83 protein-coding genes and 9 pseudogenes (1 of these 92 running past the window's edge) are annotated in these 115343 nt (G+C 70.5%); 45 read left to right on the top strand and 47 right to left on the bottom strand.

What is annotated here, in order from left to right:
- Positions 1–1943, bottom strand: partial view of a class III lanthionine synthetase LanKC gene (gene lanKC / locus ACFYZE_RS07200; protein ID WP_388989744.1) — the 5' portion only. The gene continues 631 nt to the left of window position 1, outside the view; the window shows 1943 of its 2574 coding nt (coding positions 1–1943); it begins with the start codon at positions 1941–1943; its stop codon lies off the left edge, out of view.
- A gap of 407 nt (positions 1944–2350) precedes the next feature.
- Between lanKC and ACFYZE_RS07195 the strand changes: the two genes are divergently transcribed.
- The 4 genes from ACFYZE_RS07195 to ACFYZE_RS07180 all read left to right on the top strand — a co-directional run bounded on the left by ACFYZE_RS07195 (position 2351) and on the right by ACFYZE_RS07180 (position 7178).
- A complete protein-coding gene (locus ACFYZE_RS07195) occupies positions 2351–2575 on the top strand; it encodes a hypothetical protein (RefSeq protein WP_388989742.1) in 225 nt (74 codons plus the stop codon).
- 48 nt (positions 2576–2623) lie between these two features.
- Positions 2624–4135, top strand: a complete 1512-nt coding sequence (locus ACFYZE_RS07190) for a glycoside hydrolase family 43 protein (protein WP_388989740.1) — start codon at positions 2624–2626, stop codon at positions 4133–4135.
- 140 nt (positions 4136–4275) lie between these two features.
- Positions 4276–6030 carry a cellulase family glycosylhydrolase gene (locus tag ACFYZE_RS07185; protein ID WP_388989739.1) on the top strand — a complete coding sequence of 585 codons (1755 nt, stop codon included), beginning with the start codon at positions 4276–4278 and terminating at the stop codon, positions 6028–6030.
- Between the two features lie 194 nt (positions 6031–6224).
- Positions 6225–7178, top strand: a complete 954-nt coding sequence (locus ACFYZE_RS07180) for an expansin EXLX1 family cellulose-binding protein (protein ID WP_388989737.1) — start codon at positions 6225–6227, stop codon at positions 7176–7178.
- Between the two features lie 82 nt (positions 7179–7260).
- On the opposite strand, the gene ACFYZE_RS07175 is transcribed toward ACFYZE_RS07180, so the two are convergent.
- The gene (locus ACFYZE_RS07175) at positions 7261–9492 is read right to left on the bottom strand and encodes an alpha-L-fucosidase (RefSeq protein WP_388989735.1); all 2232 of its coding nucleotides are present in this window, start codon (positions 9490–9492) and stop codon (positions 7261–7263) included.
- Positions 9493–9977: 485 nt separating this feature from the next.
- Between ACFYZE_RS07175 and ACFYZE_RS07170 the strand changes: the two genes are divergently transcribed.
- The 11 genes from ACFYZE_RS07170 (at position 9978) to ACFYZE_RS07120 (ending at position 20133) form a co-directional block, all read left to right on the top strand.
- Positions 9978–11042 (top strand): sugar ABC transporter substrate-binding protein, encoded by a 1065-nt coding sequence (locus tag ACFYZE_RS07170; RefSeq protein ID WP_388989733.1) that lies wholly within the window; start codon positions 9978–9980, stop codon positions 11040–11042.
- Between the two features lie 60 nt (positions 11043–11102).
- Positions 11103–12665 carry a sugar ABC transporter ATP-binding protein gene (locus tag ACFYZE_RS07165; protein ID WP_388989731.1) on the top strand — a complete coding sequence of 521 codons (1563 nt, stop codon included), beginning with the start codon at positions 11103–11105 and terminating at the stop codon, positions 12663–12665.
- On the top strand, positions 12658–13701 hold the full coding sequence (locus ACFYZE_RS07160; protein ID WP_388989729.1) for an ABC transporter permease: 1044 nt from the start codon (positions 12658–12660) through the stop codon (positions 13699–13701). Before ACFYZE_RS07165 ends, ACFYZE_RS07160 begins: the two co-directional genes overlap by 8 nt.
- A gap of 92 nt (positions 13702–13793) precedes the next feature.
- Positions 13794–15119 carry an L-fuconate dehydratase gene (locus ACFYZE_RS07155; RefSeq protein WP_388989727.1) on the top strand — a complete coding sequence of 442 codons (1326 nt, stop codon included), beginning with the start codon at positions 13794–13796 and terminating at the stop codon, positions 15117–15119.
- Positions 15112–16014 (top strand): amidohydrolase family protein, encoded by a 903-nt coding sequence (locus ACFYZE_RS07150; protein ID WP_388989726.1) that lies wholly within the window; start codon positions 15112–15114, stop codon positions 16012–16014. The genes ACFYZE_RS07155 and ACFYZE_RS07150 overlap by 8 nt, the downstream gene beginning before the upstream one ends.
- The gene (locus tag ACFYZE_RS07145) at positions 16005–16442 is read left to right on the top strand and encodes an RbsD/FucU domain-containing protein (RefSeq protein ID WP_388989724.1); all 438 of its coding nucleotides are present in this window, start codon (positions 16005–16007) and stop codon (positions 16440–16442) included. Before ACFYZE_RS07150 ends, ACFYZE_RS07145 begins: the two co-directional genes overlap by 10 nt.
- A complete protein-coding gene (locus tag ACFYZE_RS07140) occupies positions 16439–17476 on the top strand; it encodes a zinc-binding dehydrogenase (RefSeq protein WP_388989722.1) in 1038 nt (345 codons plus the stop codon). The genes ACFYZE_RS07145 and ACFYZE_RS07140 overlap by 4 nt, the downstream gene beginning before the upstream one ends.
- 1 nt (position 17477) lies before the next feature.
- Positions 17478–18239 carry an SDR family oxidoreductase gene (locus tag ACFYZE_RS07135; protein ID WP_388989720.1) on the top strand — a complete coding sequence of 254 codons (762 nt, stop codon included), beginning with the start codon at positions 17478–17480 and terminating at the stop codon, positions 18237–18239.
- Positions 18236–18367: a hypothetical protein gene (locus ACFYZE_RS07130; RefSeq protein ID WP_388989719.1), complete on the top strand. Its 132-nt coding sequence runs from the start codon at positions 18236–18238 to the stop codon at positions 18365–18367. The genes ACFYZE_RS07135 and ACFYZE_RS07130 overlap by 4 nt, the downstream gene beginning before the upstream one ends.
- Positions 18368–18407: 40 nt before the next feature.
- A complete protein-coding gene (locus ACFYZE_RS07125) occupies positions 18408–19457 on the top strand; it encodes an aldo/keto reductase (protein ID WP_388989717.1) in 1050 nt (349 codons plus the stop codon).
- A complete protein-coding gene (locus tag ACFYZE_RS07120) occupies positions 19432–20133 on the top strand; it encodes a FadR/GntR family transcriptional regulator (RefSeq protein ID WP_388989715.1) in 702 nt (233 codons plus the stop codon). Before ACFYZE_RS07125 ends, ACFYZE_RS07120 begins: the two co-directional genes overlap by 26 nt.
- Before the next feature lie 33 nt (positions 20134–20166).
- On the opposite strand, the gene ACFYZE_RS07115 is transcribed toward ACFYZE_RS07120, so the two are convergent.
- Positions 20167–22785, bottom strand: coding sequence for a LamG-like jellyroll fold domain-containing protein (locus tag ACFYZE_RS07115; protein WP_388989713.1), 2619 nt, complete (start codon positions 22783–22785; stop codon positions 20167–20169).
- A gap of 525 nt (positions 22786–23310) precedes the next feature.
- Between ACFYZE_RS07115 and ACFYZE_RS07110 the strand changes: the two genes are divergently transcribed.
- On the top strand, positions 23311–24225 hold the full coding sequence (locus ACFYZE_RS07110; RefSeq protein ID WP_388989711.1) for an RNA repair domain-containing protein: 915 nt from the start codon (positions 23311–23313) through the stop codon (positions 24223–24225).
- 258 nt (positions 24226–24483) lie between these two features.
- Here ACFYZE_RS07110 and ACFYZE_RS07105 read toward each other — a convergent pair whose 3' ends face one another.
- Together ACFYZE_RS07105 and ACFYZE_RS07100 are read right to left on the bottom strand one after the other, a co-directional pair.
- A complete protein-coding gene (locus ACFYZE_RS07105; protein ID WP_388989709.1) occupies positions 24484–26187 on the bottom strand; it encodes an LCP family protein in 1704 nt (567 codons plus the stop codon).
- A 377-nt stretch (positions 26188–26564) separates the two neighbouring features.
- Positions 26565–27947 carry a condensation domain-containing protein gene (locus ACFYZE_RS07100; protein ID WP_388989707.1) on the bottom strand — a complete coding sequence of 461 codons (1383 nt, stop codon included), beginning with the start codon at positions 27945–27947 and terminating at the stop codon, positions 26565–26567.
- 807 nt (positions 27948–28754) lie between these two features.
- On the opposite strand from ACFYZE_RS07100, the gene ACFYZE_RS07095 reads away from it, so the two are divergent.
- Complete coding sequence (locus tag ACFYZE_RS07095; protein ID WP_388989705.1) at positions 28755–31106, top strand: xyloglucanase; 2352 nt, start codon at positions 28755–28757, stop codon at positions 31104–31106.
- 263 nt (positions 31107–31369) lie between these two features.
- Here ACFYZE_RS07095 and ACFYZE_RS07090 read toward each other — a convergent pair whose 3' ends face one another.
- The 5 genes from ACFYZE_RS07090 to ACFYZE_RS07070 all read right to left on the bottom strand — a co-directional run bounded on the left by ACFYZE_RS07090 (position 31370) and on the right by ACFYZE_RS07070 (position 38988).
- Positions 31370–32923 (bottom strand): alpha-L-arabinofuranosidase B, encoded by a 1554-nt coding sequence (locus tag ACFYZE_RS07090; RefSeq protein ID WP_388989703.1) that lies wholly within the window; start codon positions 32921–32923, stop codon positions 31370–31372.
- A gap of 691 nt (positions 32924–33614) precedes the next feature.
- Positions 33615–34559, bottom strand: a complete 945-nt coding sequence (locus ACFYZE_RS07085) for a GNAT family N-acetyltransferase (RefSeq protein ID WP_388989702.1) — start codon at positions 34557–34559, stop codon at positions 33615–33617.
- A 245-nt stretch (positions 34560–34804) separates the two neighbouring features.
- Positions 34805–36430, bottom strand: coding sequence for a multicopper oxidase family protein (locus tag ACFYZE_RS07080; protein WP_388989700.1), 1626 nt, complete (start codon positions 36428–36430; stop codon positions 34805–34807).
- 166 nt (positions 36431–36596) lie between these two features.
- Positions 36597–37901 carry an MFS transporter gene (locus tag ACFYZE_RS07075; protein ID WP_388989698.1) on the bottom strand — a complete coding sequence of 435 codons (1305 nt, stop codon included), beginning with the start codon at positions 37899–37901 and terminating at the stop codon, positions 36597–36599.
- 1 nt (position 37902) lies between these two features.
- Positions 37903–38988, bottom strand: coding sequence for a GNAT family N-acetyltransferase (locus ACFYZE_RS07070; protein WP_388989696.1), 1086 nt, complete (start codon positions 38986–38988; stop codon positions 37903–37905).
- A gap of 301 nt (positions 38989–39289) precedes the next feature.
- Between ACFYZE_RS07070 and ACFYZE_RS07065 the strand changes: the two genes are divergently transcribed.
- From ACFYZE_RS07065 to ACFYZE_RS07030, 8 genes are all read left to right on the top strand, one after another.
- The gene (locus ACFYZE_RS07065) at positions 39290–40645 is read left to right on the top strand and encodes a DegT/DnrJ/EryC1/StrS family aminotransferase (protein WP_388989695.1); all 1356 of its coding nucleotides are present in this window, start codon (positions 39290–39292) and stop codon (positions 40643–40645) included.
- Between the two features lie 71 nt (positions 40646–40716).
- Positions 40717–41499 carry a transketolase gene (locus tag ACFYZE_RS07060; protein WP_388990559.1) on the top strand — a complete coding sequence of 261 codons (783 nt, stop codon included), beginning with the start codon at positions 40717–40719 and terminating at the stop codon, positions 41497–41499.
- Positions 41496–42533, top strand: a complete 1038-nt coding sequence (locus tag ACFYZE_RS07055) for a transketolase family protein (protein ID WP_388989693.1) — start codon at positions 41496–41498, stop codon at positions 42531–42533. The genes ACFYZE_RS07060 and ACFYZE_RS07055 overlap by 4 nt, the downstream gene beginning before the upstream one ends.
- Positions 42530–42709: a lysine biosynthesis protein LysW gene (locus ACFYZE_RS07050; protein WP_388989691.1), complete on the top strand. Its 180-nt coding sequence runs from the start codon at positions 42530–42532 to the stop codon at positions 42707–42709. Before ACFYZE_RS07055 ends, ACFYZE_RS07050 begins: the two co-directional genes overlap by 4 nt.
- A gap of 3 nt (positions 42710–42712) precedes the next feature.
- The gene (lysX, locus tag ACFYZE_RS07045) at positions 42713–43582 is read left to right on the top strand and encodes a lysine biosynthesis protein LysX (protein WP_388989689.1); all 870 of its coding nucleotides are present in this window, start codon (positions 42713–42715) and stop codon (positions 43580–43582) included.
- Positions 43579–44601 (top strand): N-acetyl-gamma-glutamyl-phosphate reductase, encoded by a 1023-nt coding sequence (gene argC, locus ACFYZE_RS07040; protein WP_388989687.1) that lies wholly within the window; start codon positions 43579–43581, stop codon positions 44599–44601. The genes lysX and argC overlap by 4 nt, the downstream gene beginning before the upstream one ends.
- 7 nt (positions 44602–44608) lie before the next feature.
- Entirely contained in the window at positions 44609–45421 is an 813-nt protein-coding gene (locus ACFYZE_RS07035; RefSeq protein ID WP_388989685.1) for a [LysW]-aminoadipate kinase, read from the top strand.
- On the top strand, positions 45418–46488 hold the full coding sequence (locus tag ACFYZE_RS07030; protein WP_388989683.1) for a M20/M25/M40 family metallo-hydrolase: 1071 nt from the start codon (positions 45418–45420) through the stop codon (positions 46486–46488). The genes ACFYZE_RS07035 and ACFYZE_RS07030 overlap by 4 nt, the downstream gene beginning before the upstream one ends.
- 79 nt (positions 46489–46567) lie before the next feature.
- Here ACFYZE_RS07030 and ACFYZE_RS07025 read toward each other — a convergent pair whose 3' ends face one another.
- The 4 genes from ACFYZE_RS07025 to ACFYZE_RS07010 all read right to left on the bottom strand — a co-directional run bounded on the left by ACFYZE_RS07025 (position 46568) and on the right by ACFYZE_RS07010 (position 50018).
- A complete protein-coding gene (locus ACFYZE_RS07025) occupies positions 46568–47413 on the bottom strand; it encodes a BTAD domain-containing putative transcriptional regulator (protein WP_388989681.1) in 846 nt (281 codons plus the stop codon).
- Positions 47414–47513: 100 nt separating this feature from the next.
- The gene (locus ACFYZE_RS07020) at positions 47514–47867 is read right to left on the bottom strand and encodes a cupin domain-containing protein (protein WP_388989680.1); all 354 of its coding nucleotides are present in this window, start codon (positions 47865–47867) and stop codon (positions 47514–47516) included.
- A 220-nt stretch (positions 47868–48087) separates the two neighbouring features.
- Positions 48088–49539, bottom strand: a complete 1452-nt coding sequence (locus tag ACFYZE_RS07015) for an MFS transporter (RefSeq protein WP_388989678.1) — start codon at positions 49537–49539, stop codon at positions 48088–48090.
- A gap of 68 nt (positions 49540–49607) precedes the next feature.
- Complete coding sequence (locus ACFYZE_RS07010) at positions 49608–50018, bottom strand: DUF3291 domain-containing protein (RefSeq protein ID WP_388989676.1); 411 nt, start codon at positions 50016–50018, stop codon at positions 49608–49610.
- 115 nt (positions 50019–50133) lie between these two features.
- Between ACFYZE_RS07010 and ACFYZE_RS07005 the strand changes: the two genes are divergently transcribed.
- On the top strand, positions 50134–50751 hold the full coding sequence (locus ACFYZE_RS07005; RefSeq protein ID WP_388989674.1) for a MerR family transcriptional regulator: 618 nt from the start codon (positions 50134–50136) through the stop codon (positions 50749–50751).
- Between the two features lie 3 nt (positions 50752–50754).
- Here ACFYZE_RS07005 and ACFYZE_RS07000 read toward each other — a convergent pair whose 3' ends face one another.
- The 11 genes from ACFYZE_RS07000 to ACFYZE_RS06950 all read right to left on the bottom strand — a co-directional run bounded on the left by ACFYZE_RS07000 (position 50755) and on the right by ACFYZE_RS06950 (position 75590).
- Positions 50755–52065: an NAD(P)/FAD-dependent oxidoreductase gene (locus ACFYZE_RS07000; protein ID WP_388989673.1), complete on the bottom strand. Its 1311-nt coding sequence runs from the start codon at positions 52063–52065 to the stop codon at positions 50755–50757.
- A gap of 31 nt (positions 52066–52096) precedes the next feature.
- Complete coding sequence (locus ACFYZE_RS06995) at positions 52097–52831, bottom strand: 4'-phosphopantetheinyl transferase family protein (RefSeq protein WP_388989671.1); 735 nt, start codon at positions 52829–52831, stop codon at positions 52097–52099.
- Positions 52832–52953: 122 nt separating this feature from the next.
- On the bottom strand, positions 52954–54750 hold the full coding sequence (locus tag ACFYZE_RS06990; protein WP_388989669.1) for an acyl-CoA dehydrogenase family protein: 1797 nt from the start codon (positions 54748–54750) through the stop codon (positions 52954–52956).
- Positions 54737–54985, bottom strand: coding sequence for a hypothetical protein (locus ACFYZE_RS06985; RefSeq protein WP_388989667.1), 249 nt, complete (start codon positions 54983–54985; stop codon positions 54737–54739). Before ACFYZE_RS06985 ends, ACFYZE_RS06990 begins: the two co-directional genes overlap by 14 nt.
- Positions 54972–56696: an acyl-CoA dehydrogenase family protein gene (locus ACFYZE_RS06980; RefSeq protein WP_388989665.1), complete on the bottom strand. Its 1725-nt coding sequence runs from the start codon at positions 56694–56696 to the stop codon at positions 54972–54974. The genes ACFYZE_RS06985 and ACFYZE_RS06980 overlap by 14 nt, the downstream gene beginning before the upstream one ends.
- A complete protein-coding gene (locus ACFYZE_RS06975; protein ID WP_388989664.1) occupies positions 56693–58327 on the bottom strand; it encodes a PfaD family polyunsaturated fatty acid/polyketide biosynthesis protein in 1635 nt (544 codons plus the stop codon). The genes ACFYZE_RS06980 and ACFYZE_RS06975 overlap by 4 nt, the downstream gene beginning before the upstream one ends.
- Before the next feature lie 24 nt (positions 58328–58351).
- The gene (locus ACFYZE_RS06970; RefSeq protein WP_388989662.1) at positions 58352–65899 is read right to left on the bottom strand and encodes a beta-ketoacyl synthase N-terminal-like domain-containing protein; all 7548 of its coding nucleotides are present in this window, start codon (positions 65897–65899) and stop codon (positions 58352–58354) included.
- Positions 65900–66004: 105 nt separating this feature from the next.
- The gene (locus ACFYZE_RS06965) at positions 66005–72355 is read right to left on the bottom strand and encodes an SDR family NAD(P)-dependent oxidoreductase (RefSeq protein ID WP_388989660.1); all 6351 of its coding nucleotides are present in this window, start codon (positions 72353–72355) and stop codon (positions 66005–66007) included.
- A gap of 125 nt (positions 72356–72480) precedes the next feature.
- Complete coding sequence (locus ACFYZE_RS06960) at positions 72481–73344, bottom strand: thioesterase domain-containing protein (RefSeq protein ID WP_388989658.1); 864 nt, start codon at positions 73342–73344, stop codon at positions 72481–72483.
- On the bottom strand, positions 73328–73594 hold the full coding sequence (locus ACFYZE_RS06955) for an acyl carrier protein (protein WP_388989656.1): 267 nt from the start codon (positions 73592–73594) through the stop codon (positions 73328–73330). Before ACFYZE_RS06955 ends, ACFYZE_RS06960 begins: the two co-directional genes overlap by 17 nt.
- 577 nt (positions 73595–74171) lie before the next feature.
- A complete protein-coding gene (locus tag ACFYZE_RS06950) occupies positions 74172–75590 on the bottom strand; it encodes a carotenoid oxygenase family protein (protein ID WP_388989654.1) in 1419 nt (472 codons plus the stop codon).
- Between the two features lie 141 nt (positions 75591–75731).
- Between ACFYZE_RS06950 and ACFYZE_RS06945 the strand changes: the two genes are divergently transcribed.
- The 3 genes from ACFYZE_RS06945 (at position 75732) to ACFYZE_RS06935 (ending at position 78415) form a co-directional block, all read left to right on the top strand.
- Positions 75732–76250, top strand: coding sequence for a PadR family transcriptional regulator (locus tag ACFYZE_RS06945; protein WP_388989652.1), 519 nt, complete (start codon positions 75732–75734; stop codon positions 76248–76250).
- A 385-nt stretch (positions 76251–76635) separates the two neighbouring features.
- Positions 76636–77220 carry a class I SAM-dependent methyltransferase gene (locus ACFYZE_RS06940; RefSeq protein WP_388989651.1) on the top strand — a complete coding sequence of 195 codons (585 nt, stop codon included), beginning with the start codon at positions 76636–76638 and terminating at the stop codon, positions 77218–77220.
- Between the two features lie 22 nt (positions 77221–77242).
- The gene (locus ACFYZE_RS06935; RefSeq protein WP_388989650.1) at positions 77243–78415 is read left to right on the top strand and encodes an NUDIX domain-containing protein; all 1173 of its coding nucleotides are present in this window, start codon (positions 77243–77245) and stop codon (positions 78413–78415) included.
- 143 nt (positions 78416–78558) lie between these two features.
- On the opposite strand, the gene ACFYZE_RS06930 is transcribed toward ACFYZE_RS06935, so the two are convergent.
- Positions 78559–79005 carry a dihydrofolate reductase family protein gene (locus tag ACFYZE_RS06930; RefSeq protein ID WP_388989649.1) on the bottom strand — a complete coding sequence of 149 codons (447 nt, stop codon included), beginning with the start codon at positions 79003–79005 and terminating at the stop codon, positions 78559–78561.
- 1 nt (position 79006) lies between these two features.
- A pseudogene (locus tag ACFYZE_RS06925) lies at positions 79007–79225 on the bottom strand (aldehyde dehydrogenase family protein); the annotation flags it as partial.
- 174 nt (positions 79226–79399) lie between these two features.
- Between ACFYZE_RS06925 and ACFYZE_RS06920 the strand changes: the two are divergent.
- The gene (locus ACFYZE_RS06920) at positions 79400–80689 is read left to right on the top strand and encodes an alkaline phosphatase family protein (protein WP_388989647.1); all 1290 of its coding nucleotides are present in this window, start codon (positions 79400–79402) and stop codon (positions 80687–80689) included.
- Entirely contained in the window at positions 80686–81804 is a 1119-nt protein-coding gene (locus tag ACFYZE_RS06915) for an alkaline phosphatase family protein (RefSeq protein ID WP_388989645.1), read from the top strand. The genes ACFYZE_RS06920 and ACFYZE_RS06915 overlap by 4 nt, the downstream gene beginning before the upstream one ends.
- Positions 81805–81827: 23 nt before the next feature.
- Here ACFYZE_RS06915 and ACFYZE_RS06910 read toward each other — a convergent pair whose 3' ends face one another.
- From ACFYZE_RS06910 to ACFYZE_RS06900, 3 genes are all read right to left on the bottom strand, one after another.
- Positions 81828–82400, bottom strand: coding sequence for a class I SAM-dependent methyltransferase (locus ACFYZE_RS06910; protein WP_388989643.1), 573 nt, complete (start codon positions 82398–82400; stop codon positions 81828–81830).
- A 428-nt stretch (positions 82401–82828) separates the two neighbouring features.
- Entirely contained in the window at positions 82829–83893 is a 1065-nt protein-coding gene (locus tag ACFYZE_RS06905; protein ID WP_388989641.1) for a B12-binding domain-containing protein, read from the bottom strand.
- The gene (locus ACFYZE_RS06900) at positions 83890–85536 is read right to left on the bottom strand and encodes a SpoIIE family protein phosphatase (protein ID WP_388989639.1); all 1647 of its coding nucleotides are present in this window, start codon (positions 85534–85536) and stop codon (positions 83890–83892) included. Before ACFYZE_RS06900 ends, ACFYZE_RS06905 begins: the two co-directional genes overlap by 4 nt.
- A gap of 441 nt (positions 85537–85977) precedes the next feature.
- Here ACFYZE_RS06900 and ACFYZE_RS06895 point away from each other — a divergent pair, with 441 nt between their 5' ends.
- Positions 85978–87687: an MFS transporter gene (locus ACFYZE_RS06895; protein WP_388989637.1), complete on the top strand. Its 1710-nt coding sequence runs from the start codon at positions 85978–85980 to the stop codon at positions 87685–87687.
- A gap of 185 nt (positions 87688–87872) precedes the next feature.
- Here ACFYZE_RS06895 and ACFYZE_RS06890 read toward each other — a convergent pair whose 3' ends face one another.
- From ACFYZE_RS06890 to ACFYZE_RS06870, 5 genes are read right to left on the bottom strand one after another with little or no spacing between them, the layout of a single operon-like run.
- Positions 87873–88907, bottom strand: coding sequence for an aminotransferase class I/II-fold pyridoxal phosphate-dependent enzyme (locus ACFYZE_RS06890; RefSeq protein WP_388989635.1), 1035 nt, complete (start codon positions 88905–88907; stop codon positions 87873–87875).
- Positions 88901–89917, bottom strand: coding sequence for a 3-oxoacyl-ACP synthase III family protein (locus ACFYZE_RS06885; protein WP_388989633.1), 1017 nt, complete (start codon positions 89915–89917; stop codon positions 88901–88903). Before ACFYZE_RS06885 ends, ACFYZE_RS06890 begins: the two co-directional genes overlap by 7 nt.
- Positions 89914–90564, bottom strand: a complete 651-nt coding sequence (locus ACFYZE_RS06880) for an SRPBCC family protein (protein WP_388989631.1) — start codon at positions 90562–90564, stop codon at positions 89914–89916. The genes ACFYZE_RS06885 and ACFYZE_RS06880 overlap by 4 nt, the downstream gene beginning before the upstream one ends.
- Positions 90539–92416, bottom strand: a complete 1878-nt coding sequence (locus ACFYZE_RS06875; protein ID WP_388989629.1) for a thiamine pyrophosphate-binding protein — start codon at positions 92414–92416, stop codon at positions 90539–90541. Before ACFYZE_RS06875 ends, ACFYZE_RS06880 begins: the two co-directional genes overlap by 26 nt.
- Complete coding sequence (locus ACFYZE_RS06870) at positions 92392–93408, bottom strand: GlxA family transcriptional regulator (RefSeq protein ID WP_388989627.1); 1017 nt, start codon at positions 93406–93408, stop codon at positions 92392–92394. Before ACFYZE_RS06870 ends, ACFYZE_RS06875 begins: the two co-directional genes overlap by 25 nt.
- Positions 93409–93549: 141 nt before the next feature.
- Here ACFYZE_RS06870 and ACFYZE_RS06865 point away from each other — a divergent pair, with 141 nt between their 5' ends.
- On the top strand, positions 93550–93756 hold the full coding sequence (locus tag ACFYZE_RS06865; RefSeq protein WP_388989625.1) for a hypothetical protein: 207 nt from the start codon (positions 93550–93552) through the stop codon (positions 93754–93756).
- 12 nt (positions 93757–93768) lie between these two features.
- Here the strand turns inward: ACFYZE_RS06865 and fumC are convergent, their stop codons facing one another.
- Positions 93769–95250 carry a class II fumarate hydratase gene (gene fumC, locus ACFYZE_RS06860; protein ID WP_388989623.1) on the bottom strand — a complete coding sequence of 494 codons (1482 nt, stop codon included), beginning with the start codon at positions 95248–95250 and terminating at the stop codon, positions 93769–93771.
- The gene (locus ACFYZE_RS06855) at positions 95247–96920 is read right to left on the bottom strand and encodes an NAD-dependent malic enzyme (RefSeq protein ID WP_388989621.1); all 1674 of its coding nucleotides are present in this window, start codon (positions 96918–96920) and stop codon (positions 95247–95249) included. The genes fumC and ACFYZE_RS06855 overlap by 4 nt, the downstream gene beginning before the upstream one ends.
- A gap of 558 nt (positions 96921–97478) precedes the next feature.
- On the opposite strand from ACFYZE_RS06855, the pseudogene ACFYZE_RS06850 reads away from it, so the two are divergent.
- Positions 97479–97586, top strand: a pseudogene (locus ACFYZE_RS06850) (SDR family oxidoreductase); the annotation flags it as partial.
- A 45-nt stretch (positions 97587–97631) separates the two neighbouring features.
- Here ACFYZE_RS06850 and ACFYZE_RS06845 read toward each other — a convergent pair.
- Positions 97632–98216 carry a TetR/AcrR family transcriptional regulator gene (locus tag ACFYZE_RS06845; RefSeq protein WP_388989619.1) on the bottom strand — a complete coding sequence of 195 codons (585 nt, stop codon included), beginning with the start codon at positions 98214–98216 and terminating at the stop codon, positions 97632–97634.
- Positions 98217–98379: 163 nt separating this feature from the next.
- Here ACFYZE_RS06845 and ACFYZE_RS06840 point away from each other — a divergent pair, with 163 nt between their 5' ends.
- Entirely contained in the window at positions 98380–99339 is a 960-nt protein-coding gene (locus ACFYZE_RS06840) for an SDR family NAD(P)-dependent oxidoreductase (RefSeq protein ID WP_388989617.1), read from the top strand.
- Between the two features lie 45 nt (positions 99340–99384).
- Here ACFYZE_RS06840 and ACFYZE_RS06835 read toward each other — a convergent pair whose 3' ends face one another.
- On the bottom strand, positions 99385–100434 hold the full coding sequence (locus ACFYZE_RS06835) for an alpha/beta fold hydrolase (RefSeq protein ID WP_388989615.1): 1050 nt from the start codon (positions 100432–100434) through the stop codon (positions 99385–99387).
- A 239-nt stretch (positions 100435–100673) separates the two neighbouring features.
- Positions 100674–101489, bottom strand: coding sequence for an SDR family NAD(P)-dependent oxidoreductase (locus ACFYZE_RS06830; protein ID WP_388989613.1), 816 nt, complete (start codon positions 101487–101489; stop codon positions 100674–100676).
- A gap of 46 nt (positions 101490–101535) precedes the next feature.
- Between ACFYZE_RS06830 and ACFYZE_RS06825 the strand changes: the two are divergent.
- Positions 101536–102097, top strand: a pseudogene (locus tag ACFYZE_RS06825) (integrase core domain-containing protein); the annotation flags it as partial.
- Positions 102098–102238: 141 nt separating this feature from the next.
- Here the strand turns inward: ACFYZE_RS06825 and ACFYZE_RS06820 are convergent.
- The 5 genes from ACFYZE_RS06820 to ACFYZE_RS06800 all read right to left on the bottom strand — a co-directional run bounded on the left by ACFYZE_RS06820 (position 102239) and on the right by ACFYZE_RS06800 (position 106523).
- Positions 102239–102661, bottom strand: coding sequence for a nuclear transport factor 2 family protein (locus ACFYZE_RS06820; protein WP_388989611.1), 423 nt, complete (start codon positions 102659–102661; stop codon positions 102239–102241).
- A gap of 103 nt (positions 102662–102764) precedes the next feature.
- The gene (locus ACFYZE_RS06815; protein ID WP_388989609.1) at positions 102765–103430 is read right to left on the bottom strand and encodes a response regulator; all 666 of its coding nucleotides are present in this window, start codon (positions 103428–103430) and stop codon (positions 102765–102767) included.
- The gene (locus ACFYZE_RS06810) at positions 103427–104710 is read right to left on the bottom strand and encodes a histidine kinase (protein WP_388989607.1); all 1284 of its coding nucleotides are present in this window, start codon (positions 104708–104710) and stop codon (positions 103427–103429) included. The genes ACFYZE_RS06815 and ACFYZE_RS06810 overlap by 4 nt, the downstream gene beginning before the upstream one ends.
- Before the next feature lie 35 nt (positions 104711–104745).
- A complete protein-coding gene (locus tag ACFYZE_RS06805) occupies positions 104746–105588 on the bottom strand; it encodes an ABC transporter permease (RefSeq protein ID WP_388989605.1) in 843 nt (280 codons plus the stop codon).
- Positions 105585–106523, bottom strand: coding sequence for an ATP-binding cassette domain-containing protein (locus ACFYZE_RS06800; protein WP_388989603.1), 939 nt, complete (start codon positions 106521–106523; stop codon positions 105585–105587). The genes ACFYZE_RS06805 and ACFYZE_RS06800 overlap by 4 nt, the downstream gene beginning before the upstream one ends.
- Before the next feature lie 383 nt (positions 106524–106906).
- Here ACFYZE_RS06800 and ACFYZE_RS06795 point away from each other — a divergent pair, with 383 nt between their 5' ends.
- A complete protein-coding gene (locus ACFYZE_RS06795; protein WP_388989601.1) occupies positions 106907–107740 on the top strand; it encodes a hypothetical protein in 834 nt (277 codons plus the stop codon).
- Positions 107741–107759: 19 nt separating this feature from the next.
- Positions 107760–108056 (top strand): annotated as a pseudogene (locus tag ACFYZE_RS06790) (hypothetical protein); the annotation flags it as partial.
- A 352-nt stretch (positions 108057–108408) separates the two neighbouring features.
- Here the strand turns inward: ACFYZE_RS06790 and ACFYZE_RS06785 are convergent.
- Positions 108409–108597 (bottom strand): annotated as a pseudogene (locus tag ACFYZE_RS06785) (hypothetical protein); the annotation flags it as partial.
- A 578-nt stretch (positions 108598–109175) separates the two neighbouring features.
- Between ACFYZE_RS06785 and ACFYZE_RS06780 the strand changes: the two are divergent.
- From ACFYZE_RS06780 to ACFYZE_RS06755, 6 genes and pseudogenes are all read left to right on the top strand, one after another.
- Positions 109176–109298: pseudogene (locus ACFYZE_RS06780) on the top strand (IS3 family transposase); the annotation flags it as partial.
- A 36-nt stretch (positions 109299–109334) separates the two neighbouring features.
- Positions 109335–110813: a murein biosynthesis integral membrane protein MurJ gene (gene murJ, locus ACFYZE_RS06775; RefSeq protein WP_388989598.1), complete on the top strand. Its 1479-nt coding sequence runs from the start codon at positions 109335–109337 to the stop codon at positions 110811–110813.
- A gap of 37 nt (positions 110814–110850) precedes the next feature.
- Positions 110851–111153: pseudogene (locus tag ACFYZE_RS06770) on the top strand (threonine--tRNA ligase); the annotation flags it as partial.
- Between the two features lie 274 nt (positions 111154–111427).
- Positions 111428–111766, top strand: a complete 339-nt coding sequence (locus ACFYZE_RS06765; RefSeq protein ID WP_388989595.1) for a WXG100 family type VII secretion target — start codon at positions 111428–111430, stop codon at positions 111764–111766.
- Positions 111763–113058, top strand: coding sequence for a WXG100 family type VII secretion target (locus ACFYZE_RS06760; protein ID WP_388989592.1), 1296 nt, complete (start codon positions 111763–111765; stop codon positions 113056–113058). The genes ACFYZE_RS06765 and ACFYZE_RS06760 overlap by 4 nt, the downstream gene beginning before the upstream one ends.
- Before the next feature lie 25 nt (positions 113059–113083).
- A complete protein-coding gene (locus tag ACFYZE_RS06755; RefSeq protein ID WP_388989589.1) occupies positions 113084–114088 on the top strand; it encodes a hypothetical protein in 1005 nt (334 codons plus the stop codon).
- An 80-nt stretch (positions 114089–114168) separates the two neighbouring features.
- On the opposite strand, the pseudogene ACFYZE_RS06750 reads toward ACFYZE_RS06755, so the two are convergent.
- Positions 114169–114354 (bottom strand): annotated as a pseudogene (locus ACFYZE_RS06750) (IS5/IS1182 family transposase); the annotation flags it as partial.
- 123 nt (positions 114355–114477) lie between these two features.
- On the opposite strand from ACFYZE_RS06750, the pseudogene ACFYZE_RS06745 reads away from it, so the two are divergent.
- Positions 114478–115248 (top strand): annotated as a pseudogene (locus tag ACFYZE_RS06745) (IS256 family transposase); the annotation flags it as partial.
- Between the last annotated feature and the right edge of the window lie 95 nt (positions 115249–115343).

Raw genomic sequence — 115343 nt, 5'->3', positions numbered from 1 at the left:
GTCAGCCGGCGGGCGGTCAGCCGCACCACGTCGTCGGCGTGCTCGTGCAGCGCCGCGTCGTGCCGCGCCAGATGGTCCAGGACGAGGCCGGCGCCCGCCAGCCCGCTGTGCAGACCGATGCCGAGGCGGTCCCACTTCTCGCGCAGCACCCGGTCGGTGATCTCCAGCGCGGCGTCGGTGTGACCGAGCCCGTCGAGCACGTACGCGGCGCCGAGCAGCCCGTCGTACAGACCGAGCGGTGTGCCGCGCGGCGGTTCGGCGGCGTGCCGCAGCAGCCACTGCTCGCCTTCCTCGTACCGGTCGGCGCCGGTGACGGCGAGGGCGTACAGGACGCCGGCCGCGCCGTGCGCGATGCCGAGCCCGCCGCCGTCGGCGAACTGGGCGATGTCGCCCGGGAACAGCCGGTCGTCGCGTTCGGGGGTGGCCGAGGCGAGGATGGCGGCGGCCATCGCGTCCCGGCTGCGCGGCCAGTCGGCGACCTGCGGCAGATCCGCGGGCGGTGCCGCGGCGGGCGCACCGTCCTCGATCTCCGCGACGGCCTCGGCGAGCCACTTGCGGGGCACGTCCGGGAAGTGGCCCTGAACCAGTGCGGCGAGGTGGGCGGCCTTGCTGCGGTCGATGGCCAGCAGCGTCGTCAGCGGGAGGAACAGCGCCAGCCGCAGGCATGCCAGGGCGTACCGGTCGATGGCGAAGCCGGTGCGGTCGGGCGGTGCCACGAAACCGGGGTGCGCCACGGTCTGGCGGGCGCCGTCCTCGGCCGGGGCCGCGGCCTCGAAGTCCAGCAGGGCCACCGACTTCTCGTCGGGCGCGACCATGATGTTGAACATGTGCAGATCGCCGATGACCACGCCGCGCGCGTGCACGGCGGCGACGGCCTCCTCGACCGCCCGGTGCAGCCGCAGCGCCCAGCGGGTGTAGTCGGCCACGGCCTCCGGGTCGGGACGCGAGGCGATCAGCGGGTGCCGTTCGGCGAAGAACGCGTTGAGGGTGCGCCCCGGCAGGAAGTCCATCACAAGGAACCGATGGCCGCCGATGTCGAGCCAGTCGCGCACCGCGGGCACGACGTCCAGGCCGGCCAGCCGTTCCAGGGCCGTCTTCTCGCGTTCGAGACGGGTCACCGCGTCGGCGCCGTCCGCCGCGAGTCCGGCGTACGGGCGGGCCTCCTTGAGGACCACCTGGTCGCCGGTGCGGGTGTCGGTGCCGGAGTAGACGCCGCCGCCGTTGGAGAAGTGCAGCGCCCCCTCGATGCGGTAGGGCAGGTCGGCGACGGTCGTGGCGGCGCGCGCGGCGAGCTGGGGTTCCAGGAAGGCCGGCAGCCGCACCCACGACGGCACCTGGAACACCGGGTCGCGGCGATCCGGTATCAGCCGGCCTCGGTCGTCCTCGATGGCCGGCACCAGCGCACCGGTGGCGTCGGCGCAGTAGCGTGGCGCGAAGGCGCCGTAGCGCACGTACAGTGGGCCGTCGTTCCAGCGCAGGTCGGTGAGGATGTACGGGCCGGGCTCGCCCGCCAGCACCTCGTCCAGTTCGCGCAGCACGGTGTGCAGTTGTTCCTCGTCGCCCGGGTAGACGGTGGCGAACTTGCCGCTGCCGCCGCGGTCGGCGTACTTGGAGTTGCGCAGGAACAGTTCGCGGGCGCTGGGCACGAACTTGAACGGGATGCCGCGCGGCACGCAGTAGTCCCACAGCTTGGCGGCGGTCTTGTCGGCGTTGTCGAGACACGCCGAGACGTGGATCTTCCATCCCTGCGCGGGCCCGGGGGCACCGGACGGCCTCAGATGCAGCCAGTCCCCCTTGCGGCTGCGTCGCCAGCCCTCGGGGGCCGGGCGCAGGGCCGGCTCGAACTCCGGCGGCCCGGCTTGCTCGCGGACGGCGGCCAGCCGTTCGGGGGTCTCGTAGAAGTGCCGGTCGGCGAGACAGAACACCTCGTAGCGCTTGTCCATGCCACTCCTTGGTCCGGCGTGTCCGACGGGAGCGAGATTGGCACGCGTGGCAGGAGCCCGACAGTCACCTTTGTCATGAACTGGCAGTGAGAAATGCATGGTTGGCGTCACCGGGGAGGCTTGCTCACGCTGAGCGGGGTGTCCTTTCCACATCCGTGACCGTGTCGACCGGAACTTCGCGGAACGTCGGCCCGAAAGCCGAGTGTCGATGTCGAGTGTCGATGTCGAATGTCGAAGCGCATCGATGCCGACTGCTCCCGCGACCAGTTGTCAATGGACCTGGTGGAGGAAAGTTTTGCTGCTGTCGCAGCTCTTGTTTCGCTTGAAAGTCGTCCACTACCTTCGCCCTTCGGTGAAGCGCTTCGACGCCCTGCGGAGGGAGGGGCCGCCCCGCAATGAGCCATGAGTTGAACCGCAGAAGCTTCGTCAGCGCAGGGGCCTCGGCCTCCTTCTACGCCGACCGTTCCCGCTCTCCGGCCGGCGCCCGCCCGTGGCTGCTGATGGAGCAGGGCACCACGATCAACCACGGCGCCGACGCCGTACCCCTGCCGGGGCCCGCCCACGGCCTGCGGGCCGGTGCCGTCGCGCACGAACTCCCGCACGGCCGCTGCGCGGTGCCGCGCAGGCCGTGACTCCCTGAGCCGCCGCCCGGCGTCTCACTCGACGAAAGGACCGAAGGGGTGCCCCTTCAGCACCGCGCCGCCCGCGCGGCCAATCCCGTGATCCCCGGCTTCCACCCCGACCCCAGCGTCTGCCGCGTGGGCGACGACTACTACCTCGCCTGCTCCAGCTTCGAGTACTTCCCCGGCGTACCCGTCTTCCACAGTCGCGACCTGGTGCACTGGACGCAGATCGGCAACGCCCTGGACCGGCCGGGCCAGCTGCGTCTGCCGGCCTCCATGCCGTCCTCCGGTGGGATCTACGCCCCCACTCTGCGCCACCACGACGGGCGCTTCTGGCTGATCGTCACCAATGTGCGGGAGGGCGGCGGCAACCTGATCGTCACGGCCACCGACCCAGCGGGGCCCTGGTCGGATCCCGTGTGGGCGCCCGGCGTGCCCGGCATCGATCCCGACCTGGCCTGGGACGAGGACGGCACCTGCTGGTGCACGGTCGCCGGGGTCTCGCAGGTCCGTATCGACCCGTCGACCGGGCAGACGTACGGGACACCGCGCAAGCTCTGGTCCGGCGCGCCCGGCGCCAAGGCCCCGGAGGCTCCGCACCTGTACCGGATCGGCGACCACTGGTACCTGCTCATCGCCGAGGGCGGCACCGAGCGCGGCCACGGCGTGTCGATCGCCCGCGGCCGTACCCCGGGCGGCCCGTTCGAGCCGTGCCCGGCCAACCCGATCCTCACCCACCGGAGCACCGACCACCCCGTGCAGAACACCGGACACGCGGACCTGGTCCAGGGCCCCGACGGATCCTGGTGGATGGTGCTGCTCGGCGTGCGGCCGCGCGGTGGCACCCCGGGCTGGCACGTGCTGGGCCGGGAGACCTTCCTGGCGCCCGTGACCTGGGTGGACGGCTGGCCGGTCGTCGGCGAGGTAGCCCTGGACCTCTCGACGCTCCCGTGGCCGCTCTCCCCCGGCCCCGTCGAGGAGCACCGGGACGACTTCGGCCTCAGCGAACTGCGGCCGTACTGGATCTCCCTGCGGGACCGGCCCGCCGAGCACTGCACCACCAAGGAGCGCCCCGGGTGGCTGACGCTGCGCGCGCGGGGCGACTCCCTGGACGAGCCCGACGTGGTGTTCACCGGCCGACGGCAGCAGCACGCGTCGTGCCGGGCACGCACGCTGGTCGATCCCTCGGGGGGACGCGGTGGGCTCGCCGTCCGGCTGGACGAGCGGCACCACTACGCGATCGAGGCGTCCGGCTCGGAGGTGCGGGTGATCGCGCGCGTCGGCTCCCTGCGCACGGTCGTGGCCGCACAGCCCGTGCCCGACGGTCCTGTGGTCCTCGGCGTCACGACGAGCGACCCGCCGCCTCCGCACGGGCCGTGCACCGGGCCCGACGTCGTCTCCCTGGGCGTCGAGCAGCCCGACGGCACGTTCACCGAACTCGCGGCCCTCGACGGCCGCTACCTGTCGACCGAGGTCGCCGGCGGCTTCACCGGCCGGGTCATCGGTATGTACGCCGCGGCAGGCAACGTCCACTTCGACTGGTTCGAGTACGAGCCCGTCAGCCGCTGAGCCTGCCCACTCCCCTGCCGCCCAGGGACGCAACCGCCAGAAGGGCACGACACACCGGCACGCACGACCGAACGGCACCCACGACCGACCGAACGACTCGACGGACCGAAAGGCACGACCGACCGAAAGGGACGACACGCATGAAGGACATACGGCAACCCGCGCACCACCGCAGCCGCGGCCCCGGACGCCTGGCCGCCCTGCTGCTGACGCTGCTGGTCATCCTGGGGCTGTCCGGCGGAACCTCGCTCGCCGCGGCGGACAGCGCGGCACGACCTGCACAGTCCACGGCCAGAGTTCCGGCCCGCGCCAAGGACGCCGTCGCCGCGATGCAGCCCGGCTGGAACCTGGGCAACACCCTGGACGCCATTCCGGACGAGACGTCCTGGGGCAACCCGCCGGTCACCAAGAGTCTGTTCGACACCATCCGCGCGCAGGGCTTCCGCAGCGTCCGCATCCCGGTGACCTGGACCGACCACCAGTCCGCCACCGCGCCCTACACCATCGACGCCGCGTTCATGAGCCGTGTCAAGCAGGTGGTCGACTGGGCGCTCGCCGACGGCCTCTACGTCGTGCTCAACGTCCACCACGACTCGTGGCAGTGGATCGCGAACATGCCCACCGACCACGACAACGTGCTCGCCCGCTTCAAGGCGATCTGGACCCAGGTCTCCGCGACGTTCCGCGACGAGCCGCGCACCCTGCTCTTCGAGAGCGTCAACGAGCCGCAGTTCAACAACGCCACGGACGCCCAGAAGACCCGGCTCCTCAACGAGCTGAACATCTCCTTCCACAGCATCGTCCGCTCCTCGGGCGGTGGCAACGCAAGCCGCCTGCTCGTCCTGCCCACGCAGGGCTGCACGCCCTCGCAGACCCTCATGGACGACCTGTCCGCCACGATCGGCGCGCTGCACGACAGCAATCTGGTCGCCACGGTGCACTACTACAGCTGGTACCCGTTCAGCGTGAACGTCGCGGGTGGCACCCGGTACGACGCCACGGCGCAGAAGGACCTGACCGACGCCTTCGGCCGCATGCACGACACGTTCGTCGCCAAGGGCATCCCCGTCTACCTCGGCGAGTACGGCACGCTGAGCTGGCCGGACTACACGCACCCCGACCCCATCGAACGCGGCGAGGGGCTGAAGTACTTCGAGCAGCTCGGATACCAGGCGCGTGTCTCCGGGGTCACCACAGCCCTGTGGGACCCGTTCTCCTTCCTGAACCGCTCGACCCTGCAATGGCGGGACCCGGCCCTGTTCGCCTGGATCAAGTCGAGCTGGACCACCCGCTCGGGAACGGCTTCCTTCGACAAGGTCTTCGTGCCCAAGTCGGGCCCCGTCACGGCTCAGTCACTCACTCTCAACCCGAACGGCACCACGTTCCAAGGGCTGTGGCAGGGCGGCACCCAGCTCGTCGCGGGACGGGACTACACCGTCTCCGGCAAGCAGCTGACCCTCACGGCCGGTGCGCTGACCCGGCTGACCGGTGATCGCGCCTACGGGGTGAACGCGACGCTCCAGGCGCGGTTCTCCCGCGGGGTGCCCTGGCAGATCGACGTGATCACGTACGACACTCCGGTGCTGTCGAACGCGACAGGTACGACCGGTTCGTTCACCGTTCCCACGCAGTACCGGGGTGACGTGCTGGCGACCATGGAGGCCACGTACGCCGACGGCAGCAACGCCGGCCAGACCAGCTGGACTCCCTACCAGGAGTTCAACCGGGCCTTCTCGCCGGACTACCCGGGCGGCACGATCATCCTGACCTCCGACTTCCTGAACGCGCTCCGCGACGGGGAACCGGTGACGCTGACGTTCCACTTCTGGAGCGGTGCCACCGTGACCTACCACGTCACGAAGTCGGGAAGCTCGGTCACCGGCACGGCGTCCTGACCGACCCACCGCTCGCCCTGGTTGCCACCTCCCCGGCAACCAGGGCACCCGCTTTCCCGCCCGGTCTCACTCCTCCTTCGACGGAGCCGAAACATGTCGATGTGCACAACGGATCACGGAACGTCGGCAACCTTTTCGCTTCCTGCGGCCACCGACTCAGTGCACCATCGGCTCGATCCTTCGAACGGACGGACATGAAGACAGCGAGGCAGGCCGCGCGGCAGCGCAGGCACAGACGCAGGCTCATGCTGGGCACGACCTTGGGGTTGACCGCCGCCGGCGTTCTGGCGACCCTGGTCATGTCGTTGCACCCCGACCACAAGGTCGATGCAGGGTCTGCTGCCGCCACACCCGTCGCCACCACCGGAGCCAGAGCCGCCGGCGCGACCGGGACGGGCACCCGGACCCCGGTGGTCACCCCGACCGCGTCCGCCACCCCGACGCCGACGGCCGCTGCGAGCTCCGCGGCAGCGAAGCCGTCCCCCACCGTCACCCCGAAGCCCCCGCGAACGGACTCCATCACGGAATCACCGGCAGGCCGGATCCGGCCAGGGACCACCTACCGGGGAGTCGCCACCGCCTATGAGGCCGGGGACGGGGACGGCGCCTGCCTGTTCGGCCCGAGTGACGACCTCATGATCGCGGCGATGAACACCACCGACTACGAGACGGCCAGGGCGTGCGGCGCGTACGTGCTCGTCCACGCGGCGAACGGCGCCTCCGTCACCGTGCGGATCACCAACGAATGCCCCCTTCCCTGCGCGCCCGGGCAACTCGACCTCAGCCAACAGGCTTTCGCCGAACTCGCCCCACTCAAGGCCGGCCGCATACCGATCACCTGGAGCCTGCTGAGTCCCAGCACGTCCGACACGATCTCCATCAGGTACAAGACCGGGTCCAGCCCCTACTGGTGTGGCATCCAGGCGATCGGCCACAGGAATCCGGTCGCGCGGCTGGAGGTCCGTGCCGCCGGCGGCTGGCGGCAGTTGCCCCGCACCGACTTCAACTACTTCATCTCCGCCGACGGCAGCGGGTGCGGCAGCATGATCAGGCTTACCGACATCTACGGAGAACGGCTGACCATCAGCGGGATCGCGCTGCGGCCGAACGTCGTGCAACCGACCCGGGTCCAGTTCGCCCGGCACTGATCCCGCCGCGCAGAGAAGGCGGCTGCGCCGGACGCTCCATGGAGGGCGCCCGTCGCAGCCGCTTGTCATGCGGGCGGGAGAGTCAGAGGGCCGTGAAGGTCCACATCAGGTTGGTGCTGCCTCCGTACGCCCACTGCTTGGTGACGGAGCCAGAGGCGACGTTGCCGCCGCCGTCGAGGACCAGGCCTGTGGTGCGGTTGGCGATCGTATGGCGGCCGTCGCCCCGGTGGGTGATCGTCCACTGCTGGTTGGTGCCGCCGTTCCACGGCGCCTGCCTGGCCGCTGAGCCGTTGTCGGTGGCTCCCCAGCCGTCGGCGACCATGCCGTTGGTGCGGTTGACCAGCTTGTAGTAGCCGCCGCCGACCTCGACCGCCTGCCACTGGAGGTTGGAACTGCCGTCCCAGGTCCACTGCTTGAGGTTGGACCCGGAGGCGACGTTGCCGCCGCTGTCCAGGGCCAGGCCGTCGGTGACGTTGGTGATCCGAAGGTACGTCGACGGGTTGAACTGGACCTTCAGCGAGGTGACCTGGTCGTTGTTGCCGGTGACCCGGAGGTCGGGGTTGTCGGCGGTGAAGGTCCACGCGGTGCCGGTGAAGTTGTCTCCCGAGTAGCCGATCGCCTGGAAGCCGGGAGCCAGGCGCAGGGACGAGAGGGTGAGCGGGCCCAGACCGGCGAGCGTCAGCCGGTCCGCGGTGTAGTCGCCGACGGCGAGCACGGCGCTGGTGCCGGAGTAGCCGACGTCCTTGAAGGCCACGGCTCCGGAGAGGGGCCGCAGACTGGGGATCTGACCCGAGAAGGTGAGCTTCAGGACGTACGCGTTGGCGCTGAACGGCGCCGACGACGGCAGGGTCACCTTCAGCCCGGAGGCGTCCTGCGTGGGCGTGGCGAGATTGATGTAGCTGCCGGCCGTCGAGTCGAGCAGCTTGACCGAGGTCAGCGAGGAGAGGTCGATCCGGTCGGAGCTGAGGGTGTTGATCGTCAGTGAACTGCCGGGCCAATCCAGAACGGTGGCGTACAGGACCGTGCCCGCCTTGTTCCGGGTGAAGCGTATGTCCTGCGCGGTGCCGGCCGTCGGGGTGGTGAACGAGCCGCCGCCCATCTTCGTCGGGCCTTCGCCGTACGCCGTCCAGGGCCGGGTCGAGTAGATCGACTCGCCGAAGCGCTTCAGGTAGTCGCCGATGCCGAGCAGGATGTCCTTCTGTCCCTGCGGGATCGTGCCGTCCGCCATCGGCGCGATGTTCAGCAGCATGTTGCCGTTCTTGCTCACGCGGTCGATGAGCGAGTGCAGCATCTGCCGGATGCTGTAATAGCCGATGCCCTGGGTGTAGCACCAGCTCGAGCTGGAGATGCTGTCATCGGTGAGCCAGTACGGCGCGGTCAGGTCGGCCGGGCCGCCGCGCTCGTAGTCGAAGACCTCGCCCTTGCTGTCGAACCCGTCCTTGTAGGTGGCGACGACCTCGCGGCCCCAGGCGTTGGCCTGGTTGTAGTAGTACGACAGGAAGTTCAGGCGCTGTGTCTCGTCGACCCGGCTCAGATCGAAGTCCTGCCAGAGGATGTCGGGTTGGGCGAGTTCGACGACCTCCTTCAGCTTGTCGTACCAGAGCTGGTTCTCCTGCGTCCTGCCCAACTGCCCGTAGAGCTTCTGCAGGCTCGGGTCCGACTGCGCGGGGACGTGGTCGTAGTAGCCGTTGAAGTTGTACGCGTGGTGCATGGCGACCAGCAGCTTGAGCCCCTTGGCCCGGATCGCCGTGGTGAACAGTTGCAGGAGGTTGAGCCTCGGGCCCTTGGCGACCGAGTTCCACTCGTTGACCTGGCTGTTCCACATGGAGAAGCCGTCGTGGTGTTCGGCGACCGGTCCGGCGAACCTCGCACCCGCGTCGACGAACAGCTGCGCCCACGCGTCGGGGTCGAAGTTCCCGCCCGCCGACTTCAGCTTCGGCGCGAACTGCACGAAGTTGCCCGCCAGGTCCTTCGCCCCGTTGATGAAGTTGTGGTACGGCCACACGGACGGGTCTCCGTAGGTCGCGATGTGGTGCTGGTTGGCCGCGCTGCCGGCTATGTACATGTTGCGCGGGTACCACTCGCTGTCGTAGGCGGGAACGCTGAAGACGCCCCAGTGGAAGTAGATGCCGAACTTGGCGTCCTGGAACCACTCGGGGGCGGGCGGATGCTGGTCGACCGAGGTCCACGCCGGTGTGTAGGTGCTCGGTGCCGCCTGTGCGACGCCGGCCCCGAGGCCACCGCCGGCGACGGCCGCCGCGGCTACGCATGTGGCTCCGGCCAGGAACTGGCGTCTGTTGAACGAGCTCGACATGAGGACATCCCTTTAGTGGGGGACAAGGGGAGACACGGCGCCCACGGCACTGGAGCGCCGGACGTTACGCACGAAGTTCGACCATGTGACGCACTGATGTCAACGGGCGTGCAGGGATGAAAGCAACCTCTTGACTCATGGATTCACGACTATTCAGACGCTTAAGTCCGATTTCCTGGGCTCGAGACATGGAATGTTTGCGGGATACATGAAGGTCGCGATGCGGCGGGGACGGGACTCCGTCCCCCGGGAAGCCCACAGGCACACCGCGGCGCATCACAAACAGGCTCATTGATGGGATTGATTTAGCTCATCGTTCACCACAACGAGCTCCACACCCGCCTGTTTGCAGCGACTTCTCCCAAGACCTGGACAACACCCCCGGTCGCCGCCTATACATACATCCCATCTCTTCGAGCGCGGCGACACGCGACCGTCGCCCTGCGAACCGTCTCCCGCTCCGGGACCAGCGCGAGGAATCACCGATGAGACTCAGAACCGCTCTCTGCTCCACCGCCTCGGCCCTGTCCGCCCTGACGCTGCTCACCGCCTGCAGCAGCGGCTCGGGCACCGCTTCCACGTCGAGCGACGCACCGCCGGTCGGCGTCGACTATCCACGTTCCGACACCGACTTCTGGAACTCGTACATCAAGTACACGCCGGAGTACGCCAAGCAGCTCGGCCTCTCGCTGAAGACCACCAACTCGCAGAACGACGTGGCCAAACTCACCGCCAACGCCCAGACGTTCATCAGTCAGGGCGTCAAGGGCATCGCGATGGCCCCGCAGGACACCGCCGCCATCGCGCCGACCCTGTCGCAGCTGGAGGCGAAGAAGATCCCGGTCGTCACCGTCGACACCCGCCCCGACACCGGCAACGTCTACATGGTCGTGCGGGCCGACAACCGCGCGTACGGCGAGAAGGCCTGCGAGTACCTCGGCACCAGCCTCGGCGGCAAGGGCAAGGTGGTCATGCTCCAGGGCGACCTGTCCTCCATCAACGGCCGTGACCGCACAGAGGCGTTCAACGACTGCATGAAGAAGAAATACCCCGGCATCAAGGTCTTCGGTGAGGCCACCAACTGGGACGGCGCGGTCGCCGCGCAGAAGCTGCAGACGGACCTGACCGCCAACCCGGACGTCAAGGGCGTCTACATGCAGTCCAGCTTCGCGCTGTCCGGGACGCTCCAAGTCCTCAAGCAGAAGGGGCTTCTGGTCGGTCCGAAGGACAAGAAGCACGTGTTCGTCGTCTCCAACGACGGCATCCCCGAGGAGCTGAAGGACATCGCCGCGGGGCAGATCGACGCCACGGTCTCCCAGCCGGCCGACCTCTACGCCAAGTACGCCCTGTACTACCTGAAGGCCGCGATTGACGGGAAGACGTTCCAGCCCGGCAAGACCGACCACAACAGCACCATCGTCAAGGTCCGCGACGGGCTGCTCGAGGACCAGCTCTCGGCTCCGCTCGTCACCGCCGACGGGGGCACCTACGGCGGTGTGCCCAGCGTCAAGAGCGACGACAAGTCGCTGTGGGGCAACAACCTCGGCTGAACGACCTCAGCCGACCGCACGCCCCGAAGACGAATGACGAACACGACCAAGGCGGTTGAGATGAGCGACGGGGAACCAGCAGTCCGCCCCGCACCCGCCCCGGCGGACGACGGACGGATCCCGGAGGATCCGCCCGTCGTCGAGGCGACGGGCATTGTCAAACGATTCGGTCCGACGGTGGCCCTGAACGGCGCCCGGATCACCATCAGGCCCGGCGAGACGCATGCGCTCGTCGGCCGCAACGGAGCCGGCAAGTCGACCCTGGTGTCCGTCCTGACCGGCCTGCAGGCTCCGGACGAGGGGACGGTGACCTTCGGCGGCGCCCCGGCGCCACGGCTCACGGACCGGGACGCCTGGCGGCAGCACGTGGCCTGCGTCTACCAGAAGTCGACGATCATCCCCACGCTGACCGTCGCCGAGAACCTCTTCCTGAACCGGCACGACCGCGGCCGCCACCACCTCATCAGCTGGCAGGGAGTGCGCCGCCGCGCACGGGACCTGCTGTCGACCTGGTCCGTGGACGTGGACCCGCAGACCCCCGCCGGTGATCTCGGCGTGGAGCAGCGGCAGTTCGTGGAGATCGCCCGCGCACTGTCATTCGGCGCCCGGTTCATCATCCTCGACGAGCCGACCGCCCAGCTCGACGCGGCCGCGATCAACCGCCTCTTCGACCGCATCCGCGACCTGCAACGCCAGGGCGTGACCTTCCTGTTCATCAGCCACCACCTGCAGGAGATCTACGAGATCTGCGACATGGTGACGGTGTTCCGGGACGCCCGCCACATCCTGACCGCCCCGGTCGCGGAGCTCCCCCGCAGCGAGCTCGTCGCCGCCATGACCGGCGAGGCCGCGGCCGACCGGCGCGATGAACGGGCAAGCACCGTCGACACAGCGGTCACGGCCGCGCTCAGCGTCCAGGGTTTGAACGGCGAGACCTACGGCGGCATCACGTTCGAGGTCGGCGCCGGGGAGATCGTCGGACTCGCGGGGGCGGCGGGCAGCGGACGTACCGAGGTGGCGGAGACGGTCGTGGGGCTGCGGACCGCCGACAGCGGCGAGGTGAGGATCGCCGGCAACCGTCCGCGTCCCGGCAGCGTGCCCGCCGCGCTCGCCGCAGGCGCCGGGTTCGTCCCACAGGACCGGCACCACCAGGGCTTCGTGCCCGACATGTCGATCGCCGACAACGCCACGCTGTCCGTTCCCCGCAGGCTCGGCAGGAACGGGTTCCTCAGCCGCAGCCGGCGCGACCGGCTCGCCGAAGGGATGATCGAGCACCTGGCGATCAAGACGCCCGGACCCCACCTGCCCGTCTCCTCGCTGTCCGGAGGCAACCAGCAGAAGGTCGTCATGGCCCGCGCCCTCGCCGACGACCCCCGGCTGCTGGTCCTGATCAACCCGACCGCGGGCGTGGACGTGCGCTCCAAGGAGTTCCTCCTCGGCAAGGTCCGGGAGACCGCGGAGACCGGCACCGGAGTGCTCATCGCCTCCGACGAACTCGACGACCTGCGCATGTGCGACCGGGTCCTGGTGATGTTCCAGGGCCGGGTGACCACGGAGATCGCCCGCGGCTGGCACGACCACGACCTGGTGGCCGCGATGGAAGGAGTGGACCTCGATGCCTGAAACCGTCCTCGCGGACACCCCCGCCCCCGGGACCAGCGAGCCGGAGGCCAAGCGCACCGGTCTGTTCGGCGGCCGGCTCCCGGTCGCCCGGCTGCGCGACCTCGCCCTCGTCCCGGCCATCGTGGTCATCGCGATCGTCGGCCAGATCGTCAACCCGGTGTTCCTGCAGGCGGACAACCTCATCAACGTCCTGCAGACCATGTCCGAGATCGCCCTGCTGGTGCTGGCCCAGACGATGATCCTGATCGTCAAGAAGATGGACCTGTCGCTGGAGTCCACCATGGGCCTCGCACCGGGCGTCGCGGCCTGGCTCGTCGTCCCCGCCGGAGCGGGACATGGCCTCGGCCTCCTGCCCGGCGCATGGGCGATTCCCGTCACGCTCGCCGTGGGGGTGCTCGTCGGAGTGATCAACGCCCTGCTGATCATCCGCTTCGGCCTCAACGGCTTCATCGTCACCCTCGGCATGCTGATCGTCCTGCGGGGCGTGCTGACCGGCATCTCGGGCGGCCAGACCTTCTTCCAGCTGCCGAAGTCGATGCTCTACCTGGGCACCACGGAATGGTTCGGGATGCCGGCCTCCATCTGGATCTGCCTGGCGCTGTTCGCCGTCGCCATCGTCGTCCTGGGCTGGACCAGCTTCGGCCGGTCGCTGTACGCCATCGGCGGCAACGTCGACGCGGCGAAGGCGGCCGGCATTCGTACCGACCGGGTGCTGTGGATCGTCATCGTCACCGGCAGCGTGCTCGCCGCCCTGGCCGGACTGCTGCTGTCCGGGCGGCTCGCCTCGGTGGCCTCCGCGCAGGGCAACGGCTACATCTTCACCGTCTTCGCCGCCGCCGTCATCGGCGGAATCAGCCTCAACGGCGGCAAGGGCACCATGTTCGGCGCGTTCTGCGGCATCCTCCTGCTGTTCATGATCCAGAACGTGCTGACCCTCGCAGGCGTCCCCGCGCAGTGGATCGGCGCCCTCAACGGCCTCATCATCCTCGTCGCCCTCGCCATCTCGCGCATCACCGGCGGCAAGGTCCAGGACTGAACCGGACGGTCCCAGCCACCGGCCGACGACCGCCGCTGCCCCACCCGTCGCAGGGGGCCGTGTACCCACCTGCTCTCACAGGAGTTGCCCTCATGTCCTCTGCCGTGTCCGCATCCGCCCGCATCACCGCCCTCGACGTCCTGGACGTGCGGTTCCCGACGTCCGAGCACCTGGACGGTTCGGACGCGATGAACCCCGAACCCGACTACTCGGCCGCCTACGTGATCCTGCGCACCGACGCCGGCGACGGACTGGAGGGGCACGCCCTGGCCTTCACCACCGGCCGCGGCAACGACGTGCAGGCCGCGGCCATCGCGGCCCTCGCTCCGCACGTGGTCGGACTCTCCGTGGACCAGGTCTGCGCCGACCTCGGCGCGTTCTCCCGCTCCCTCGTGCACGATCCCCAACTGCGCTGGCTGGGGCCCGAGAAGGGCGCCATCCACATGGCCACCGGCGCGGTGGTCAACGCCGCCTGGGACTTGGCGGCCAAGCGTGCGGGCAAGCCCGTGTGGCGGTTCCTCGGCGAGATGTCACCCGAGGAACTGGTCGCGCAGGTCGACTTCCGCTGGCTGAGCGACGCGCTCACTCCCGAGGAGGCGCTGGAGATCCTGCGCCGCGCCGAACCGGGCCGTCAGGAGCGCATCGCCCGGCTGCTGGAGCGCGGCTATCCCGCCTACACCACCACCCCCGGCTGGCTCGGTTACTCCGACGAGAAGCTGGCCCGCCTGGCGCGGGAGGCCGTCGCCGAAGGGTTCACCCAGATCAAGCTGAAGGTCGGTGCGTTGCTGGAGGACGACGTGCGGCGCATGCGCACCGCCCGCGAGGCGGTGGGCGACGGCATCCGCATCGCCGTGGACGCCAACCAGAGATGGGACGTCACCCAGGCCGTCGACTGGATGCGCGCTCTGGCGCTCTACCAGCCGTACTGGATCGAGGAACCCACCTCCCCGGACGACATCCTCGGTCACGCCGCGGTCCGCAGGGCCGTCAGCCCCATCAAGGTCGCCACCGGCGAGCACGTCGCCAACCGGGTCGTCTTCAAGCAGCTCCTCCAGGCCGGCGCGGTGGACATCGTGCAGATCGACTCGGCACGGGTCGGCGGCGTCAACGAGAACATCGCGATCCTGCTGCTCGCCGCGAAGTTCGGCGTGCCGGTGTGCCCGCACGCCGGGGGCGTCGGTCTGTGCGAGATGGTGCAGCACCTGTCGATGTTCGACTACGTGGCCGTGTCCGGCACCGTGGAGGACCGGGTCATCGAGTACGTCGACCATCTCCACGAGCACTTCGTCGACCCCGTGCGCATCGTCGGCGGTCACTACCTGGCGCCGGAGCTACCCGGGTTGAGCGCACAGATGCACCCGGAGTCCCTCAAGGAGTACGCCTACCCCGACGGACCCGTCTGGACCGCCCGTGTCTGACGCCCAGGGCCTCGTCGACGCCCACCACCACGTATGGAACCTGGACCTGCGGCCGCAGCCCTGGCTGGACGAACCCGGGCACGAGCCGCTCCGCCGCAGCTTCAGCTCGCACGCCCTGCGCTCGGCCGCGACCCGTCCGATCGCCGGACGACGGCTGACGAGCACGGTGGTCGTCCAGTGCGTCACGTCCGTCCCCGAGACCCGCGACCTCCTCGCGCTGGCCGACAGCGACCCGCTGATCGGCGCCGTCGTCGGCTGGGTGGACCTGACGTCCCCCGCGATCGGCGCCGTCCTCGACGACCTGCGGACAGGGTCCGCCGGCCGGTACCTGCGGGCCGTACGGCACCTCGTGCAGGGCGAGTCCGACCCGCACTGGCTCCAACGGCCGGACGTCGAGCGGGGGTTGCGAGCGGTCGGGGAGCGCGGGCTCGCCTACGACGTGCTGATCCGCAGCCACCAGTTCCGGCAGGCGACCTCTCTTGCGGAGAGAGTCCCGGAGCTGCCCCTCGTCCTGGACCATGCGGGCAAGCCGCCTCTCGCACGGCGGGAACTGACCGACTGGGCACAGCAGGTGCGGACACTGGCCAGGCGTCCCCAGGTCCACTGCAAGGTGTCGGGCCTCGTCACGGAGGCCGACCACGAGAAGTGGACCGTCGACGACATTCGTCCGGTGTGGCAGGTCCTGCTCTCCGCCTTCGGCCCCGACCGGCTGATGTTCGGCTCCGACTGGCCGGTCTGCGTGCTCGCCGGTGGCTGGAACCGCTGGGCCGACGCCGTCGACGAACTCCTGGACGGCTGCTCCGGCACCGAGATCGACGCGGTGCTCGCCGGCACCGCGACGGCCTTCTACCACCTGACGCCTGTCCCGACGAAGGAAGGGCCGCCGTGCTCCTGACGGAACTGATCCACCCCGGAATCCTCGAAGCCCTGGCCGGATCCGGCCACGGCGCCCGCGTCCTGCTCGCCGACGGCCACTACCCCGCCAGTACGGCCACCGGCGAGCGGGCGACGATCGTCCACCTCAACCTGCGGCCGGGCCTGCTGGACGTCACCACCGTGCTCGACGTCCTCCTGCGGGCCATCCCCGTGGAGTCGGCACAGGTGATGGTGCCGCCCGAGGGCGAACCGGAGCCGCCGGCCATCGCCGAGTACCGCGCCCGGCTGGCGCCCGCCCCGGTGGAGACGCTGGGCCGCTTCGAGTTCTACGACGCCGCGCGCTCCCGCGACCTGGCGCTGGCGATCGTCACCGCCGACATCCGTACGTACGCCAACCTGCTGCTGACCATCGGCGTCCGCGCTGAAGGGACCCTGACCCGACGATGACACTCGCAGTCCGCTACACGGCCGCCCGCACCCTGGACACGGCGCCCGCCGAGACCCGCTCCCCCGGCCCCGGCGAGGTGGAACTGGCGCCCGCCTTCGTCGGCATCTGCGGCACCGACCTGCACATCTTCCACGGCGACATGGACGCCCGGGTCACCGCGCCCGCCGTCCTCGGGCACGAGATGTCCGGCCGCGTCGTACGCGTCGGCCCTGACGTGGAGGGCTGGCACCCCGGTGACGCGGTGACCGTGATGCCGCTGCGCTGGGACGGCACCTGTCCGGCGTGCGCCTCCGGGCACCGGCACATCTGCCAGAACCTCGACTTCATCGGCATCGACTCGCCGGGTGCGATGCAGCAGCGCTGGACCGTGCCCGCCGTCACCCTCGTCCGGCTGCCCGGCTCCCTCGCCCTGGACCGGGCCGCGCTCGTGGAGCCCACGGCCGTGGCCGTGCACGACGTCGGCCGGGCCCGGGTGCGGGAGGGTGAGCGGGTCGTCGTGGTCGGCGGCGGACCGGTCGGGGTGCTCATCGCGCTGGTGGCGCGGGCGGCCGGTGCCGAGGTCCGCGTGGTGGAGCCGAGCACCCACCGGCGCCTGCTCGCAGAGGAGTTGGGTCTGACCGCCTGGGACCCGGCCGCCGAGGACGTGCCCGACCTCGTCCGGCGGTGGACCGGCGGCGCGGGCGCGGAGGTCGCCTTCGAGGTCTCCGGCGCGGCGGGCGGTGTCGGCACCGCCGTGGAGGTGCTGGGCGTGCGCGGCCGTCTGTGCCTGGTGGCGATCCACCCCCGGCCCCGCGAGGTGAACCTGCACCGCTTCTTCTGGCGCGAACTCACCCTCGTCGGTGCCCGGCTGTACGACCGCTCGGACTTCGAGCAGGCGGTGACGCTGGTGGCGGACGGCACGATCCCCGCAGAGCGGCTGATCAGCAAGGTCGTGTCCCTGACCGAGGCGCCCGCGGCCTTCGAGGCGCTGGAGGCGGGCGGGGACGTGATGAAGATCCTGGTGGACTGCGGCAACGACACGACGGGAGCCTGAGATGCCTCTGTTCGACCTGACCGGCCGGCTCGCCGTCGTCACCGGCGCCCGGCGCGGCATCGGCCGGGCCATGGCCCGTGCGCTGGCCGAGGCCGGCGCGGACGTCATCGGCGTCAGCGCCTCGCTGGAGGAGTCCGGCAGCGCGGTGGAGAAGGACGTCGTCTCCGCGGGGCGCACCTTCGAGGCGGTCCGGACCGACTTCGCCGACCCCGACGCCGTACGGGCGCTGGGCGCGGACCTCGCGGGCCGCGAGCGGCCGGTGGACATCCTCGTCAACAACGCGGGCACCATCCGTCGGGCTCCGGCCGCCGAACACTCGGACGCCGACTGGGAGTTGGTCCTCCAGGTCAACCTCAACGCCCAGTTCGCGCTCACCCGGGCGGTCGGCGCGGCGATGGTGGCCCGCGGCCAAGGGAAGATCATCTTCACCGCTTCGCTGCTCAGCTTCCAGGGCGGCATCACCGTCCCCGGCTACACCGCCGCCAAGCACGGCATCGCCGGACTGACCAAGGCACTGGCCAACGAGTGGGCCCCGCAAGGCGTCAACGTCAACGCCATCGCGCCGGGCTACATCGCCACCGACAACACCCGGGCACTGCGGGACGATCCGCTGCGCGGCAAGGCGATCCTGGACCGCATCCCGGCCGGACGCTGGGGCACCGCCGACGACCTCGCGGGCGCCACCGTGTTCCTGGCCTCCGACGCCGCGGCCTACGTCCACGGCACCGTCCTGCCCGTCGACGGCGGATGGCTGGGCCGATGACCGCATCGCTCGCCTCCGTGCCGGCCGGCGCCCGGATCCTCCCCGTGCTCACCGTCCCGTCCGCCACGAACGGCGGCCCGCTCACCGACGCGCTCACGGCGGGCGGCTCGGCCACCGTCAGACGCTGAAAGGCGCCCTGTCCCACCCGTAGGACCCGAGGAGCACGTCTTGCGACACCGGAACATCACGAACACCACCGTCGACATCACCGAGCTCGGCTTCGGGGCCTCCGCCATCGGCAATCTCTACCGGGTCACCCCGGTCCAGGATGCGGCAGCCGCGATCGAGGCGGCCTGGGACAGCGGCATCCGGTACTTCGACACCGCGCCGCACTACGGGCTCGGCCTCTCCGAGCGACGCCTGGGGGCCGCCCTGCGCGATCGTCCCCGCGAGCAGTACGTCGTCTCCTCCAAGGTGGGCCGGCTGCTCGTGCCCAACGAGCAGCCGCGGGGCGTCGACAGCGAGGGGTTCGTCGTCCGGGACGACCTGCGCCGCCGCTGGGACTTCAGCCGGGACGGCGTGCTCCGCTCCATCGACGCCACCCTGGAGCGTACGGGTCTCGACCGCCTCGACATCGTCTACGTGCACGACCCGGACGACCACTGGCGGCAGGCAGCCGACGAAGCGATGCCCGCCCTCGCGGACCTGCGCGACCAGGGCGTGATCGGCGCGATCGGCGCCGGTATGAACCAGTCGGCCATGCTCGCCCGCTTCCTGCGCGAAACCGCGGCGGACGTGGTGATGCTGGCCGGACGCTACACGCTCCTCGACCAGTCGGCGCTGGACGATGTGCTGCCCGCCGCACGGGAGCACGGCAAGACCGTTGTGGCCGTCGGCGTGTTCAACTCGGGTCTGCTCTCCGAGGACCGTCCGGCGCCGGGCATGAAGTACGACTACGAGGACGCCCCGCCGCAGTTCGTCGCCCGTGCCCAGGCCATCGCCGAGGTCTGCGAACGTCACGGCACGACCCTGCCCGCCGCCGCGATCGCCTTCCCCTTCAGCCATCCCAGTATCATCAGCGTCACCCTGGGAATGAGGGATCAGGAGCAGGTCAGGCGCAACGTGGCACTCCACGGTCGGCACGTCCCGGAAGTTCTCTGGGACGACCTTCGCACCCAGGGCCTGATCAGGCCGGACGTCCCCACGCGAAGCAGCGCGGAGAACACTCCGGGGGAGACGGAAGGGGTGCGCGTTGTCTCTGACGGACAAGGCCATTGAGCAGATCCGTGAGCTCATCCGCACCGGTGCGCTGCCACCGGGTTCGAAGCTGCCTCCGGAGCCGGAGCTGGCGGCTCAGCTGGGCCTGTCCCGGAACCTGGCCCGCGAGGCGGTCAAAGCACTCGCGGTCGCCCGCGTGCTCGAAGTCCGGCGGGGCGACGGCACGTATGTGACCAGTCTCCAGCCGAGCCTGCTGCTCGAGGGCCTGGGCGGCGCGGTAGAGCTGCTGCAGAGCGACTCGGGGGCACTGCTGGACCTGATGGAGGTTCGCCGGCTCCTCGAACCGGTCGCCACCGCCCTGGCCGCCACCCGGATCTCCGACGACCAGCTGGCGGAGGTCAAGCAGCACTTGGACGCCATGCGCGCGGCCCGCGAGGACGTCGAACAGCTCAACGCGCACGACGCGGCGTTCCACCGCGCGGTGGTCTCGGCCACGGGCAACGAATCGCTGCTCACCCTGCTGGAAGGCATCTCGGGCCGTACCCTGCGCGCCCGCATCTGGCGCGGCCTGGTCGACGACCAGGCCGCGGGGAGGACCCTCGCGGAACACGAGGCGATCTTCGATGCCCTGTGCACCCGTGACGCCGCCCTCAGCCAGGCCGCCGCTCTGATGCACGTGAGTCACACCGAGCGGTGGCTGCGGGAACATCTGAGGAGCACCGCCCCAGCAGGGTGATCCTCCGGAGACCGGGAAGCACCCCTGAACCGGTCAGGTCAGGACGAGTTCCAGCACGGTGACCGAGAGCGGCGGCACGGTGCTGGTGAAGGACGCTGCCGCGCCGGTCACGGTGCTCGTCCTGGGCACCAGTGTGTCGGGTTCCGTCAGCGTGTTGGTGGTGGCGCGCGAGGGGCCGGTCAGGACCGTCGCGGTGGCCTGCCTCTTGACCCCCTTGGCCAGCCCCTTCAGCTCGACCGGCACGCTCACCTTCTCCGTCCCGCAGTTGACGATCGCGAGGTAGAGGCGGTTCCCGGAGCGGGTGGCCACGGTGGCGAGGCCGGGGAGCGCACGTGCGGTGGCCGGCAGCACCATGGTGCCGAGCCTGCTCGTCAGCATGTGCTGTGCCCAGTAGCTGGGTGACACGTAGCTGGTCAGGTTGTCGTAGGCGATCAGGTTGGTGGCCCAGACGTTGTTCTTGACGTGCGAGAAGAGCGGCGCGTAGCACTCCATGAGGACCTGGTCCGAGTTGCGGATCAGACCGGCCAGCCAAGCGGCGTCGCCGAGCGCCGCGTTGAGGTCGGGTGTGGGGCGGCCCTCCTGCGCGGCCCACTCTCCGACGAACACCTTCGTCGAACCGCGGTCCCGGTTGTCGTACTTGTGGGTGGAGGCCTGGGCGGCGGACGGCGCGAGGTAGTAGTGCTCGTCGATCAGGTCCGGCGTGCGGCTCGTCACGGACGTCGTGGCGATCAGCCTCAGATGCGGGTACTTCGCCTTGATCGCGTCGTGGAAGGCCGCGAACCGCTCGTTGTACGACCTCGAGGAGTCGAACCAGTCCTCGTTGCCGATCTCGACGTACTCCAGCGGGAACGGCTCGGGGTGTCCGTCTGCGGCACGTCGTGCGCCCCAGGTGCTGGTGACCGGGCCGGTGACGTACTCGATCTCGTCGAGTGCGTCCTGGATGAACGGCCCCAGCGCGTCCCCGGTGACGTGTTCGCCCTTGAGCGAGTAGCCGGCGAACACGGCGAGGACCGGCTGGGCGTGCATGTCCTCGACCCATTCCAGGTATTCGAGGAGGCCGAGGCCGTCCGTGGACCAGTAGCCCCAGGCGTCGTCCATGTGGCCGGGGCGCTCCCAGACCGGGCCGATGGTGTTCTTCCAGTTGAACCGTGTGGCAATGGTGTTGCCCTCGAGGAAGTTTCCGCCGGGGAAGCGCAGGAACTTCGGCTTCAGAGCGACCAGTTTGTCCATCAGGTCGATGCGCAGGCCGTTGGGCCGGTTGTTGTAGGTGGGCGGGAAGAGGGACACATGCTGGAGCCACAGGGTCTCCCCCGCGGCGGCGGGGTCGGCAGTGGTCACGGTCAGCCTTGCGTCACCGACCACGGGGGTGCCTGAACCGGTGCGCAGGGTCAGCTCGAACGGGCGGCCGGTGAAGGCCGTGCCGATGTGCGGCACGTGGGCGGATGCGTACACCGTCGCGCCGTCCGCCGACTCGATGGCCACCGTGAGCGGGCCGATGCGCCGCGACGCCTTGGCGAACAGCCGGGCGGTGTAGGCGGTTCGGGGCCGCACGGGTATTCCCCAGAAGCCGTCGTTGGCGACGCCGGCCCGGCTTCCGGCCCCGGTGCTGCTCGGCAGTACGACCTTGAGGGAACGGTTCAGCGCGGCGTTGAGCGGGTTGGCGGTGTCGAGTGCGAGGGACGTCCCGCCCACGGCGGACCAGTGAACGGGCGTGGTGTCGCTGGCCATCATCGAGCGGTTCTGCACCAGCTCGGCGTAGATGCCGCCCTCGCCGGAGTGGTTGATGTCCTCGAACATCAAACCGGAGAGGATGGGGGACACGGCGTGCGCGGGGTTGGCGACATCCACGCTCAGCAGGGGCGTCGTGGTCTCCACAGGGACCCCGGCCAGCGCCGCGACCTGGTCGGAGGTGAGAGCGGAGGGGAACATCCACACGTCGTCGATCAGGCCGTGCCACTGGTCGACGTGCCCACCGCCGTAGAGCGCACGGCCGATGGCGGTGTCGCCGCTGCCGGCCCAGCCCGCGGTGTAGGCGCTCTCCCCCTCCAGCACGCCGTTGACGTAGAGGCGGATGACGCCGGCGGTCGGGTCGCTGACGCCCACCAGGTGGGTCCAGGTGCTGGTGGTGGGCGCTGAAGCGGCGGCCGCCACCGCTGCGCTCTGAGTGGCGTCCGAGTTCAGCCGGGCGAAGGCGAAGGTGCCGGTGTCGTCGCGCAGCCCCAGGTAGAAGGCGCTGACGACCTTGCCGTCGATGCTGACGGCGGTCTGGTAGCCGCCGAGTTGAGCGAGGTTGACCCAGGCCCCCACCGAGAACGCCTTGGAGGTGTCGAGGACCGGCCCGGACGCCGTGGCGTCGCCGCCTGCCGTGAGGCTCAGGCTGTGGGTGCCGACCTTGCCGGTGTCCCACCCGGCCGCGCCCTGGAGCGTCGCGGTACGACCGTTGCCGGAGGAGTCGGCGGCCGAGGTGCCGGAGCCTTCGTCGAAGGTCCAGTGGGCGGCTGCGGCGGGGAGGTCCGCGGCAGGGGCGCTTGCGGTTGTGCCGGTGAGTTCGGCGGCCCCGGCGGGCGCGGCGGCGGCGAAGGTCCCGGCGAGGGAGGCGGCGCCCAGGACGGTGAGGACGGTTCTGCGCGGCACTCCGGCTTCTGAAGGCATGCGGCTCATTCCTTTGTGACAGACCGTTGCGTTGGGTACCGGCCGGAGCGGGGCAGCCTGCCGAAGCTGTCAGCTGACCTCGTTCGATATATCGGACGGCGATCGGTACTTCGAGCAGCAGGGATCTTAAGGTCTCGGCGAGGCCCGTCAATACCCCTCGTACGGCAATGCTTCTCCTGGTTTCGTCCGCCACACGGTTCTCAAGAGGCAGACCTGCACGAGGACTTCCGTCAGGTTGCGTCGGCTCTCGGGGCCGGAGGGTGGCCGCTGTCTCGGCGTCTTGGCTCCGGCCCGGGGCCCGGCAGGAGCCCCGGCCGGCCGCGCGGCCGGTCGCTCAGCGGTGCGACCGTGAAACTCCCGCCTCCTGAGGCCAGGGCCCGACCCACTCGCCGGTCGACGGGAACAGCGCGCTCCGCACCCGTCACGTACCGCACCTGAGGCGTCGCGGTGCGAGCGGAACAACCGTCGAGCACAGGGTGCGCGGCACCCTGGAGGAGAAGGCGTGACGGGCGCGGAGGAGGCGTGATGCGAACCAGCGACGAGATCTACCACCGAATCCGCTGGGACCCGCGGTTCGACCCGGGCCGGTTCGTTCTGGGGATCAGCCAGCGCGGGGGTGCCTTCAAACGCGTCCCGCTGCCTTCCTTCGTGCCCGGAGGCGACATCCCATGGCACCGGGTGGTGTTCATCGAGGCGGACGGCGAGGTGGTCTGGGACCGGGCCACGGGTGTGGACCGCGTCGACGCGTCGGGCGCAGGCCGGGTGCACGACCCGCGAGGTGACCTGAGCTTCGACTCGAGCCCCGGCAGGCAAGAGCCCGTCGGCGTCCTGGACGTCCCCCGCACGGCCCGCACCGCGGTGGCCTGGATCCCACCCGCGGAGCTGTGGCCGCCGATCCAGGACATCCGCCGGGATTACGATCCGCAGATCCACCGCTGGCCGCCGCACGTCAATGTCCTCTTCGGCTTCGTGCCGGAGTCCGACTTCGAGCGGGCCGCACCCCTGCTCGCCGCGGCGACGGCCGAGACGCCCGTCTTCACCGTCCGGCTGGACGGGGTGCGCACCTTCCGGCACCGGGCGTACTTCACCGTGTGGCTCGACCCGACGGCGGGCGGCAAGGCACCGTGGGCGGACCTGCACAGCTCACTGCAGCGACGGTTCCCGCGCTGTCGCGGGCCCGCCAAGAACTTCACCCCGCACCTGTCCCTGGGCCGGACCCGGGATCCGCGGCGAGTCACCGCCGACTGCGCCACCCGGCTCGAGGCCATGACGGCGACGGTCTGGGAACTCGTCCTGCTCTCCCGCAGGGACTACGGGCCGATGCGGCCACGGGCCACGGTCGCCCTGCGCACGGGCGAGGTCCGCCGGCTGCCCGCACCCGGCCCAGAAGCGCCGGGCCCGGAGGACACGGCATGGCTCTCCGCGATCACCGACAGGTGAGGCCATGGGCAGGTGGGCCTGGACGGCACCACCGGCTGCGCCGCAAGCACCTCCAGTGCCCTCCAGACCGACACGGACACTCCTTCGGGGCCTGCGAAGGAAGCGGGTACTGCGGTACGAGGTAGCCGCCCCGAGGTCGTTGATCCGGCCGGCCAGGGACCGGTGGTTCACGTGTCGCGCTCGACCCGCAGCATGCGCGCCATGACCATCCGCAGCCACACCCGGACAGAAGCGGAACGGCCTGGGCGGTCGGCGGTCTCAGGCGTCGGAGTCGGGTCGGCTGCGGGCGGCTGCGTATGCCTGGGCCGGGGTCATGTTGATGCCGTTGAGCTGGACGGTCCTGTAGGGGCTGACCTGGGCGCAGGTCTTGGACTGGTCGGCGGTCTGGGCGTGGGCGTTGGAGACCGCGGCGTGGGTGTCGGCGGGCGCCGGGGAGGAGCTGCCGCCGCTGGTCGGATAGCCGCTGCCGCTGGGCCAGTCACTGCCGATCACAAGGGTCAAGCCGCTGTCGGTGCCCTGCTTGAGGCGCGAGGAGGGCAGGCCTAGGGCGCGGGCCACCGCCTGGGCCTGCGGTTTCTTACCGGCGCCGTAGGTGAGGGTGGTGGTCGCCGCGGGGGCGGGGGCGTTGGCCGTGGTCGTGCCCGAGCTGAAGCCCTTGCCGGTCAGGGCGGTGGCGATGACGGAGGCACGGCCGCTGATGGTGGTGCCGTTCTCGACCTTCACGGCGACCTGGGAGGGGTCGACCGCCTGCGCCGTGGCGGTGGCGGACGGCCGGGCGGACCTCTGGCTGCTGGACCCGGTCAGGGACTGGTCGTTGGCGATGGTGGCGAACAGGGACCTGGCGCCCGGTCCGACGACCAGCCGTTCCTTGTTCTCGGGGTCGGGGGCGGTCTGCATGGTGGTGAAGGTGATCGCCTTCGACGGCACCTTGTCCACGTCCGCGGCCAGACCGATCAGCTTGCTGATGCTGCCCAGCCCGTCGTCGACGGTGAGTGCCTTGGTGGCGGCGTCGGCGAGGCCGTAGACGGCCGTGGGGTCGGTCAGCGTGCCCGCGCTCTTGAACTTGCGGATCATCGAGCTGAGGAACATGTGCTGGGCGTAGGTGCGGCCCAGGTCGCTGCCGTCGCCGAATCCGTGCCTGGAGCGGACGAACTCCAGGGCCGCGACGCCCTTGAGGGTGTGCGTGCCCTTGGACAGCTTCAGGTGCGAGTAGGTGTCGTAGACATTGTCGCTGACGCACACGGAGACACCGCCGACGGCGTCGGACATGCTGACCACGCCGGAGAAGTCGAGTTTGACGAAGTGATCGATGGGGATGCCGGTGAGCTGGTGAATGGTGGCGACCTGGCAGGCGGGGCCGTACGACAAGGCGCTGTTGATCTGTCCGTAGTAGCCGGCCGTGCTCTGCTTCGACGTGGGGTCGGTGCAGGCCGGGATGCTGGTCATGGTGTCGCGAGGGATGCTCATGACGGTGGCGTTGGATCGGTCGGCGGCGATGTGCACGACCATCTCGACGTCCGCGTTCCCGTCGCCGGACTGCACGCCGGTCTGCGAACAGCCGCCACCCAGATTGCAGTCGGTCTGGCTGCTGCGGGCGTCCGATCCCATCACCAGGATGTTGATCGGGGTACGGCCGAAGGCGTCCGCCTTCTCGCTGCCCCCGCTGCCGTCGAGCGCGACGCTGCGGATGTTGCCGTTCAGATGCTCGAAGAGCCACCATCCGCCGCCGCCGACGACCAGGACCAGCACGGTCAGGCATATGCCGGCGATCCGCAATCCCCTCTTGTCGCGTCGCGAGCGCCGGCCGCGGCGATGCGGGTGCCCGTGGTAGCCGGTGCGGGAGGTGGCCCGGCCGCCCGTGGGACGCGGATCGGTCGGTCCATCAGTACGTTGGCGAGGCACCCCCGTGGTGCGGTTGCGTGCGCCGCCCCGGCCGGTAAGGCCGTCCCGCAGGTCGCTCATTTCCCACTCCCACGAACGGTCGAGCCCAGCCCGGCCCTCGGGTGCGCAGCCGTGAGCCTGCGGCCGGTCCGTCGGGCGAAGTGGGACGTACTTCGATTGCCTAGTTGCGCAACCTAGCAAAGTGATCGCCGGTTCATCACGCCGCCTGCCCTGATTCACAGGTGAGAGATCTCATGGGAGGGTGCACGGTTTACGCAGCGTCATCAAGCCGTCGCCCCTTCGGTTCGGGGCCGGCCATCGCGGTGTGGCGGGGCGTGACGGCGTCTGCCGTGGCCGTGTCCGACGGCAGCAGCACCTTCTGCCGGGCCTGTTCGACGTCACCCTCGGCGTCACCCACCCGGCGACGGCGACGGCACCGCCCTCGCTCCGCCGCTTCTCTACGCACCGGTGAAGGAGCCGCTCCGTACGGCGCGAGCACGGATCGCGGCTCCGACCAGCCGCCTCTCGAAGGACAGGAGTATCTGTTCGAGATCCGTCACGTCGAACGACGTCGCATCCGTCCCGAGACTGATTCCGGCCGTCTCGGACATACCCCACACATCGAAGCAGAGCTTTCCGGAGTACGGGTCGACGGGTTTGGGGAATCGTCTGTAACGGCTGGAAGCCGTGGCTCGCTCGATGTCGTGCTGTGCCTTGTCCGCGCGAGCCCGGATCAGCGTGCGGGGCGCTATGGGGCGGATGTTGACCACGTACGGGTTGTGTGCGGAGCGGCCCAGTTCGGCGGAGACCTCGTCCAGGGATCTGGCGTAGCGGTCGGGCTCTCGCAGGCTGACGGAGGAGGATCTGGCGAGTGCCGCGTCGACGGCCCGGCACAGCGCCGGGAACCGGTCGCCGCCCAGGGACGTGTCGACCGGGACCAGGGCCCGGCCGGCGATATGGGCCACCGCCTCGCGGGCGAAGGTGGTCTGCCGGTTGGCCATCACGGTGTTGAACACGCAGTTGCCGATGCCGAGGTGCTCGGCGAGCGCGCACGCGTATGCGGCCTGCAGGACGGCGGCCACGGATGTCCGGTACTGCTTCGCCAGACCTGCCGCCGCGAGCGCGACCGCCGCCGAGTCGAGGCATACGAAGTTGTAGACGGCGTCCCTGTGGCTCTCGGGCGCCTGGAGTTCGGGCATGACGGACTGACGGAGCATGGCCCGGTCATGGGTGTCGACACGGTGGGCGTGCCGCAGCCCCGAGGGGCTGGCCTCGAAGTTCGCGATCTGCCTCGGCTGCCACCCCGAACCGAGGTCGGTGCCCGGATCGACGGCCAGTCGGGCTATGTGCTCGGCCACGATCCGGGCGGCCGTCGTGTCCGCCGAGAAGTGGTGCAATGACAGCGCGATGTGGATGGGTCTGGCGTCCACGGTGATGACGGCGGCCCGCAACGGCAGGTCGTCCGGGGCGAATCCGGGCTCGGCCAGCCGGAGGGTGAAGGCGCTCAGTTCGTCGTAGGTCGGCGGGGCGTCGGAGGCGTACTCGTCGACCCGGAGCACGCCGGAAGCGACGACGACCGCGCGCGGGTGCCCGTCCGCGTCACGTGGATACAGCGTGCGCAGCGCCTCGAAGTGGGACATGACCGCCGCGAAGGCATGCAGCACCGCCGCCATGTCGGGTCGGCCGTCCAGTGCCCGCCCCATCCGTACGTTCCTGTTGCGGGGTCCGTGGAGATGGGGGTGGCATCCTTCGCGTGCATGGGCCTTCTGCGACCAGGTCGGTTCGTGCTCTCCCGCGAAGCCGGCGACGAAGACGACGTCATGGCGTGCGATCTGTCGCATACCCGCTCCGGCCCTCCTCCGGTACGTCCGCGGCGCGCCATGTCTCGCGGATGGCGCGCGGCAAGTTCGCCGACCGGACGGCGTGGAGGCCCCCGATCCTGCACGTCGTCCGGTGGTACGACGACGCGGCCGGAGCGCGGGCGCCCCGCCTTCAGGCAGAGGATAGATCCGCGCGGACCACGTGCGTCAATGCTCGCGGCCACGCCGACGTGCCGGGCGGCGTACGGCTTTCCTCGATCGCACTGTCCGCGCCGTCGAAGCGCTTCGATGTTGCTGTGACGCTCAGTCGTGTGTCAATCACAGGTCGCCCAGTCGTCGCGAGTCGTCCGTCGAGCGGCAGAGTTTGCATAGAAGTGCAGTACAGCTGCAGCGAAGTCGTTTGGCATGCGCGGCGCACCGCCACCCTCGACTGCCTCTGTTACCGGAAAGTGACCTTGACGGCCCGTTGTCGCGCCCGGAAACACGGCCTTAGTGTCACCGGAACGTCGAAGCGCATCGACTCGGATTCCTCCCGCCCTCCCGACATCAGGCCACCGGACGACGCGTCCCGCGCCACCCAGTGGCACCACAGCCCGCGTCACAACCTGACCACCCCCCGCCGGATGCCGCCCGCGTACCAGGTGCTCGGTCTGTGGACGTTCGGCCGTGAGGCCGATGTCACCGGCCACGACCCAACCACTGAGGGCCGGTCGGCCCGGACGGGCTGACACCATCCGCCCGCTCCTCCCCGACCACACCAGAGCCGACGGGACCGCTGTTTGTGCGCAGGCCCCGTACGGAACCGCACCCGAAAGGCAAGGACCCGCCGTGACCCATGCCCCGCACCTCTCCCGCCGAGGACTGCTGGCCGCCGGTGCGGCCGCGGCCGCACTCCCTGTGCTCGCCCCCTCCGCCGCCTGCGCCGCGTCCGCCCATGCGGCCGGGAAGGTCCGACGCACGCCCTACACCTTCCGCAACGCGGAGATAGTCGGTGGCGGTTTCGTCACCGGCATCGTCTTCAACCAGCGCGAATCCGGACTGGTGTACGCCCGGACCGACATCGGCGGCGCCTACCGCCTCGACACGGCGTCCCGGCGGTGGCTCCCCCTCACCGACTGGATCGGCTGGGACGAGTACGGGCACACCGGCATCATCAGCATCGCCACCGACGAGGTCGACCCCGACCGCGTCTACCTGGCGGCGGGCACCTACCCCATGCCCGACTGGGACCCGAGCATGGCGGCGATCCTGCGGTCGACCGACCGCGGCCGCACCTGGAAGACCACTCCCCTGCCGTTCCGGCTGGGCGGCAACATGCCGGGCCGGGGCATCGGCGAGCGGCTGGTGATCGACCCCAACCGCAACAGGATCCTCTACCTGGGAGTGCGCGGGGGCCACGGGCTGTGGCGCAGCACCGACTACGGCAAGACCTTCATGAAGGTGACCAGCTTCCCCAATCCGGGCAACTTCGTCCCCGACCCCACCGACACCAACGGCCCCAACGGCGACAACCTGGGCGTGCTGCAAGTCGTCTTCGACAAGCGCACCGGCAGAGCGGGCAGGGCCACCCGGACCCTCTACGTCACCGTCGCCGACAAGGACAACATCCTGTACCGGTCCACCGACGCGGGAGTGACCTGGGAACGCGTCCCCGGGCAGCCCACCGGCTTCATCCCGCACCACGCGGTCTTCGACCACGTCGGCGGCTACCTGTACCTGGCGACCAGCGACACCGCCGGCCCCTACGACGGCTCCAAGGGCGACGTGTGGAAGCTGGACACCGCCACCGACACCTGGACCCGCATCAGCCCGGTCCCCTCCACCAGCGACGACAACCAGTACGGTTACAGCGGCCTGACCATCGACCGGCAGAACCCGGACACCCTGATGGTGTCCACCCAGGTCAAGTGGTGGCCCGACTGCCTCCTCTTCCGCTCCACCGACGGCGGCGCGAGCTGGACCCGCGCGTGGGAGCTGGGCACGAATTCCGAGCGCACCCTGCGCTACGACATCGACATCTCCGCCGCCCCCTGGCTGACCTGGAACGCCTCGCCGTCGCTGCCCGAGATGGCCCCCAAGCTGGGCTGGATAATGGAGTCCGTCCAGATCGACCCCTTCGACTCCGACCACTTCATGTACGGAACCGGCGCGACGATCTACGGCGCCGACAACCTGACCGACTGGGACAGAGGCGGCACGGTACACCTGTCCGTGCGGGCCCAGGGCCTGGAGGAGTGCTCGATCACCTGCGTGATCAGTCCGCCCGTGGGTCCCGCTCACCTCTTCTCGGCCGTCGGCGACGTCGGCGGCTTCCGCCACACGGATCTGAACAAGGCGACGAAGATGTACGACAACCCGACCTTCGGCGTCACCCAGGCCCTGGACTACGCGGAGCTGGCGCCCCACACCGTCGTGCGGGTCGGCAACCCCACCAGCGGCTGGACCCAGCACTTCGCCATCTCCACCGACAGCGGCGCGACCTGGAAGCCCTCGGGCAGCGAGCCGTCCGGCGTCACCGGCCCCGGAGCCGACGACCAGGCCGTCGCCATCAGCGCCGACGGCAGGCGGATCGTCTGGTCACCGGCCGGAGCTCCGGTCAGCTGGTCCGACGACCACGGAGCCACCTGGACGGCGTCTCAGGGGCTGCCGGCCGGGGTTTCTGTGCGCTCCGACCGGGTGAACCCGGCGAAGTTCTACGCCTACGGCTCCGGCGTCTTCTACCTCAGCACGGACGGCGGCAAGAGGTTCAAGGCCACGGCGGCCACCGGTCTGCCCACCGCGGGGAACGTCCGGTTCAAGCCGGTCCCGGGCCACGAGGGCGACATCTGGCTGGCCGGCGGCACCACCAAGCCCACCACCCCCACCCCCTATGGGCTGTGGCGGTCGACCGACTCCGGAACGTCCTTCACCAGGTTCGAGGCGGTGGACGAGGGCGACGTCGTCGGATTCGGCAAGGCCGCACCCGGCGCCACCTACCCGGCCGTCTACACCAGCTCCAAGGTCGACGGCGTGCGCGGCATCTTCCGGTCCGACGACGCGGGCCGGACCTGGATCCGTATCAACGACGACCGCCACCAGTACGCCTGGACCGGCAACACCATGACCGGAGACCCCCGGGTCTACGGCCGCGTCTACTTCGGGACCAACGGACGCGGAGTCATCTACGGCGACCCGAAGTGAGATCCGACTCCCGGTCGCATCGCTCCGCAACCTGCTTCTGACACCGCCGAACTCGCACTGAGTCTTTTCAGCTCGGCCACTGATCGGGTGGTACAGGCAGGGTGCGCAACGCACGAGGCTCCCGTGCCGTTGAGAGACGTGTTTCGAAGTCTCAACTCATTGGCACCGGAGCTTCGTTGGCCAACCACCGCGCTCGACCTGCCCCAGGCCTTCGTCGAGCAGGTCACCATGCGCTGAGGGCGCTCAGGAAGGCCGGTTGCTCGTCAGCTCCAGGGGGCGGCGGCGAGCCAGCTGGTGTCCTGGGCCCACAGTGAGGTGGTGTCCCAGGCGTTGGTACCGCCGTCGCTTGCGATGTAGGCGGTGAAGCCGTAGTGGCGGATGTACTTGGCCGGGTAGTTGAAGGACCGCAGTGAGTACCCCGTGCCGCTGTTTCCTGGCTTGGAGCAGAAGGTGGCGTCGGCGGCGAACTGGCTGGTGCCGTCATCGGGCTGAAGGTGGAGCTGGAACGCGTAGTGCCTGATGTAGCTGCCGGGTGTGTCGGCCGACTCGAAGGAGACGCAGTTGCCGTTGGCCAGGCCGGCGCGGACGATCCACGTGGCGTCGCCCTTGACGGTGGAGGAGCTGCTGGAGGTCACCGGCGCTTTCACGACGTTGTCGTCGCTGGTGTCGTGCTGCAGGTAGTCGGTGGTGCAGCATGGGGTGGTGGCCTGCAGCGATACCTTCGCGCCCGGGGTGAAGGGGGTGGTGGTGCTATAGCCGGCCGCGGCGATATTGGCCTGGACCGCGACGTCGGTGGCGTCGGAGGGGTAGCCCTTGACCATGGCGCCCTCGTAGAAGGTGCCCGCGCTCGCGTTGCGGTTGGTCTGGCAGCAGTCACCGCCGCTGCCGAGGATGACGGCGCCCTGCTTGTGCATCGGGTTGTACCCGGTGGGCAGTGCGCCGCTGTAGAACTGGGTCAGGCTCGCGGACTGCGCGTTGGCGCCCTTGAGCGCCATCTGGGTCGTGCCGTTGTTCTTGAGCATCGCGGTGACGAAGTGGCTGGTCTCGGAGACCTGGTTGGGATTCCACGTCTTGCTGCCGCCGGAGAACAGGCCGTTCTCCAGGTCCGCCTGCACCCACGGTCCGGTTCCGCTGCAGCCGCCGAACCAGCATTCGGTGCTGAAGTTGATCGCGTCCATGGCGCCGTTGCCGTCGGCCTTGTGGTCGATCTCCGTGTTGCCGTAGTCGAAGCAGCAGCCGCCGTTGACGTGGGTGCCGCTGGTGACCATGTACTCGCCCTCGGGTGAGCTGCCGGTCGGCACGCCCCCGGTGGAGTTGTACGCGAAGTAGCTGTTGCCGGGGTTGATGTAGAGTGCGTAAGCCTTCTGGCCGCCCACGCTGAGCGCTTCGGTGTTCGCGGTGGCCGCCGTGTCGGCGCCGCCGGTCCCGCCGGGTCCCTGGTAGACCAGGGTGTTGCCGCCGCCTGTCTGGTCATAGACGCGGGTGACGGTGCAGGTGGTGCCCGCGCAGAAGGAGTCCTGCGCCGTGGCGTTGGCGACACCTCCGGCGGACAGTACCCCGATGTCCCGCACCGAGTTGTCCGACGCGCGCTGCACCTGGTAGAGCGGGCCGTTGTAGGAGGCGAACAGCGCGCGGGTGGTGCTGTGCGCCGCGACGCACGGCGTCCCGCCCGAGGCGTAGATGTCGCAAGGCCCTTGTGCAGCGGCCTGCGAGGCTTCGCTGAAGGCGATGAGGCCGGCGAAGGCGAGCGCCACCGCGGCCAAGGAGACAACAAGCCTCCGGCACAGTCGGCGTAAAACGTGCAACGCAGGCACCATGAACTCCCTTGTTCATCGATATGGGGGCAGCAAGCCGCGCGCCAACGGGGTTCGCGGTGTGCTGAGGGTGGGCTGGTGGGGGGCCTGAGGGCGTGTGGACGCGTCCGGGCCTGCGGATCTGCCGACGGGCCGCCCGCGGATTGTTAGCGCTAACAATCCGCGGGCGAATCGGCTGTCACTCGGCCGTTCGGATCAAGGCATGACTGTCGGCGAACTCCAGAGAGGTGTCAAGACCTCTGTTCGTTCCAGGAGGGTGGACACTACGGGCCCCATCCGCAGGCGGCGTTCACCATCGACCCGTGCCAGTCCTGCCTCTCGGCTCACCAGAAGGCCCGGAGACTGGCCCGTCTGCGGTGCAAGCCCTGTGAATGTTCCGGCTCGCGAATCATGCGAGAGGTATTGACGCCGCTCACCGATTCTCTACGATCCAGTTTGCTCGATAATTCGACCTCCGTTCGACATAACGAACATGCTGCCGCCACCGCATCCACAGTCCGCACAGCCCCCGACGGTGCCAACCAGGGCCGCTCACCCAAGGATTACGAGGTCCCATGCACAGACGAAGGTGCAGCCGCGAATTCCATCGGACCCTCGAACCGGGGCGCCGTGACGAATCCTCGAACCCGAGGTGAGGTCGACGCGGCCGGCAGCCGCAGGAATGCTTCGCGAAGACACGGGCCGGGATGCCGTATCACCCGACCAGTCGCACATCGACGTCCCGGACGAAGGGCGCCTGGTACGCCACGAGGTCGGGGGCGGGCTCGGTGATCAGCACATCCAGCCCGAGCGGGGTCCCTTCGGCGATCGGCCCCGAGCCGTCATCAGCGGGCAGGTGGTAGCGCAGCAGCAGGGAGGGTTCGCTCAGCGCGTCCAGGCGGAGGACTCGGGTGGCCTCGTCGGGATCATCCATCGTCCCGAAGAAACGTGCCGGGATCGGAGTGAAGCGCAGCGCCGTCTTGAAGCTGAACAGGCCCGGCTTGGCGATGTGGCCGTACAGTGCCGGGTCGGTGCCCAGTGAGATGTCCCGGCAGCCCAGCTCGCGGGCAACCTGGAACGCCTGCATGTACATGGCCCGTACGACGCGGTGCTGCCGACTGTCAGGGGCGGTGGCGGCGAAGCGGATCACCACTGTGGACACGTCCTCACGAACGCGGCACACGCAGCAGCCGACGAGGGTGTCATCCGCGAGGGCCTGCACGGCGAAGTACTCGTCGGCGTGCGCGAGGACGTCGTCACGGTCGTGGCGCGCGAAGGGCACACCGTGGCGCATGGTGCTGATCTGGCGTTCGTACAGCTCCAGGAAGGTGTCGTACGTGTCCGGATCCAGTGGCACGACCGCCTTCATGCGGATGCCCTGTTCGGCCACGAAACGCATGCCGGCCCGCACGCTCCGGCGCTCCTTCCCGGAAAGCCCGTCGAGAAAAGCCTCCTCGGAGGGACCGGCCGGAGCGATCCAGGTGACCCAGGCCGGATGGACGGCGAACCCGGCTCGCCGCAGTTGCGGTCGGCAGTGCGGCTCGGGGTCCACGACGCGGACCACGTCGAACTCGCGCCGCCGGGAGGCCCAGTTGGTATGCAGGGCCTCATCGGCCGTCACCAGTGCCGTGGTCAGTCCGTAGGTCGTTTCGACAACCATCCATGCCTCCTGGTGGTGCGGGGTTCGGGACGGAGCCCCAATTGCTTTTGCCCGGATCGACACGTCGAGCGTCGGGATGCCGTGTCGAGATCACATCGGCACGGCGTCACAGGGACGCCGTCCTCACACGAACGTGGTGAGCGACAGGAGTGCTTCTTGGCCAAGGAAGAGTCGAGGGGCCGCCGCCTCTTCCTTGGCCATTCGATCACCGTGGCGGTGTTCCTGTGCAGGTCGGCACGGTGAACTCAGTCGACGACGTCGATGTAGCTCATCATGCCGTTGTCCTCGTGGGCCGCGATGTGGCAGTGGAACATGACCTTGCCGGTGAAGTCGGAGAACGGGACGCGGATGACCACCTTGCCGGGCACGCCGTTGGCCTCGTGGGGCACCGGGACCGTGTCCTGACGGCCTGCGTAGGGCTGGGGCACGCCGTTGATCGATATGACCTGGAAGGAGTTGGTGTGGATGTGGAAGGGGTGGTCCTCACCGGCCTCGTTGGTAATGGTCCACTCCTCGACGGTGTTCAGCTTCGCGGGGGTGCTGAAAACCGAGGAGTCCATACGGAACTGCCGGCCGTTGATGAAGAAGCCCGCCGAGTCGTCCCCGCTGAGGGTCACGCTGCGGTTCTGCGCGACGGTGGCGTTGGACAGGTCGGGAAGCGAGGAGGGCAGCGCGCCGGAGACGGGAGGCAGCTGGGCCTGTGCGCTGCCGGCGACGTCGACCGTGAACAGCGGGGTGTCGGGGTAGCTGTCACCGTCCGGGCCGTTGCCGAAAGCGAGGGTGCGCAGGGTGGTCCCGCCGGGTCGGTTGCCTGCGGTGACCAGCACGTCGTAGCGCTTGCCGGGGGGCAGCAGCAGGGTGTCGGCCGTGGTCACCTTGGAGGCCGGAACGCCGTCCTGGCCGATCACGGTGAACCGGTAACCGTCGAGCTGGAGGTGATACCAGATGTCGGCGCCGACGTTGGCCAGGCGCCACAGCTGGGTCTCACCGGGCTTGACGGTGAGCACGGGGAGCAACTGCCCGTTGACCAGCCGTACCGTCGGGGCGTTGGAGTCGATCGACGTGGTGTCGGTGTTCTCGACGATGTGACCCGTCTTGTCGAGCTGAACGTCCTTCAGGTTCACGGTGTGCGTGGCGATGTGCTGCAGGGTGGGCGGCAGCAGGGCCCGGTCGTCGCCGACGACCAGAGCGCCCGAGAGGCCTGCGAAGATCTGGTTCTCCACGTCTCCGGGGGAAAAGCCGGCGCCGGGCGAGGGCGGCATGTCCATGCCCGCCATGGCGGAACCGTCCGAGGGGCAGGTCGTGCCCATGGCATGGCTGTGGTACCAGTACGTGCCGACCGGATGGTCGGCGGGCAGGTCCAGGTGGTAGTGGAACGTGGTACCCGGGGCGATGCACAGGAAAGAGTCGTCCGAGTCGTTCGACGGCGAGACGTGCAGGCCGTGGAAGTGCAGATTGGTCGCAACCGAAAGGTTGTTGACCAGGGTGATCGTGGCGTGTTCACCTGGCACGAAGTGCAGGGTGGGGGCAATGAACGAGCCGTTGTAGGACTTGCCCCACACCTGCTTGCCGGCCACCTCGAAACGCGTGTCGTGCGCGTTCAGGGTGATCGTCGTGTTCGGGCTCGTGACGGTGTCGAGGACCGGCGGGTCGGCGAAAGGCTGTCCGGAGGTCATGCCCGCCTGCTGCTGGGCCGTCGACAGCGGCTGGTCCGTCGTCGACGCCGAGGTCGACGCGGCCGAGGCGCCCCGGGAATACACGACCGCCGCGGCCACGACCAGGAGCGCGGCTGCCAGCGCCTGGATCGCCATGACGTGCCGTCGTCTCTGCCGGCGGCCTGCATCCGGCACGGTGCCGGTGGTGTTGGACATCGGTTCCCCTGTTCGTCCGGGACTGTGAGTAGGTTTCGGCTGGTGGACAACTCCCGGTCAGCGCAACGGAGTCAGCCTGCAGGCACAGCGCTGACACGGGAGATCTCGCTGAAGTTCGTGGCTGATTGCCGTGGTCTCGCCAGATGCGGTCCAACGAGTGCGGACGTCAGCGGCTGTCCGGCTCCGCTGTGACCGCGGCCGGTATCACTGCCGACTTGCCGGCGTCTTGTACTGCTCCCCCCACCCGGGGCACTGCCGTACCGCGCTCCGTACGAGCGCTGCCGGGCAGCGTGCCCCGGCGCCGTCCCACCGTGACGAGGGCCAGCAGCACCAGGCCGCTCACGGCGCCCAGCAGGAGGAACGCCAGTCGGTCGGTCACCTCGTAGAGGGCGACGCCGATGACGGGGCCGAGGACGTTGCCGATGTCCGAGACCAGACCGAACAGGCCGAAGGCCTTGCCGTCGTTCGCCGTGGCGGCCTTCAGTTCCACGATCCCGCGCCGGGCGGCAAGGAAGAGCGTCGCGTAACCGAACATGTAGACCATGAAGCTTCCGCCGACGGCCAGGAAGTGGGCACTGGCAGCCATGGCGCACAGGCCGACGGCCGTCAGACCCAGCCCTATCGCCGCCAGGGTCCGCAGTGGCGGCGTGAACCGGCCCAGCAGCCACATCGCCAGGCCCGAGACGGCCAGTCCGGCGACGAAGACCGCCGAGATGGCCGTTCGTGCCGATGTGTGCGCTCCGGTACTGAGATAGACGGGCAGGACCGGTTCGAGCGCCGAATACACCAGGAAGGTGAACATGTCGAGCCCGCCGAGGAGGAGGGCCCACACCCACCACCGGACCGGTGCGGGCCCCGCCGCGGCGGCTTCCGAGGCGGGGACGGAATCCGGTTCTTCTCCAGGCCCCTCAGGTTCCGGCCCGGGAATGGCCAGTACGAGTCCGAGAGCCGTCGCCGCGGTCACCGCCGCGCCCGCGACGAAGAGCGCCGTCAAGCCGACAGGCACGGCCACTCCGGCGACCAGCGGCCCCAGGAGGAACCCGGCCACCGCGGCCGACCCGAAGTTCCCCATCATCCGGCTGGTGGGGATCCCGTGCTGCCGGCACAGCGCCGTCATGCCGGCGTAGAGAGCCGGGGACACCAGTCCCTCACCGATCCCCCAGCACACCCGGGCGGCCAGCAGGGTGAGACTGTCCCGGGCCGCGGCTGTGAGGGCGATGCCGACCGCGGCGGTGAGCATGGACAGCATGGCGACGCGGTCCGCCCGCCACTTGTCGACCCACCATCCGCCGACCGGCTGGGCGAGCGCCTTGGCCGCGGCGAACAGTGCGAAGGCCAGCGCGACGACGACCGGCCCGGCCCCGACCCGGTGCTCCAGGTCCGGCACGAACGGGATCATCACCGTGTACGACGCGTTGACGCTGACGACGGCTGCCAGCAGCAGCGCGGCAGGGCGTCGGCCTGGACCCATCTCATTCTCCCCTGATGTAGGCGGACAGCACCTGGTGCATGTGGGCGAGCGCCGGTTCCAGGTCCGGGCGGCGCTCGGGGGCGTAGACCAAGGCCCACAGGTCGGTGCCGGTCAGGGCGTGCCGCTCCTTGAACCGGTAGTTGTCGCGGCCCCACTCGATGTGGCGCATGCCGTGCCCGTACGCCCACTCGGTGCTGCGGTACATGAGCGCCACGTAAGTGCTCAGGTCGTGGAGCGTGGCGTAGTCGACACCACCGCACATGAAGGTCACTTCGGACCCGCGCCGGAACGCGAAGAAGGCCCCGACCAGCCGGTCGTCCACCTCCGCTGCGACCATCATGGCGCCGGGCACCCGCAGCATGCCGTGCAGCGCGTCCTCGTCGAACAGGGCCGGCCAGTCGTTCTTGTCGCTGGTGTCGACGGTCAGCGGGAACGCGGCCGGCACCAGACTGTGCGCCTCAGGCCCCTCGACCATCCGGACCCTCAGGCCGCGCTCGTCGGCCCGGCGCAGCCGCCTCTGCACATCCCGCCTGATCTTGTTGGTGACGCGGTGCATGTGGTCGTCGAAGTCGCCGGACAGGTCGCAGCTGTAGGTGCGTTCGAGCAGTACGCGGCCGACCGGAGGCCCGGCCACCGCCAGCCAGTCGGCCACGCCCTCCTCGGTGAGGTTGGGCACGACGAGCACCTCGGCCGGTCCGCACTCGATCCATTCCATGGCGGTGGCGTACGCGCCCCGGACCAGCGCAGCGGGCACGTGCCCGCGCTTGCCGTACATGGAGTACGGGGAGCCGGCGAAGATCACCGGGTTGCCGAACCGGCCCACGAGGCCGACCTGCCGCTCGTATCCGTCCCAGAACGGGGACTCGTGCACGGCGTAGAGCGGGAGAACCGACGCCCCGTCAGGGCCCGCCGGGTCGGTATGCACGTAGGCGTGCCGCGCGCGCTTCTCGATGCCGATCCTCTCCCAGGCGCGCAGCCAGCCCGCGGAGTCGTACAGGCAGCTGGCGACCACCCGCTGCGGCACCTCGTCGGACAGCCGCCAGTCGGACGCGGTCACCACGCACTGGCGGGCCTGTGTGGCATCCACCCCGCACACCTCCTGTTGGGCGATCGTGTCGAGACTGGGCCACGGTAGGGACGGCTTCTCTCGCGGTGGTCTCACGCTGATCCCGCCTCGCGCCGTCCCGGTCCCCCCGCCCGGTGACACCGCCCTGCATCGGAGCGCTCACTTGGGGAATCGGGCGGCCGCATATCGCCGTGAGAACGCGGCAAGAGCGGCGAGCCGTAGCGTCCACCGCCGGGCCGGGGCCCACGGCAGCGTGGGTGGCTCTTCACGTATCCCGGCGACACGGAACAGGCGAGGCCTGTTTGGCTCACAAGGGAGAGACATGAAGGCGCAGCTGGCGATGTTCGGCAGCAAGCCCGTCGTGCGTCCGGAACACCGGCGGCTGGAGTGGCCGGTGGTGACGCAGGCGGACAGGGACGCCGTCCTGCGCGTCCTGGACAGCCGCAAGTTCACGGTCGGCGCGAAGGACGAACAGGAGATCAGCGGACTCGAGAGGGAATGGGCCGAGTTCTGCGGCACCCGTTACGCGGTCGCCGTCAACAGCGGCACGGTGGCGCTGGAGCTGGCGCTGACCGCCCTGGGCCTCCAGCCCGGCGACGAGGTGATCGTCCCGGCGCTCAGCTATGTGGCGACCGCGATGGCGCCGCTGTACCAGTTGGCGATTCCCGTCTTCGTGGACATCGACCCGGTCACGTTCAACATCGACGTGCGGCAGATCGAGGCGAAGATCACAGACCGTACCCGGGCGATCATCCCGGTCCACCTCGGCGGTCTGCCCGCCGACATGGACGAGATCCGGGCCCTGGCCCGCAAGTACGACCTGCTGGTGGTCGAGGACGCCGTGCAGGCGCAGGGCGGCAAGTACCGCGGTGAGACCGCGGGTTCCATGGGCGCCGCCTCGGTCTTCAGCCTCAACGTCGAGAAGAGCATCCCGACCTGCGGCGAGGGCGGACTGATCGTCACGGACGACGAGGACGTCGCCGAGCGCTGCCGCAGCCTGCGGATCCTCGGCGAGGACCTCAGCACGGAGGAACGGCTGTACGTGTCCGCCACCCGCGGCTCGAACCTCAAGCTCAGCTCGGTGCTGGCCGCCTTCACCAGGGCCCAGCTCGCCAGGTTCTGGGACTACCAGGTCCGCCGCGAGCAGAACATCCCCGTCTTTCTGTCGCGGCTCGCGGCGCTGCCGGGCGTCGTCGTCCCGCCCGTCCCGACCGACCGCACCCACATGTGGCACATGCTGCGCTTCCGCTTCGACCCGCGGGCGGCCGGCCTGGACGGGGTCACGCCGGGCCGTTTCCGCCAGGCGCTGCGCCGGGCGCTGCTCGCCGAGGGCGTGCCGCTGACGCACTACCAGATCATTCCGCTACCCGGTCAGCCGGTGTTCCAGGAGCAGAACGCATACGGCAAGGGGTATCCGTGGTCGCTTCCGGGGACCAACCCGCAGCGCTACGATCTGGCCGACTACCCGGTGACCTGCGAGGTCATCGAGGACTCCCTCTGCCTGCGGCGCATGCACCTGAACCCCGACGCAGGTCCTGCTCTGGACGAGTACGCGACCGCCTTCGAACGGGTCTGGGAGAACCTCGACGTCATCGCCCGCTTCGCCCGCGCCCTCGACTACGAGCCGCCGTGGGCCGCCGTCAAGGGGTACCGGCAGAAGGCCGGTGTGCCGGCGTGAGCGTCCGGATCGCCGAGACGGCCACGGCCACGGCCGAGGACGTGGACCGGGACGAACTGCGGTGCCGGGCGATGGCGGTCCGGGAGCACGTGCTCAGGATCGGGGCCGGGGCGATCGGCACGCACGTGGGCGGGTCCCTGTCGGCGACCGACATCCTCGTGGCCCTCTATTTCGGGGTCCTGCGGGTGCGGCCGGCCGACCCGGGCTGGCCGGGGCGCGACCACTTCGTGCTCAGCAAGGGGCATGCCAGTGCGGCACTGTACGCGACGCTCGCCGAGCGGGGGTTCCTGGCCGTCTCGGAGCTGGACACCTACGGATGCGCCACCGGGCGGCTGATGGCACACCCCACACCCGCGGTGCCGGGCGTGGAGTTCGCGACCGGGTCGCTGGGCCACGGCCTGTCGCTTGCCACCGGACTGGCTCTGGCCGCCCGCCGGGCCGGACGCCCCAACCGGGTCTTCACCCTGATGGGCGATGGCGAGCTGCAGGAGGGGTCGGTCTGGGAGGCGGCCATGGCGGCCGCACACCTGGAGCTGGACAACCTCACCGCGGTGGTGGACCGCAACCGTCTGCAGATCAGTGGTCCGACCGAGGACCGGATGCGGCTGGAGCCCCTCGCCGACAAGTGGCGGGCCTTCGGCTGGCAGGTGGCCGAGGTGAACGGCCACGACTTCGCCGAACTGGTGCCGGCGCTGCGGTCCGCCCCGGTTCCCGGGCGCCCGACCGTACTGATCGCCGACACGGTCAAGGGACGCGGCGTGCGCCATCTGGAGCACCGCAGGCAAAGCCACTTCGCCAAGCTCGGTGAGGCGGCGTACGAGCGGGCACTCGCCGCCCTGCGAGCCACCCTATGAGTGGCCCGCCGAGCGCGCGGAGCACGGCGCGGGCAGCCGTCGACGACCGGCAGAACGGCTCCGACCGGGCCGCCTACCGCGCCACACTGGTCGAACTGGCGCGAGCGGACAGCCGGATCTGGTGCCTCGACTCGGACATGGGCGGGCTGGAGAAGCAGTTCCAGGCCGTACTGCCGCAGCAGTACGTGGACCTCGGTATCGCCGAGGCCAACCTGATGTCCGTCGGAGCCGCGCTCGCCAGCACCGGCATCCTGCCCTTCGTCAACACCATGGCCGCGTTCGCCTCGGCCCGGGCCCTGGAACAAGTCAAGATCGACATCGCCTACCACAAGTTGCCGGTACGCATCGTCGCCACGCACTCCGGCTTGTCCGCAGGCCACCTGGGCCCGACCCACCACGCCCAGCAGGACCTCGCGGTGATGCGGTCGCTGCCCAACATGACGGTGATGACGCCGGCAGACGCGAGCGAGACGGTCCGGATGGTCAACGCGGCGGCGTACCTGCCCGGCCCGGTGTACATCCGGCTCGGCCGTGGCCCGACCGAACCGGTCTACCACGGCGACGCCGGGTTCACCGTCGGGGAGGCGGTGGAGCTGCGCACCGGAAGTGACGTGACGATCGTCGCGGCCGGTTCCCACTCCGTCCTGTTCGCGCTGGAGGCGGCTGAACGGCTCGCTGAGCGGGGCATCGAAGCCGCGGTGCTGAACATGCACACCATCAAGCCCCTCGACGTCGCGGCGGTGGTGAGGGCGGCGAGCAGCACCGCCGGCATCGTGACCGTCGAGGACCACGCGCTGCTCGGCGGGCTGGGCGGCGCGGTCGCCGAGGCCGTCGCCGAGCACGCGCCGACCCGGGTGCTGCGGGTCGGCGTGAGCGACGCCTTCTCTTCCCGACCGGGCGGCCACCGTGCCCAGTTGGTCACCGGAGGCGTCAGCCCGCAGAACGTTCTCGCCGCCGCCATGGCCGTCGTCAGCGGCCGTTCCTGGACGGCAACCGTTTACAGCAGTCCCACCGCAAAGGAGAGTGCGTCATGACCACCGCAACGACGAGCACCTGCCCGGAGTGCGCCGAGACCGTGCCGACGACGCCGGACATGCACGTGACGTCGATCGTCGTGTGCCCGAGCTGCAAGGTCGAGTTGGAGATCATCTGCCTCGACCCGGCCGAGTTCGCGCTCGCCCCCGAGATCGAGGAAGACTTCGGGGAGTAACGGGTGATCACGAGTGCGTCGCAGGACGGCCTCCTGGCCGTCCTGACAACCCGCGTGCGCCTGGAGGAGCGGCTGATCTTCGCCGCCCTCGAGCGGCGCGGCATCCCGTACGCGTCCGTCGACGACCGCACCCTGGTCAACGACCTCCAATCGCCGCCGCCGGCGCGGTACCGGGGCGTGCTGAACCGGATCATGTCGCACACACGCAGCTTCTACGCCGCGCACCTGTTTGAGTCGATGGGCCATCAGGTACTGAACCCGAGCGGCGTCATCGAAGTCTGCGGCGACAAGATCCTCACGTCGCTGGCCCTGGTACGCGCCGGATTGCCGACCCCGCGGACCGTGGTGGCGGTCACCCCCGACGCGGCGCTTCAGGCCATCGAGGAGATCGGGTACCCGGCGGTGGTCAAGCCCGCCGTCGGGTCGTGGGGGCGGCTGCTGTCGAAGGTCAACGACCGGGACGCGGCTGAGACGCTCGTCGAGCACAAGCAGGCGATGCGCTCACCGGTGCACTCGGTCTTCTACGTCCAGGAACTCGTCGACAAACCCGGCCGTGACATACGGGCCATCGTGCTCGGCGACCAGGTCGTCGCGGCCGTCTACCGCAGGTCGGAACACTGGATCACCAACACGGCGCGCGGTGCCGCGACGGAACCGTGCGAGGTGACACCGGATCTGGCCAAGCTCGCGCTGCGGGCGGCCGAGGCCGTCGGCGGCGGCATGCTCGCGGTGGACCTGATCGAACGCTCCACCGGCGAGGTGCTGGTCACCGAGGTCAACCACACCATGGAGTTCCACGGACTCGCCTCGGCCACCGGGCTGGACATCGCCGATCTCATGGTCAGCCATGTCCTGGAGGCGGTGGCCCGGTGAAGGCCTCGGTGATCGGCGCCGGCGGATACATCGGCGGTGAACTCGTCAGGCTGCTGCTTCAGCATCCGCACGTGGAGCTGACCCAGGCCACCTCGACACGTCACCGCGGACGGCCCCTCAGCGCAGCGCATCCGAACCTGCGCGGGCAGAGCGACCTGTCCTTCGTGGCCGAGGAAGACGTGTCGGAATCCGACGTCGTCTTCCTGGCCATGCCGCACGGGGCCTCGACGAAGTCCGTCGCCACATGGTCCGCACTCGCGCCGATGGTGGTGGACCTGAGCGCCGACTTCCGGCTTCATGACCCCGCCCGGCGGGAACGCCACTACTCCGGCGCCGCGCCGGAGGAGTCCTGGCTCTCCCGTTTCCAGCCGGGGATCCCCGAACTGCACCGGGAGCGGCTGCGCGGGGCGAGCCACATCGCGGTGGCGGGCTGCATGGCCAACGCCGCGATCCTGGCCCTGCACCCGCTCGCCGCGGCGGGGCTGGTCGCGGGCGCGGTTCTGGTCGACGCCCGCACCGGCTCCAGCGGCGGCGGCAGGACCCCCGATGAAGGCAGCCACCACCCCGAGCGCAGCGGCGCCCTGCGCATGGCCAAGCCGCACGGTCACCGGCACACCGCGGAGATCGAGCAGGCCTGCGGAGTGCGGGTGCACATGACGGTGACCGCGGTCGACGCCGTACGCGGGATCCAGGTGGCCTGCCACATCACTCCGGCCCGAAGTGTCACCGAGCGCGAGCTGTGGGCGCTCTACCGTACGGCCTACCAGGACGAGCCCTTCGTGCGGCTGGTCAGGGAACGGTCCGCCCTGCGCCGGATGCCCGAGCCGAAGATCCTCAGCGGCACCAACTACTGCGACATCGGCCTGTCGCTCAACTCGGAGGGTGACCACCTGATCGTCGTGTCGGCCATGGACAACCTGGTGAAAGGAGGTGCCGGCAATGCAGTCCAATGCTTCAACATCGCCTCCGGCCACGACGAGACCGCGGGTCTGCGGTTCGCCGGGCTCCACCCGGCCTGAGCGCTTCGTGATCAAGGTCGGCGGTTCGCTCGGCGCTGAGATGGCCGGCGCATGCGCCGACATCGCCGAACTCGCCGGGCAGGGCGGCGAGGTGGTCGTCGTGCACGGCGGTGGGGCCGAAGCCGACCGGCTCGCCGCCGAACTCGGCCGACCCGCCCGGACCATGACCGCGCGCAACGGCCGGCACAGCCGCTACACCGACGCGCCCGCGCTCGACGCGCTCGCCATGGCGATGCTCGGCCGCCTCAAACCGGCGCTGGTCACGGCTCTGAGCAGGGCCGGAGTACGGGCTGTCGGTCTGTCGGGGATCGACGGATCCCTGGTCACCGCCCGCCGGACACCGCCGGCCAGGGTCGTGGTCGACGGCGTCGAGCGGGTCGTCCGGGACGACTTCTCCGGACGGATCCACGAGGTGGTTCCGGATCTCCTGGTGACCCTGCTGGGCGGAGGCTACGTCCCCGTGGTGTCGCCTCCGGCACTGGATCCGGCAGGAGGCATGCTCAACGTCGACGCCGACCGGTTCGCCGCCCGGCTCTCGGTCGCCCTGGCAGCCGACTGGCTGATCATCCTGTCCAACGTGCCCGGGCTGCTGCGCGACCCCGCGGATCCGACGAGCCTCGTCACCGAGGTGCCCTGCGAGGAGTTGTCACGCCACCTCAACGACGCGGGAGGGCGCATGAAGGTGAAACTGCAGAGCGCGGCTGAGGCCTTCCTGACCGGGGTCCCGCATGTCGTCCTCGCCGACGGCCGGCAGGACTCCCCTGTGCTCGCCGCACGGGCGGGAGCCGGCACGACATTCGTCAAAGGAACTTCCCGATGAGCACACGCGCCGAGTCACTGCTGCGACGCATGGTCGAGATCCCCTCGCCGTCGGGCGGAGAGGCGGAGCTGGCCGCCTTCCTCGCCGGGGAGCTGCCGGGCTGGGGCTTCGAGACGCACATCGACGAGGTCGGCAACGTCATCGCCGGGCGCGGCCCGGCCTCCGGCCCGACGATCATGATGATCGGCCATATGGACACCGTGCCGAGCCAACTGGAGGTGCGGCAGGAAGGCACCGTCCTGCACGGGCGTGGCACGGTGGACGCCAAGGGACCGCTGGCCACCATGATCTGCGCGGCCGCGGCCGCCGAGGTCGGCCCCGTGCAGCTGGTGGTCGCAGGAGTGGTCGAGGAGGAGACCTTCGGACGGGGTGCGGCGCACCTCCTCGAGGGGCACCGGCCCGACGCCGCCTTCGTCGGGGAACCCAATGGGTGGTCCGGCGTCGGCATCGGCTACAAGGGGCGGGTCGTGGCCCGGTACGACGTGTGCCGTCCCGCGGTGCACACGGCCAGCCCCGAGGAGAAGGCCACCGAGGCGGCCGTCGCCTTCTGGAACAAGGTGGTCGGCTACTGCGACGCGCACGCGGCGGGAAGCCGCGCCTTCGACCGGCCCGTCCCGACGCTGGTGGACATGGGCGGCACGATCGAAGAGGCTCGGATGACCGTCGCCTGCCGCACTCCCCCGGGATTCGACCTGGAGGAGTTCGAGCGGTTCCTGGCCGATGCTGCCGGAGACGGTGTGCTGACGATCGACGACCGGACCCCGCCCGTGCGCGTCGACACCCGTGGAGCCGCGGTGCGTGCCCTGTGCTCCGGGATACGCGCCCAGGGCGCGCGTCCCACGCTGAAGCTCAAGACGGGCACGGCCGACCTCAACATCGTCGAGCCGCGCTGGAAGGTGCCGATGGCTGTCTACGGCCCGGGCGACTCCAGCCTCGACCATACCGACCGGGAGCACATCGACCTCGTCGAATACGCGACCGCCGTCGATGTGCTCCGGTATGCGCTGGAGAAGCTCGCCGGCGAGCTCGTACAGGCCGAGACGGCGGCAGCGGCCGGTGCCCGGTGATGCACGGGCAAGCGCTCCGCAGCCGTCAGGGGTGCCGGCGCACGCCTCCGTCTCCGCGTCCCGCTCTCCGTGAGCGCGGTCAGCCCGCCGCTCGGGATCGCCCCCGCAGGGCGGGCTCCGGGCGCGAGAAGGCGTCGGTCGGGAGGACCGGGTGGCCTGCGATGATCCGCTGGTGCAGCTCCTGGAGACGGGCGCACGGGTCGAGACCGACATGGCTGACCAGTGCGGCCCGGCCCGCGTGGTAGACCGCGAGGGCGTCGGCCCGGCGGTCGGACAGGTACAGCGCCGTCATCAGGCGTCCGCGGAGCTGTTCGCGCAACGGGTGCTCGTCGACCAGCAGGCTCAACTCACCGACCAGTTCCCGGTGTCGGCCGAGGGCGAGTTCCACGTCGAAGCACTCCTCCAGCAAGCTGAGCCGACGCTCCGCCCAGTACGCCGCGACCGGCTCGAGCGCCCGGCTCGCCAGCCCGGCCAACGGCTCTCCCCGGAACAGCGCCAGAGCGGCACGGTAGTCGTCCACGGCGCCCTTCGGATCACCGGCCTCGGCCCGGGCCCGCCCACGCTCCCTGAACTCCTCGAAGAGATGGGTGTCCAACGACCCGTCGGGCAGACGCAGCAGGTAACCGCCACGGACGGTCTCGATGAGATCGGCTCGGGTCCCCCCGTTGACCAATGCCTTGCGCAGCCGCCACACACAGGTCTGTATCTGTTTGTCCGCGGTGACCGGCGGCGTGTCGCCCCACACCGCGTCGACGAGCCTGCCGAGGGGCACGGCCTTGTTGACCTCGGTCAGAAGCACTGCGAGAACGGCGAGTTGGCGGTTTTCGGGGAGAGGAACCTCCCGTTCCCCGCAACAGACCCGCAAGGGCCCCAGGATGCGGAAGAAGACCTTGTGGGCGCCCTCGGACGACGATTCGACATGCATGGGAATCCTCCGTTCTGTGATGGTGGCGGGGCCCACGACTCGAGACGCCACACTTCACATGAGCCCGCGGCGGCACGTCGGTGGTGCCGAACGCACGGCGTCAGCTCTTCTCTTCCTGACTGTCGCTTCTGAAGATCGAGACGTACTTGACGGGTGTTTCGGCGGCGAAGTGGGTGTGCGCGGAGCCCGCGGCCGCGGCGAAGACGTCTCCGGTCGTCATGGTGCGGCCCTGGTTGCTGAGCGTGCCGTCGATGACGTACAGGAACTCGGCGTGCTGGTGCACGTGCGGGTCTGTCCGGTAGCCGGGCTCGGCCTCGACGATCGCCACGTGGTAGCCGTCCGCACGGGCGGCGATCCTGGCCCGTGCCTTGCCCTGACTGCCCCAGGGGATCCACGGGAGTTCGTCGTTGCCGTCGAGGCGGGCGATGTCCCAGCCTTCGAGCGAGGGTTCCATGGCTCCTCCTGGCGCGGTGGGGCGCGGGGGGCCCCGGGGGGGGGGCCCCCCCCCCCCCCGGGGGGGGGGGGGGGGGGGGTTTGTTGGGGGGGGGGGGGGGCCGCCGGGGGGGGGGCTGGGGGTGGGGGGGCGGGGGGGGGGGGGGGGGGGGGGGGGGGGGGGCGCCCGGCCCCCCCCCCCCCCCCGCCACTCGGGGATGGACGGTCGGGTGATGTCTCGGTCAGGCGGTGGCCGCCGCGGTGCGGTCGGCTTCGGTGGCGGCTGCCTCGGACTCGGCCGCCGGGGCCTCGGCGGGCTGGGTCTGGCGAGGGATGCCGAGGGCGCACAGCGCGCCGGCGAGCACCACACCGACGCCCACCCACACGGCAGGGTGCAGGCCGTTGACGAAGGAGGTGGGTGATGCCGTGTTCCCGTGGCCGTCGAAGACGGTGCTCAGCACGGCGATGCCGAGCGCGCCGCCCACCTCGCGGACGGTGGTGTTGGCTCCGGAGGCTTTGCCCGCGTGCTCCGGGCCGACCGAGCCCAGCACCACGGCAGCGGTGGGTGCGAAGACGAAGCCCATGCCGATGCCGGAGACCACCATCGGCGCGACCAGGGTCGCGTAGGAGGTGTCGGTGCCGGCTATCAGGTTGATCCAGGCCAGGCCGGCGCCCTGCAGGAAGAGACCGATGGCCATCAGCCGCCCGCCGCCGACCTTGTTGGTCAGCATCCCGGCGACGGGGGCGACGAACATCGGCATCAGGGTCCAGGCCAGGGTCCGCACGCCGGCCTCCAGCGGAGTGCGCGGCGGGGCGATCTGCAGGTACTGGGCGAGCAGGAAGAGCGAGCCGAAGACACCGAAGTACATGCTGGCGGAGACGATGTTGGTGAGGGTGAAGGCGCGCACCCGGTAGAAGGAGAGCGGCAGCATCGGCTGCGCGGTGCGGCGTTCCCAGAGCAGGAAGAGGACGAGCAGCACGAGTCCGGCGGCGAACGCGCCGAGCACGGTGCCGGACGTCCAGCCGTCGGTGGAGCCGTGCACGATGCCCCAGACCACGGCGAACAGCGCGGCGGCGGCCAGGAGCATGCCCAGCAGGTCCAGGCTCGCGCCCTCCAGCCGGCTCTCCTGCAGCACGAAGCGGATCAGCGGCACGGCCACGATGCCCACCGGCACGTTGACCCAGAAGATCCACTGCCAGTCCAGGCCGTCCACCACCGCGCCGCCGACCACCGGGCCCATGGCCACGGCCAGGCCGCTGATGCCGGACCACAGGCCCAGCGCCAGGCCACGCTTGCGGGCCGGGACGGCCTGGGAGAGCAGGGTGAGCGAGAGCGGCATGACGGCGGAGGCCCCGATGCCCTGCACGGCGCGGGCGGCGATCAGCTCACCGCTGGTGGTCGCCAGGCCGCAGGCGATGGAGGCGAGGGTGAAGAGGGTGATGCCGAGCATGAAGACCCGGCGGCGGCCGAAGCGGTCACCGAGCGCGGCCGCGGTGAGCAGCAGGCAGGCGAAGCTGAGCACGTAGGCGTTGACGAACCACTGCAGGTCCTGGGTGGATGCGTTGAGCTTCACGGCCAGCGTGTGCAGTGCGGTCGAGACGACCAGGTTGTCCAGCGCGACCATGAACATCGGGACGCTGGAGGCCACGATCGACAGCCATAGCGGCACCGACCGGGTATCGGGCTTGGTCATGGAGGGTCTCTCCTCGGCGGGTTCGCCAGGGGAGGCGAACGGGATGGACGGTCTGTGCTGACGGCTGTTCAGGAACGGGATTCGGCGGCCTGCTGCTCGGCGAGGCGGCGCTTGGCGTCGCTCCAGGCGATCGGCAGCTCGCCGACCGGGACCTCCCAGAAAGTGAAGACCGAGTGGCGCATGGTGGGCCGCAACCCCTTCATGATCGAGTTGTGCGGTTCGGTCTTGGCGTAGGCGTAGAGCTGCTCGCGGCTCTCCCAGGCGGAGAGGGTCCAGAAGGTACGGCGCAGCGGATCCGCGATGAGCGAGGCGCCGAGGGCCCCCTGGGCGCCGCGGACCTGCTTCCAGGCCACGAGGGAGCGGAGGAAGAACCGCGGCACGTCTTTCAGTGAACGCACCTCCAGGCGGGAGGCCATGACCAGCGCGGTGGCGAGGCCGGGCCGCGGCGCGTTCGGGGTGGTCCAGGGAAGTGTGGGCATGACTGTGTCTTCCTGGGAGGGGCCTGATGCGGACGCCGCCCGCGGCCACATTGGACAGTGCCACTATCGATGATAGACAGTAGAGCTATCGAATGGCCAGAAGGAAGCGAGCCCGATGCGAATCTCGGAACTCAGCCGGAAGAGTGGGGTCTCCGTGCCCACGATCAAGTTCTACATCCGCGAGGAGCTGCTGCCCGCGGGTCGCCTCACCTCGGCGACCCAGGCCGAGTACGACGAGCAGCATCTGCGCCGGCTGCGTCTGATCAGGGCGCTGATCGGGATGCGCGGGCTCTCCGTGGAGGCCGCCCGGCAGGTGCTGGGAGCCCTCTCCGAGGAACAGTCCTCCCCGCACCTCGTGCTCGGCCTGGCCCTCGGCGCGATCCGGCTCTCGGAGGAGCCCACCGAGGAGTCCGAGCAGCTGGCCGCGGTGGAGGCGCTGATCCACGAGCTGGGCTGGCAGGTGCACAAGGACGCCCCCGCCCGCAGCGTGCTGGCCGAGACTCTGGCCAGCCTGCAGCAGTTCGGGATGGCTCTCGACTGGCACGCCCTGCTCCCCTACGCCCGGCTGGCCGAGGAGACCGCCCGCCTGGATCTCGACCAACTGGACGGGGTGACGGACCCCTTGGAGCTGGCCGAGCGCGCCGTCGTCCTCACCACCCTGCTCGAGCCCGCCCTGATGGCGCTGCGCAGGCTCGCCCAGGAACACGAGTCCGCGCAGCGCCACAAGGAGTGAGGCTCACGCGCCCTGGCCGTCGAGTTCCTCCAGCAGGCGGCGGGCCGCCTCGGCGCCGGAGGAGAAGCCGGCCTCGTGCGAACCGATCTGGTCCCAGCCGAGCCTGCGGGAGTGGAAGTAGGAGCCGCAGAGCTTGATCCTGGTGCCCTCGTTGACGTCGTAGATGTCCTTCTGCAGTTCGCGCACCGGGTTGTCGATGATCGGGTGGGTGTAGGAGAAGCGGGCGATCACCGTCTCGGGCCGTACCTCGCGCGGGTAGTCGAGGGTGACGAAGTAGTCCTTCTCGGCCGTGAAACCGTGCAGCTTGTTCATGTAGTACGCGACGTAGGTGTGGGCCCGGCCGTCCGTCGAGACCTTGCCGTAGTTCCACGCCTCCCAGCGCTCGCGGTCGGCGGGCATCACCGACTCGTCGGTGTGCAGCACCACGTCGGAGGAGTTGTAGCGCACGGTGGCCAGGACGTTGCGCTGCCGCTCGGTGGGGTTCTCCAGCATGGCCAGCGCCTCGTCCGCGTGCGCGCCGATGACGGCGTAGTCGAAGCGCTCACTGCCGCCGGCCGTGGTCACCGTGACGCCGTCCGGTTCCCGGCGGACGGCGGTGACCGGCTCGCCGGTGCGAACCTCCGGGCCGATGGCGGCGATGGCCTTGCGCACGTAGGAAACGGAGCCGCCGCCCACCGTGCGCCAGTCCACGCGGCGCCCGCCCAGGCCTCCTTCGTCGTGGCCCATGTAGAAGGCGATGACGGTGGAGGCGGGGATCTCCCAGATCAGCTCGGCGGGAACCGACCAGACGGCCGAGCAGAGCAGGATGACGTAGGAGTGCCGGAACTCCTGGCTGTAGCCGCCGCGGTCCAGGTACTCGCCGAGCGGGATGTCGGTGCGGCGGCGCAGGAAGTCGCGGCGGCCCTCGGTGTGGAAGCGGCGGGCCTCCCGCCAGATGGTGAGGAACTCCGGGGAACCGGCGTAGCGGACCGTCACCTCTTCTTCCGTGAGGTCGAGTTCATCGGTGCCGTACTCCAGCCCGGTGTCCAGGTCGAAGAAGTTGAAGCCGCCGAGGTGCTCCACCGCCTCCACGCCCAACTCGTCGAAGAATGCGTAGAGGTTGGGGTAGGCGGGGCGGTTGAAGACGACGAAGGCGGTGTCGATGCCGAGGACGCGGCCGGCGTCCTCGATCTCGACCGTGTTAGCGTGCCCTCCGAGCCGGTCCTCCCGTTCGAAGAGGGTGATCCGGGCGCGGTCACGCAGATGGTAGGCGGCGGAGATGCCGGAGACGCCGGCGCCGATGACGGCGACGCGGGGGGTGCGGTCGGGTGCCATGGTGGTCCTCCACGGGGAAGTGAACGGGCGGTCAGGCGGCAGGCGCCTCGCCGGGGTCGGCGAGGTCGGCGAGGTCGATGCGGTGCAGGTCGCCCGCGCGGCCGTGCTCGGCGGCGACGGCGAGCACATGCCCGGGGGCGGGGTGCAGCAGCTCGAACCACCAGGCGTCGCCCGCCGTGGGCGGCCGGTGGGGGTCGTGTACGGTGATCGGCCCGTCCGGCGGGGTGGAGAAGGTGAAGCCGGCCAGGTCCCGGGTGATCCCGGTGCCAAGGGCCTTGAGGTATGCCTCCTTGAGCACCCACAGCTCGCTGAGCCGGTCGGCGCGGACCGCCGGTGGCAGGGCGGCCAGTTCGGCGCGCTCCGCGTCGGCCAGGTGCGGGATGAGGTGGGTGGCCGCGTCCGGTGAGGCGGGGGCACACTCGACGTCCACCCCGCAGTCGCGGCCGTGAGTGGTCACGCAGGCGATCAGGCCCTCGGTGTGCGAGAGGTTGAACCGCAGCCCCTCGCAGGGCGGTTCGGGCTCGGGCCGACCCCAGGGGCCGGACCGGAAGCGCCAGGCGTGCGGCGGACGTCCAGTGCGCGCGCTGAGCGCGTAGCGGGCCAGCAGCCGGGCCCCCAGGAAGCGGCGGCGCGCGCCCTCGCCGCGCAGGCGCTCCAGGCGGGCCCGCTCCTCCTCGGTGAGCAGCCGCCGGCCGCCGAGCGCGGTGGCGAAGCTCTCCACCGCCCGCTCGGGCAACAGCCAGAGCACGGCCGGGTCAGCGCTCATCGGGGCATCCTCCTGCCGGAGAGCGGTGTCCGGGAAGGCGGCGGTGTTCCCGGGTGACGGGTCCGGGGGTGAGACGGGCGGCGTCTGCGGGGCGGGGCTCACGCCGGTGTCCTCCTTGGGGGTCAGTGGCGGACGGCGTCCTGGTCGACGGCGCGCGTGGCGAGCGGGAACTGCCAGTGCGAGAAGAGGCGGTCCTCGCGGTGGAAGTGCCGCAGCACGCGCATCACCTCGTCCACCACGGCCTGGTCGGTGACGGCCTCGTGCGGCCGCAGGTGCCGACGCAGCCGCTCCAGTTGGAGCAGCAGCACGGCGCCGCTCGGCAGCGGCTCCTCCAGGGCCTCGTGCGAGTGGACGAAGGTGAGCACGCACGCGGCCGCGGCGTGCACCAGGCAGTACTCCTTGGCCAGGTCGAAGAGTTCGGCGGACTGGCCGTAGGCGCGGCCCAGTTCGGCGCGCAGCCACTCGCAGCCCTCGGCCAGCGAGGCGGTGTGGCCGAGCAGTTCCTCGGCGGTGTCGGCGGCGCGGCGCACCCAGTCGCGCTGGTCGTCCTCCTTGGCCTCCTCGGCGAGGGCGCGCAGCCGGGCGATGCCGTCCGGCGCGGCGAGCACCGTGTCGTCCCGGCCCCGGCTGAACAGCTCCTGCAGCCAGGGCCGGTAGGGCGGCATGGACTGATCGATGCCGTACAGCACGGCGGCGTTGCGCACCGCCTCGGCACGCAGCCGCTCGTCCCCGCTGACGGCAGTGGTGAGGAGGGGCTGCAGCTGGTGGCCGAGGTTGCGCAGATTGACGACGGTGTTGCCGTCGGCGAAGTTGGCCACCAGCAGGTCGCGAAGCATCTTCTGGAAGACGCCGTAGTGCGGGTGGCCGCGCAGGAAGAAGCGGGCGCCGAGCACGACGGCGAGCTGGGACATGGTGCGTTCCAGCAGGGTCGGCACGAAGTACTTGACCACCGAGGAGGAGACGCTGACCTGTTGCGGCGTCACCTGCAGCCCGCGCACCGCGCCGAGGCTGACCGCGTCGGCCACCAACAGGTCGGCGAACACCTCGGTGAGCTGGCGGCGGCTGTACGGGATGTCGCTGACGGCCTGACCGAGGATGACCCGGCCCTCGGTGAAGTCCAGGGTGAGCCGCAGGCCGGTGTCCACCGCGGAGAGCGCGATGCTGCTGATCTGGGCGCGGGCGGTCTGGGTGGCCTTGAGGGCGGTCTCCAGGCCCTCGCCCTCGGCGCCGAGCCGTGCCTCCTCCGGCACGAAGACGCCCTCCACCCGCAGGCCGCTGATGTCCATGGCGCGCAGGCCGTGCAGCCGCTCGCCGGGCAGCTCCTGGACGCTACCGACCGGGGCGGTGCGCTTGTCCAGCACGAAGACGGAGAAGCCGCCTGTGCCGCCGCGCTCGCTGGTGCGGGCGAAGACCACCATGCCGTCCGACCAGGTGGCGTTGCCGATCAGCCACTTCTCGCCGGTGAGCAGGTAGCCGCCGTCCACCCGGGTCGCGCTCATGGCGTTGGCCAGCAGGTCGCTGCCGTAGGCGCGTTCGGACAGGCCCCAGGAGAGCCGGTGGCCGTGCTTGACGGCCTCGACGATCCGGCGTTTCTGCTCGTCGGTGCCGGCGATCCACACCGGCATGAAGGCCAGGTTCGTGATGATCAGCGCGGTGGCGGTGGCCGGGTCGCGCCGGGCGACCAGCCGGACCAGGTTGAACTCGGCCTCCACGTCGCCCGCGCGGCCGCCCTGCTCACCGGGCAGCGCGTACTCCGGCACCCCCCAGCCACGCAGCATCTGGACGAACTCGTACGGGTAGGACTCCCGCTCGTCCAGCTCCATGATCCGCGAGTACGGCATCCGGGCGGCAGGATCGTGCGGGCAGCCGAGGAACTCCTCCAGCCGGGCGGCCAGTGCGGTCAGATCAGCCTTGGGCATCAGCGGCCTCCTGAGGCGTCGCGGCCAGGCGGACGGGGGTGGCGGACTGCTCGCCGACGAGGACGGACTCCGGTACGGCCCAGCCGCGCAGCAGGTGGAGGAGCTCGTCCGAGTGGGACTCCCGCTCGTCCAGCCCCACGATCCGGGCGTACGGCATCCGGCCGGCAGGATCGTGCAGGCAGCCGAGGAACTCCTCCAGCCGGGCGGCCAGTGCGGTCAGATCAGCCTTGGGCATCAGCGGCCTCCTGAGGCGTCGTGGCCAGGCGGACGGGGGTGGCGGTGAAGAGCACGCCCTGCTCGCGCAGGGCGGCGAGGGTGTCGAGGGCGGGCAGCAGGTGCGGGCCGCACCACCGGGGATCGGTGCCCTCGGCGCGGGCCAGCAGGTAGGCGAGTGCGGCGCGCAGCCAGCCGGTGGCGCCGGGCTCGGCGCCGTAGAGCGGGCGTTCGCGGTTGGCCCACCACAGGTGGACGCAAGCGGCGGCCCCGTGCAGCCAGGCGTAGCGCTCGGCGAGGTCGGCGAGGGCGTTGGGGTCGGCGCCGGGCCGGCGCGCGGCCTCGGCCTGCGCGGCGAGGCCGGCGGCGGCCACGGACAAGCGGTCGACGAGGTCCGAGGTGTCGTGGTCCAGAGCCGCGTGGACGGACGCGGCCACGGTCGGCAGCCCGCCCAGCACCGGGTCCAGGCCCCGCGCGATCAGGTCGAGGCGGGCGGGCTCGTAGGGCGGCAGCTCGGTGTCCAGGGTGAAGATGCGGTGCAGGGTCTGCGGCGCAGGCGTCTCGGTGGTGGCGAGCAGGGTGGGCAGCTGACCGCAGTAGGCGCGCAGGTTGGCGTACGGGCTGGCGTCGATGACGCGGATGACGGCCGAGTCGCGCTGCAGCTTCTGGAACACCCCGTCCCCGGGGGCCTGCTCGCGCAGCACCGAGCGGGTCGCCAGCACGGTGCCGCAGCGGCGCAACAGATCCTCGGCGGCCTCGGCGACCAGGTGCTTGGCGGCCAGGCCCCAGACGCTGAACGCTTCCGGCACCACGTGCACACCGCGAGCGGCCGAGAGCGCCACCGCGTCCGCCGCCAGCAGCGCGGCCGACGCGATCGACAACTCCCGTGCCGCGTACGGCGTTGCGGACAGCGCCGTACGGCCGAAGCGGCGCTCGGCGGCGAAGCCGAGCGTGAGTCGCAGGGCGGTGTCCGCGATGCCGAGCGAACCCGCCATGCTCATCAACCGCACCGCCTGCTGCGCCCGGATGGCGACCTCCAGGCCCTCACCCTCCTTGCCGACCTGGGCGTCCCACGGCACCGGGAGGGCGTCGAAGCGCAGGGTGGCGAGGTCGATGCCGCGCATGCCGCCGGTCCGCGGCGCCGGCAGCCGGCTCAGATCGTCGGGGTCGACGGTTTCGTCGGTCAGATCGAGCAGGAAGGAGGTGAAGGCGCCGGGCCCGCGTTCGCCGGTGCGGGCCACGACGTAGACCGCCTCGCACCGCAGGCCGTTGCCGACCAGCCACTTCTCGCCGTGCAGCAGCCCGTCCGCGTCGAGCCGCACTTCTCCGGCGAGCAGGTCGCTGCCGTGTTCCGCTTCGGTGAGCGCGAAGGCGACGGCGCCGCCGTCCCGCAGGACGCGCGCCACCCACTCCTGCTGCTCCGCGGTGCCGTGCAGTTGCAGGCAGGTGGCGGCGATGATGCTGAACATGGTGCCGGGCATGATGCTGACGTCCCTGCGGGCCGCCGCGCGGACCAGCGTGAGGCTGCGGTCGAAGGACTCGAAGGCGCCGCCCCACTGCTTCGGCAGGTAGTTGAGGTGGAAGCCCGCGTCGCTCAGCACCTCGCACAGCTGCTCGGGGAACGCGTCCGCCTCGTCGCGGGCGACGGCGGCGGCGTAGCCGTACGGGTTGGCGGGGTCGGCCGGGTCGCCGAGCAGTTGCTCCAGCGCCTCCGGAGTCAGGTCGGCGCTCACCTGGCACCTGCCTTGGGTGCGATGCCGGCGGGGGTCTCCAGCGGGACGGGGCGGTAGTCGGAGGCGCCGGCCGGGATGTGCACGCCGGCCAGGCGCAGCTGGGCGAGGCGGGTGTGGAAGGCGGCGCCGCGCATCAGGTGGTGGGCGACGTCGGCGACCCGGCGGTTGCTGGGGTTCTTCAGGTAGCTCCCGGTGACCCAGTCGTTGAAGGAGCCCATGGCCGGTCCGCACCAGATCTGGTAGTCCTGCGCGCGGCTCTGCTCCCCCGTCACCGCCCACCGCGATGCCATGCCCAGGTACCAGCGGAAGACCAGGGCCATCCGGCGCTTGGGGCTGCCCGCGGCGCGGGTGAGCTGGTCCGGGTCCCGGCGCTCGAAGTAGGCGATGCAGTCCTGCCAGACGTCCTGAAGCGGGCGGCGGAAGATCTGCTGCTCCAGCCGGGCGCGCTCGGCGGGGGGCAGCGCCTCCAGGCCGTCGTACGCCTGGTAGAGCTGGTAGAGGCGGCGGGCGCGCATCGGGAAGAGCGTGCCCTTCTTGAGCACCTGGAGGTCGACGCCCATCTCGAACATGTCGGCGGCCGGGGCCATCTCGCAGTCCGCGATTCCGGCCTCGGCGAGCATCGCCTTGGCGGCCGGGGAAGCCCCGGCCTCCAGACAGGACTGGTTGACCGAGCCGGTGACGACATAGGCCGCGCCCATGGCGAAGGCCGCCGCGACCGCGACCGGGGTGCCGAGGCCGCCGGCCGCGCCGACCCGGATCGGCACCGGGTAGCGGTGCTCGCGCTGCACGTGGTCGCGCAACCGCAGGATGGCCGGGAGCAGTGCGGGAAGCGGGCGGCGGTCGGTGTGGCCGCCGGAGTCGGCCTCCACGGTGATGTCGTCGGCCAGCGGCAGGTGGTGTGCGAGCGCGGCCTGCTCGGCGGTGATCAGTCCCTGCTCCAGCAGGGAGCTGACGGTGGCTGCGGGAGCAGGGCGCATGAAGCGCTCGGCGGTCTCCGGGCGGGAGATCTTGGCGATCAGCCGGTTGCCCGCCACGATCCGCCCGGCCTCGTCCCGCCGCAGCCCGGCGAGCCGGTAGCGCACCACATGTGGGGTGAGGTCCATGTAGGCGGACGCCTCGACGCAGCGCACGCCGTGACGCAGGAACAGCTCCACGGCCTCGCGTTCCAGCCGGTCCTCGCTGGGGCTGTGGATCAGGTTGACGGCGTACGGCAGGCCGGGGATCTCGGAGGCGAACCGCAGGAGCGCCTTCTCGATCACCTCGGGCAGCAGCCCGGCCGCGCCGAAGGAGGCCAGGAAGCCCTCCCGGGCCAGCGCGATCACCATGTCGGCGGAGGCGATGCCGCCTGCCATGGCCCCGGCCATGTAGGGCTGGCGTACGCCGTGGGCGGCGGTGAAGGCGGAGGATCCGAGCCGGTGCGGGGGCAGCGGGGCGGCAGCTGCCAGGAGGTGCGGGCCCTGGCCGGTGGGGGCCGCGGTGCCGCCGGAGACGGCGCCGGGGCCCTGCGGCGTGCCGACGATGAAGCAGGGGTTCTCCAGGTCGGCGAGGACCTGGTAGACGCCGGCCGGGTCCGTGCTGGGCGAGCCGTCGCCGTACCAGCGCAGGGGGGTCTGGGGGTGCGTGGTGGACATGGGAAACGCAGCTCCTAGGCTGGTTCAGGCGTGGGCGGGGGCGGAGCGAACCTCGATGGCCGCGTCGGTGAGTTCGTAGATGCGCAGGCCCGGCTTCCACAGGTCCGCGTCGGCGATCAGCAGCAGCCGGTCGGCCTCCCGCCGCACCTCCTTGATGTGCACGTCGAAGCGGAGTTCGCCGTCGTCGCGGAGGATCTGGCCGCGGTACTTCCAGCTCATCTCCACGCCGGTGGCCATCGCGAAGCGCGGGTTCTGAATGCCCTCGGCCAGTCCCTGCTCCAGCACGAACAGACGCATGGCCTGCAGTACGGCTTCCACCCCGAGCGAGCCGGGCATCACCGGGTCGCGGTGGAAGTGGCAGTCGAAGTACCACTCGTCGGGGCGCACCTGGCGGTAGCCGTGCAGGTAGCCGGCGCCGTGCCGGCCGCCGTCGGCGACCAGGTCGACGTGGTCCACCAGGTGGAAGTTCTCGCCGGGCAGGTGCAGGTGCCCGCCGGCGGAGTCGGTGAACGCCGGGGCGTCCTCGGTGAGTTCGATGCGGCGCACCCGCTCGGCGGCGGGCGGCTCCTGCTCGATCCAGGGCGCGACGTAGCTGCCGTTGTCCAGGCCGACCTGGTTGGCGAGCGCGGCCTCGCTGAAGTAGCCGAAGAGGGATTCGCCCGTGTAGAAGACCTCGCCGTCCGCGGAGAGCTCGTAGGAGAAGTTCTGCAGCACGGCGCCCGAGACGGCGCTGGTCATGAGCAGCTTGGAGTGGTGGCGGATGGTCCTGCCGCGCAGGTCGACGTCCTTGACCAGGGTGGCCCGGCCGTCCAGGTTGCGGATGGAGTACTGCTGCTGCGGTTCCTTGAGGGTGGCGCCGAGGTAGTAGCCGAGGAAGATGGCTGCCTGCAGCGAGGTCTCCATGTACACGCAGTTGGGCATGTGCGGGTAGGAGTTCTGCCGGTAGTACCAGGCGTCTTCGGGCGAGTCGTACTCGGTGACCATCTCGGAACCGGGGCCCAGGTCGCCGCGGGTGCCCTTGAGCGACATCACCCGGTCCACGAACTGGAAGTCGCCGTTGGGGATGTAGGGGGCGCGGCTGCTGCGGTAGACCTCGAACTCCGGGCCCATCGCCATGTCCAGCAGGCCCTTGGCGGCGTGCGCCAGGTGCAGTTCGTTGATCATCGCGGGTTCGCCGCTTCGGTTGCGGCGACCGAGGAAGGCCGGCACTCCCCCGGTCTCCGGGCGGTACGGGGTGCCGTCCTTCTCCCGCACCTGCAGGCCGAGGTTCCGCATCTTGATGACCGGCTTGTCGCCCAGGTAGACCAGGATGTCCGCCATCACGGTCGGCCGCGGCAGCAGCGTGATCTCCATGATCTCGACCTCGTAGCGGATCTCCCGGTGCTCGGGGGTGACCTGGCCGCGCACCTGGACGTCGATCCGCTCGTCGGTGACGGTCTGGAAGCGTGCGTCCGGCAGGGTGAGGTGCATGCCCAGGTAGAGCAGGTAGATCTGGAGCAGTTGCACCGCGCCCTCGGCCACCAGCGAGCCGGCCAGCACCGGGTCGTCGGGGAAGTGGCAGGTGAAGTACCAGGCGTCCGGCTCCAGGTGCTTGACGGCGGTGAGCTTGCCGAGGCCGCGCGGGCCGCCGAGGCGGTCCACCGTCACCTCGTCCACCATCCGCAGCATCGCGTCCGGCAGCCGCAGAGCCGGATTGAGTCCCTCGTCCTGGGCGTGTTCGGGACCGAAGACCTCACCGTGCCGGCCCTGCGCGAGCAGTTCCAGGTCGGCAGCGGTGAGCAGGGTCTTGCCGGTGCGGGCGAGGGGCTTGAAGTAGCCCTTGGTCAGGGCGGCGCGCTCGGCGCGCTCGCGGTCGGTGATGACGACGCCGAGCGAGGAGTCCAGCTCCTGCCTGCTGAAGAACCCGGCGCAGGCGTCGCGGAGTTCGAGGATCAGCTCACCGTCGGCGTAGCAGTTGTAGCTGAAGAAGAACAGCGTGGTGTCGCCGTTGTGGACGAAGCGGTCGATGGAGATGTCGTAGCGCAGTGTCTGCCCGGCCCGGGGCAGCCCGCCGCGGAAGATCAGCGAGCTGTCCAGCAGGCGGTAGACCCGCTCTCCCTTGTTGCGGAAGTCGATGCCGAGGTAGCTGACCAGCAGCAGGTCGCACTGGCCGGCCTCGACGGTGACGGCCGGCGGTGCGCCCTCGTCCACCAGGTACCAGGCGTCCTCGGGGATGTCGTACTCGGTGGTGATGGTCGCGGGGCCGAACGTGCCGGTCCGCGCGTCCAGCCTGGTCACCCGGGTGACGAAGTGGTACGGCGGTGCGGGCAGGCGGACGCGCTTGGCGTAGGCGTCGATCGGCGCGAACTCCGGGCCGAACACCTTGGCCACCGACCCGGTGGCGAACTCCAGCAGCGCGGCCTCGTCCCAGATCACCCCCTCCAGCGGGGCGTTTTCGGGCGCCTCGGTCGCGGCCGGGCGGGCCGGGGCGGGGGCGGGCGCCGCCGGGGGCAGCGGTGCGGGCTCGGGCGCAGGCGCCGCCGGGGGCAGCGGTGCGGGCTCGCCCTGCAGGGGGGCGGCCGGCGACGCCTGCGGGGAGATCGGCTCCCCGGCGAGCAGGGCCTCGGCGCGGCTGAGGGTGGCCTCCTGGAGGACGCGCTGGGTCTCCATGACCACCGAATGGGTGGCGATCATCTGACGGCGCAGCTCCCGCACCAGGTCCGCGGCGGGCACGCCGGTGCCGGTCGCATGTGCGGGCGCGTCCGGGGCCGTCGGTGCGGTGGGGACGTGGGGGAGGACGGAGGCTGCGGTGGGAGGCTGCTCGGGGCTCGCCGGTGCCCACGGCAGGAAGGCGATCGGGTCGCCGTCGAAGACGATGGCCTCGGGGTCCGCGACGGTCGGGTCGGCGGGCATGGGATCGGGTTCCTCCGGTGCGGTGGACGGGACGGGGGCGGAGGCAGGTGCGCAAGCGGGTCCGGAAGCGGAGGCTGCGGGCACGGCCACCGGGGTGGCGACCGGCCGAGCAACAGGCTGACGGGCCGTCAGCAGGCTGACGGCCGGGGCGATGGCACGCACCCCGCGGGCCACGCGCTCCGGCAACGGGTCGCCGCCGCCCACCCGGAAGCGGGCGGTGCGCCGGGCCGGGACGGGCGCTTCGGCCTCGGCCTCCGCACCGAGCAGCGCCGCGAGGTCCACCGGCAGGCCGTGCCCGACCAGCCGGGCGACCATCTGGGCGATCGACTTGGTGGCCGGCACGCCGCGCCGGTCCACGCAGACCGCGACGTGCGCCTGCTCGCCGAGGGTTTCGCGCACCCAGCGGGAGCAGGTGGCGCCGGGGCCGACCTCGATGAAGTAGCGGTAACCGTGGTCGTAGGCGGTGCGGATCAGGCGCGGGAAGTCGATGGTGGAGCGCAGGGTGTGCGCGATGCGCCGGGCGATGCGCTGCCGGTCGAGGCCGGGCAGCTGCTGGTAGTCATAGGCGGAGAACAGCTCCAGGCCCTCGATGGAGCCGGTCGGGTAGTCGTTCAGCCCGGCCAGGCCGTCGAGTTCGGCGTCCACCACCGGGCAGTGCATCACCACGCCGACCGGCGAGCGCGCCGCCGGGCAGCCCAACTCCTCGATCAGCGCACGGCACTGCGCGGGGTCGCCCGCGATCACCAGTTCGCCGGGGGTGTTGACGTGGGTGAGGAAGACCCGGTCGTAGCGGGCCAGCGCGGCCTGCGCGGTCCGCTGGTCGGTGAGCAGCACGTGTGACGCCCACAGGTCCTTGTCCGGGGTCCCGGCCGGGATGTCCTGCCACAGTTCGCGCACGGTGCGGCGCGGGCCGACCAGGCGGTCCCGGAAGATCGGGGTGGTGCTGATCAGATCGTCCCGGCGGCCCTCGGCGAGCCAGCCGTTGGTGGCGAAGAGCATGCTGGACTCGCCCAGGCTGTAGCCGAAGCCGCCGTGCGCGGTGACGCCCAGAATCTCCCGCACCAGGTGGGTGTAGAGGATGGCGAAGCTGGTACCGGTGGCCAGCATGAAGGGCACGTCCTCGCCCAGCGCGGACTCCAGCTCCATCAGCTCCCGCCGTCCCGGCGTCACGAAGGTGCGCGGGTAGAGCAGGGCGGAGCGCAGCTGCCGGGCGGGTTCCTCGGCCTGCGCCTCGAAGTGCTCCAGCAGGCCGGGAAAGGCACGGAACAGGTCCTGGCCGAGGCCCGGGTAGGAGTTGAACGCGCCCGGGTAGACCAGCGCGACCTTGCCCTCCGGGCCGATCGGGCAGGCGGTGAAGTAGGAACCGGCCGGGGTGGCCCACTCGCCGCCGGCGGCGTGCGCGCCGGGGATGTCCCGGGCGGCGAGTTCCAGTTGCAGGCGGAGGTCGGCCGCGTTCCGGCCGACGAGCACCGCGCGCAGCGGCGCGCCGGGGAGTTCGCGGGCGGCCGCGCGGGCCAGCGTCAGCGGGTCGGCGCCGCCGTCCAGCAGGCCGCGGTGCCGCTCGACGGAGGCCAGCAGGCCGTCGAGGCTCGCGGCGGAGAGTGCCAGCAGGATCGGGCCTTCGGCCCGCTCCCAGTCGGCGGCCACCGCGCGCCCGCGGGTCCCGTCCGCGGAGAGCACCAGGTGCGCGCATGCGCCGTGGGCCCCGAGCATGCTCACGGCGGCGTGCCGCCGGGCCCGCCGCGAGGAACGCAGCCAGGGCCGCGAGCGCTCGGGTACATAGAGCGCGGACGTGGCGAAGCCCTCCACGAACTCCGCGGACGGCCGCTGCCACCCGGCGGTGCCGGGCAGGTACCCGTGATGCAGGCAGAGCACGGTCCGGATCAGCCCCGCCATCCCGGAGGCGCACCCGGCGTTCCCCAGCTGCGCCTTGGCGCTGCCCAGCGCGACGGTGCGCGTGTGGTCGACGGGGCTGCCGGGGGCCGGGGCATCGCCGAACGGGTCCGGGGTGTCGCCGGAAGCGCGCACTGGACGTTCGCCACGCTCCGGGGCCGTGGCGTCGGGCGGGGCGACCGCCCCTTCGGCGAGGCCCTGGCGGGAGGCTGCCACGGCGCCCGCGGCGCCCACGGCGGCCGTCGGGCCGTCCACGGCCTCGTCCCCCGCCGCCGTGCTCGGCTCGGCCTGCCCGGCGGGGCGGTACACCCGTGCCAGGGCGGTGAGTTCGGCGTCGTCCTCAGGCTCGGTACCTGCCGCGTGAGCCTCGACGTAGCCGACCTTCGCGGCGGAGATCCCGGCGGCGGCCAGGGCCGCCTCCGCGGTGGCGGCCAGCGTGTCGGCGTCCGCCTGCGGTGCCGCACCGTCGCGGGGCTGGGCGGTGCGCATGGCGAGGGCGTCCAGGCGGGCGTAGACGCGGCGGCCTTCGGACTCACCGCTGCGGGTGACGACGACCGCGCCGGCGCCCTCGCCGATCCGCATGCCGCGTGCGCCCTCGGCGAAGGTCAGGCCCGCCTCGGAGACCGCGTCGGGGTGCAGCAGCAGGTGCTCCGGGGAGCCGGTGAGGTCGACCGCGCCGACCAGCACCGCCTCGACACCCGGATCGAGCAGCAGCAGCCGGGCGACCTCCAGGGCCTCCGCGCTCCCCGAGCCCTCCGAGGAGACGGTGAACGACGGACCGGTGAGGTTCCACAGCGAGGAGATACGGCTGGCCATGACGTTGCCGATGTAGCTGAGCACCTCGTTGGCCACGATCGGCGGCACCACCGCGTCCCGGCCCACCGCCGCCACTTCGGCGAGTTGCTGCTCCGTCAGCTCCACTCCCGCGGCCTCGAACTGCTCCCGCAGGAAGCTCCCCAGTGTGTACCGGGTGAGCCTGGCGTGCGTGTACGGCTCCAGCTCCATCGCCACCACCACCGCGATCCGCCGCGGCTCGGGCGCGCTCGCGCCCGGCGGGATGGCCCGGCTGTACCCGGCGTCGCGCAGCGCCTCGTCGGCGACCTGGGTGGCCAGCGCGTGCTGGAGGTTGTAGGTGCGCAGGTCGGCGGGTGGGATCTTGTGGTCGACGGGGTCGATGTCCACCCCGTCCACGTAGGCGCCGCGCGGCACGGACTCTCCTGCCAGCCCGGCCTGTTCCAGCGTTCCGCCGCCGGTCTGTTCCAGGCCGCGCCAGCGCCGCTCGGGCAGCGGGCCGAACGCGTCCGCGCCCGCGTGGACGGCCCGTTCCAGCGCGTCCACGCCGTCCAGCGGGCCGAAGTGCGCGCCCAGGCCGACGATGTCCAGCGCGGGCAGCTCGGCCGGGGGCTCCTCGACGGGCTCCCAGGTCTCCGCGGCCTCGGGCGCGGAGAGCACGACATGCGCGTTGGTGCCGCCGAAGCCGAACGCGGAGACGGCCGCCCGCAGCGGACCCACCCCTTCGGGCCACGGCCGGCCCTCGCGAACCAGCACGTCCTCACCCACCCGGCCGTCGCTCGAGCGCACCGGCTGTTCGACGCCGATGGTGGGCGGGATGTGGCCCTCGTCCATGGCCAGGACCACCTTGAGCAGGCTGCTCAGTCCGGCGACGGTGAGCAGGTGCCCGACGTTCCCCTTCACCGAGCCGATCAGCGGTACCTTGCCGTGGCGGCCGAAGAAGGCGGCGACGGACTCGGCCTCGGTGGCGTCGCCCAGCGGGGTGCCGGTGGCGTGGCACTCCAGGTAGTCGATGGCGGAAGGGTCCACGCCGGCCTCGGCGTAGGCGAGTTCGTAGGAGGCGAGCTGGCCGCCGGCCTGCGGGACGAGAAGGTGGCGTCCGCTGCCGTCGTTGCTCAGGCCGATGCCGTCGATGACGGCGTGGATGCGGTCGCCGTCCCGCAGCGCGTCGGCGAGCCGCTTCACGGCGACCACTCCGGCGCCCTGGCCCGTGAGGATGCCCTCGGAGCGGTTGTCGAAGGGCTGGCTGAAGCCGCTCTCCGGGTAGGCGCGCAGGTCGCTGAAGGACAGGTGGATGAGGGTGGGGTCCGGGGCGCAGACGCCGCCGGCCAGCACCAGGTCGGCCTGCCCGGCGGCGAGGTGGGCGCAGGCCAGTTTGAGCGCGTAGAGCGCGGAGGAGCAGGCGGCGTCCAGGGCGTAGCGCGGGCCGCCGAGGCCGAGCGCGGCGGCGGTGACGGCCGCCGGGGAGCCGCTGACCCGCAGGTTCTCGCTGCGCAGCAGGTCCGCGTCGACCAGCGAGGCGCCCGACGGGAGCCCGGCGGGCGTGGGCAGCCCGGCCTGGCGCAGGCCCTCCAGCACCGCCTCTCGGGCGAGCGGGATGCTGATCCGGGCCGAGGTGGGGGTGGGGAAGGAGTAGTTGCCGAGGACGAGCGCGGTGCGGGCGAGGGTCTCCGGCTGGGCCTCGTAGCCGCTGTCCCGCAGAGCCTCGCGGGCCGTGTAGAGCGACCAGTGGAAGATCCGGTCGAGACGGGCGAGTTGCTCGGGGTCGAGGCGGTAGCCGGTGGGGTCGAATGCGAAGTCGGTGATGAAGCCCCCGCGGCGGCAGTAGATGCGGTGCTGCGGGTCGAGGTCGGCGTCCTCGGGCGTCGCGCCGAAGATCTCGTCACCACCCTCCCGGCGGGCGTCCGCCCCACTGCGCAGGTTCTGCCAGAACTCGGCGGGGGTGCGGGCGCCCGGGAAGAGACAGGACAGGCCGACGATGGCGTACTTGCTCATCAGAGCGAGGTCCCTCCGTAGTCGGTCGGCCCGGCCGGCAGGCGCGCGCAGGCGCACCGGCCGGGCCGACCGGGTCAGGTCGTCAGTCGGATGCGGACGGGCCGGTCAGCCGACGACGAACTTGGCCGTGAGCTGCGGAGCCGAGATCACGGAGACGTCGTGCAGACGCATCAGCACCCGCCCGTCGGGGGCGCAGGCGGTGACGGTGAGTCGGGCCTCGGAGCCCGCGCTCGCGGAGCCGGGCTGCACCAGGACGAGGAAGGGCTCGCCGTCGGGCAGCGGGTGGTGCAGTTCGGCGCGGCCGACGCCGAGCGGGAGCCCGGCGCTGCCTCGGAAGAGCCGCACCCACACCAGCGCGGCCTGCAGCAGCAGGTCGGCGGTGCCGGGGGCGTAGCGGGCACCGGCGAAGGCGCCGCCCGCGGTGCGGTGTTCGGTGAGGGCGCACTCCAGAACGAGGCGGGACTCTTCCTCGGCGAGCACTCGCCGGATGCCGCGCAGCGAGGGGCCGTGGAAGAGGGTGCCGTCGGCGTACAGGCCGTCGGCGGCCCGGCCTCCGCCCACCGGGGGCAGCCCGGCGACGGGCGCCTGCAGCGCGGCCGGCGCGGTGTCCAGGACGGCGGCGTAGTGGGGCCGCACCGCGCCGTCCTGGCTCACCGAGCGGATCGCTGCCTGCACGGCTCCGGGGGTTTCCGCCAGCGGGCTGATGACCAGGCGGCAGTCCTCCGGCTGGGTGCCGTCGAAGACGATGCCCTTCTGCACCGAGAACTCCCGCACCTGGCGAACCTCGCCGCCGGTGGCGCGCTCCACCGCGCCGATCGCCCAGCCGAGGGCCACGGCCGCCGGGAGCACCGGGGCCTCACCGATCACGTGGTCGGCCACGAGCGGGTCCTGAGCCAGCTCGGCGATCCGCCGCTCGACGGTGAGGGAGGCGACGGGAGCGCCCGTGACGCGCTCGGAGAGCGGGGTGGTCGGCCCGAGCACGGTCACCACGTCGTCCGCGCGCTCGGCGGCGAACTGGTCGGCGAACATCGCGACGCCGGTCTCCTGCGGGATGAGGGTGATCCCGCGCTCCCGGAAGACGGCCTTGATCTCGGGGGAGACCATGCCGCTGTCCCAGGCGCCCCAGTTGAGCGAGGTGACCCGGGCGCCGGGGTGGCGCCGCTTCCAGGAGGACGCCCAGGCGTTGAGCGCCTCGTTGGCCATCGCGTAGTCGGACTGGCCGCGGTTGCCGAAGAAGCCGGCGACCGAGGAGAAGAGCACCACGTGCCGCAGCGCGCCCGCGTCCAGCGCGGCCGTCACGGCGCGCAGTCCCGCCAGCTTGGGCGCGAAGACCCGCTCGATCTCGGAGGCCTTCTTCTGCGCGATCAGCTGGTCGGCGAGCACCCCGGCGCCGTGCACCAGGCCGGTGACCCGGCCCCGGTAGGGCGCGAGGGCGGCCGCCGTGGCCTGCGGGTCGGTGATGTCCACCGCCAGGTACTCTGCCTGGCTGCCCGCCGCGCGCAGCGCGTCCAGGGTCGCCCGCACCTCTCGGCAGCCGACGACGGCCCGGTACGCCTGCTCGACCCGCTTGGGGGTGGGCTTTTCGCCCGCGGCCTTCAGGTCGGCGACGGCAGCCGCCTTGAGCCCCGCGGCGTCCTGTACCCCGCGCGCCCACTCCGGCTCCTCCTCCAGCGGGGTGCGGCCGAGCAGCAGCAGGCCCGGCTGGTGGCGCCGCGCCAGCTCCACCACGCAGGCCGCGGTGATGCCGCGCCCGCCTCCGGTGACGACCAGCAGGTCCTCGGAGCTCAGCGGCTGCGGCTGCGCACCCACCGGGTGCAGCGGCTGCTCGCCGAGGGCGAGGGTGACGCGGCGGGTACCGTCGTGGCCGACCTGGACGGGCTCGGTGGCCGCGTCGTGCACCTCGCCGAGCACCAGCGCGGCGGCGGCGCCGGGCGCCAGGCCGGGGGCCAGATCGACGGCCCGGCAGAAGACCTCCGGGGCCTCCACGGCCAGGGTCTTGACCAGGCCGGCGACGCCGCCGATCGGCGCCAGGTGCTCGTCGACACCGCCGAGGCCGAAGGAGCCGTCCAGCCGGGTGACGGTGGTGTAGGCGGTGCGGCCGAAGCCGGCGGCGGTGCTCAGCGGCTCCACCAGGTGCTTGGCCACCAGCAGGGTGTGCGCCAGGCGGCGCACACCCTCCGCCCAGTCCGCCGGGGGCACCGTGCACAGGTCGAGCACCAGGCTGATCCGCTCGCCCAGCGCCTCCTCTACCCGCGCGGCGAGTTCGGTGACGCCCCAGCCGGTCAGCGCGTGGTCCACCGCGCCGTCCACCCGTTGCGGCACGCCGGGCAGCCGCAGCACGTGCACCTTCCAGCCCTGCGTCTGGAGCCTCGCGGCGATCTCGGGGGCCAGCTCACCGCCGTCGTCCACCAGCAGCGCGCCGGAGGACTCGGGGTAGGCGTTCACCAGCTGGTCGGGCACCGGCAGTTCGGCCAGTGCGGCTTGCGCCCGGCCGATCCGGCCGCGCTCCGGGGCGGCTTCCGGCTCGGGCGCCGGGGCCGGGGCGGAGTCGGCGGACGGGCCGGCCTGCGGGGCGGGGGCATCCTGGCCGGATATGAAGCCCACGATGTCCTGAAGCGTCCGCAACTCGGCCAACTGCTCCGGACTGGCAGCCGCACCCGAGGCGAACCGCTCGTGCAGCACACCCATGATCTCCACCCGCTTGATGGAATCGATGCCCAGATCCGCCTCGACATCCATCCCCAGCTCCAGCATCTCCGCCGGATACCCCGTCTTCTGCGCCACCACCTCCAACAGCGCCGAAGTCACCGTCGCCACATCAGGCCCCACAGCAGCAGCCGCAACCGGCGTGGCGGCGACCGGCGCGGGCGCCGGGGCCTGGGCCGGGACCTGCGCCGGGGCCTGCGCCGGGGCCGGGACCTGCGCCGGGGCCGAGGCCTGGGCCTGCGCCGGGGCCGGGAGCGCGGCGACGGCGGGTGCGGCGGGGACGGCCACCGGCTGCGGCGCCGGGGGGCGGACGGCGGCCGGGACGGGCGCGGTGTACGCCTCCGGCGAGGGCGCGGGGGCGGCCACGGCAGCCGGCGCAGTCCGGGCCGCCGGAGCCGCGCCGAGTTCCAGCCCGGCCAGCTCGCACAGGATCTCGTTGGCGCGCAGGTGGGTGCGGCCGATGGCCAGGCTGTGGTCCTTGACGGCGGTGACGCCGGAGAGCACCTGGTCCAGCTGCCCCTTGTCGTAGGCGCGCTCCAGCAGACCGGCGAGGCGCTGTGCGCTGTTCAACTGCCCGTTGAGGTACTCGTCGTGCAGCGCCAGGTGGTCGGCGATCACGTTGGCCAGACGGTCGTTGTCCACGGATGCGGTCTCCTGAGCAGTGGGGACGGGTGCGAGGGCCGGGGCGGGGTACGGCGCAGGGGCCGCCACCGGCAGCGTGGCGACGGCCGCGGCCGTGCCCCGTTCGGTGCCGGCCGTCGACTGGACGGCGGCGGCGACCGCGCCGGGCAGAGGGGCGACCGGCAGCGGCGCCACCGGCTCGGGCGCGGGGTCAGACGCGTTCGGCTCGGACGCGGGGTCAGACGCGTTCGGCTCGGACGGCGCGGCGAGCATGGTCGGCGCGGCTGTCCGGTAGCCGTTTTCGATCGCCTCCCGGTACGCGGCCTTCCGCTCCGGCGAGACGTAGTTGATGCCGTTGAGCATGATCGCCATGCCCTTGACCGGCCCTCGCTGCACCGGCGGGGCGACGTACCGGTCCGCGGTGCTCAGCGGCAGCCCCAGAACGGCGAGTCGGGCCACCGCCTGCTTCAGCGCCAGGTCCGCGTCACGGCCCGGGCCGGCGTCCACAGCCAGCACGGTGTGCGGGCGCTCGCCGAGAATGCGCCGCACCAGCTGGGTGAGCACACTCTTCGGCCCGAACTCGACGAAGGTGCGGAACCCGGCCGCGTACATCTCCTCGACCCGGGCGGCGAAGTCCACCGGGTGGATGAGCTGCTCGGCGAGGATCCGGCGGTTGGCCGCGAGGTCCGCACCGTAGGCGGCACCGCGGGTGTTGGCGTAGACGGATCCGTGCGGCTCGGCCACCTCCGCGGCCTCGACATGGGCGCGGAACGCCTCCACGGCGTGGCCGACGTAGGGGGTGTGGAAGGCCGCGGACACCGGCAGCCGGGACGCCTTGATCCCAGCCTCGCCCGCGGCGGCCACCAGCTGCTGCACGGCCTCGGTGGCGCCCCCGACCACGATCTGGTCCGGCGCGTTGCGGTTGCAGACGTGCAGCCCGGGGATGCCGGCCAGCAGCTCCGCGACCCGCTCCTCCGGGGCGCTGACAGCGGCCATCGCCCCGGCGTCGAAGCCGGGCTCGGCGGGCGGCGCCATCGCGGCGCCCCGGGCCCGGGCGAGGGCGAAGTACGTGTCGTCGTCCAGCGCCCCGGCCGCCCACAGCGCGGTGAGCTCGCCGAAGCTGTGACCGAGGTAGCCCTCCGGTGCGAAGCCCAGCTCGCTGAGGTAACGGAACTGGCCGGCGGCTAGGGCGCCGATGGCGGGCTGGGCGTACTCGGTGGCGCGCAGTGCGGCCTCCTGGGCCGTGCGCGCGGCCTCGTCGAAGGCGGGCGGCGGGAAGGCGATCCGGGAGAGCGGCTCGGCGCCCTGGAAGTGCCGGTTGGCGCGGTCGAAGGCGGCGCGCAGCGGCGGCAGCGCCAGCACCGCGGTCATGCCCGGGTTGACGTACTGGCTGCCCTGCCCGGCGAAGAGCGCGCCGATCCTGCCGCGCTCCCCGGCCTCGGCGGCGCGGCGACGGAAGAAGACGCCCTTGGGGTGCGACCAGGAGTCGGCCTCCGGGCGGGCGCGCAGTTCGCGCAGCGCGAGCTCCCGCAGTGCCGCTGCGTCCTCGGGGCCCTGCGCTGCGAAGGCGACACGGGCGTGGCCCTCGGGGACGGGGCCGCCCTGCGCGGGCGCGCCCTCGGCGAGCGCGGCGGTGAGCGCCGCTGTGTCGGCGGCGTGCCACAGGTGGACCTGGGCGACCGGGAACATCACCTGGAGGTCCTCGCCGTCGCCGTACTCCTCCAGCACCACGTGGAAGTTGGTGCCGCCGAAGCCGAAGGACGAGACGGCGGCCCGGCGCTGCGGACGGCGCGGGTCGCGGATCCAGGGCCGCAGCTGCGTGTTGACGTAGAAGGGGCCGCCGGTGAAGTCGACGGCCGGGTTGGGCTGGTCGACGTTGATGGTGGGCGGCAGAACCTTGTGGTGCAGGGCCAGCGCGAGCTTGATCATGCCGGCCGCGCCGGCCGCCGCCTTGGTGTGCCCGATCTGCGACTTGACGCTGCCCACGGCCGCGTACTGCCGCTCCTCGGTTGCCGCGGTGACGACGGCGGCGAGCGAGCTGAGCTCGGTGGCGTCGCCGACGGCGGTGCCGGTGCCGTGCGCCTCGAAGAGCTCGACGTCGGCCGGGGAGCAGTCGGCGTCGTGGTAGGCCCGCTCCAGGGCGAGGACCTGACCCTCCTTGCGCGGGGCGTAGATGGACTTGAACCGGCCGTCGCTGGCGGCGCCGATGCCGCGCAGCACGGCGTAGACGCGGTTGCCGTCCCGCTCGGCGTCACTGAGCCGGCGCAGCGCCAGCATGCCGATGCCCTCGCCGATCAGCGTGCCGTCGGCGTCCCGGTCGAAGGGCCGGATGCGGCCGGACTTGGAGAGCGCCGGCGTCTTGCTGAAGCAGAGGTACATGAAGATGGTGTTCTCGGCATCGCAGCCGCCCACCAGCATGGTGTCCGCCCGGCGCTCCAGCAGCTCACTCACGGCCGCCTTGACGGCTCCCAGCGAGCTGGCGCATGCGGCGTCGACGGTCATGTTGATTCCGCCGAGGTCCAGCCGGTTGGCGATCCGCCCGGCGACCACATTGCCGAGCATGCCGGGGAAGGAGTTCTCCTCCCAGGGGGCGTAGGCGAGGCGGAACTTCGCCGCGATCTCTTCGGCGTCCCGGTCGGAGAGGCCGCAGCTGCGGACGACCTCCTTCAGGACGGGGGTTTGCAGGCGGGCGGTGAGCGGCTGGGTGAGCTGGTTGGCGCCGGTGATGCCCAGCACGACGCCGGTGCGCGAGGCGTCGTACCAGGACTGTTCGGCGCCGGCGTCCTTGAGCAGGTCGCGGGCGACCACCAGGCTGAGCAGCTGGAGGACGTCGGTGACCTCCAGGGTGTTCGGCGGCAGCCCGAACTCCAGCGGGTTGAAGGGCGTGTCCGGGATGAAACCGCCGCGCTTGGCGTAGGTCTTGTCCGGCACCGCCGGGTCGGGGTCGTAGAACTCGTCGACGTCCCAGTGGGTGGCGGGCACGTCCTCGATGCAGTCGGCCGCCGCGGCGACGTTGGCCCAGAACTCCCGCAGGTCACGGGATTTGGGATAGAGGGCGGACAGACCGACGATCGCGATCGGGTCGCGGGCGAGGCGGCGGTCGAGGTCGGAATCCTGCGAAACGTTCACAGCGAGGCTCTCTCGAGTGTCGGGGCAGGGCAGTACGGCCCGGCCTCGTTGGGGAGGGTGGGCCTACCGGCGAAGGTTCTGCTGGTTCTCGGTGCCGAGATAGCTGAGGTTCCCGGTATCCGTGGTCAGGCGGCCTCGAGCAACGACGCGATGGCGGCCGCGGCGTCGGGGCGGGTGAGCATGGTGTAGTGGTCGCCCGGGCAGGAGTGCACCTCGAGGCCGTAGGGAGCCAGGGGCTCCCAGCCCAGCGTGCGGTCCCCGGGGATGAGGCTGCGCTCGGCCTTGACCAGCACCACCGGAACCGGCGCCGGCAGTGGACGGTGGGGATTGGTCAGACGGTTGTTGCGCAGCAGGCCGTCGACATAGGTGTCGTAGAGCTTGCGGAGTCCTGGGAGTGGGGTGGAGGGCAGCAGCACCTCGGCGGCGATGGCGGCCTCCAGCACCAGCTTCAGGCCGTCGTCGACACCGAGGCCGGCCAGCCGTTCCGCGTCGAGCGGCAGCGGGCGGCCCCGCTTGGCGCCGAGGTACATGGTGAACCAGCCGAGCAGGAGGGGCGGTTCGAGGGCGTCGTCGTCCTGCTTGTACGCCTCGACGGGCGCGATGCTGTCCAGCAGCATCAGCCGACCTGGACGGCGGTACGACGCGGACAGACCAACCATGGCGTGCGCCACCACACCACCGAAGGACCAGCCTGCCAGCACATAGTCGCCCTCCATGTGGGCAATCCGGAGAGCCGTCAGCAACCGGGAGGCCAGGGCGTCGACCGTGGTGGGGGCACGGCCGCCGGTGAGCGCGGCCTGCCAGTACTCCGGCAGACCTCCCAGGTCGAGCACGGCCAGCCCCACGCCCGTGGGGAGGGCCTCCGCCAGGCCGCGGTGGACGGAAGCGTCGAGCGCGCCGGGATGGACCAGGTAGACGGTGTGCATGCCCGCTGCCGCTGTGCGGTAGCGGTGGATGACGGGCCGTTCAGCGCTACGCGGAGGTTGCACGTCGGTCGCTCTCCTCCGCTATGTGAGCGGCCAGCTCCTTGATGGTGGGGTGGTACCACAACGTCGTCGTGCTGAGCTCGAACCCCAGCCAGTTCTCGATCTCGCCGGCGAGGATCAGGGCTTCCGTCGAGTCGAGGTCCATCTCGTCGAAGTACATCTCCGGCGAGACCTCGGTCTGCTCTGCGCCGAGGCGGTGCGCGACCTTCTCGATCAACCACTCCTGCGCCTCGAGCGCGCTCACTGCAGGCATGATGATTCCTTTCCGGGGAAACGGGACGGACCCGAGCGGGACAGAACGCGGCAGGGCTCGCGTGACAGCTCTGCGGATGTGGGGAATTCCGCAGACAGCCGCGAATCAGAATGTCGAAAACAGCGGGGGGAATCTGACCGACTTCACCGGGGACAGCAATCACATCCCCATGAGAAGTCGCCGGAACGACAGACCCAAAACCCTCCTTACCATCAGTAAGCCTGGATCCAGGTTCGCTGTTCGCTCGCCGCCGGCGATGGGACACTTCTGCGACCGGCTCTTTCCAGCCAGTAGTTGAAGCCTAGAGCCGTAGTTATGGCCCCTCAAGAGACTGCTCGTTAACAGTCGGTATCCATTGTTTTCCGGAAAATGAACGGAGCCAGGATTATTACCGGCCGGTCAGCCGGAGGGAAATGGCTTTCTTTATTCGCAAAGGAAAACGACGACACTCACCACTTCCAAGCGTGCTGAAAAATGTCATGTCCATGACAATCCTGCGGCAAATTCCGGAACGCGGACGACCTTCGGCGGCCTCAGAATTATCTACTTCCGGAACCGGAATTCACCCGCTGCGGTGCTACCGGAGGAAGGTGCCGTGGAACCCGAACGGCACGGCATGCGGGACCTCGGCCCTGGCCAGCTCCTGGAAGGTCCGCGCATCGAGCGCCAGAAGATACGACGACGCGGTCGCCGAACGGAGGACGACCGCGAGCACGATCCCGTCGTCCTCCGCTCCGTCCCGGCCGTGACCGGGGGGCGCCGCAACAAAGACGGGCTCGCCGGGGTAGCAGCCCTCCTCCTGCCACAGAAGCGTGCTGCCGTCACCGACGTCGAGCTTCACCAGCTGGTTGAGGAAGTCATCGGTCCGGCGATCGCGGGAACCGACACCGTACGCGTAGCGGTAGGCTCGGCCGTTGCGCTGCCCATAGGCGATGCGCGGCAATTCCAGGGACTCCCCCGACAGCTCTTCCGCCGTGACCGTGCCCGCCTCGGGATCCACGGAGAACCGCGTGGGCGTGGCCTGCGGGAGAACACCCCCGCCACGGAGGGTGTCGAGGTACAGGGCTTCGATGATTGAGGCGTCCCGGTATGCGCACAGGTCGATGAAGAGCCGGCCGTTGTCTTCCCATGAGTTGATGTGGTGGAAGGCGAAACACGCTGGGCCGCGCAGCACCGCGCGCACATTTCCGTTTTCTCGGTCCATGACAATGAACCGGGTTCCCCGCTCCGGCTTCCAGCGGTAATTCTCGATGAAGGGCCGACCGCTCAGCAGGAGTCTGAAGGGGTTCACCACCAGGGGAAATTCAACCAGCACCACATGCCCGGGAGTGATTGCGAAGCTGTGCATATACGCGGGCTCGTCGACACGGTACCGCCCGAGCAGTTCGCGGCGTGGCGCGCCGTCGGGCCTCTGGCGATACACGCGGTATTCGCTGCGCCGCGAGAAGTGCGTCACGTAATTGACGAGGTCACCGGTGACCGGGTCCTCGTGGGGGTGCGCCGTCGTGAACTGCCCGCCAAGCCGGTCCTCGTAATCGACGACTCCGACGGTGGCCAGGGTTTCCGGCGCGAACTCGACCGGCAGCGGGGTTTCGGTGAGCGCGACGACCTGCTCCCCGAACCTCGCGATGTTCACGTTCGGGTTGACGGGCCGTTGACGCTGGAAAGGCGTGAAGAAACGGGCGAAGACACTTCGGCACGGGTCGGTGGCGAACTCCTGGTAACGGATCCGGCCCTCCCGCAGAACGGCCCGGCTGCTCGGCGTGTCGAGGTAACGGTTGGCGTACTCCACCCGGCCGCCGTCGACGGCGAACCGGTGGACCATGGCCTGACCGTCGAACCAGTGGCGGAACCCCGTGCCGCCGGCCTCGAACCGGGCGGGTCCGTTCCGCAGCAGTACGCCACGTAACCACTCGGGCAGGCGCCCGCTGACCGGGAGCTCGACTGCATGAGTCTCGTCACCCAGGCTCTGGAAGCCGAGGCCGAACCGCGCCATCACACGCCTCCCCGTTGCGCCGTTCCCACGGGGGCCCGCTCCGGTGGCACATGGAGCATGACACATTGGACCGACCACAGTGGACTGTCGACGGCCAGCATCATGTACCGTCCACTGTGGAGTGTCAAGGGAGGGCCCTTCATGGACAGCCTCAACGCCACAGCCGCCACACTCCTCGGGTTTCTCCACTCCGGGGAGGCAAGCGGATACGAACTCGTCGCCATCGCCGAGGAGCTCGTCGGCGACTTCTGGACCGTCACCCGCAGCCAGGTCTACCGCGAACTCGCTGCCCTCGCCGAGCGCGGGCTGGTCACGGCAGGGAACACCGGACCGCGCGCCCGCGTCCCTTACCTCCTCACCGAGGCCGGGCGCGAGGCGTTCGCACAGTGGATCATCACGCCCCCGGGCACGGAACAGATCCGCTACCCCCTGCTGCTGACGATCGCCTTCGGCGGTCATCTCGACCGCGACCGACTGCTGTGCCACGTCGACCACCACCGGACAGTCCACCAGCAACGCCTCAAGACGTACCAGGCACGCCTGGAAAGCACGGGGATAGACGCCTACCAGCGCGCCACCCTCGCCTTCGGAATCCGCTACGAAGAAGCGGTCCTCGCCTGGATGGACGACCTCCCCGCCATTCTCGGCCCGCCCGACTAGGGCGTGTCCGCAAGTCCCGTCGTTCGCCCGAAGGGCGGGACTCGCGGCGCCAGATGCGTGCTCTCCCCGTGCCGGGCCGAAGCCCCCAGCGCGCAGCTGTGATCTCGTAGCCCGAGACGTGGGCGCAAAGCTGAAGCAGGGCCGCGGGCATCTCCTCCTCGATGAGGAGGTCGGCCTTGGTGACCACCACGTCACGCATGGCTTGGATGTTGGGGATGAACACAGTGGTGGCCCAGGTGCGACGGCCCACCGCGATGCGCACCGCCCTCGCGCTCGGTGCGCTCCTCGAGGCATCCTGCATCTGCTGCTGTGCTCGTCCGAAACCTCCGCCAATACCCACCGGGACGACGGCCTCGGCTGTCCCGCCCGCTCGCGAAGGAGCCGAATGACGACCACCCCTGCCACCGCCGACTACTGGGAGCTGCTCTGGGCCGGCGGCCGCCGGTACCGGGAAGTCAGCAGCGCCGAGGCCACGCTTCTGGCGGATCATGTCGGACCCGGCCGTGGACGCCCGGCCCTCGACATCGGCAGCGACGACGGTGCCCTCGCCCACCACCTCCACGCACTCGGTTACCGCACCACCGGCATCGACTTCTCCCCCAGCGCCATCGCCGCAGCAGCCCGGAAGACCCGGAGCCACCAGCACGGCGAAGGGCCGACCTGGCATCTCATGGACTTCGCCGACGACGACATCAACGCGCTGCCGGATCGCGCGTACGCGGTCGTCACCTGCCGCCTGGTCTACCGGTGGACGGACGACAAGTCGGCCTTCCTCGACCGAGTCCGGAAGGTCCTGGCACCCGACGGGACCTTCTGGGTCGTCACCGAACTCGCCGGCCGCCGCGAGGACAGCGACCCCTGCAAGCACCTCGAGATCACCGTCGCCGAGGCCGAAACACTCACCGCGGGATGGTCCGTCGTACGCATCGCCGATCTCGACGTGCTGCGCTGCTACGCACTCCGCCCCTGAACCCGGCATGGGAGACGACGCGTTGGACCTCGAACGACAGACACGCCTCGCCTGGGACGCCTACGGAACACACCACCTGCGGCGCGATACGCCCCTGACGGAGGTGGACCGGATCACGTGGGGCCCCGCGGCGAACGGACCGGGGGACGGCATCCTCGGGGACCTCAGGGGCCTGCGCGTCCTTGACCTCGGCTGCGGTCCCGCCCGGCACGCCGCACACCTGGCCCGCACCTACGGCGCACACGTGGACGCCGTCGACGCTTCCCGCAGTCAGATCGAACGGGGCCGCGCCCGCTACCGCGGTGTGCAGGGACTGCGGTTGGTCCACGCCGACGCCGTCGAGCACCTGGGCACCGAAGCGCCGTACGACGTGATCTACTCCCTCAGCGCCTTCCACTTCCTCGATCCGCACCGGCTCCTGCCCGCCCTGACGACCGCCCTCAAGCCGGGGGGCCGGCTGTACTTCACCGTGCTGCACACCGACTCCGCCGGCGACGGCCCCACCTCGACCGTCACCCCACGCCCGGAGATCCTGCGCCTGGCCGGCGGCGGCGACCTGACCGTGCACATGTGGGTGCTTACACCTGAGTTGTGGGAAGACCTGCTCGTGCAGTACGGGCTCCGAGTGCAGTGCGTAACTGTGCTCGACACGCCGCAGGACAACAACCACGCCTCCTACCGGCTCTTCCAGGTCCACCGACCGGAACGGATCACCGCCCGTCCCCGTACCGCGAAGCCACCTGTCGCCCGCGCCGCAGTAGGGGTCGGCTCCGTGCTACACGGCCCCCGGGGCCTCCTCCTGGGCCGGCACCGGCTGGGCACACGAGAGCTGCCCGGCGGGACCGTGGAGCCCGGCGAGTCCCTGCAGGAGGCAGTGGTGCGCGAACTCGCCGAGGAGACCGGCCTGTACGCCGACCCCGCCGACGTCCGCCTCCTGGGCATGCTCCTCGACCAGGTCGGCGACGTCGTCCGCATCACCTTCGGCGCACTCGTCACCCGCTGGCGCGGGGAGCCGGCCGACCAGCCCGACGAGAGCGTCGGCGACTGGCGCTGGTGGCCTATCGACGCCCTACCCCCGGACCTGTTCGAGTGCAGCGCCCAAATCCTCACCGCCTGGCGCCCCGACCTGCCCATCGACCACGCACCCGCCTGCTTCACCCCTATCAGCGACCTACACACGCCCACCACTGCGTGACCCGCCCCTGCATACGGGCGCGGACGACACGCCAATCGCCAAACATGAAGGACCGATCCCGTGACCACTCCCCGCCGCGCCACGCCCGAGACGCGGAAGACCCGTCATGGGGCTACCGCAGGGTGTACGACGAACTCGCCACCCTACGGCTGGCGCGCCACGCGGTAGCGAAGGAAGACGACTCTCGAGCTGAAGGTGCGGGTGTCGAGGAGTTCGAGATCCACCCGGCGCTCGTGCCGGGGGAAGAAGGGAATGCCACCGCCGACCAGCACCGGGTAGACCCTGGCCCGGTACTCGTCGATCAAACCCGACGCGGCCACCTCGGCGGCGAGAGTCGCGCCGCCGATCGCGATGTGGCCCTCCCCCGGTTCGGCTCGCAACCGCTCGATCTCCTCCGCCAGCCCGCGGGAGGCCAGGCGGGCATTGCCCTCGCGGCAAACTCGAGCGTCGAGAAGTCGAGCGATGGATCCTGGTCGGCGGTCTGCCAGTACAGCATCGTCTCGTACAGCCGTCGTCACAACAGGTGGACGCCGACCTCGCCTTCGAGGCCATCGGGCCGACCTCGATGTCCTCGCCCGCCCGCGGCTCACCGACGACCTGGGCGCGGACCTCGCCGACGAGGTGCTCGATGATCTGCTTGGCAACGGATGCGTGGACGAGGACACGGCAGGCGGCCCCGCACTCCTGGCCCGAGTTCCAGAAGCCGGCGACCCGCAGGGCCGATGCGGCGGCCGCGAGATCGGCGTCCGGGAAGATCACCACCGGGGCCTTGCCGCCGAGTTCGAGGTACACCCGGTCAGCGGTGGTGATCGTCCACCGTCCGCGCTGACGAGCACCTCGCCCAGCACCGCGGCCTCCTGGGAATGCGCATCCCGCGTCAGCCGGAGGGCGGCTGATGGCGGTACGCGGAAGGTTGGATGAACTTCCGTGGAGGCATGGATCGGAGTATTACTCTCCGGTATATGCGGCGGCTATAAGAGCCCTGTGAGCATCTCCCGCAGGCAACTGATCATCGGGACCGCAGCCGCGACGGCAACCGCGCCCCTCGTCACGGAAGGGCCGGCCGACGCCGGTCAGACCTTCCCCTCCACGCGGCAAGCGCCCTCCCTCCCCGAACCGCAGGACTCCGGCATCAGCCACATCGTGGTCGTGATGATGGAGAACCGTTCCTTCGACCACTACCTGGGCTGGCTGCCCGGCGCCGACGGCAAGCAGGCCGGGCTGACATACACCGATCGCGACGACGTCACCCACTCCACTCACCACTTGGACACCGCGCAGGGCTGCCAGTACAACGACCCCGACCACAGCTACGAGGGCGGCCGGATCGAGTACAACGACGGCGCCTGCGACGGCTGGCTGCGCGCCGGGACCAACGACGCGTTCTCGATCGGCTACTACCTGCCGGAGGACCTCGACTTCTACGGCAAGGCCGCCCCCGCCTGGACGGTCTGCGACCGCTACTTCTCGGCGATCATGGCCGAGACGTACCCCAACCGCTTCTACCAGCACGCCGCACAGACCGACCGCATCCATAACTCCACGGACATATCGACGCTCCCCACCATCTGGGACCGTCTTGCCGACGCGGGTCTGCGGGGCAAGTACTACTTCTGCGACGTACCGTTCACGGCGCTGTGGGGCACCAAGCACCTCGGCATCTCGCACCCGTACACCGAGTTCCTCGCCGACTGCGCCGCCGGCACCCTGCCCCAGGTCTCCTTCGTCGACCCCAAGTTCCTCGACGAGGGCAGCGGCACCTCCGCCGACGACCACCCGCACGCCGACATCCGCGCCGGCCAGCACTTCCTCAACGAGGTCTACCACGCCGTCACCACGGGCCCCGCCTGGGAACGGACCCTCCTGGTCATCAACTACGACGAGTGGGGCGGTTTCTTCGACCACGTGGCCCCCACCACCGCCCCCGACGCCCACCCCGACTGGGGCCTGCGCGGATTCCGCACCCCGTGCCTGGTGATCTCCCCGCGGGCGAAGCGCGGCCATGTCGCACACGGCGTGTACGACCACACCTCGGTCCTCAAAGCCATGGAGTGGCGCTGGAACCTGCCCGCCCTCACGCCCCGGGACGCCGCGGCGCACAACATCGTCGAGGTACTCGACTTCACCAACCCGCCGAACACCGACGCCCCTCAGTGGTCGGTGCCCGGCGTCGTCGGACTGCCCTGCCCGCCCGCCGTACTCCCCGACTACGAGCAGTGGCACGCGCTGCGCGACCTCGCCCTCTCCCTCGGATGGAAGCTCCCCTCGTCATGAAGCACCGTCTCCTGCGCGGCAGGCGCCGTCTGATGATCCTCGCCGCCGCCTTCATCACCCTCGTGGCGGGCGGCAGCTCGCTGCTGGCGCTGCAGGCCGAGGCCGCGCCCACCGCGAACCCGCACCACGTCTTCGTGATCAACCTGGAGAACAAGGGGTACGACGAGACCTGGGGAGCCGGCTCAAAGGCGCCGTATCTGAGCCAGACGCTGCGATCCCAGGGCGTGCTGCTGTCGCAGTACTACGGCATCGGCCACAACAGCCTGGACAACTACATCGCGCAGGTCTCCGGACAGGCCCCGAACCCGGACACCCAGTCCGACTGCCAGACCTTCGCGCCGTTCGTCCAGGCCGGAACCGTCTCCCCCGGCCAGGCCGTCGGCCAGGGCTGCGTCTACCCCTCCGGCGTGCAGACACTGGCCGACCAGATGGGCGCCTCGGGACACACCTGGAAGGGGTACATGGAGGACATGGGCACCCCGTGCCGTCACCCCGCGGTCGGCGCGGTGGACGACACCCAGAAGGCCAGGACCGGCGACGAGTACGCCACGCGCCACAACCCGTTCATGTACTTCCACTCGATCATCGACCAGCCGGAAAGCTGTGCCGAGCACGTCGTCGACCTCTCGGCGCTCGGCACCGACCTGCGGAGCACTGCCACAACCCCCGACCTGAGCTACATCACGCCCAACCTGTGCGACGACGGCCACGACTCGCCGTGCGTGGACGGCCGTCCGGGCGGGCTGGTCTCCGCCGATGCCTGGCTGAGGCAATGGGTTCCGGTCGTCACCTCGTCCCCGGCCTTCAAGAAGGACGGCATGCTGGTGATCACCTTCGACGAGTCCGACGGCCCGCAGCAGGACGCGAGCGCCTGCTGCGGCGAGGGCCCGGCCCCGAACACACCGCTGCCCGGCATCGCCGGCCCCGGCGGCGGCCGTACGGGGGCGCTCGTGCTGTCTCCCTTCACCAACGGCGGCACCTGGAGTACGACGCCGTACAACCACTACTCGATGCTGGCCAGCATCGAGGACCGGTTCGGACTGCCATACCTGGGCTACGCCGGGCAGAAGGGCCTGAGCCGCTTCGGCACCGACGTGTTCAACGCGGGGACCTGACGGTCCAGGTGTGCCGCAGGACCTCATCGGCGGTGGACACTGACGGCATAGCCGCCGCCGTCGTAGGGGTCGGCGTCCCAGGTGGCGAAGCGGTCGTCATACTCGTGCAGGGTGATACCGGGCGGCACGGGCAGATGGGCTTCGTCCAGGCCGAACCCGGCGACCATCAGACCACCCGGGCGCAGGGCCGCGGCCAGGCGCCTGACCACCGTGGCCTCGGTGCCGGGGGCGAGCAGCGGGAACACGTTGCCCGCAGCGACCACGAGATCGAAGTCCGCCGCGATGCCGATCAGGCTCGGCTCGAACGCGGCGAGATCGGCCTGGAACCAGGGCAGTTCGGGTGCCTGCCGCTGCGCCACTGCCAGCATCGACGCATCAAGGTCGACACCGACACAGTCGTACCCGAGCTCCGCGAGCCGGATCATGACCCGTCCGGTACCGCACCCGGCATCCAGCACCCGCGCTCCGGCGGGCACGAGCGCCGCGCAGAACCGCGCCTCCCCGTGCACGTCCTTCCCTCCACGGGCCAGGGCCGTGAACCGGGCGGCATAGTCCTGCCCCGACCTTCCCCCGGTCAACTCCTCCCAACGGCTCATGCCGCCGACTATAGGCCCGGCCCGTAGCCGCTCGAGGAGGTGGTTCGGCCGACTCGGCTCGATGCCGATCCGGCCCGGATCCTCCGGGGGCGCTGGACGGTTTCCGTGTCGGTGCCGAGGCGGGCGGCGCGGCTCAACGAGATGCCGACGGCAGCCGCTGCGCCTCGAGCCTTCGTCGCGGGCGGCCGGTCACGACCTGCCGGGTGGGGTACCGGCGGCGGATCCTGCACGCTCGCGGCCGTGACCAGCACTGCGTGGAGCAGTTCGAGCCTGTCGGTGACGGCACTCCCCGGACGGCCGTGTCCCTTTCGCGTCGGTGCCCAGGGCGGCCGCCGGAACGCCGGTGCAGGTCTTCAGCCGGGCCGTACCGTCCACCGCGCGCTCGGCTCAGCGCGACCGCGCGACGCCGGGTGCCGTCCGGTCCCCCGTCAGTCCGGCGGGACGGCGTGGCCCGCTGCCGCCAGCCAGCGCCGCCCGGCGTCCAGGTGCCCGGAGGCCCGCGGAAGGTCGCGGAGCGGGCCGGACAGCGCCCCCAGGGCCACGCCCAGAGCGGCGGTGGGCAGGCCGCGGGCGTGGAGGAACACCGCGCCGAAGGAGAGATAGTGGGTGAGGACCCGCGGATCGTCGACGTAGTTCGCCGCGGCCAGGACGTCCGGGAGACGGCCGAGGTCCTCCAGAACGGCCTCGGCGTGCTCCGCGCCGGGGTCGCACAGCGGCGAATACCGCTCGCGCAGTCGGGCGAGCAGCCTCCGCAGCAACTCGCCCCGCTGCCGGACGATCCGGGAGTACTCTTCGTCGGCCAGGTGCTCCAGGGGCGCCGTTTCGCGTGGGGTGTCCGGCCACCGTACGGCGAGCAGGTCGGCAGCGGCGGCCGGATCGGGCACGTACAGGTCGGCTCCGAGCGTGCGGGCCCAGGCACCTGCGGGTCCGAAGCCCGCCCCGCCCGCGAGCACCGGCACCCCGGCACGCCGGGAGCACTCGACGAGGCGGTGCGCGGCAGGCAGGCATACCGGGATCATGCACGACAGGGCCACCAGGTCGGGCCCCTGCCGGTGAAGGTGGGACACCAGGCGCGGGACGAGGACGTCGGCGCCCAGAAACGTCAGGTCCAAGCCGCGCAGCCGCAGCACCTCCGCGGCGATCCGCGCGGGCAAGGTGTGGCGCTCCCCCTCGACGCACGCGCACAGGACACGGCGGCCCGGCGCGGAGTTCCGAGGCCGGGCCGCGGAGACCTCCGCGGCCACGGCGCTCACCACGCGCTCGCTCACGTGGGTGGCGGCGTGCTCCTGCGCCACGCTCCACTGAGTGGACAGCCACCGGGTGCCGACAGCGGCCTGTGCCGGGGCGATCAGACGGAGCAGAACCTCCTCCGCCGAGGCACCGGACCGCAGCAGGCTGAGGGCGAGGGCGGTGGCCCCGGTCTCGTCGGCGTGGGCGAGGTGGTCGTCGAAGGCGGCGCGGACGCCCGGGGCCACGGCCCGCGCGCCAGTCACCACAGGGCTCCGGCGGTGCCGGACGAACCGGGCGAGGCCTGCAGGACCAGCACCGCTATGTCGTCGTGAGCGCGTCCGGCCAGCCAGTCGGCGACGCGCATCTCGACCCGCTCGGCGACCGCGCCGGCGGGCATCCCGGCGCAGACCTCCAGGTCGTGTGCCAGCCGCTCGGCTCCGTACTCCTCGGCACCGTCGGGGCCGCCCCGCGCCTCGGTGACCCCGTCGCTGTACAGCAGGATCAGCTCCTCGGGCATCAGGTGAACTCCGGCCTGGCCGAATTCCGGGCCGGGCAGGGCTCCGACCAGCATCCCGCCCACGTCCACAGCCTCCACGACGCCACCACGGCGCAGCACCAGCGGCGGCGGATGCCCGCCGCCGGCGAGGACCACGTCCAAACCGCCTCCGGAGCCCGGGCGGGCGGTGCCGATGACCAGACTGGCGAATCGGCCCGAGTCCGCCTCCAGCAGCGACTGGTTGAGCACGTCGAGCACACGGAGCGGCCGGGACTCGACGAGGGCCAGGGTCCGCAGGCCCTGGCGGACGTGGCCGGTGAGCACGGCCGCCTCGACGCCCTTGCCGCAGACGTCCCCCAGCACGAACTCCACACCTCCGCCACCGTCCCGGGCGGGTTCCACCTGGTAGAAGTCGCCGCCGAAGCCCAGTTCCTCCGGGGCGGGGCGGTAGGCGGCGCCCAGCCGCATCCCCGGCACGTCGGGCAGGGTCGCCGGATCGAGGCCTGCCTGGAGCACGGCGGCAGTATGGGCCTGCTGGGCGTAGAGGGCGGCGGTCGACAGGGCCATACCGGCCCGGAAGGCGAAGTCGCCCACCACGGCGGCGTCCTCGGCGTTCCAGCCCCCGGCTTCGGCCGAGCGGAAGAGAACCAGGGCCCCCGCCGGGGCCCCGCTGCCCGGCAGTACCGTCACGAGTGACTCCCCTCCCCCCTTGCCCGGGTCCGGCGGCGCCCCACCGAGGGCGGCGAACTCCCCCGGTGGGCAGGCGGCGGACCACGGCCACAGGCCCGACAGGGCCCGCCTCAGGTGCGGCACACGCTCGAGGGAGGACGCCGGCAACGCGCCCGACTCCGCCGTCCCCGGCGCGGTGCAGCGGTACCAGTCCGCGTGGCCTGCACGCGGCGGCAGAACGAGCAGCGCCGCGTCCGCCAAGGCCGGCACCGTGAGCTCCACCACGCCCCGGGCCGTGCGCCCGTGGTGCAAGGACGCCCCCAGCCGTCGGCCCGCCTCGCTCAGGAACGCCGTCCGTGACCGTTCGGCGCGCAACTCGACCTCGCAGCGGCGGACCTCGGTCTCGTCGCGGACGAGCCACACCGAACAGTCCCCCACAGTGCTGCTGCGTCCGGTCAGCCGCCGGCCGAGGAACTCGGCGTCGAAGCGCGCCGCGGAGGAGACGACCGCCTGCCCGAGGGGCCCGGCTACCGCGGGATCCGGCGTCTTCCCCGTCCGCAGGCCCGGGAAGTAGACGCCGGTCGGGCCGTTGCACCAGCGCACCACGCCCGAGGCGTCGCAGACCACGACCGCCTGGTCGACGAGGTCGAGCAGAGCCTGCGACAGCTTGCGCCCGGGACGGCCCCGCGTCTCTCCGTCACCGCCGTGCGCCGCCGGGCTGCCGGCTCGGGTACGCGTCACCGGCCCCGTGCCTCGCGCGGACGGGCCCCGGCACATCGCGGAACGCCGGCGGCCTCTCCGGCGGGTGCACAAGCCGTACGCGCCGCCGCTTCACACCCTGACACCTGAAAGTCCTTTACATCCAATTTCTCACCATACAACCCGCGCCTCCCGGACACCGGCCGCGGAATCCCGCGAGGTCCCGGCGTGACCGGATCCCCCGCACCTCCCCGGGCACAAGGTCACGTTTCGGCATCCCCGTACACACCTCTAGGACGTACCGACTAGTCGGTACTAGCCTCTGCGCACGTCTTCCCCGAACACAGAGACCCGGGTTCCCCGAACACAGAGACCCGGGATTGGGCCCACCAGGCCGAACAGCGCGCTTCGCCGCGCCGCAAGGACGTGCACTGCCCGCACCCACCGCACCGGGCCCTCGGGCCCGACCCCTGGAGCCGCCGCATGACTGCCATGCCTGCTTCGCCCGACGACACGCAACTGGCACCGACCGACACCCACACGCCGGAAACAGCCGGCCGCTTCGCCCGGCTGTGGCGTCGCGAGTTGAACCACTACCCCGTCACCTCACGCCGCCTGGCGTACCTGGCGATCGTGGTGCTGACCACCGTGGTCCTGTACTACGCCCTCTACGTGCAGTACGCGGTCGCCACGTCGATCATCACGCACTTCCACATGACCTACAGCTATTTCGTGTGGGTATCCGTCATCGGCAACGCGGTCGGCGCGTTCGCCTCGCTCGTGGCGGGCCTCGCCGACCGCTGGGGCCGGGCCAACATGGTGGTCTACGGTCTTCTCATCGCCGCCCTGCTCAGCCTCCTCGCCCTGCCCAACGCCCCGGACAAGGGCACCTACCTGGTGCTCTTCGCCTGCCTCAGCTTCATCGAGGGCATCGTGCTCGTGGCCACACCGGCACTGATCCGGGACTTCTCCCCACAACTCGGCCGAGCCACCGCAATGGGCTACTGGACCATGGGCCCGGTCATCGGGAGCCTGGTCGTCACCGTCGTCACCAGCAGCACCCTGTCCTTCGCCGGCTGGCAGGACGAGCTGCGCTACTCCGGCTGGGCCGGGCTTGCCGTCTTCGTTCTGGCGCTGGTGGGGCTTCGCGAGCTGTCGCCCCGGCTGCGTGATCAGATCATGGTCAGCCTCCGCGACCGTGCGCTGGTCGAAGCGCGGGCCAAGGGCATGAATCCGAGGACGGCGGCAGAGGGCCACTGGCGGCAGATGCTGCGGCTGGACGTCGTCGGCTCGGCCACCGCTGTCAGCCTCTTCCTCCTGCTCTACTTCGGCGCTGTGGGGAACTTCGTCGTCTATTTCGCCGCGACCTTCGGCTACAGCGAGCAGCGCACCAACGGGCTGGCCAACTGGTACTGGGCGGCCAACGCGGTCGCGCTGGTGGCGGCCGGGCTGGTCTCCGACAAGCTGAAGGTGCGCAAGCCGTTCATGGCCGTCGGAGCCGTCGGTTCGATCGCGGTCACCACGCTCTTCGCCCTGCACGCCACGGAGCAGCGCACCGGTTACCACACCTTTGCCGCACTGTTCGTCGCCATCGGTGTGTTCACCGGCGTCACCTACGCACCCTGGATGGCGAGCTTCACCGAGACCGTCGAGAAACACAACCCGGCCGCCACGGCGACCGGTCTGGCCGTGTGGGGATGGATCATCCGGGCGGTGGTCGCGATCTCCACAGCGTTCGTCCCGGTCGTGGTCACGTCGGCCACGCCACTGGTCGAGCATGGTGCCCAGGTGAAGGCCGCAAGCGTCCAGGCCGCCCCCGCTCTGGCCGTCATCGACGCGCACCCGCGGCTCTTCGCCGAACTCGAGGCGTACCCTCCGACCGCGGTCCCGCCGGCACTGGCGGCTCGGGCGGTGCGAGAGGTCGGGGCCGAGGATCTGGCCACCGTGCGCAAGGCCCAGCCGCAGTTGGCGCTGCTGCAACGCTATGGATCCCAGGTGAAGAGCGCCGCGGCCCAGGGGCCGGAACAGTGGCGCACCTGGTGGCTGATCTGTGTGGCCGGACAAGTGTTCTTCCTGCCGTTCATCTTCGTCATGGCCGGCCGTTGGAGCCCGCGGAAGGCACGCGAGGAGGCAGTGGAGCACCAGCGCGCCGTGGAGCGTGAACTGGCGGCCCTCGCCGATGAGGGCGACTGACCCCACGGCCGCCCTCCGGCCTTGGTGGGCAGCGCAAGGGCTGCCCACCAGCCGTGGCTCGGCGACTCGTCCGCCAGTGGGGCAGCCTGGCACACCTCGACCCGACCGACCGCGATGAACTCCGCGATGTCGCCGCCGAATTCACGGGCCTCGACGCTGAGCCGCACGCCGACGGCGACGCGCGGTCACCCGCTCACCGGTCCGCGCGACTTTCCCGCCGGAGCCAGGACGGACAGCACCGCATCCCCGTCCTCCCGACGGCCGACCGTCAGCCGTATGCCCTCAGCGGGCCAGTGACGGATGTGGATCCGCGCGGTGTTGAGCGCGTGCACCGTCCGGTCGGTGCCGGTATCCGGCCCGGCGGCGAGCCAGAGGAAGTTGGCTTGGCTGGGCAGGACGGGCAGCCCGTACCTCGCGAGCCGGCGGTGCAGGCGTTCCCGTTCGCAGATGACGGCGTCCACGCGTGCGGTGAGCTCCTCGCCGGCCTGCAACGTGGCCTCGACCGCGGCGGCGGCCACGGCGTTGACGCCGTAGGGCAGTTGCTGCTGCCGTATGCGGGCCACCAGACGGGGATCGCCCAGGCCGTAGCCCACCCGCAGCGCGGCCAGTCCGTAGGCCTTGGAGAAGGTCCGCAGCACCAGGAGGTTCGGCCGGCCGGCCAGCAGGGGGAGGCTGTCGGGAGCGGCGGGGTGGCGCACGAACTCGATGTACGCCTCGTCCAGCAGCACGGTGACACGCTCCGGTACGCCGGCGAGGAACTCGGCGAGCTCCGATGCGGTGACGAGGCTGCCTGTCGGGTTGTGCGGATTGCAGACCACCACCACGCTGGTGGTCGCGTCGATCGCCCCGGCCAGGGCGGCCAGGTTCTGTCGCCCGTCGGGCAGCAGTGGCACGGGAACCGGCTCGGCGCCCGCCATGGTGGCCAGCATCGGATAGGCGTCGAACCCGGGCCAGGCGTACACCATGCGGTCGCCCGGCCGGACCACGGCCTGGAGGAGTTGGAGCGCCACGCCCACCGAGCCGCTGCCGACCGCGACGGCGTCGCCGTCCACACCGCACCAGCCGGCGATCCGCCGGGCCAGTCGGTCGGGGTGGAACGGAGGGTACCGGTGGGCCCGGTCGGCGGTCGCCCGGATCGCCTTCTGCACGGACGGCAGCGGTGGGTAAGGGCTTTCGTTGAGTCCCAGCAGGCGCGGGGACGGGAACACCGCGGTCACCATCCCTGCCCCCAGCGGATCGCGGCGGCACCCGCGTAGTCCCCGGCGTGGGCGAATCCGGCCAGCACCACCAGGTCGCCCTCCCGGATCCGCTGGGAGCGGATCGCGTCGTCGAGTGTGATGGGCATCGCGGCGCCGAAGAGGTTGCCGCACCGGTCGAAGGTGTCGGGGTGGCGCTCGACGGGCAGGCCCAGGGCGTCACGCCAGTTGCGCAGGAAGGTCCGGTTGGGCTGGTTGGTGATCAGGGAGTCGATGTCGGTGGTCTTCCCTCCCAGGCGACGGAACAGGTCTCGTACGACCTGCGGCACCAGGCGGTTGCCCCGCTCAAGCACGTTGGTGACTCCACTCTCGGTGAACCCGATGTGGACTTGGGCTTCACCGGCCTCCCAGTACTTTCGCCCGTCGTGGCGCACCATGGTCATGTCGCCGGCATGGGCGGCGATGTGCCGGCTCTCGATCCCGAGGACAGGGGCGTGCGTGGAGGTTGTCACATAGCCGACTCCGCAGCCGTCGCCCGGGATGGCGGCCTGGGACAGACCGCGCACCTGCGACTGCGTGAACAGCTGGCCCGCGGCGCTCTGTGCGTTGCATATCAAAGCCGTGCGGGCGTCGCCGTCGAGCAGGATCTGCCGAGCCAGGTCGAGCATGTGCACGAAGGAGGCACAGCCGGCGTTGGCCACATCGATCAGCCACCGGGGCGCCAGACCCAGCCGGCGCGCCACTTCGGTGCCGGCGCCCACGAAGGGCTGGTCCGGCAGTTGGCTGTGCACGAGCAGGACGTCGACGCGGCGGATCGCCGCGCGGCCGTGCCGTTCGATCAGTGGCTGGACGGCGCGCTCGATCATGTCCGCGTTGGACTCGCCGGGGGCCACATGGTGGCGTGACGGGGGGACTTTGAACATGGGGCTGTGGCGCAGCTTGTCCTCGGCCGCCGGGTGCTCGGTGAAGAAGGCGGCGGGTACGGGATCGCCGGGCAGGTAGGCGGAGACGTCGGTCAGACTCACTGACGTCATCGGGTCACCTGCTTGGCCGGGGAGCTGCTGACGGGAAGACCGTTGCGGTGCCGGTGCTCGAGGATCGCCTTGAGATTGTGCATTTCGAGGGTGTGACCGGCGTAGAACAGGTCCCAGTACTCACCCACCCAGCGCCGGTCGGGGTGCGGTGCCAGGTCCGGGTGGGGATTGCGCCGGTAGTACGGGTGGCGGCAGTTGGTCCAGGTGATCACAGATCCGGGGCGGCCGAGGACGAGGGCGGCCGGAACCACCCTCATCAGGTAGACCATCCACAGCTCGTCGCCCTGGTCCCAGGCACAGTGGTAGTCGACGGTCATCGCACCGGGGTGCGCCTCGGTCCGGCAGTAGATCCGGGTGCCTTTCTCCAGCAGGTCGTGGCCCACCCACAGCCCCGGTGCGCCCGCGGGCTCGAACCCCCGCAGGCTGCACGTCCACTCCTCGAGGTGGTGGCCGCGGCTGAGATAGTCGTACGTCGCCTCGGGCGGGCAGTCGACGTACTCCTGGATGGTGCAGTACTCGCCGTAGACCTGCTGGTGCGGGTAGGCCTCCGAGGTCATCTCCAGGCAGCGGGCGGCCAGTTCCTCCGGGCTGGTGTTCTCCACCCGCACGAGGCCCGGGATGTCAGCCAACGTGGATCGGTCGGTCATGGGGGTTTTTCTCCTCGTCGTGGATCGGCCGGTGTCCCGGCGCGTCGGCGGCGCCCGGACCGGCTGCGGAGGCGGTCAGGAACGGCTGGAACGGTGGTGTCTCGCGGTGGTCGAGGTCCACGGCCACCAGGGCCGGCCCACCGCAGTCGTTGCTGTGCAGCAACGCGGATCGCAACTGTGCCGGGGTGACGGCCGAGGCGACGCGCAGCCTGGGGAACATCGCCGACGCGCCGGCTGCTATGCGGGACGGGTGAAAGACGTTCTCGAGGCGGGCGCCGCCTTGGAAGAGTTCCTCGCGCGTGACGCACATGGCGTGCGCGTTGTTGTTCAGGATGACGAAGGTGACCGGCGCGCCGTACTCGATGGCGGTGTGCATCTCCATGCCGTGCATGAAGAACGCGCCGTCACCGGCCACCACGTACGTTCGTCGGCCCGTGGCCAAGGCGGCGCCTGTCCCGGCGCCGAAGGTGTAGCCCATGCCTCCCATGCCCACCGCCACGACGAAGCGTCCGTCACGGGGGGCCGGCAGAGCGTGGATGGCGGCGGCCCCCACGTTGCCGGCGTCCACGAAGACATGGGCGTCCTGTGGCAGCGCCTCGGCGATCGCGCCGATCACCGAGGTGTGACCGGCGGTCGGAGCGGGATCCGGAGCAGGGCGCAGGAGGGACGGCGGGTGATGGGCCGCGCAGGCCGGCGGCCGCGGTGACAGGCGGCGCTCCAGCGTCCGCAGAGTGTCGGCCACCGGCCCGAGCAGGGCGATTCCCGGAACGAAGGGCGGCTCCGGATCGACGCAGACCACGGGCATCCCGGTGAGCAGCGACTCCAGTCCTCCCCGCGCCAGGACGGGCAGGCGGGTACCCACCAGCAGGCAGGCGTCGGCGCGGCGCAAGCAGTCCTCGACCTCGGGATGGCCCATGACCCCTGCCACGCCCACGAAACGGGGACTGCGGTTGTCGTAGACGTCCTTGGCGTCCGGGGACACGGCCACGCAGGCGCCCAGGTGCCGCACCAGGCCGGCCAGTTCCTCGCGCGCCCTCGTCCCGGCCGCGCCTTCGCCGGCGATCACCATGACGTGGGAGGCTTCCTCCAGCACGCCGACCGCCTCGCCCAGGCAGGCGGGATCCGGCTGCGGGCCGGCGAGGGCGTGAGGCGGCCCTGCCCGCTGCCCCGCCTTGTCCGCTCCTCTCACCACGAGGGGTGTGTGCGCCGCCGTGCGCTTTCCCGAGGTTCGCGCGGCACTCGCGGATGCTCCGGTGTTCGCGGGTACCGCACATCCCGTGATCGCCGGCACCTCGAGGTGTCCCTGCTGGGCGTCCTTGGGCAGGAGCAGCACGGCGGGGCCCCGGGGCTCGGTCTGCGCCGCGGTGATCGCGCGGGCCAGCAGCCCGGGGATCGCGTCGGGTTCGGTCACCCGGGCGCAGAAGCGTGAGACGGGCGCGAAGACCTCCAGGGCGTCGAAGGAGCCCGCCTTGCCGCTGGAGTCCTGGAAGGCGCCCCGGCCCTCCTGAAAGGTGGGCGGCTGTCCCACCAGGGCCAGTACCGGGATGCGCGAGGCGTGGGCCTCCGCCAGTCCCGGAACCAGGTTCATCGCACCGCCTCCTGACGTGGCTGCGACGACGCCGAGGCGCGCGGTGGTCCGGGCATACCCGTCCGCCATGGTGACCGCGGAGAACTCGTGTTTGGCCACGACACCGCGGATGCGGCCGGGGGCACGGTGCACCGCTTCGTACAGGTCCTCGATGTTGGCTCCGCCCACGCCGAACACATACCGGACACCGATCCGCTCCAGTTCGCCCGCGACGTAGTCCACGAGACGCATCCGGCAGGTCATGCCGACCTCCGTTCCGCCCATGCCGGCTCGACGGTCGGGCCGGAGTGCGTCCGCAACTGGAAGTGGTGCCGATACTGTGCGGGGGTGAGACCGACGACGGCAGCGAATGCTCGCAGGAACGTCTCGATTGCAGTGAATCCGCAGCGGCTCGAGATCTGGCGCACCGAGAGATCGGTCGCCTCCAGGAGTTGACGGGCCCGGGCGATACGTAATCGCCGCACGTACTGACCCGGTGTCATCCCCACCGCCTGCGCGAAGACACGGGCGAAGTGACGTGGACTCATGTTCGCGCGTTCGGCGAGTTCGGACACCGGCAGCGCGCGATGGAGGTTCTCCTGGATCCAGTCCTGAAGGGACCGGATCGGCTCCTGATCGGTCAGCTGTGTGTCAAGTATCATGCTGAACTGCGTCTGGCCACCGGGCCGTTTGAAGTACAGCACCAGGTACTTCGCCGCCTCCAGGGCGCACGCCGCCCCCAGGTCGTCCTCCACCAGGGCCAGGGCCATGTCGATACCGGTGGACACGCCCGCCGAGGTGATGTAGGGGCCGTCCCGGACGTAGATCGGCTCGGGATCAACCGTCACCTCGGGGTAGCGACGCGCCATCTGCTCCCCGAAGGCCCAGTGTGTGGTGGCCCGTCGTCCGTCGAGGAGACCGGCCTCCGCCAGCAGGAAGGCCCCGCCGCACACGGAGGCCACGCGTCGGGACCGTGCCGCGGCGCGCCTGATCCACTGGACGAAGGACGTATCCGTCAAAGTCTCTTTGAGGCCCGGTCCACCAGGCACGATGAGGGTGTCGATCGCCCCCTCCGCGGCGTCCAGGGGGTCGGTCTGCACCACGAGGCCCGCAGAGGTGGCCACTGACGGAAAATCAGGGGAAACGCACTGCAGACGGTAGGCGCTTGCCTGCTCGGCCATCAGTCGGTTCACCGTGTCGAAGACTTCGAGCGGTCCGCTGACGTCCAGGGTCTGGGCACCGGGGTAGACCACGATAACAACACGTCGTTGTCTCATGGTGACAGCCTGTTCCCAGCGGAGGACCGTCCACAATGACGGGCTGTTGACCATTCCTGCCACGCGCCGGGCTCACTGCGCTGACCGGGCAAAAGACTCCGGGCGAGCGCGGGGTGAGACACATCACGGAGGATGCGAGACATGCGGGCAGCCACCGGCGGCCGGGTGCTGGTCGGCGGCAGGGACGTGACGGACCGGCCGTTGCCGGAGTTGCGGTCGGCCATCGGGTACGTCGAGCAGGACGCGCCGGTGCTGGCCGGCACGTCCCCGTGCGGCGGGGTGCGGACCCCGTTCCTGTCTGGGCCTATCAGTAGTCCTGCGGAGCAGGCCTGGCGGCACCGTTCGTGAGCCGGGGCCGTCCTATGTCTGGCCCACCATGGCGGCGGGTTGGACGATGCGGTCGAAGTCCTCGGCGCTGATGTAGCCGGAGGCCAGCGCGGCCTCGCGCAGGGTGGTGTCCTCGTCGTTGGCCTTGTGGGCGATCGCGGAGGCCTTGTCGTAGCCGATCACGGGCGAGAGCGCGGTGACCAGCATGAGCGAGCGGTCGACGTAGCGGTCGATCTGGTCCCGGTTGAGCCGGATGCCCTCGATGCAGTATTCGCGCAGCTTGGCGCAGGCGTCGGCGAGGATGGTGGCCGCGTGCAGAAAGTTGTTGATGATGACCGGCCGCATGGCGTTGAGCTCGAAGTTGCCCTGCGTGCCGGCGAAGGCGATCGCCTCGTCCTCGGACAGCACCTGGATGCAGACCATGACCATCGCCTCGCACTGGGTGGGGTTGACCTTGCCGGGCATGATCGAGGAGCCGGGCTCGTTCGCCGGGAGGACGATTTCGTCGAGGCCGCAGCGGGGTCCTGAGGCCAGCCAGCGGATGTCGTTGGCGATCTTCATCAGGGGCACGGCCAGGGCCCGAAGCCCGGCGGAGGCGCCGACCACGGCGTCCAGGCCGCCCTGGGCGGCGAACTTGTTCTGCGCGGTGGTGAACGGGTGGCCGGTCGCGGCGGCGATCTCGGCGGCGACCTGCTCACCGAATCCGGGTGGGGCGTTGAGCCCGGTGCCGACGGCGGTGCCGCCCATGGCGAGTTCGTACAGGCCCTCGGCGGATCTGACGGCCCGGTCGATGCCTTGGTGCAACTGGTGGGCGTAGCCGGACCACTCCTGCCCCACGGTGAGCGGGACGGCGTCCTCCAGGTGGGTGCGGCCGATCTTCACCACGTCATGCCAGCGCCGTGCCTTGGCCTCGATGGCCTGCTGCAGGGCGCCCACGCCGGGCAGCAGGTGCTCGTGGATCTCTTTGACCGCGGCGATGTGCATGGCCGTGGGGAAGGTGTCGTTGGAGGACTGCCCCATGTTGACGTGGTCGTTGGGATGGATCGGAGACTTGCTGCCCAGTTCCCCGCCGACCAGTTGGATGGCACGGTTGCTGATCACTTCGTTGGTGTTCATGTTGGACTGCGTGCCCGACCCCGTCTGCCACACGTACAGCGGGAAGTGATCGTCCAGTTTCCCTGCGATGACCTCGTCGGCCACCCGCTGGATCAGGTCGGCCTTCCAGGCCGGCAGCCGACCGGCGCGCCCGTTGACGAGGGCGGCGGCCTTCTTGACGTAGCCGTAGGCGTGGTAGACCGCTTTGGGCATCCGGTCGTCCCCGATGGAGAAATGGATCAGGGACCGTTGTGTCTGGGCGCCCCAGTAGCGATCCGCGGGGACGTCGATGGCGCCCATGGAGTCGGTCTCCCGCCGGGTGCCGGTCGCGTGCAGACCGACGGGGATGTCGAGGATCTTCGGGGCTTGGTCCTGACCGGCCCGCCCGGCCCGGTCGGCCGCGGAGTGTTCCGTGTTCATGCCGCGGCTCCGTCGGTGTAGACCGGCTGCCACATGGCCGCCCGGACAGCTTCTGAGACGTCGGTCGGCTTGCTGGTGGCCACGCCGTCGTCGAGCGCCGCCTTGACCACCGCGGTCGCAGTGACCGCCGAGGACTCCCGAAGGTTTTCCACGGGCGGCAGCAGGGAGGCGCCCGGCCCCGATGGGTCGACCTGGTCCGCGACGGCCTGCGCGGCCGCGAGCAACATGCCCGAGGTCACCTGGGACGCCCCGGAGACGATCGTGCCCAGGCCCAGTCCCGGGTACAGCAGCGCGTTGTTGGCCTGCCCGATCTCGTAGGTCACGCCGTCGTATTCCACGGGTGGGACGGGGATGCCGGTCGCCACCAGCGCCTTTCCCCCGGACCAGGCGATGACGTCGGCGGGCATGGCCTCGATCCGGGAGGTGGGATTGGAGATCGGGAAGATGATCGGCCGCTCGGTACCCTCGGACATGGACTGGACGACCTCGCGTGTGAAGGCGCCGTGCGCGGTGGAAGTGCCCAGCAGGATCGTGGGTTCGACCCGGCGCACCGTTTCCAGCAGCGAGATCGCGCCGTCGTCCCTCGCCCAGTCCGCGACCTCGTCCGGATCGCGGGCGTAGGGCTGCTGGAAGTCACGCAGGCCGTCCATGTCGCGGGTGAGCAGGCCCTGTTTGTCGATAAGCCACACTTGTGCGGCGGCCTGCTCCGGATCCGCGCCGTCGCGGACCATCGCGTCGCGCAGCTGGTCGGCGATGCCCACCCCGGCGGTCCCGGCGCCGAAGACGACCAGTTTCTGGTCCCGCATCCGCACACCGCTGACCTTGACGGCGGACAGGGCGGCGGCCAGCGTGATGGCTCCGGTGCCCTGCATGTCGTCGTTGAAGATCCGGTAGCGGCCGCCGTACTGCTCCAGGATCCGCCGTGCGTTGCTGGGACCGAAGTCCTCGAAGTGCAGCAGCGCGTCGGGGAACGTGGACGACGCCGTCTCCAGGTACCTCTCGATGAACGCGTCGTAGTCGGCGCCACGAACGCGGGAGTGCCGGTTGCCCAGGTACAGCGGATCGTCCAACAGCGACCTGCGGTCCGTGCCCACGTCCAGCGACACGGGAACGACGCGGCGCGGGTCGATACCGGCGGCCGCCGTGTAGACCGCGAGCTTGCCGACCGAGATCTGGATCCCTCCCACACCCCAGTCACCGATGCCCAGGATCTCCTCCGCGTCCGTGCACACGATCAAGTCGACATCCTCGGGCCCGAGCTGAAGCGTGGCGAAGGCCTTCTCCATGTCGTCGGGCCGGTCGATGGACAGGAAGATGCCGCGCGGGCGGCGGTACTCGTGGGAGTACTTCTCGATCGCCTCGCCCACGGTGGGGTCGTAGACGATCGGCAGGAGCTCCACGAGATGCTCGACGAGGACCCTGAAGTACAGGGTCTCGTTGCGGTCGTGGAGCTGTTCCAGATAGACGTTCTTGGCCAGGTCGCTGCCTTGAGCCTGCATCTGCTGGTAGGCACGCTGAGTCTGCTGCTCGAGTGCGAGCACCCCGGAAGGCAGGCGCCCGGTGAGGCCGAGGGCCTCCCGCTCCTCCGGGGTGAAGGCCACGCCACGGTTACGCAGCGGATCGATCAGAACGCTGGGGGTGGCCGGGGTCCGCGCGTGGCTCTCGGTCATGAGAATCTCCCTCTGTGCGAATGCCGTGTCGGCTCCGGCCGGGGTGATCACGCGGGCCCGCTCCATGCCACAGGCGCCGGCACGTCGAAGAGCGGCGGGGGACGTTCACGCCCGCCCAGCGGACATGCGGCCACGAACTTCGCCGCGCAGCTCGGCAGGGTGCGACCTCGACCGGTCCTCGTGCGGGTCGGAGCCCCGGGGGCCGGCGGAGTATGGAGGTGTGAGAGCGGCGTTCCGACGTGGGCGGGCGTTCGCAGGAACACCGCCCTGGGCGCCCGCCCCGCCCATCGCGGTGGATCGCGGTCGACGCCTCATCGGTGCCACGGTATGAATTCAGCCTAACTACCGGGCGACGGGCTGCGCGACCTCACTCGTCGACGCGTCGGATGACCAGCACGGCCACGACGCCGAGAAACCCGGGCGACTTCTCCATGGACCCCACCCTGCCGATCACCGACAAGCGCCTGCGCCGCCGCTGACGCACGGGCACGGGCGACGGCGGGGACCCGAACCGTCGTCGGTGGAAGTCGCTCAGCGCCGCCCGCCCCGGGACGGCTCGCCCGGGCCGGCGAGATCGCCGACGCCGTGGTCTGGCTCTGCTCCGACAAGTCGGGCTTTGTCACCTGCATCGCGCTGCCCGTCGACGGCGGCTGCAGCGGCCGGTGACGGATGACGGTGCAGCACTGGCGCATCGCCGGGAGGACGAGCTCATCAGTTCGTCACGATGCCGTGCAGAAGCAGGTCGATGAGTCTGGTGGCCAGGTCGCGCCGCTCCTCGCTGGCGGCCATGAGGCTGATCCCGCCGAGGGCCATCAGCACGTCCTGGGCATCGACCCCTGGCCGCGCCACTGACCGGCCCTCCAGGGCGGTGAGCAGGTGTGTGATGGCGTCGGCGAGCAGGGCCCGGGTGTGCAGCTTCTCGCTGTCGTCGGTCAACACCACGGCCAGCGCGTCGGCCATGCCCTGCTTGGCGGCCATGAAGTCGATGAAGCGCTCCATCCAGGTCCGCAGCGCGTCCACCGGTGGCTGTGCGGCCGCGAGGTGCGGTGCCGCCTCGCACAGGCGCTGCACTTCCTGCCGGTAGACCGCCTCGATCAGCAGTTCCTTGGACGGGAACCTGCGGTAGAGCGTGCCGACACCGACGCCGGCCGCACGGGCGATGTCCTTGACCGAGGCGCCCGCGCCCTCCCGGGCGAAGGCGACCGCTGCTGCTTCCAGCAGCCGGTCCTCGTTGCGTTGCGCGTCGGCGCGCAGAGCCCGGCGGGGCCGTGCTGCGTCCCCCTCGCGGCCGGTCACTCCCGACTCCCTTCCTGCCGCACTTGTAAGCGGAACCTGTTCCGCTTACTCTCGAAGTCGAACCGGAACCAGTTCCGGATACGAGCGTACGACGGCCCCCCTGCCTCCGCGCCATCGGCCGTGCACTCAGCGCCCCATTCCACCGTCCTTCTGGAAGAGCCTCATGAACGACGACCTCATCACGACCCCGTTCGGCGCACAGACGACCGCCGCCGAGGTGCTGGCCGGTATCGACCTCAGTGGCCGGCGTGCCATCGTCACCGGAGCAGGCTCCGGCATCGGGCGCGAGACCGCGCGTGTCCTGGCCGCCGCCGGCGCCGAGGTGACCATCGGCGTCCGCGACCTGGCGGCGGGCGAACAGGCCGCCGAGGAGATCGCCCCGGCGAATGGCCCGGGAACGGTGCGCGCCGCGATGCTCGACCTCGCCGACCAGACCTCGGTGCGCGCCTTCGTGGAGGCATGGCGGGGGCCGCTGCACATCCTGGTCCTCAACGCCGGCGTGATGGCGTCGCCGCTCCAGCGGACGAAGGAGGGCTGGGAAATGCAGTTCGCCACCAACCACCTCGGCCACTTCGCCCTCGCGACCGGCCTGCACGGCGCCCTGACAGCAGCCCACGGCGCACGCGTGGTCGCCGTCAGCTCGGTCGGCCACGTCAACGGCGACGTCCTCTTCGACGACGTCAACTTCGAGCAGCACCCCTACGACCCGTGGGCGGCCTACAGCCAGTCCAAGACCGCCAACGTCCTGTTCGCGGTCGAGGCGGGCCGCCGCTGGGCGTCAGACCTGATCGCCGTCAACGCCCTCAACCCGGGCCGCATCACCAGCACCCGGCTCGGCCGCCACATCGGGGACATCTCCAACAGCCCGGCCTCCTTCGACCCCACCAGCACCGACGTGTCCTGGAAGACCATCGAGCAGGGTGCGGCGACCTCGGTGCTCCTCGCGGCCTCCCCGTTGGTCGAGGGCGTGACCGGTCGGTACTTCGAGGACTGCAACGAGGCCGGCCCGCACTGGACCGGTGTGCGCCGGGGAGTGGCCGCCCACGCCGTGGACCCTCAGAACGCGGCCCGCCTGTGGCAGACCTCCCTCGACATGCTCGTGGCCGCCGCAACGACCGCCTGACGGCGCCACGGCCGTCAGCGGCTTGAGATTCTTGGTCGTACGGTGTCACATGCGGTCGGCTTCCAGGACCGCGCGGGTGAACGCCTCGGGAGCCTCCTGCGGCACGTTGTGACCGATGCCCTTCAGCGTGCGGTGGACGTACGGGCCGGTGAACTTGCCGCGGTAGGCCGCGCCGTTGTCAGGCGGGGTGAAGGGGTCCAGCCCACCGTCGAGCGTGACGGTGGGCACGTGGATGGGTGGACCTTCGGCAAGCCTCGCCTCGAGGTCCTCGTAGCGCGGGTCGCCCGGTGCGAGCCCGAGCCGCCAGCGGTAATTGTGGATGACGATGTGGACGTAGTCCGGGTTGTCGAACGCCTGGGCGGTGCGGTCGAAGACGGCGTCGCTGAAGTGCCAGGTCGGCGAGACGTTGCGCCAGATGAGCTTGGCGAAGTCGCGCCGGTACTCCGCAAGGCCCAACTCACCCCGCTCGGTGGAGAAGTAGTACTGGTACCACCACGCCCACTCGGCCGCCGGGGGCAGCGGTAGGTGCTGCTGCTTGCGGTCGGTTATGAGATAGCCGCTCACGGAGACCAGGGCCTTGCAGCGCTCCGGCCACAGCACGGCGACGATGTCGGCGGTGCGGGATCCCCAGTCGAAGCCGCCGAGGACGGCCCGCTCGATCCGCAGGGCGTCCATCAGAGCGATGATGTCCAGCGCGAACACCGCCTGCTCGGCGTTGCGCAACGTCGTGCGGGACAGGAAGGTGGTCGTTCCGTAGCCGCGCAGGTAGGGGACGATGACGCGGTAGCCGTGCGTGGCCAGCAGCGGTGCCACCTCGACGTAGCTGTTGATGTCGTACGGCCAGCCGTGCAGCAGGATCACCGCGGGGCCGTGGGCGGGTCCTGCTTCGGCGTAGCCGATGCTCAACTCCCCGGCGCGGATCTGCTTCAGTGCGGCGAAGGACGGGGTCCCCCGCGCCTTGTCGAACCCGGCTGCTTCCGCGCCCGTTCGGGAGGCCGCCGAGGCCGAGGAGGGACGGAGCATCCCAGCCAGTGAGGCAACCGCTGCGCTCGTCGTGCCCCCGCCGAGGACCTTGCCGAAAGTCCGTCTGTTCATGGGGAACCGTCCTGTCGTGTCCGCTCGTCATGGAGAGCCAGAGCTGGGCCCCCGCGCCTCCCGGTTCGACAGGCACCCAGGACGAATGTCACAAAGCCGCTGACAAGGCGCCCTCCGGTTGCGTCCGAACGGGGGACGGCAACATGGCCTGCCGAAGGACGCGGCCGACATGGTCATCGACCGGCTTGTCGCCCATGCGCCTAACAGAGCTGGGCCTCCCCATATGACGACACCCGTCGTCAATGATCGCCGTCGCGGCTTTCCAGGCGGAAGTCGAACGGCACCGTTCCCGGGTCGAGGGCGGTGATCCCGCCGTCCACGGTGAGCACCGCACCGTTGACGAAGGACGCGGCGGGCGACAGCAACCAGCTGATCGCCTCGGCGACCTCGGACGGGTCGCCCGGACGCCCAGTGGGCACCAGTTTCGTGGCCTCTTGGTACGCCTCCTCGACCCCGCCGCCCAGTCCCGACTCCTCCGCGAACCGGACCATGCGCCGGTCGGCCATCTCAGTACGCACCCAGGTGGGGCACACGGTGTTGGCCCGCAGCCCCTGGCTCCCGTAGTCGACGGCCACCGAACGGCAGAGCTGGAGGAGGGCGGCCTTGGAGGTGGCGTAAGCGGCGTTGCCCTTCCCGGCGCGTAGCGCGGAGACGGAGGAGACCGCGACGACCGAGCCACGGGCCTTCAACAGGTGCGCCAGAGCGGCGCGCAGCATCAGGAACGGGCCGGTCAGGTTGGTGCGGATCACCTCGTCCCAGGTCTCGTCCGAGAGGTCTCCCACCGCGCCGCCGCGTCCGATGCCCGCGTTGAGGACCAGTCCGTCGAGCCTGCCGTAGTGGGAGACCGTGGTTTCAACCAAGTCCTGAACCGCGGTCGGGTCCGCGAGATCGGCGGGGTACGCCAGAGCGCCGGTCTCGTCGGCCAACTGCCGTAGCGGCTCGGGCCGCCGCCCACCGATGACCACATGGTGGCCTTCGGCCCGCAGCAATCGGGCGGTCGCCGCACCGATGCCGGAACCACCGCCCGTGACGATGACAACACGTACTCCCGGCATGGCCGTTGGGGCTCCTCACTTGCTTGCGATCAGGGTGCGTGGTCCGATCCTGGCCTGCGACTTCTTCACCGTCACTCCCCATTAACGGACCAACCCTTTATGTCTTCGCCGTCATCAAGCACGCCAACCGCTGTATCCGCATCCTCGGCGCGACCGCCCACCCCACCGCGGACTGGGTCGCCCAGGCCGCAAGGAACTTGGTCATGGACCTCCGGGATGCCGGCGCCACCGCCCGGTACCTGATCAGGGACCGCGACAGCAAGTTCACCCGCACGTTCGATGCCGTCTTTGAGGCCGAGGGCATTGAGGTCGTCACCACCGGCATCCGCGTACCCCGCATGAACTCAATCATGGAGCGCTGGGTGCACACCTGCCGCCACGAACTCCTCGACCGCACCCTCATCTGGAACCAGCCCCACCTGCTCCACGCGCTCCGCGAGTTCCAGTCGGTCTACAACCAGCATCGACCTCACCGCACCCTGCACAGCGCAGCTCCCCTGGAGCCACTCCCCCACCCAATCACCGGCCCGGACCGCCTCGACCGCCTTGACATCCGTCGACACGACCGACTCGGCGGCCTCCTCCACCAGTACACACATGCCGCCTGACCAGCCCGGACGTAATAATCGGTACCCGCACCATCTTCGGTATCGGCGGCAACACGGCTTCCAGCCACTCCCACTGTGTATCCGTCAGATCGCCCCGAGACACCTGAAGATCGTTTCACGGCCAGGGTGGACAGCAGCCCGTCAGCTCTGATCTGTGGTGGGCCGCCACGAACTGCCGGTCTCGCGTTCGAACGCCGGACGCACGTCAACGGTGTCGTACACGATGCGCAGCGTGGCAATACGGCCATCCTCGGCGAGCTCAGCCAGGTCCGCCACGTCAAACGGCGCGGCAGCTCCGGACGGCAGGCGCCAGTCAAAGTGGAACCAGAACGAGATCAGCGCGGCCCCCTGCTGGGTCCGGCCCTCCGCCACCCCCAGCAGAGTCAGGCCCGCGCGGCTGGTATCGGCGAAGAGCTCGGGACAGAACTCCGCGGCCGGTCGAGGGTCGTACAGCGGAGAGTGCACCATCGCTCCAGGCGCGAACAACTCCAGCACCGCCTCGGCATCCGCCCGCTCCAGCGCCGACAGGTAAGCCGACACAAGCTCAGCTGCAGTCGTGATCACTCACTTTAGATCAGGCCAAATCGACAGCCCATGCTCTCATCCCACCACTTGCGCTCCGCCCATCAACCGGCACAACACCCCAACACCTCAAACACGTCTTAGCTCAGTCCGGGCGAGGCCGGGCCAGGCCGTGGTCGTAGGCAAAGATCACGGCCTGGATGCGGTCGCGGGCGCCGATCTTGGACAGGACGCGGCCGACATGCGTCTTCACCGTGGACTCCGACAGGACGAAACGTGTGGCGATCTCACCGTTGGACCAGCCCTTGCCGATGGCGACGAGGATCTCGCGTTCGCGGTCCGTGAGGGAACTCAGGCTCGGATCTTCGGCGGAGCCGCCGCCTGGCGGTACGAGACGGGCGAACTCGTTCAGCAGGCGGCGGGTGAGGGCGGGGGCGATCACCGCGTCGCCGACGGCGACAGCGCGGATGCCGGCGAGGAGTTCCTCGGGGCGGGCGTCCTTGAGGAGGAAGCCGCTGGCTCCGGCGCGCAGGGCCGCGTAGACGTACTCGTCGATGTCGAAAGTGGTCAGGACCAGGACGCGGGAGCGGTCGCCGGCGGCGACGATGCGGCGCGTTGCTTCGATGCCGTCCATGCCTGGCATGCGTACGTCCATGAGGACGACGTCCGGGCGAAATTCCGCGGTCTTGCGCACGGCTTCGGCTCCGTGTGCCGCCTCCCCGACCACATCCGTCTCCGGTACGGAGTCCAGAAGCATGCGAAAGCCGTACCGCTGAAGCGGCTGGTCGTCCACGATGAGCACGGTGGTCACCGGGCACCCTCCTGAGGGGCGAGGTCGAGGGCGGCGCGCACCGTCCAGCCCGGGCCCTGGGGACCCACACTGATGTGTCCGCCGTAGAGCGCCGCTCTCTCCCGCATGCCCACCAGGCCGTGCCCTTCCTCGTTCGCCGTGCCGGGACGGTCGGCCGGTGCGGGTGGGCCGGAGTCCTGGACGGTGATGGTCAGCCGTGTGTCCTCCACGACGATCGCCAGATTCGCACGAGCGCCCACGCCGGCATGCTTGAGGGTGTTCGTCAGGGCCTCCTGCACGATGCGGTAGACCGTCAACTGCACCCCATTGTCCAGGGCGTCGACGTCACCGGCCGTGCGGTAGACGACCTCCAGGCCCGCGGCGCGGACCCCCTCGCACAGCGCGTCGATGTCCCTGAGACCGGGCTGCGGGCTCAGTTCCGGCTCGGTCGGGGGGCCGTCTGCCTCGCGCAGTACGCCGAGCACCCGGCGCAGTTCGCTCAGGGCCTGACGGCTGGTATCTCCGATGAGGTGCAGCGCCTCCTTGCCCCGCTGCGGGGCGGCGTCGTCGGCATAGACTCCCGCGTCGGCGAGGGTGATGATGACGGACAGGTTGTGGCCGACGATGTCGTGCATCTCGCGCGCCACCCGCGTCCGCTCGGCCGCGACGGCAAGCCTGCCCCGCTGGTCGCGTTCGATCTCCAGTCGGGCCGCGCGGTCCCGCAGCCCGGCCAACTGAGCGCGCCGGATACGGATCATCAGGCCGAGGGCGAGGGCCGCGGTCGCCGTGCTGAGCAGGAAGAAGAGCGCGTCCCAGACCGACACCGCGGTCGCGACCCGGGCCCCGACCAGCCCCAGCGCACCCGCCGTGACCGCACAGGCCCACGGCAGATGCCGCAGCCGCCCGTGCAGGGCCAGGCTGTAGAGGGCGACGAAGAGGGCGACATCCGCCCGGAGCGCGGCGTCCAGGGACCACTGGAGGACGAACACGGCCGTGACGGCACCGAAGGCCACGGCGGGCGCCCGCCGCCGCCACAGGAGGGGGAGCACCAGCCCCGCCTGTAGGGCCACCGTGCCGACCGTGGGCAGGTGGGCGAACGCAAGGCGGAAGCGGCGCGGGCCGTCACCGTCCCCATGGACTCCATGCAGGAGGTCCGGCAGGCAGAACATCAGGAAGACCAGCACCACCACAGCGGCGTCCAGCACCCACGGACGGGTCTGGTCGGCGTGCCGGAGCCGCTGGCCGACCCGGCCGAGCCGGGCGACCAGCGGACCCATCCCGCTGAGATCATCGTTGGTCACGGAATCCACCCGTCCATGATGCGGGAGCCTGCTGCTCAGACGTCGCTGCGCAGCAGCCGGTACGCCGCCCCCGCCAGCGCCAGTGCCGTCCAGCCGAGGAAGACCAGCAGCCCGGCGGACGGCGAGAGGGCGGTGGAGCCATGGGTCAGTGCGAAGATCGACTCCCCCGCGTGGCTCGGCAGGTAGGGGTCGATGTCGCCCTGCCATGAGGTGGGCAGCAGCGAGACCAGCCCGGGCACCAGCATGAGGGCGGCGACCAGGACCGAGATGCCGCCGGCCACCGACCGCAGCAGCATGCCCAAAGCGGCGCCGATCACACCGACCAGGCCCAGGTAGAGCCCGGCGCCCAGCAGGCTGCGTACGACGCCGGCGTGACCGAGGCCCATGGCGGCGGGCGTGCCGGACACGATCTGACTGCCGACGAGGAAGGCGACGAACGCGCCGACGGTGGCGACCACCAGCGCGACCAGGCCGTACACCGCCCCCTTGGACCACAGCACGGGCAGCCGGCGCGGCACGGCCGCGAGGGTCGAGCGGATCATGCCCGTGGAGTACTCGCCCGCCGTGACCAGCACGCCGAGCACACCGAGGGCCAACTGCGCGAAGTTCGTACCGAACAGGGACAGGCTCACGGCCGTCGCGGTGGCGAAGTCGCGGTCCATGTGCCGGCCGGAGTCGAGATTGGACTTGTAGTGGCTCGCGGCGATGACGCCGAAGGCCACGAGGAACAGCACGCCCAGGCCGAGGGTGATCCAGGTGGAGCGCAGGGACCAGAGCTTGGCCCATTCCGAGGCCAGTACACGCCGGCCGGTCACCCGGTAGGCGGGGCGGGCCGGAGCCGCCGTGGCGGACTCGGGTGTTGCGGTGAGGGTGCTCATGCCGCGCTCCCGAAGGTCTTGGTGCCGGTCGTGGCGCCGTGGTACTCCACGGCGTCCCTGGTCAGTTCCATGAATGCCTCCTCCAGCGACACCGCCTTCGTGCTCAGCTCGAACAGGGGGATCCCATGCTCGGCCGCCTTCAGCCCTATCTCACGGGCGGACACCCCGGTCACCTGCAGTTCCTCCGTGCCGACACGGCCGGTGATCTCCACGCCCGGCGCGACCAGCACGTCCCGCAGTCGCGCGGGATCGTTCGTCGCCACCGTCACCGTGTCGCCGCCCGCCTGGCGAACCAGGTCCTGCACGGTCGTGTCGGCCAGCAGCCGGCCACGTCCGACGATGATCAGGTGATCGGCCACCAGTGACACCTCGCTCATCAGATGCGAGGAGACGAACACCGTGCGCCCCTCGGCCGCGAGGGAGGTGAGCAGGTTCCGGATCCACAGGACGCCCTCGGGGTCCAGTCCGTTGACCGGCTCATCGAGCATCACCGTCTGCGGATCGCCGAGCAGGGCCGCCGCGATGCCGAGCCGCTGGCCCATGCCGAGGGAGAAGGCACCGGCCCGCTTCTTCGCGACGCTGCGAAGACCGGCGAGTTCGACGACCTCGTCGACCCGGCGGCGCGGAATGCCGTGGGTCAGTGCGAGCGCCCGGAGGTGGTTGTAGGCCGAGCGGCCCGGGTGGATCGACTTCGCCTCCAGCAGCGCCCCGACCTCCTGCAGCGGCGCCTGGTGACGGGCGTAGCGGTGACCGTTCACCGTGACGGAGCCGCCCGTGGGCGCGTCCAGCCCGACGATCATGCGCATCGTCGTGGACTTGCCCGCTCCGTTGGGGCCGAGGAATCCGGTCACCGTACCCGGTTTCACGGTGAAGTCCAGACCGTCGACGGCGGTCTTCTCCCCGTACCTCTTGGTGAGCTGCTGAGCCTCGATCATTGGCGTTCTCTCTTTCGGACTCCGGCGTCCGGCACGCCCGACGCCTCCTCCCTCACGCTAAGACCGCGATCTCCCCAATCCGGTCGTACCAGGGGACTGAACACTGCCGGACAGGTGGTACCGGAGTACTACGGCCCGGCGTCCTCGCTGGTCGGAGTGTGGAGCGGGCCTTGCGCCTGCGCAGAGGACCGGGCGGCCATCGAGGTGTCCGGCAGGGCGGGCCGGAGGTCTTGGCCCACCCCGCGGAAGAGGTCGCTGCCGGACGGCGGCCGAGGGTACGTACGTGCCGGCCCGGCCCGCGCGGGGCGTCGTTCCGCACGAACAGAGTAAGTGGTCTACAAGTGTGTAGACGAGCGTGGTCTTGATCCGTGTAGGGTGCCTGGGTGAATTCGATAGCTCGTCATGCTCGTTTGGGCGACACTGCCGCAGGTGGCTTCCAAGGTGCGGTTCGCGTACCCGGAATCGTCACCGCCTTCTGGATAGCCAAGGGGTTGTCGACGGCGCTGGGAGAGGGGGCCTCGGACTATCTCGTTCAGGCCATGGTGCCGCAGCTCGCTGTGGTGCTTGGGTTTGTAGCCTTTGTCGTCGCGCTTGTGGTCCAGTTCCGCCAGGCCCGCTACCGGGCGTGGACGTACTGGTTCGCCGTCGCCATGGTCGGCATCTTCGGGACGATGGCCGCCGACGTGATGCATGTGGCCCTCGGCGTGCCCTACACCCTCTCGAGCGCGCTGTACGCAGTGCTGCTGCTGGCCGTGTTCTGGCTTTGGCGGCGAACCGAGGGCACATTGTCGATCCACAGCATCGACTCCCTCCGCCGTGAGGCCTTCTACTGGGCGACCGTCGTCGCCACCTTTGCCACGGGCACCGCGCTGGGCGACTTCACCGCCTTCACCCTGCACCTGGGCTACTTCGCCTCTGCGGCCTTGTTCGCGGTGCTGATCATCATTCCGGCGGTGGGATACCGCTGGCTGCGCTGGAATCCGGTGTTCTGTTTCTGGGCCGCCTACGTGATCACCCGTCCGCTCGGCGCGTCGATCGCCGACGGCCTGGGCAAGCCTCGCTCCGTCGGAGGTCTCGGTCTCGGCGACGGGCCGGTGGCTTTGGTCCTGCTTGCCCTGATCGTTCTGGTGGTCGCCTACCTGGCGGTGACCAAGGTCGACGTCCAGCGTGTGCACGAGTCCGCCGCCGTACCGGAATCGGCCGCCGCGCGCGTGTAGGGGGCAGGGGGGACAGCACGCAACGGCCACAGCGACAGCCACCGCGAAGCCTGCGCCGGCGCCGACGGTGACCAAGACGGTCCAGGTGAAGGTGACCGACACCGCGCAGGCCGCCGCCGACAGCGGTTCCGGTTCGGGGAGCCACGACAGCGGTAGTGGTAGCGGTGGTCAGAGTGCTTCGGGTACCTGTTCGGTCATCTCCAACGCGGGGAACTGCTATTCCGCCGGCGAGTTCTGCCGCAACAGCGACCACGGAGCATCCACGACCGACGCGAGCGGTACGAGCATCACCTGCGCACCCAACGGAAGCAGGTGACGCTGGAACTACTCCTGACCCACGGCAGGAGACAGCACAACCACGGCCGACCCCGGCGTGGGCTGCTAGCCGTCCGTCATCTCTTCAGCACGGTCCCGGCCAGTGACCTGGAAGCTCGGGGGAACCGAGACCTCCTTGCTCGTCTCGCCTGCTGAACGAAGCCTGGCCCATCACGACGGGGGGAGTGACAGGCCAGGCTCGCGTCACGGTGCCATATCCCCCGCAGGCGCGCAGTCTCTTCAGGAAGCGGCCGTGTCGACGCGCTTGGGATTCGGCTCGATCCGACAGGCAGCGTCCCGGAGCGGGCACCGACGACCGCGGGAGCGTCCGTGCCGGTACCTGCCCGGGCGGCTCAGTTCAAGCCCAGCTTGGACAGGGCGGTGGTCCAGTCGATGGCGATGGCCTGCTGGGCGGCGGCGAGGGTGACCTTGCCGTCGCAGACCGCGGTATGCAGCTCCGTCTCCACCGGGTCCTTCTTGTTGTTGATGCCGCCGCCGGACTTGTGGCCAGGATCGGCGGGTTCCACCCAGAGGTTCCTGGGGCCGCGCGAGGACAACGACAGCGGCCCTTGCAGGCACTTCGCCTCAACTCCCGGCTCACCGCGGACCGTGCCCGCATCTGGGCCGAGAGAGCCAGCTCCCTGCTCGCAGCGGCTGCTGCAGCACGAGAGCTCGCGATCGTGCTGCGTCACCAGGACCACCGACGGTGCCCGGCGCCCGATGTGCTCGGCGGCCACTGATACCGCCGCCGAACAGCTTGGACCCGATCGGGCCCGGTGCGTCTGACTGGCGCATACGCCATGGCCCGGCTCGTCTAGGACGGGACCGTGCAAAGACGGGTGTGCATCATCGTCGGGGCGGCGGCATCAACCCGGGATGGACAAGCCAGTACAGACCCGCTGTCGGCTGAAGACTTGCTCGGCTACGAGGTAGGCAGGGAGGTAGGCAGGAGCGATCACGAACTGGCCAGGCAGCGTGCTGTCACACGACGGCCACGCTTCCTGCCACTCCTCGTCGAGGGGTTCCCCAGGCACGAGATCGAAGTCCCAGTGCGCTGGCAGCCCGGTCTGGGCCGAACGCTGCCGGAGATCGAGGGCACTGTTGCTCAACCGACTGGCTTGCGATGTTCGAGTACATCGAGGTCTTCCACAACCGACAGCGGCGCCACTCAGCACTGGGCTACCGCACCCCGATCGAGTACGAACTACTCTCCGAACAAGACACCATCCCCGCCGCCAGTTAGCCACCTCAGCTGGAACCCAAACCATGGGGCAGGTCAATGGTCACCCGAACCTGCAGCAGACCCACCAGTCTCTACACGCTGTTGATCGGTGGTGCGCTGAACTCGGTGCTTGTGCCGCAGCTTGTCCGGGCGCGTACCGAGCATGCTGATGGCGGTCAGGCCCACGAGCAGCGGTTGGTCACCTTGGTGCTGAGCGTGCTTGCGGTCGGGACCGTCGTCGGCGTGGTGCTCGCTCCGTGGATCGTGGGCCTCTACATGCCGGACACGCCGGGCAACCACCAGCTGTTCGAGTTGACGGTGGCCTTCGCCCGGTTCCTGTTGCCGCAGATCTTCTTCTACGGGCTCTTCTTCATGCTGGGCCAGGTTCTCAACGCCCGCGGCAGGTTCGGGGCGATGATGTGGACGCCGGTCCTGAACAACATCGTGCTGATCACCATGTTCGGCCTGTACCGGTGGCTCGTGCCGGCTCCCGGTGACGCCGCGTCCGTGACACCGGCCGAGGTGCGGCTGCTGGGGATCGGCACCACGATCGGGATCGCCCTGCAGGCGGTCTGCCTGATCCCCTACCTCGCAGAAACAGGGTTCAGGTGGCGCCCGCGCTTTGACTGGCGCGGCACGGGCCTGGGCAAGAGCGTGGCCGCAGCGCGCTGGACCCTGCTGTTCGTGGGGGTCAACCAGGTCGCCCTGACAGTGGTGACGCGCTACGCCAACGCGGTAGACGCGGTCGCGCCCAAGGCTGGCACGGGCAACAGCACCTACTTCTTCGCGCAGAACATCTGGATGCTCCCGCAGGGCATCATCACGGTCTCGGTGGTCACCGCGATGCTGCCGCGGATGAGCCGAGCGGTGGCCGAGCATCGCCTGGGCGACGTCCGCGAAGACCTGTCGCGGGGCCTGCGGGTGACCGGCGTGGCGATCGTCCCGGCCGCCTTCTTCTTCCTGGCCTTCGGACCGCAGATCGCCACGGTGATGTTCTCCTACAGCAGCAGCGGAGCGGCCTCGGCACAGCCACTCGGCCAAATGCTGCAGGCCTTCGCACTCGGCCTGGTCCCCTTCTCCGCCCAGTACCTGCTGCTGCGCGGCTTCTACGCGTTCGAGGACACCCGCACCCCCTTCTGGATGGCGGTCTGGATCTCCGGCCTCGACATCATCCTGGCCACTGGCTGCCACCTCTTCCTGCCCCCGCGCTGGGCCGTCATCGGCATGGCAGCCGCCTATGCAGCGTCCTACGCCGGCGGCCTGCTCGTCACCGGGCTCAAGCTGCGCCGCCGTTTGGAGGGCCACCTGGACGGCAAGCGGCTCGTGGGTACGTACGGGAAACTCACGGCTGCGGCGGACGTCGCCAGCGCCGTCGGCTGGGCGGTGGCGCGCATCTGTTCCGGTGCCGTCGCTGCTCCGGTCGTCGGCTCTGTGCTGGCGCTGGCTGGCGGCGGTGTCACGATGCTGGTGCTGTTCGTGCTGCTGGCCCGCCTGCTCCGCGTCTCGGAACTGCGGAGTCTGCCCGGCCTGGGCTGACCAGTAGCCGCGTGGCGCGGAGCGTATCGGCAGCTGGGACCAGGTCGCAGCGGAGGCGCAGGCGGCGCCAAAGATGATCCGCCGGGGGTACGAGGCGGCCAGCATCACCGTGACTCGTTACCGGCCATATCTCCCAGGCTCCGGTGGCAAGTACGTCACTGCGCAACCAAGTTGGAGCGCAGGCGGTTCTGGGGACCTTCAGGAATCCTTATCGACATTCGGCGCGGACGGCGCCAAACACCGCCCGGTCATGGCCCACCGCAGCATCATCGGCAGTGTGGAACGAGCCGTCGCCCATCTCATCGAACTACACGGCGGCGCTTTCCCCCGCCTGGCTCCCGCGTTTCGACCAGCGCCTACTGTCGTCCGGGGCCAGGAGGCGGGTGGTCCGGTCACCGCGAAGGCGTTGGGGCTGTCGTCGAAGGACATCTGGAATCGCTTCGGCGTCGTCATCGTTCAGTCCGCTCATCCCCAACGCGGTACGGGCTCGTGAGCGAACTCACGTCTATCGAACGGATCTTTGCCTCTGCTTTGCGTGACTCACAGTCGCCAACCACCAACCGGCGGCTAGGGTCGAATGCCCGGGCAGTCGACGGAGGGGGAGACGCCAACTCATGGGCGGCAAGGACGAGATACTCGACATCAAGGTCGACGACATCAAGACGGCGGCACCCGCCTTCCACCGCGAAAGCGTCGCCCTCGCACACGCGCTGACCACGCTGAAGCAGGGCTTGGCCGCGGCGGGCGCCCCGTGGGGTGACGACGAGCAGGGCCAGAAGTTCCAGACGGCGTACGCCCCGCACGTCACGCGGATCGAGCACTCCGCGCAGATCCTCGTCGACGGCCTGGCCAGCATCCATGCGGGCCTGGTGGACATGGCTGACAAGCACATCGACAACGAGGAACGCATCCGGGGCATGTTCGGCCACGACGCCACGGGTGACGGCACGTGAGCGTCGCGGACAAGGCCCGCAAGGTCGTCCAGGACCTGACGGGCATGTGGTGGCCCGCCGCAGACGAGGACGGACTTCGGGAGGCGGCCGGGGTATGGCGGGCCTTCGCCGACGACGTCGACGGCATCACGGCCGCCGCGAACAAGGCCGCCCGTGCGCTGATCGAGGACAACAAGGGCGAGTCGATCGACGCCTTCGATGTGTTCTGGCGCCGTTACTACGACGGCGGCCGCGGCTGGCTGAAGGACCTGGCCGATGCGGCACGGGACATGGCCAAGGCGCTGGACTCCTACGCCGACGCGGTACACGGCGCGATGAAACACCTCGAACACGAGCTGGAGATCGTCGGCGCGACGCTCGTCGCGGGCACCGCCCTGGCGGTCTTCACCGCCGGCATGTCCGAGGGCGCTGCGGCGGCCGCGGCGGCCGGCGTGACCGAACTCGCGGCCTCTTTGGGTGTGGCGGTGACCGAGGAGGTCGCCGCGATCGCCGGCACCACCCTGGCCACGGCCGCCTTCGGCGGGGTGGAGTCCATCACCGTGGACCTGGCCGTCGCCCAGCCCACCGCCATCGCCCTGGGCGAGCAGAAGACCGGCATCAACCTCGACGAGGCCCGGCAGGCCGGGGTGTACGGCGCACTCACCGGCGGCCTCCTCGGTGGGGCGGGAAGCACGGCGCAGGTCGCCGTCGAGAACGGTGGCATCAGTGCGGTCTTCGGTGACTCGCTGCGCTTGAACAGTGCTGCCCTCGACCAGATGGGCAAGTCCCGCACCTGGAACCTCTTGCGCAGTGAGGACTCGAAGGTTCCGGTACCTCCGACGAAGCCGGGAGACTACGAGCTCATATCGGGTGATCCTGTCTACTTCGGGAAGAGCACCACCACGATCGGCTACGACCAGCGCACGCTCAACAATCTGCAGCGTGTCGGCCGGATGCCAGGTGTTCACGACGTGGTCGTCCACGGCACGAACGAGGGTGTGTTCCTACCCGGGCGCGTCAACATGGCGGGCAAGACGCTGACCGACTTCGAGGTGCATCCCAATAACATCGTGGACGCGATTCGCAGCAACCCCAACTACCACGGCGGGCCGGTACGTCTCATCTCATGCCATTCCGGTGCTGACGCGAAGCCGCCGGAGCTGCCACTCGCTCAGTCCGTGGCCAATGAGCTGGGTGCACCGGTGTACGCACCCACGGACAAGGTCGGCACCTCGCCCGACCTGGGCCTCAACCAGACCCCCACGATCGGCAACAATGGCTACTGGCGCATCTACCTGCCTGTACACCACTGAGGCCCACGGTTCGACTGGAGAGACGATGATCAAGCGGGTGGGCTTCTTCCGGGAGCTCGGCGGCCACGGCGACCGGTCGGCTTCCGTCCCTTCGCTCCGCGATGCGGTCAGGCCCACGGGTGAGTGGGACGAGGACCGGGTCATCGCGTACCTGGAATCGTCCACCGAGATCTACTCCACCATGGGGGCCGAGCGGGACGTCATCACCGGCGATGAATGGATCTCCGGTGCCGGATCGCTGGTCACGGACGGAACGTGGTTGTGGCCCGTCGAGCTCGCCCACTACGTACGTAACCATCACCTCGCTCTTCCCGCCGAGTTCGTCGACCACATCCGAGCCAACGACTACACAAGTCCTGCCCTGTCCCACGAGCAGGCCCTCGAAATCTTCAACGAGTACTTCGACCGGGACGCCTCGGCCAACACCGCCACCTCGCGCTCTGTGCTGAGGCCGTTCGTCGCGTGGTACTTGCCGGCTTTGACCAGCCCATGGAGCCAGGCGCTGGTCACGCAGCTCGGAGCAGCGGGCCTCTCGGTCGCGCATCCGCTCACGGATGCTGTCTTCGGCTTCCGCGAGACTGAGGAAGGCAGGAAAGAGCCGCTCATGGGCGGTCCCGACGTACTGGCGGCGTCCCTGGCCAGCGGCAAGTACCGCGAAATCGAGTTCCAGTGCTGGATGGGTTACGACCAGTCCCTCGCAGCCAATGTGCGACGCATTGATCCGTCAACCCAGAGGTTCACCTTCCGTATCGCCGACGTCCCCGAAGCCGATCGCGATGAAGCCATCGCCGCGCTGAAACGAACGCTCGACCATCACGCGGCGCACTGCCTAGGATTCGTCATTGACCGCATCGGCACATCCGGCGGACAGGACTGGGATCTCATCTTGGTCGGGTCCGGGGAGCAACTGACCGCCTGGCCGGATACCATCGGGATCCAGTGGGATCGCCTGTCCGCCCACCCTGAGTTCGCCGCCGCGAAGCCGACGGAGTACGGGCCGCTCGCGGTGTTCCATCGGCCTGAGCGGTGACCGCCGCTCCGCGGCGGACAAGCGAAACCGACCATGTGACGTGCCTCTCCGACCGACCTAGGGCCTGTGTGATGTCGTGATCAACCAGTTGCCTTGAGGAGGTCGTTGATCCAGATCAACGAGGCACAGAGGTGGAGGCCCGCAAGGTAGCTCTCGGGTCTCTTGTCGTATCGAGTCGCGATGCCCCGCCAGGCCTTCAGCTTGTTGATCAGGCGCTCGACGGTGTTCCGTTCTTGGTAGAGATCGGCGTCGTGGGTTGCGTCCCTGGAAGTGGTGTACCGGTTCCCACCTGATCCGGGTGTTTGTCCCGGCGTCGGAGTGAGGGTCCGGATATGAGAACGGCCACCGGCTGATCTTCGAGATGTCTAGGCTCGAAGGAGATCAGCACGATGACCGCACCAGACAGTCTGCCCCTGCACGCCCTCGCCGAGGACAACCTCGCCGCGGCGAGTCCCGATCTGCTGCGCGCGATGGTCAAGACGTTCGCCGACGCGCTCATGTCCGCGGAGGCCGATGCCCTCTGCAATGCCGAATACGGGCAGGTCAGCGAGGAACGCGTCAACCACCGCAACGGTTATCGCCCGCGCGAGTGGGACACCCGCGCAGGGACCGTCGAACTCGCCGTCCCCAAGCTGCGTCAGGGCAGTTACTTCCCGCACTGGCTCCTGGAACGCCGCCGGCGGGCCGAGCAGGCCCTCATCTCGGTGGTCGCCACCGCCTACCTCCTTGGTGTGTCCACCCGCCGCGTCGAGAAGCTCGCCGAATCCCTCGGCGTCACCCAGCTGTCGAAGTCCCAGGTCAGCGCGATGGCCAAGCATCTGGACGATCAGGTCACCGCGTTCCGCAACCGGCCGCTCGATGCCGGGCCCTACACGTTCGTCTGGGTGGACGCGCTGACCCAGAAGGTCCGCGAGGGCGGCCGCATCATCAACGTCCACGCTCTGATCGCAGTCGGCGTCAACGCCGACGGACACCGCGAGATCCTCGGGATCGACGTCGCCACGGCCGAGGACGGTGCGGGCTGGCTCGCCTTCCTGCGCTCCCTGACCGCCCGCGGCCTGTCCGGCGTCCAGCTGGTCGTCTCCGACGCGCACACCGGCCTGGTGAACGCGATCGGCGCGGTCCTGCCCGGCGCATCCTGGCAGCGGTGCCGCACGCATTGAAGCCGTAAAGAATCAAGGTGCTGCTTTACAGGTGTGGGCTCGTTGTCAGGGTATGGCGGTTCCGGAGGAGATCTGTTCCCAACTCCAGTGCA

Origin of the sequence: Streptomyces sp. NPDC001796, assembly GCF_042892355.1 — a bacterium.
Lineage (GTDB): Bacteria > Actinomycetota > Actinomycetes > Streptomycetales > Streptomycetaceae > Streptomyces.
This window is presented reverse-complemented; position numbering and strand designations above follow the sequence as displayed.

What these genes read in the sequence shown, in the direction of transcription:
- ACFYZE_RS06915 (WP_388989645.1), top strand. Translation starts at nt 80,686, where the DNA reads ATGAAGCACCGTCTCCTGCGCGGCAGGCGCCGTCTGATGATCCTCGCC.
- ACFYZE_RS07135 (WP_388989720.1), top strand. Translation starts at nt 17,478, where the DNA reads ATGCCTCTGTTCGACCTGACCGGCCGGCTCGCCGTCGTCACCGGCGCC.
- ACFYZE_RS06995 (WP_388989671.1), bottom strand. Translation starts at nt 52,831, where the DNA reads ATGAGCGCTGACCCGGCCGTGCTCTGGCTGTTGCCCGAGCGGGCGGTG.
- ACFYZE_RS06910 (WP_388989643.1), bottom strand. Translation starts at nt 82,400, where the DNA reads ATGAGCCGTTGGGAGGAGTTGACCGGGGGAAGGTCGGGGCAGGACTAT.
- ACFYZE_RS07115 (WP_388989713.1), bottom strand. Translation starts at nt 22,785, where the DNA reads ATGCCTTCAGAAGCCGGAGTGCCGCGCAGAACCGTCCTCACCGTCCTG.
- ACFYZE_RS06805 (WP_388989605.1), bottom strand. Translation starts at nt 105,588, where the DNA reads ATGAGCACCCTCACCGCAACACCCGAGTCCGCCACGGCGGCTCCGGCC.
- ACFYZE_RS07090 (WP_388989703.1), bottom strand. Translation starts at nt 32,923, where the DNA reads ATGGTGCCTGCGTTGCACGTTTTACGCCGACTGTGCCGGAGGCTTGTT.
- ACFYZE_RS06970 (WP_388989662.1), bottom strand. Translation starts at nt 65,899, where the DNA reads ATGAGCAAGTACGCCATCGTCGGCCTGTCCTGTCTCTTCCCGGGCGCC.
- murJ (WP_388989598.1), top strand. Translation starts at nt 109,335, where the DNA reads ATGGTCACCCGAACCTGCAGCAGACCCACCAGTCTCTACACGCTGTTG.
- ACFYZE_RS06885 (WP_388989633.1), bottom strand. Translation starts at nt 89,917, where the DNA reads ATGACGTCAGTGAGTCTGACCGACGTCTCCGCCTACCTGCCCGGCGAT.
- ACFYZE_RS07130 (WP_388989719.1), top strand. Translation starts at nt 18,236, where the DNA reads ATGACCGCATCGCTCGCCTCCGTGCCGGCCGGCGCCCGGATCCTCCCC.
- ACFYZE_RS06880 (WP_388989631.1), bottom strand. Translation starts at nt 90,564, where the DNA reads ATGACCGACCGATCCACGTTGGCTGACATCCCGGGCCTCGTGCGGGTG.
- ACFYZE_RS07020 (WP_388989680.1), bottom strand. Translation starts at nt 47,867, where the DNA reads ATGGAACCCTCGCTCGAAGGCTGGGACATCGCCCGCCTCGACGGCAAC.
- ACFYZE_RS07000 (WP_388989673.1), bottom strand. Translation starts at nt 52,065, where the DNA reads ATGGCACCCGACCGCACCCCCCGCGTCGCCGTCATCGGCGCCGGCGTC.
- ACFYZE_RS07165 (WP_388989731.1), top strand. Translation starts at nt 11,103, where the DNA reads ATGAGCGACGGGGAACCAGCAGTCCGCCCCGCACCCGCCCCGGCGGAC.
- ACFYZE_RS07010 (WP_388989676.1), bottom strand. Translation starts at nt 50,018, where the DNA reads ATGCCCACACTTCCCTGGACCACCCCGAACGCGCCGCGGCCCGGCCTC.
- ACFYZE_RS07060 (WP_388990559.1), top strand. Translation starts at nt 40,717, where the DNA reads ATGGCGGTCCGGGAGCACGTGCTCAGGATCGGGGCCGGGGCGATCGGC.
- ACFYZE_RS07140 (WP_388989722.1), top strand. Translation starts at nt 16,439, where the DNA reads ATGACACTCGCAGTCCGCTACACGGCCGCCCGCACCCTGGACACGGCG.
- ACFYZE_RS06955 (WP_388989656.1), bottom strand. Translation starts at nt 73,594, where the DNA reads ATGCCTGCAGTGAGCGCGCTCGAGGCGCAGGAGTGGTTGATCGAGAAG.
- ACFYZE_RS06895 (WP_388989637.1), top strand. Translation starts at nt 85,978, where the DNA reads ATGACTGCCATGCCTGCTTCGCCCGACGACACGCAACTGGCACCGACC.
- ACFYZE_RS07025 (WP_388989681.1), bottom strand. Translation starts at nt 47,413, where the DNA reads ATGCATGTCGAATCGTCGTCCGAGGGCGCCCACAAGGTCTTCTTCCGC.
- ACFYZE_RS07170 (WP_388989733.1), top strand. Translation starts at nt 9,978, where the DNA reads ATGAGACTCAGAACCGCTCTCTGCTCCACCGCCTCGGCCCTGTCCGCC.
- ACFYZE_RS06975 (WP_388989664.1), bottom strand. Translation starts at nt 58,327, where the DNA reads ATGTCCACCACGCACCCCCAGACCCCCCTGCGCTGGTACGGCGACGGC.
- ACFYZE_RS07080 (WP_388989700.1), bottom strand. Translation starts at nt 36,430, where the DNA reads ATGTCCAACACCACCGGCACCGTGCCGGATGCAGGCCGCCGGCAGAGA.
- ACFYZE_RS07050 (WP_388989691.1), top strand. Translation starts at nt 42,530, where the DNA reads ATGACCACCGCAACGACGAGCACCTGCCCGGAGTGCGCCGAGACCGTG.
- ACFYZE_RS07065 (WP_388989695.1), top strand. Translation starts at nt 39,290, where the DNA reads ATGAAGGCGCAGCTGGCGATGTTCGGCAGCAAGCCCGTCGTGCGTCCG.
- ACFYZE_RS06950 (WP_388989654.1), bottom strand. Translation starts at nt 75,590, where the DNA reads ATGGCGCGGTTCGGCCTCGGCTTCCAGAGCCTGGGTGACGAGACTCAT.
- ACFYZE_RS06840 (WP_388989617.1), top strand. Translation starts at nt 98,380, where the DNA reads ATGAACGACGACCTCATCACGACCCCGTTCGGCGCACAGACGACCGCC.
- ACFYZE_RS06830 (WP_388989613.1), bottom strand. Translation starts at nt 101,489, where the DNA reads ATGCCGGGAGTACGTGTTGTCATCGTCACGGGCGGTGGTTCCGGCATC.
- ACFYZE_RS07075 (WP_388989698.1), bottom strand. Translation starts at nt 37,901, where the DNA reads ATGGGTCCAGGCCGACGCCCTGCCGCGCTGCTGCTGGCAGCCGTCGTC.
- ACFYZE_RS07030 (WP_388989683.1), top strand. Translation starts at nt 45,418, where the DNA reads ATGAGCACACGCGCCGAGTCACTGCTGCGACGCATGGTCGAGATCCCC.
- ACFYZE_RS07185 (WP_388989739.1), top strand. Translation starts at nt 4,276, where the DNA reads ATGAAGGACATACGGCAACCCGCGCACCACCGCAGCCGCGGCCCCGGA.
- ACFYZE_RS06835 (WP_388989615.1), bottom strand. Translation starts at nt 100,434, where the DNA reads ATGAACAGACGGACTTTCGGCAAGGTCCTCGGCGGGGGCACGACGAGC.
- ACFYZE_RS06890 (WP_388989635.1), bottom strand. Translation starts at nt 88,907, where the DNA reads ATGGTGACCGCGGTGTTCCCGTCCCCGCGCCTGCTGGGACTCAACGAA.
- ACFYZE_RS07105 (WP_388989709.1), bottom strand. Translation starts at nt 26,187, where the DNA reads ATGAGCGACCTGCGGGACGGCCTTACCGGCCGGGGCGGCGCACGCAAC.
- ACFYZE_RS07175 (WP_388989735.1), bottom strand. Translation starts at nt 9,492, where the DNA reads ATGTCGAGCTCGTTCAACAGACGCCAGTTCCTGGCCGGAGCCACATGC.
- ACFYZE_RS06800 (WP_388989603.1), bottom strand. Translation starts at nt 106,523, where the DNA reads ATGATCGAGGCTCAGCAGCTCACCAAGAGGTACGGGGAGAAGACCGCC.
- ACFYZE_RS07160 (WP_388989729.1), top strand. Translation starts at nt 12,658, where the DNA reads ATGCCTGAAACCGTCCTCGCGGACACCCCCGCCCCCGGGACCAGCGAG.
- fumC (WP_388989623.1), bottom strand. Translation starts at nt 95,250, where the DNA reads ATGAACACGGAACACTCCGCGGCCGACCGGGCCGGGCGGGCCGGTCAG.
- ACFYZE_RS07005 (WP_388989674.1), top strand. Translation starts at nt 50,134, where the DNA reads ATGCGAATCTCGGAACTCAGCCGGAAGAGTGGGGTCTCCGTGCCCACG.
- ACFYZE_RS06945 (WP_388989652.1), top strand. Translation starts at nt 75,732, where the DNA reads ATGGACAGCCTCAACGCCACAGCCGCCACACTCCTCGGGTTTCTCCAC.
- ACFYZE_RS07015 (WP_388989678.1), bottom strand. Translation starts at nt 49,539, where the DNA reads ATGACCAAGCCCGATACCCGGTCGGTGCCGCTATGGCTGTCGATCGTG.
- ACFYZE_RS07110 (WP_388989711.1), top strand. Translation starts at nt 23,311, where the DNA reads ATGCGAACCAGCGACGAGATCTACCACCGAATCCGCTGGGACCCGCGG.
- ACFYZE_RS06990 (WP_388989669.1), bottom strand. Translation starts at nt 54,750, where the DNA reads ATGCCCAAGGCTGATCTGACCGCACTGGCCGCCCGGCTGGAGGAGTTC.
- ACFYZE_RS07055 (WP_388989693.1), top strand. Translation starts at nt 41,496, where the DNA reads ATGAGTGGCCCGCCGAGCGCGCGGAGCACGGCGCGGGCAGCCGTCGAC.
- ACFYZE_RS06855 (WP_388989621.1), bottom strand. Translation starts at nt 96,920, where the DNA reads ATGACCGAGAGCCACGCGCGGACCCCGGCCACCCCCAGCGTTCTGATC.
- ACFYZE_RS07085 (WP_388989702.1), bottom strand. Translation starts at nt 34,559, where the DNA reads ATGGTTGTCGAAACGACCTACGGACTGACCACGGCACTGGTGACGGCC.
- ACFYZE_RS06865 (WP_388989625.1), top strand. Translation starts at nt 93,550, where the DNA reads ATGCGGGCAGCCACCGGCGGCCGGGTGCTGGTCGGCGGCAGGGACGTG.
- ACFYZE_RS06940 (WP_388989651.1), top strand. Translation starts at nt 76,636, where the DNA reads ATGACGACCACCCCTGCCACCGCCGACTACTGGGAGCTGCTCTGGGCC.
- ACFYZE_RS07100 (WP_388989707.1), bottom strand. Translation starts at nt 27,947, where the DNA reads ATGCGACAGATCGCACGCCATGACGTCGTCTTCGTCGCCGGCTTCGCG.
- ACFYZE_RS06875 (WP_388989629.1), bottom strand. Translation starts at nt 92,416, where the DNA reads ATGGGCGGAACGGAGGTCGGCATGACCTGCCGGATGCGTCTCGTGGAC.
- ACFYZE_RS06870 (WP_388989627.1), bottom strand. Translation starts at nt 93,408, where the DNA reads ATGAGACAACGACGTGTTGTTATCGTGGTCTACCCCGGTGCCCAGACC.
- ACFYZE_RS06985 (WP_388989667.1), bottom strand. Translation starts at nt 54,985, where the DNA reads ATGCCCAAGGCTGATCTGACCGCACTGGCCGCCCGGCTGGAGGAGTTC.
- ACFYZE_RS06765 (WP_388989595.1), top strand. Translation starts at nt 111,428, where the DNA reads ATGGGCGGCAAGGACGAGATACTCGACATCAAGGTCGACGACATCAAG.
- ACFYZE_RS06755 (WP_388989589.1), top strand. Translation starts at nt 113,084, where the DNA reads ATGATCAAGCGGGTGGGCTTCTTCCGGGAGCTCGGCGGCCACGGCGAC.
- ACFYZE_RS07180 (WP_388989737.1), top strand. Translation starts at nt 6,225, where the DNA reads ATGAAGACAGCGAGGCAGGCCGCGCGGCAGCGCAGGCACAGACGCAGG.
- ACFYZE_RS07155 (WP_388989727.1), top strand. Translation starts at nt 13,794, where the DNA reads ATGTCCTCTGCCGTGTCCGCATCCGCCCGCATCACCGCCCTCGACGTC.